Genomic DNA, 115,343 nt, shown 5'->3' on the forward strand with positions numbered 1-115,343 from the left:
TGCAATGATTGAAGATTACATTGGCTATTACAATACTAAGCGTTTACAGAGAAAACTGGGTGTAGTAACCCCGATGGAAAAGCACAATAACTATTACGTGGCAGCATAAAAACTGCCACCGGATATCGGTGGCAGTAATAAGTACATGTTTTATTTTTTGCTCTGTCTACTTGACGGGGAGCGGTTCATTCCGCCGGGAGCCGGTCTTTTGCAGTTTTATAAATAGCCAAGGTGCATACTGATTTCTTTTGCCTTAGCCTTTACTTTACGCTTAAGAAATCGAATATAGGAAATCGTCGCCTTGCTTGCCAAAAAACTGACGCTAATCGCTGCTACCACTTCTTTTTCCCTGTTATATACAGGTGCCGCCAAACAGCAGCCGCCAAGAATGTTGCCTTGGTTATCAAAGGCATAGCCGTAGCGGCGTACATGACGCAGCTCACGGTAAAGGCGTGTTTTATCCGTAAGAGTGTACGGCGTATACTGCTCCAGGTCTACATCATCAAGAAGTGCATGCAGTGTTTCATCAGGCACAGCAGCCAGCATGACCAGGCCACAGCCTGTTGCGTGGGCACCCAGTTTAAAGCCTAAATTGAGGACTGAACTGACGGCTTTTGCCGGTGCCTGTTTGCCAATAAAAACGGCAAAGCGCCCATCGCGGATGACTGCGTGCGTTGTTTCCCCGGTCTCCTTCTGCAGGTCCTGTATGCCCCGCGTCAATTCGACGGAAAAACTGGTTGTACTGATACATTGCGCTGCTAGTGAGAACAATGCGACGGCCGGATAATAGACCTTCCGCTCCGTGTCAAACTGCAGATAGCGTTTTTGGACGAGTTCCTGCAGTAAGTACGATAAGGAGCTTTTAGGAATACCCGACGCCTTTTGAATCATCGTAAACGTAGGCGCTTTTTCTGCCTGTACAACGATTTCCAATACATCCAACGCCCGGGCAGCAGAGCGGACAATAGGACTGTTGCCTGATTTTACCATAGATATCCTTCTTTCCTGAAGCACGACTACCTATTGTACACGTTTCGTATATGGAACCGCCCGTAGGGCTGCCCCACCAGAGAGGCGCCATACGGGCGGAGTCTTGTAACAGACGAAAAGATAAAATCAGTTGCCAAAATCAAAGATCTTGGACGGGTTGAGAATCAGGTTTGGATCCAAGGCTTTCTTGATGGCTTCCATCATGCCTAATTCAACCGGGTCTGTAAATTTCTTCATTTCTGCAATCTTACGCAGGCCAATGCCGTGTTCACCGGAGAGGCAGCCGCCTAAGCTGTATACGAAGGTGTACAGCGTGTCATGGTACTGAGGAATGATTTCATTCCATTTTTCCAGAGGCATATCCATTTTCATGGCGTTAACGTGAATATTGCCATCACCGATATGGGCAACAACGTTCGTCGTAATGCCATATTTTTCCTTGATTTCCGGCAATTTAGCTACGAGATCAGGAATCTTATCGATAGGAACTACGATATCTTCTGCCAGGAATACGCGGCTGTCGTTACGGGCAGCTTCGCCATTGCAATAGCGGGCATTCCAAATACGTTCGTCAGCTACGAGCGTTTCTGCAGCATGATTGTTCTGGCAAATTTCGTCAGCCGTAGCTACGCGGTTGTCCAGGTCATCCTGATCATAGGAATCAACCGTTACGATAATGTAGTTGCCATCTTCCTTCGAATACGGCAGTTCGAGACCGAGGAAACGTTCGGCACTCTGGATCGCTTCCGTGTTGAGGAATTCAATAGCCGTGGGCTGTACACCTGCTTTTTGCAGCTGGTTTGGTACGGCCAGGGCGTCGTTGACATTTTTGAAAATGCCGACCAAATCGAAGTGGAACGGAGCAATGGGGCGCAATTTGAGGCAGACTTTGGTGACGATACCCAGCGTACCTTCACAGCCGCAGATCAATTTTTCCAGCGCATAGCCGGTCGTATTTTTCTGTAACCGTTTGCCAACGCGGGTAATTTCACCGGTCGGGGTAACGATTTCCAGCCAATACACCTGATCGCGTGTCGTACCGTATTTAACAACACGGCTGCCGCCGGCGTTCGTAGAAATGTTGCCGCCGATTTCGCTGGATGCTTTGGAGCTCGGGTCACCGGCATAGTATAAACCGGCTGCTTTGGCAGCGGCCTGTACTTCTGTCGTAATAGTACCGGCTTCAGCAATCATATACAGGGCATCTGCATTGACTTCCAAGACTTTGTTCATCTTTTCCAGGCACAATACGATACCGTTGTAAACAGGAATAGCACCGCAGGCCAGGCTGCTGCCGCCGCCACGGGGTGTTACAGGAACCTTGTATTTGTTAGCCAGCTTCATGACGCCTGCTACTTGTTCCGTCGATTCCGGGAACACGACTACTTCCGGTGTATGGAAATAAATCGGGTTCGTTTCTTCGTCTGTCTTGAAGGTATCCAGTTTTTCCGGATCCACTGTCATGTTGTGCTTGCCCAAAAGTGCCAGCAGTTCATCCAATAATTCTTTTGAAACTTTGTTATAACGACTCATAAATACTGCCTCCTACGATTAAGTATGTTTTACTCTTATAGTATACATGTCTTTTCGTATTATTGCTATACTACTATGCAATATTTTATTCCATACCAATCTTTTTATTATAGTTGATCAAGGCCGGTAATACACCCAGAGCGACAGCCAGGCCTACGAAGAGCATCAGAGCCCAGTAGTAGCTGCCCGTTGCACCTACGATCAAACCAACGACGATCGGCACAATGGCCCCGCCCAGGTTACCAAACATATTCATAGCACCGCCAACGGCACCACTGTGCTTACGGTCAGAGCACAGTGCCGGCAGAGACCAGTAGAGGCAGCCGCACCATTTTTCAAAGAACATGGCGATGGATAAGAACGCTACGGCAATATACACATTCGTAGCTGCCGAAAGGAGATACATTGGAATGGCAATGCAGATGCCCAGAATCGGGAACAGACGACGCATGATCTTATTGCTGTCGGCTGCGTTTTGGCGCCATTTATCGGTTAAGGTACCGCCGACGATTTCGCCTAATACACCGATCATGTAAATGACGAAGATGGCTCCGCCTAAGCCTTTAATATCCAGGCCGTGTGTTGCATGGAGGTATAAGGCACCCCAGGTCATAAGGCCATACCAGAACGAGTCATAGGCACCAAAGCCGAGGCACAGGCTCCAGAAGCTGCGCGACGTCAGGTATTTGCCAAGGGTCGTACCGGAAGAAGCCGTTCCATCCTCTGCTTGCGCAGCTGTCATGGATTCGGCATCTTCTTCTTCAAAGGCTTTCCGTAAATATTCCCGTTCTGCTTCGTTGCAGCGCGGGCTGTTTTCCGGCGTATGAGCCATAAGCGGCTTGCAGGCAATAACGACGAGGATTGTCAAAACGCCGGCTGCCATGAGGGCACCGCGCCAGCCATCGAGAAAGGCCACGAATAACGCACAGAGCGGAGCACCAATGGCATTGCCTACGGCAGAACCGGAATCGAGCAGGGCTGACCCTTTGCCACGTTCATTCTTCGTCAGCCATACAGACTGCAGTTTGCCACCGGCCGGATAAATCGGTGCTTCCGATACACCGAGGAGGGCACGGACGACAATAAAGAGTGTACTGCTCGTAATAAAACCCGTAATAATCTGGAATACGCCCCAAAGGACACCTGTACCAACGATTACCTTCCCGGGCTGCACTTTATCGCAAAGCCAGCCACAAGGGATCTGCATCAATACATAGCCCCAGAAGAACGCACTAAAAATGACGCCGACCATTTCCGGAGAAAAGCCCAAATCGGACTGAATAGACGGCATGAGGACGGAAATAACCGCCCGGTCTACATAGTTAATAGAACAGAGAATGAAGATTGCAATAAACACTTGCCACCGCACATTGGTGGGCTTTTCGACTAATGTATTCGTTTTGGGATCAATAGATGCCCTACGAAAACCTCCTCTACCGAAAAAAAATATCGGCAGCAGCCATCGTTGCTGTCATATATAGTCAACAGTCTTATATCCGGATTCTAAGAACTGTTGCCCTAGTCGTTTGTTCCATATATTGAACTTAATTCTCTATTCTGAATTTTTTTATAAGGAGTCCGTTTCTGCGAACTCCTTATATACCATATCGTTCTTCATGCTTGTATTCTAGCACTCACCAAGCATTACGTCAACGCATATCGTCTTTCTATTTTGTCATGGATAAAAATTATCCTTTGCTTTCACGTTATCCTTCTGTATTTTTACACTGTACGGTCCCGGCAGATGTTTCGATGTGATACTCCCTATTTGCCGTTCTGACCGCTATGGTTCCTTCAGGCAGACCGTTATCCTCCTGCCAGGTAAAGCTTCGTTTATATCGCAGTGCCGCGCGTTTTACCGTTACCTTATGATAGCCCCGCGTGCGACTTATGTCGTGGCGGTTACAGGCAATAGCCATAACCTGGTCTGCCACCGTATCGAGAACGGAAAAAAGCTGCTTTTGATAGCGTTTCGTATCGACGAGTTCCCCCATGGCCGGCGTGTAAGCGCCGCCGAGTACCTGGGACGGATCGTCTAAATCGCACGTCGCCTGCAGGCCCGTACGGATAACCGGAATCCCTGTTTCCAGGAAACGCTGCTTCATATAGGCGGCACGCTGCACGCCTTCATGGATGGAAAGAGGCCTGTAGTCCCCTTGCTTATAGGATTCGGCCAGCTCTGTACCGTCAATGACGGCTACAGGGTAAATGCGAGCCAGATCCGGCTTAAGGCGGCAAATAGCAGCCGTCGTCCGTACGAGACTGGCCCGGTCTTCACCTGGCAGGCCGGGCATGAGCTGATGGCCTACAGTAAAGCCGGCAGACCGCAAGAGGCACGTTGCCCGGACGACATCGTCTGCCGAATGGCCCCGTTTTGCCTTATTTAACACCACTGCGTCCATAGATTGCACACCCAGTTCCACAATGGTCAGGCCATACTGTGAAAGCCGTTGCAGCGTCTCTGGCGTAATGCAGTCAGGACGGGTAGAGCAGCGGATGGCGGCAATGCGCCCTTGATCGAGCGCTTCCTTGGCAGGGGCCAAAAGTTCTTCTTGCAGGGCTGCCGGTATGGCTGTAAAGCTGCCCCCATAAAAGGCAACTTCCCAATGGCGCTGCTCCTGTACGCCCTCTGTATAGCGTGCAATCTGGGCAGCCACACTTGCTGCCCTGGGCACACCTTGGTGGCCCGTAATCCGCCACTGATTACAAAAAACACAGCGGTAGGGACAACCAATATGGGGAATAAAAATGGGAATGATGGAAGTTTTCATCGTCTGCCTCCAAAAAAAAGATGCGGCCCAGGCCGCATCTTTTACTGTATGACGTGGAGCCGCTTCAGCGCTTCCTGCGCTGCATGCTGTTCTGCGTCCTTTTTCGTTTTTCCTTTACCTTCACCTAACGCCTTGCCGTTCACAACGACCTGCATATAAAAGGTCTTGTCATGATCCGGCCCTTCTTCCCGGCAAAGTTCGTACGTAATATCCTGTTCACCATCTTGCTGGACATATTCCTGAAATAGGGTTTTGTAATCTTTGCCATATTGACCGCTGGCGACGAGATCCAAATAGCCTTTCAGCTGATGCAAAATAAAGACACGTGCCGCTTCGTACGAGTGATCGATGTACAAAGCACCGACGACGGCTTCAAAAACATCGGCCAGAATACTGACCCGCGTGCGCCCGCCAGAGCGCTGTTCGCCTCGACCCATGAGCATATAGTCCCCTATATGATAGCCGCCAAATACGGCAGCCAGTGGCGTTTCGCTGACGACACTGGCCCGGGCTTTGGAAAGCTCGCCTTCGGGCATTTCCGGATAATGAAGAAATAAATATTCCCCAATAACCAGGTCAAGAATGGCATCACCCAGGAATTCCAGCCGTTCGTTATGATGGGCGTGAGCCTTTCTATTTTCGTTCACATACGAGGAATGTGTCAGTGCCGCATCGAGAAGGCGGAGATCATGGAACTCCGGTAATCCTAATAAGGCGATACATTCTTCGAGCTGTTGTTTTCTTTCTGGTTTCATCAATACACTTCTTCTAGGCTTCGTATTTCTTGAACAGGAGGGTTGCATTATGACCGCCAAAACCGAAGGAATTAGAAATAGCTACTTTTACATCAGCAGCTACAGCCTGACCAGGTACGTAGTTCAAACCGATTTCTTTCAATTCATCTTCCGGTTCTTCCAGGTTAATTGTCGGATGTACCTTGCCTGTTTCAATCGTCATAGCGCAAGCAATGGCTTCGACAGCGCCGGCAGCACCAAGCAAATGACCGGTCATGGATTTCGTCGAGCTGACGAGCAGTTCTTTGGCATGATCACCAAAAACGCGGGCAACGGCTTTGGATTCATTTAAGTCATTAAGGTGCGTCGACGTACCATGGGCGTTGACATAATCGACATCTTCCGGTTTGAGGCCTGCATCATCAATGGCAAGCTTCATGCATTTAGCCTGCTGAATGCCTTCCGGCGCAGGTGCCGTAATGTGATAGGCATCGGCATTGCTGCCATAGCCGGCTACTTCACAATAAATGTGGGCACCGCGTTTTTTTGCATGTTCCAGTTCTTCCAGAACGACAATGCCGGCACCTTCACCCATGACAAAGCCATCGCGGTCTTTGTCGAAGGGACGGGATGCATGGGCAGGATCATCATTACGCGTGCTCAAGGCTTTCATAGCAGCAAATCCGGCAACGGCACCGGGAGAAACAGCGGCTTCTGTACCACCGGCTACAGCTGCATCCAATTCACCGCGCTGAATCATGCGGCAGGCGTCACCAATAGAGTTCGTACCGGTTGCACAAGCGGTTACGACGCTGGCACAATGGCCTTTCAAACCAAAGACAATGGATACCTGGCCGGAAGCCATGTTGCCGATCATCTTAGGCACAACAAAGGGGTTGACCCGGGACGGACCCTTTTCAAAGAGGCCTTTATAGAGATTGTGCAGCGTTTCCATGCCGCCAATCCCTGTACCAACGACCGTACCGATACGATCGCGATCTTCTTCATCCAGATTGATTTTCGAATCATCCAATGCCAGTTTGGCAGCAGCTACGGCATACTGTGTAGAAACATCCATGTGACGTGCTTCTTTACGATCAATGCCAAAGCTGGAAATATCGAAATCCTTCACTTCTCCGGCAATGCGTGCTGCATATTCCGATGCGTCAAAATGAGTAATCGGACCTATCCCGTTCTTGCCGGCCAGGAGGGCATCCCAAAAGGAATCTTTACCTATTCCTACAGGAGAAACAACTCCTAACCCGGTAATTACTACGCGTTTTTCCAAAATATTCACCTCATCCAAAAAAAATGTCATCTTTAGTCGGGAATCGCATCGGTTTCCCGTTTCAAATATGCAAAGATTTCCTTAACCGTCAGGATTTCATGAATTTCCTGCATCCGCCGGCCGGAAAAGACCAGACCTGTTTCTACATCGCCTTGCTGTGCCCGTGTGAGGGCCCGGATAATACAATATTTATGACTGCATTTGCGCAGGCAGTGGTCACACATGATAGGCTTCGGCGCCGTTCCCAGCAATACGCGTTCCGAAAAGGGCGTACGGATTGCCTGGCCCGGCAGTCCGACCGGACTATGCACGAGTATATAATCTTCGGGCTTATTAGCGCGAAGATATACTTTCTTTAATTCTTCAGAACCATTTGATTCGACACTGGCAGCAAAACGGCTGCCCATCTGTACCCCATTGGCACCGAGGCGGAGCATTTCTGCAATGTCTTCGCCGTGTAAAATACCACCGGCACCAATAACCGGAATATCAACGGCAGCCCGTACTTCCGGCACAATGAGCCGGCTCGAACGATTTGTGCCCAGATGCCCGCCTGCTTCCGCGCCTTCAACGACGACGGCGGCAGCGCCGAGGTTCTGGGATATTTTAGCTAGTTTGGCAGAGGAGACAATCGGTACAATGGCTGTGCCCGAGGCTTTTCCCCAGGCAAACATGTCCCGCGAAAAACCTGCTCCCGCTACAACTAAGTCGATTCCTTCTTCAATTGCCGTCATTACAATCCCTTTAAAATCCTGGGCTGCAACCATGGCATTTATACCAATAATTCCGTTCGGTGCCAGTTTTCTGGCCAAACGGATTTCATATCTGATTTCATCGTATGGCATGCCGGAAATGGCAATCAGGCCTATACCGCCTTCATTTGCTACAGCAGCTGCTAAGCGGGCAGTGGACAAACGTATTGCCATGCCTCCCTGAATGATTGGCACTTTGGCTACAAGCTTACCTATACGTAATTCTGGCAGCTTCACTATGGTTTCCTCCATTCAAGATACCGTTTGGGAAAAGGACAGGCGTCCTTCCCCCATCCGGATCTTTTTTGCATACTTACGCTTTCTTTTCCTTTTCGATGTACTCCACTGTATCTTTAACAGTTTTGATTTTTTCTGCAACATCGTCAGGGATTTCGATATTGAATTCTTCTTCGAAAGCCATAATCAGTTCTACGATGTCCAAGGAATCAGCGCCTAAATCGTCAATATAAGCAGCGTCCATCTTGACTTCTTTTTCGTCAACACCCAGCTGTTCTACAACGATACTTTTTACTTTTTCAAAAGTTGCTTCTTCGCTCATTTCCAATTCACCCCCTTTCAATATCCTATTTTTATTATATTACATTACCATGCCGCCGTCCACGTTGAGGACTTGTCCCGTAATATACGACGACGCATCCGATACGAGGAAGAGTACGGCTTGTGCCACGTCTTCAGCAGTAGCTGCGCGGCCCAAGGGAATGGAACGTAGCATTTCTTCACGTGCTGCTTCCGTCAGTACGGCGGTCATATCCGTTTCGACGTACCCCGGAGCAACAGCGTTTACACGGATATTCCGTGACGCCAATTCTTTGGCAACGGCTTTAGTAAAGCCCAGGATCCCTGCTTTGGCAGCGGCGTAGTTTGCCTGGCCGGCATTCCCCGTTTCACCAACGACAGAGGAAAGATTGACAATAGCGCCATGCCGCTGTTTCATCATCAGCTTCGATACAGCCTTGGTGCAGTGGTATACGCCTGTCAGGTTGGTATCGAGAACATCCTGCCAGTCTGCCGCTTTCATACGCATGAGCAGGCCATCGCGGGTGATACCGGCATTATTTACGAGGATATCGACAGAGCCAAACTGGTCTTTCACAGTCTTTACCATATCCGTAACAGCAGTTTCATCGGCTACGTCACACTGCAGGGCCAGTACCTGGACGCCCTGATCCTGGACGAGTTGTTTCGTTTCTTCTGCTGCTGCCGTATTGCCGGCATAAATAATGGCAACGTTAGCCCCGGCTTTTGCCAGAGCCAGTGCAACGGCTCTGCCAATGCCACGCGAACCGCCTGTGACAATCGCTGTTTTACCCGTTAAGAGCATTTTATCTAACCCCCTGGAAAAATTCAAGTGTTTTCTGTAAGGATGGTATATCTTCTACGTTTTCACTATGGATTTTACGGTCAATCTTGCGGTTAAAGCCACAAATTGTTTTACCCGGTCCTACTTCGACGAAGGTTTCAGCGCCAAAGGCCTGCATCGTATGCGTGCAATCAATCCAGAGTACCGGACTGGCTGCCTGTTTGACCAGTGCTTCTTTAATTTCAGCAGCAGCCGTTTCCATTTTCGCATTGACGTTGGCAACAACCGGAATGGCAGCATCGTGAATCGTAATCGAATCGAGTACTTCTGCCAACCGTTTGGCTGCCGGTTCCATCAAGGAACTGTGGAAAGGTGCGCTCACATGGAGCAGAACGGCCCGTTTGGCACCAGCTGCTTTCAGCGCTTCTACGGCTGCTTCAACGGCCTTGGACGCGCCGGCAATAACGGTCTGGCCCGGGCAGTTGAAGTTTACTGCCTGAACGACACCGCCCTGCGCAGAAATATCGGCACAAATGGCCTTGATTTTTTCATCGTCGAGACCGAGGATAGCAGCCATACCGCCTTCACCAAGGGGTACTGCTTCCTGCATAAACTGGCCACGCAGCCGGACTGTACGGACGGCATCGGCAAAGCTCAGGGAGCCTGCTGCCACGAGAGCAGAGTATTCACCCAGGCTGTGACCGGCAACGATATCCGGTGTTACACCTTCCTGTGCCAGAACACGGCAGCAGGCTGTGCTGGCCGTCAGGATAGCCGGCTGCGTATTGCTGGTCTGCATAAGATCTTCGTCCGGTCCTTCAAAAATCAGCTTCGTCAGAGAAAAGCCTAAGGCATCGTCTGCTTCTTCAAAAAGCTCTTTTACGACGGCATAGTTTTCATACAGATCCTTTACCATGCCTACCTTTTGGGCTCCCTGACCAGGAAATACAAATGCTGTTTTCATCATGGTCACCTCAATCCAATCAATACCACTTCATTACGACGCTGCCCCACGTAAGGCCGGCACCAAAGCCTGCCAGGCAGACAATATCACCACGTTTGATCATGCCCGTACGAACGGCTTCATCCAACGCGATGGGGATAGAAGCACCTGATGTATTGGCATACTTTTCTATATTTACATATACTTTTTCCATCGGCACCTGCAAGCGGCGGGCTGCCGATTCGATAATGCGGATATTGGCCTGGTGCGGTACGAGGACATCGATGTCTTCTTTCGTCAGCTCCGCCCGTTCGAGCGCCAGTTCGGCTGCATGGGGCATGGCCTTTACAGCAAACTTATAGACTTCTTTACCGTCCATAATGGCCAGCGCAGAGCCGTCTTCCCGGCGGGCGTCGGTCATAGGCTGGGCAATACCGCTGCGAATAGTCAGGAAATCACCGCCCGTACCGTCTGCGCCCATAGCACCACCAAGGATACCATAGCCGGAGGGTACACGGCCGATGACAGCGGCACCGGCACCATCGCCAAAGAGGACGCACGTAGCACGGTCCTTCCAGTTGATGACGCGGCTCAATACTTCTGCGCCAATGACCAGGACATGATTATACATGCCATTTTCAATCATTTGGGAAGCGATAATAGAGCCATAGGCAAAGCCGGAGCAGGCCGCTTCCAAATCAAAAGCAGCTGCATGGACGGCGCCTAATTTAGCCTGTACCATGCAAGCCGTACTCGGCAGCGTGAGGTCCGGAGTCAGCGTGCAAACGATGATCAGGTCCAAATCTTCCGCTTTGACATTGGCAGCTTCCAGCGCCTGCTGTGCAGCTTCAATAGAGAGATCGGACGTATTCACACCTTCAGGTGCTACATGACGGGCACCGATGCCGGTGCGCGTACGAATCCATTCATCAGACGTATCCAGGAAGGTTTCCAAATATTCATTGGTCCAAACCTGATCGGGAACGCTATGACCTGTCCCGAGAATACCTGCCGGATTAGCTTTCACTATCATACTGTTCTACCTCTTCTTCCTCTATACTGGTGCGGATGTGTCCGGTTACGTCTTGTTCGACCAGTTCACCTGCCACGCGTATAGCATTCTTAATGGCTTTTGCTTTGGAACTTCCGTGGCAGATAATGAAACTGCCATTTACCCCTAAGAGCGGCGCACCACCGTATTCGGTGAAATCAAGCTGTTTCTTCAAGGATTTCAAGGCCGGGTAAATAGCCATGGCACCTAGCTTAGCAATAAAGCCGCTTCGTTTTATGGCATCGCGGACGAGCTGGTAAATGAACATGCCCAGTCCTTCACCAAATTTCAAGATAACATTGCCGACAAAGCCATCGCAGACGACGACATCGACCGTACCATTCGGTATATCACGGCCTTCGACATTGCCATAAAAAGATATGGTTTTCAGTTTTTCCAACAAGGGATAGGTCTGCTGGCAGAGCTCATTGCCCTTGGTTGCTTCCTCCCCGATATTGAGCAAGCCAATTTGCGGCTTCTCTATACCGAGGATATATTTGGCATAATGCGAGCCCATAATGGCCGCTTCTACCATATGCTTAGGCTTGCTATTAGAGTTGGCACCCGAGTCGAGGAGAACCGTGATTCCCCGTTTCGACGGAATCGGCGTCGCGATGCAGGGCCGTTCAATGCCCTTAATTCGTCCCAGGCCCAGGAGAGCCGCGGCTACGGCGGCACCAGTACTGCCTGGTGCTACGACGGCATCGCACTTGCCATCCCGCGCGAGACGGGTGGCTACGACGATGGACGCATCCTTTTTCTTGCGGATGGCCTGTGCCGGGTGTTCGCCCATTTCTATGACTTCACTGGCGTGTGCAATAGAAAGGCGCTCACTTTCTTTTACGTGCTGGTCTTGCAGCACCTTGCGTATTTTTGTTTCATCGCCCACGAGGACGACGTCAAGCTTATATTCTTTTACGGCATTGATAGCGCCGATGACAACCTCTTCTGGCGCATAATCGCCGCCCATAGCGTCTACAGCTATTTTCATTTACTATCGCTCCGTTATTCTAAAGATTCCACGATAAACTTCGCGCGAAACACTTCTTTCGCGTTTTTGCGTATCTTTACCCACACGTAATATTTCTGATCACGCTGCCGGATGACTTCTGCCCTTGCTACGAGCCTGTCTCCGCCGGTTACGGGCTGTTTATATTTAAGATTCGCTACTGCAATGATACATACAGGCAAATTCAGGACCGCTTTGGTCAGTGAATCAGCCTGTGCGTAGAGGTAACGGGACTGCACAATGTGTGCTGCATCCAGCATATCCTCTGTGGCCGTCATGATGGAAATCGCATCCTTGCCGGGATTACATTCAATCAGGTCGCCCATGACCTCTGTCCGGCGTGCCTGCGCCTGCTGTGCTGCTTCAGCACGCTGTTTAATCCGTATACGCAGTTCCGGAATACCCAAGGCCATGCGATCCAGTCGGATCGTCGCTATGCTGACGGAGAATTCCTCGGCCAGTTCTTCATCGTTAATGAACGGATTTTCTTCAATCCGGCGAGCTAGTAGTGCATGTCTTTTCTCTCTGGCTATACGAACCATTCCATCACCTTAAAAAATTATGACCAAGTATTAATAGTACATACAACAGAGATTATATAATGTTTCTGCTGGTTTGGCAAGGAAAAATAAAAAGTATGCTTCCATCCTGTTCCTCTGGTGAACCTGAGAAAGCATACTTCACACTCCTTTAGTACTTATCAAAATCCATGTTATCCAAGATGTTTTTCAATTCGATCAGTTCATCCTTCGTCAAGGTGATACCCTTCGTCATGGCCTGATAATCAGGGTCCCACGACCGCAGGTCAAACTTTGCCGGCCGGTTGTTCCAGCTGATATAGGTCAATTGTTTATGCCAGCCATCCTTGTTTTCGGACAGTGTACCGCAAATATCTTCAATGTTGAAATTTAATTGTGCCACTCTGATTCCTCCTGTTCTTGGAAAATGAGACATTCTCCACATTGCTTATATATATTTTATATAACTTTTATATGCAATTATTTAATATGATAAGGCATATAGGACTTCCCTGTCAACTACCGGAAGGGTCCCTCCCGTTCAGGGACTTTACTTTTTCCGCTTAAACAGGCCGCCCTGCGTTTCCCGGATATCAAAGGTCGTAATGAACGCCTGAGGGTCAATATGCTTTACCGTATCCTGGACTTTCGTAATTTCCAAACGCGAAACGACACAGTATAAAATCAGCGTTTTGTGCCGGGAATAGGCGCCTTCCCCGTGCAGTAAGGTAACCGCACGGCCCAGGTCCTGGGTAATCGTGCGGGCGACTTCGTCATGCTTCGCCGTAACGATAAAGAGGCCTTTCATTTCATCGAGGCCGTTGACAACGATATCGATCATCTTGTACGCAATAAAGTAGGCGACAAGAGAGTACATGGCGCTGTCGACACCAAAGACGAACCCTGCCGAGCCAAGAATGAAAAGGTTGAAAAACATGACGATTTCACCGACCGAAAAGGGCGATACCTTTTCGGCAATGATGGCCAAGATTTCTGTCCCATCAAGAGAACCGCCCCAGCGGATGATGAGGCCGACACCGATACCCATGATCATACCGCCGAAAATGGTCGATAAAAAGGGATCTGCCGTCATGGGTTCCCAATGGACCATACTGCTCCATACGGACAGGCAGAAGACCGAAAACAGCGAAGAAATCGTAAAATGCAGGCCTATCTTGTGATAGCCAAAAATAAAAAAGGGTATATTTAAAGCGACGATGAAAACGCTGAAGGAAATGCCCGTAAGGTGGGCCGCCATCAGCGCAATACCGACAACGCCGCCATCAATGACATGGTTTGGTACGAGAAACACATTGAGCCCGAAGTTATAAATAAAAGCCCCTACGGCCAGGCCTAACGCGTGTAATAGGTGTGAAATCATGTAACCCCTCCTTGTGAATGTAAATACCGCAGCCCAATAATACAGGCCACGAAATCATCCACCGGTTCAGGAGGATACTGCAGTGAAAGTGGAACCAGACGACGCCAGCCGTGACGTGGCGTATACTTCCAATACAGTTTACGTCCTTCTACGGTGGTAAATTTTTCGTCAATAAGTGAAAAGGTAATCTCCGGATGATGCGTACGTATCCAGGCTTCTGCCACAGGCTGCAGATGACGGTGATTGGTCCCGTCACCCATGACGATATGGGAAAAAGGATGGTGTGCGTATTGCCTCGTCAAATGCTCTGCCAACGTGCCCGTAGGCACAATCTGACGGCTCACGAGGCTGCCATCTTCCCTTAGGATAGCCGTACCGGTCTTTTCCGACCCCGGATCGATAGCAAATAGCATGGGCACCTCCTATTGTCCCGCATAGGAGCGGACAATAATGTCAATATTAAGCGGTCCGGCTGTATAAATATCTGTCGAGGCCACGGCCCGCAAAATGATATCACCGTTGCCGCTGGCCTTGATCCGCTGGATCGTGTCAAACATTTCAGCCGCCGTAAGGGAGCCGATATTCCCTGTCAGCGGATCCGGCAGAACGCCGCGCTTGACAGCCTGCTGGTTGACTTCGTGGAGGAAACGGAATACCTGATATTCCGCGCTGCCGCTTACATCCTGGGCCTGCAAATGTTCTTCATATACCAGTTCTTCCCGATGGTACACGAGCTTATTATCAAACAATTCGAAGTGAACCATGGCCGGTTCGCCCAAAATGATATTACCGGCTGCTACGATACGCACGAGCTTGCTGCCCTGCGGTGCATCGTGCAGCGCTGTAATGGTCTGGTCTATTTCATCCTGGGAGATATAGAGGACCACAGCGTTCTGGTTTTGAATGCCCAGCTGATCACGGATACGTGCGTTCGTCTGGGAAAGGAGCTTGCCCAATTCGGTGCGCAAGACCTCTTCGTCCTGCCCATTTTGAATCACTACGCTCGAAAGGACCTCCCCGACGCGGAATAAGACCTGTCCTTCACGGATATCGGTCATTTTCTGGTTCAACAGCTTGATCCGTTCATCCAGCTTGCCTATCGTTTCCGTCATGCGGGCCTGTGTCTGTTCCAGCTCTTTATTTTCTGAATTGAGCTGATCATTACGGGCCATCATTTCGTCGCGGGCTACCTGGACTATGGTCAGCTGGCGGCTCATATCATCGCGGGCCGCCTGGGTCTGCTGCAGGTCCAGCTGGGTCATACGGATCCGCTCGTTGGCATCGGTAAGCTGTTGTTCCTGCTTTTGCAGCAACTCTTCATTTTTTGCCAAGAGAGCATTTTTTTCCTCCATTTCCAGGCCTAATTCTTTAGCCTGTTGTAAAAGTTTATCCTTCTGCTGTTCCAATTCAGCCTTTTGCAGCTGCAGCTGATGCATGCCAAACAAGGCAATGCGGACATTTTGTGAAAGAACGGACATAACACCTAAGGTAACGGCAGAAATGCTGACTCCGGTGATAATGGTAATCAGGATGGATGAATATTTCGGCCGCAGGCCAAATAATTTTATTTTTCTTTTCCCTACACGGGAGCCTATCTTATCGCCAAGATAAGCAATGATTCCGCCCATCACGGCGAGAACCAATAACATGACCCAGCCGAATTCCATAGTCGCACCTCCATTCTTTTTATCATTATATCATAGGATACTATATAACAGGTGTAGAAAATAAAGCAAATTGAAAAATAAATAAAAAAGGAGAGTGACCAGTACGGCGGCCCTTGAGTCCAGTACTAATCACTCTGAATATCACTTTGATTTGCGATATACCAGTACAATCCCGGCAATGCCACACACAATATCCGGCAGGAACGCCGCCAAATAGGCCGGGATTTTACCGCCATTGCCCAAGGCATTCCCAAGCGTCATGATGGTGTAGTAAATGAAGATAACGACGACACTGATGCCGAAACCAATAGATGAACTGCCCCGCTGCTTTTGCATCCCCAAGGGGGCGCCGACAATGGCACAAACCAAGCTGGCCATCGGCATGGCGAAGCGGTTATACATTTCTACTTTCATCTTATTCGTATCGACAGCATTTTCATCGAGCAGCTTAATCTGGTCGCGCAGCTCACGAATCGTCATTTCATCCGGTTTCTTCTGCGATTCACTAATGCGGTTCGGCCGCTGGGAAATCGGTAACTCCTGGTTCTGGAAGGTCATTTGCCGCGTCACCTGGTCCCCGACAGACACGTCGTAAATGATGCCCTGGTGCATTACCCATTTGGTGCCATTCCAATCGGCATAATCGGCCTTTTCCACACGCATGAGCTTATCGTTTTCAAACTCCTGTACCGTAATATCCCGCAGTTGTTTCACATTTGAATCATACTGACGGGCATACATGAGACTGTTAATATCGTGACCCTTGACATCCTTGAGAATGATGTGGTCCTGCGTCGTCGGTGCTACCTTATGCTTGATTTCCTGATCGATAATCGTGTTATACGCATTATTAGCCCGTGGTACGACGTATTCATTAAAAGCCGTCGTGCCCAAGGAAATGAGGAGGGCTGCCACGAAAATAGGCATGGCCAGGCGGATGAAATTCTGGCCGCCCGTACGCATGACGATCATTTCACTGTTACCGGAAAGCTTGCCAAAGGCCATGAGAGAACCGAGCAGTACCGACATGGGGAAGGTTACGACAATAATGGACGGCAACGCCAGAACGAGGACACGGAAGGCATCCCACATAGACGCGCCATACTGATTGATCAGGTTGGCTATCCGGTACAGCGTGCCCGTACCGATGAAGACTGCCGTAAAAGCACAGACGCCAAACAGAAACGGACCAATAAATTCTTTTAGTACATATTTATCTAGTATTCTCATTCAATTCCCCTTGTTACATGGTAAACTCTTCACCTAAATAGAATTTCTTCGCCACTGGGTTGTTGGCAATGAATTCCGGAGAGCCTTCGAGAAGAATCTGCCCCTCATTCAAAATATATGCTTTATCGACAATGCTCAGTGTTTCCCGGACATTGTGGTCCGTAATGAGTACGCCAATCCCCCGGTCTTTCAAATGGCTGATGATTTCCTGAATATCATTGACGGCCAACGGGTCAATGCCGGCGAAGGGTTCATCCAGCAGGATGAAGGCCGGATCCATGACGAGACAGCGGGCGATTTCTACACGCCGCCGTTCGCCACCGGACAACTGTATGCCCAGCCGGTCGCGCAGCTTGGTGATAGTAAATTCCTCCATCAGCGATTCTGCCTTTTCGTGCTGCTCTTTTTTAGAGAGCTTCGTCGTTTCCAGCATGGACAGCAGATTATCTTCTACAGTCATCTTGCGAAAAATAGACGCTTCCTGCGGCAAATAGCCCAGGCCATAAGCAGCCCGCTTATGAATTGGCAGATTCGTGATGTCGTGATCGTCAATGTAGATAGTACCTTCCGTCGGATGTTCGATACCCACAATCATATAGAAGGTCGTCGTTTTACCGGCACCATTGGGCCCGAGCAGACCGACAATACTCCCTTGGTCAACGTGGATACTGACCTTATTTACCACGTTGCGGTCTTTATACGTTTTGATGAGATCGTTCGTCTGGATATACATTATTTCCCCTGTTCTTCGCTACCTGGTATAAATACGACAGTCGACCGGCCATTGGACTGGACGGAATTGTCGGCCAGGTGTACTTCTACATCGTTACCGGAGAGCTGATTGCCATTTTGCGTGGCATAGACGTTCCCGGTCATGTGGATAATGCCGTTCTGCTGGCCCGGCGTCTGCGTATACACGGCTTTGTTACCATAGGCCGTTAAGCCGTCTGCCGGTGATTCGATGTGTACATTACCCGTACCGACGGCCCGGATTTCTTTGAACCAGCCATCAATATGATCTGCCCACATCTGGGATCCCTGGGCTTCAAGGTAGCCGTGGCCTGTTACGATGCCATGATCCTTATCCAGGTAGTATTCTACTTTATCACCATTGACTTTTTTGTCGCCATATACACCTTTGACATTGCCTGTAGCGACGAGATAATTCTGGTTTGTCGAATGCAGGGTTTCAGAGGTCATATGCATATCCGGCTGCTGAGCAGTTACGTTCCCTTGCATATCTGCTTCAGCCGTCTTCAGGTTATACGTAGCTACATCGCCGGTGAGCGTTGCCTGATCACGGACAATGACGACATTGCCCGTAGCCTTTGCCACCTGTGTTTTGCCATTGTATTCCAATTTATCAGCCGTCACGGAAACGGAAGGATTGCTATTGCCAGCGTTGTTATCTGCTGCTAAGGAAGCGGCAGCAGGCAGAATCAGGGCGCCGGCCAGTGCAGCTGCTACTAATTTCGTGCGTAAATTCTGTTTCATGCTCTACTCTCCTTTGGTTACCTTAGCGTGGCCTTGTACGGTTACATGTTCCAGCGCCGCATCCGTTACGAAAGAATCACCGCTCAATGTCGTCTGATCATGCCGATTCAGCAATACCTTGCCGCCATTAATAAGCCGTGTATCCATATTATAATACACACTACCCTCTGTCTGCAATGTATCGCCCTTGTCGGTTTCTGCCTGCAGCGGCTGTTTGAGTTCAATGATCTTCTTCTTACGGTCTACGACACCCTTATCGGACGTGATGGTCAGTAAGGTGCCGTCTTTTTCCCAGATTTCTGCTTTCGGTTTGATGAAATACATGATTTCTGTTTTCGGATCGACGAGAATCTTATCGGCCGTCAGCCGCCACGACAGGCGGTCGCCATCTTTTTCTTCAATTTCCGAGCCATGGAATTCTACGAGGTCACTGCTGGGCGGCATGTCCTTTACAGGACCGCCGGCCGTATGCATGAACCAATAGAGGAGAAACGCAAAAAGTGCCAGGACAACGACGACGAGAATCGTAATTTTATGCTTTATCAACGTTTGTTTTAGATTCACAATCTGTTGCCGCCCCCTCTTTTTGCAGTGCTATAATTTCTTCCGGTTCTGTACTCCAACGGTGCTGGAACCAGAGCCATTCTGTAGGATGCTCTTTAATGAAGTTTTCCGTAATGACTGCCATCTTGCGGGTCATGCGGGCAATGTCTTCATCTTTGTTGCCTGTATCTTCAAAATGCATGATCTCGCCAATTGCCAAATGGGTACGATGCTGGTCATCGTGAATAGTAAAGACCGGTACAATCGGCGAATGAAACTTCTGGGCAAACATAGCTGGCCCTTTTGGCGTAGAACTCATTTTCCCCAAAAACGGCTGGGGTACACCGTGAAAGCCGCCATCCTGATCGGCTAGGAAACCGAGCAGCTTTTTCCGGCGCAGCGCCCGGGCTGCAATGATCATTTCATTTCCGCCCCGGGCAAAGACTTCGAGGCCCATGCCCTCGCGGTTTTCGTTTAACAGGCGGGTTACGGAACTATTGGCCTGATTTTTTACGATCGTCGAGGCGGGATAGCCATACAGCGCCAGTGCGCCCAGCCATTCCCAGTTGCCAATGTGTCCGGTCAGGATGATGACGCCTTTATCTTCTTTCAGCGCCTCATCCAGCCGTTCCGGATGATCCAAGGTCACATACTCAGCAATATTTCCGGCGTTCAGATTTGGCGTATACAAAATTTCCAGCGCCGACTGGCCCAGATTGCGAAACAGTTCATCTACAATTTGGCGTGCTTCTGTTTCACTGCATTCCAGGCCGCGTACAGCCTGAAAGACAGCGCGGTTATACTGTTTTTTCATAATCCGGCTAACTAAGGGTCCCAGTTTCCGTCCCCAACGGACTACCGTCGGGTACGAAAGTTTCTGAACCAGCTTGCCTATTGCCCGGATGGTATAGTACTGCCATTCCGTAAACACTATGCAGACGCCCCTTTCTCTTACTGTTTATATTCAGCCTGGCCAGACTGAAAGTGCTGTAAGATGGTCTCCCAAACGTTTTGATTTTTTAAAATATATTCGACCAGTTCACGCAGTGCACCATGACCGCCTCTAAACGCCGATACAAACGCGGCTTCCTGCCGTACCTCTTCACAGGCATCGAGTGGTGCTGCACTAAATCCGACAGACTGAATGAGGGGCAAATCATTCAAATCATCCCCCATATAACAAACGTCCGACAAGGAAATACCCAGGTCCGCACAAATCTGCTGTAATGCGGTAAGCTTATTTTGTACCTCCTGGACGACATAATCTATGTGTAAATCCTTAGCCCGCTGTTCCACCATAGGAGAACGGCGGCCTGTAATAACAGCCGTTTTGAGCCCAGCCATGCGGGCCAGGGTAATCCCCATACCATCGCGGGCAGAAAAGCCCTTTAATGCATCACCGGAAGGACCATAATAAATAACGCCATCGGTCAAAACGCCATCGACATCAAGAGCCAGCAGTTTGATCGTCTTTACATGTCTCATCAGACCACTCCCTGACGCAGCAAATCAGTCAAGTGAATCATACCGACAGCCTTATTATCCTGGTCGACAACGGGCAGTACCGTAATCGGGCGGGGCTGATTCTTTTCCATAATGTGCATAGCTTCTGCCGCCAGCTTATCGCTCGTAATGAGACGCGGGCTCTTGGTCATCATTGCATCGACAGGCCACTGCAGGAAGTTAGAGCCGGTTTCAAGGCCACGGCGTACATCGCCATCTGTCACCAAACCAACCAAGACCCCTTCACTATCGACGACGGAAACAGCACCCAGCCCTTTTTCAGTCATCATGAAGAGGGCATCCTGTACCGTGCTGTCAGCGCTGATAACCGGATTATCGTTGCCCTTATGCATGACGTCGGCAACAGTGAGGAGCAGTTTGCGGCCCAGAGCGCCACCGGGATGGAAAATGGCAAACTGGTCTTTGGTGAAATGATGGCACGAAAGCAAGACGACGGCTAAGGCATCGCCTAAGGCCAGGGAAACGGTCGTACTCGTCGTCGGTGCCAGGCCCAGCGGGCAGGCTTCTTTTTCTACTAATACGTCGAGAACGACGTCCGAGTTTTTCGCCAGTGTCGAATTATGTTCACCGACGATAGCAATGACCTTAGCACCAATACGTTTCAGGCTGGGCAGAATATTCAATACTTCTGTCGTTTCACCACTCTTAGAAAAGGCCAGAACAACATCGTCGCCCGTTACCATGCCGAGATCGCCGTGAATGGCTTCAGCCGGGTGGAGGAAAATAGACGGTGTCCCTGTACTTGACAAGGTTGCCGAAACCTTCCGGGCAATATGCCCCGATTTGCCCATGCCCGTAACGATGACACGGCCCTTAGAGTCCAAAATCATATTGACTGCATTGACGAAGCTCTGGTCCAAGCTGGGAATCAGATTTTCAATGCCTTTTGCTTCCTGTAATAATACGTCTCTTGCTTCTGCTAAAATATCCATTTCCATTCACCTCTGCAATTATTTCGTTGCCGTTGAAACACTCTGATCGGTAATCGCCTTAATAGCTGCCATATCCCGCAGCACCGCTTCTACCTGGGAAAGGTAGAGCATGTTGGGACCATCGCACAGGGCTTCTTCCGGGTTATCATGTACTTCCATGAATACGCCATCAATACCGGAACCGGCTGCGGCTCTGGCCAGATTACCAATAAACTGGCGCTGGCCGGAGGAACTCGTACCGGCACCGCTGGGCAGCTGTACGCTGTGGGTCGCATCAAAGACGACAGGATAGCCAAAGCTGCGCATAATGGGAAATGCCCGCATATCGACAACCAGATTATGGTAGCCCAGGGAAACGCCCCGTTCCGTCAGAATGATATTTTCATTGCCTGCGTGGGAAATTTTTTCTGCTACATTTTTCATATCCTCCGGCGCCATGAATTGCCCTTTTTTTACATTAATGCATTTGCCCGTTTTAGCAGCTTCCTGCAGCAGGTCTGTCTGCCGGCACAAAAAGGCCGGTATCTGCAGGACATCCAGTACCTCCGCTGCCGGAGCTACCTGGGATACATCATGGATATCACTGACAACAGGAACCTGCAATTCTTTTTTCACATCGCGAAGAATTTCCAGGCCCCGCTTAAGTCCCGGGCCACGGAAAGATTTCCAGCTGGACCGGTTCGCCTTATCAAAGGACGCCTTAAAAATATAGGGAAGGCCCAAACGGCCACAAATCGCTTTCATTTCCTGGCCGATTTTTAAAATACGGTCCGGATCTTCAATAACGCACGGGCCTGCCATGACGAACAACTTGCCATCGCCGCCTACGTGCAAACTGCCTGCTTGTACTTGTTTCATGCCTGTTGCTCCTTTGCAAAATACGATCGTATATGTTCCAGATCTTCCGGCGTATCAATGCCGATAAACTGTTGCTCTGTCGTAATAACTTTAATCTTATAGCCATTTTCCAAAACGCGCAACTGTTCCAGCGATTCCACTTCTTCTGCCGGTGTTTGTGCCATCTGGGCATATTGAAGCAGGAAATCACGGCGATACGCATAAATGCCGATATGCTTGTATGGCCGGATTTGATCGTGGAAGGGATGCCGCGGGTATGGAATGAGGGAACGGGAGAAATACATGGCTTCCTGTCTCTTATTCATGACTACCTTGACGGCACTGGCATCGTCATATTCTTCTTCCTGAAGGGGTGTAGCCACGGTTGCCATGGTCAGCTGCGGATCTTCTTCAAAGACCTGGCAGAGCGCATTAATGACTTCCGGCGTAATGAGAGGTTCGTCACCCTGCACATTGACAATGACATCGGCTTCAGGATAATGGCCTACGGCTTCAGCCAAACGGTCCGTCCCATTCGTATGGTCTTCCCGCGTCATGACTGCGTGACCGCCAAAGGAGACGACGACATCATATACTTTAGGATTATCGACAGCTACGACGACAGCTGACAGTTTATCTGCCTTGGTAGCTTGTTCATATACACGCTGGATCAGTGGCTTGCTGGCAATATCAGCCAGCGGTTTGCCCGGCAGCCGCGTGGAGGCATATCGTGCCGGGATAATACATACGAAATTCATAAGTTCTTATCCTCCTATATGCTGCAGAATTACGTTCTGCAGTTCCTCTTTACCTTTTTCAATCACTATTTCTATGCCCAGTACCCAAAGAGGCACGTCGTGCTGTAAAATGAACGACGCCGGCAATTTGACAGCGTCCTTTTCCGTCGTAACCAGAACGGCTTTTTTTTCTGCTGCCATCTGTATCATAACAGAAAGATCGTCATTCGTATATTGGTGATGATCGTCAAACCGTAAATTTCCTGCCAGGGTATAGCCGCAGGCGGTTACTGTCGCTTCAAAGGAAGCCGGATTCCCCAAAGCCGACACAGCGATGACTGCCTGATGCGGCAGCTGCTCACACGTATGGCGGTCCGCCTTCGCTTCGTACCACGCGGCAAAAGACACGCACCACGCAGGGCGGTGCACCGCTTCGGCTACGGGTGCTGTACTGTTATAGCGCGTCAGAACAGCGTAAATAGCCTGTTTGTCTGCTTCCGTACGCTGGTCCGCTTTCGTGATGATAAAAAAACCAGCCCGGCTAAGGTGAGATACGGGTTCCCGCAAGATGCCCCGTGGCAAGAGTGCGCCATTGCCAAACGGATTGGTAGCATCGATGAGAACAATATCTAAATCGCGGGCCAGTTGCCAATGCTGAAAGGCATCATCGAGAAGCAGGACCTGGCTGTGAAACCTGTCGATAGCCAGTTGTCCCGTCTGTGCCCGTTCCCGGCCGACGAGAACCGGTATTCCCGGCAAGCTGCGGGCCAGAAGCAGCGCTTCGTCACCGCCTTCTTGGGCACTAAGGAGCACGTCTTTTCCATCAGACATGATGGCCGCGCCATGTTCGGCTGCCGAGCGGTAGCCCCGGTTGAGAAGGGCCACCCGATAACCTTGACGTTGAAGCCACTGTGCCAGCATACAAGCCGTCGGTGTCTTTCCCGTACCACCGGCCGTAATATTGCCCAGACTGATGACTTTCGCCGCCAAATGGGCCTGCCGTTCCGGATGACGTGCATACGCTGTAAAGCGTCGTACGACACCGTATCGATAGACGGCAGACAATCCTTTTAGCAGGGCCAGCACGGGCTGGTCCGCCAGGCTATGGGAGCGGTCTTCCATAAGATACGTTATATACGCGGCAAGCTTGGTATAAAAAGACATGTGCTCATCTCCAAAGGTGGAGTTCATCCAGTATTTTTTGTAATTCTGCCAGATTACGGCGCGTAGCCCCCTGGTTTTCCTGCACGATTTCAATGCAGTGGCGTCGCATGCTTTCGGCCAGCTGGCGGTCATCTACGATATTGACGCACGTTTGAATGAATTCGTCTTCGTTCTTGACCATAACGCAGGCACCGCGACTGCTGAGCAGATCGTAGATTTCTACAAAGTTGAACATATTCGGTCCTACGACAATCGGTTTGGCATGGGCCGCCGGTTCCAAAATATTGTGACCGCCGACGTGAGCCAGACTGCCGCCGACAAAGACCAGGTCGCCCAGGCTGTACACACGGCCCAGTTCGCCGATGGTATCGAGAATCACGCCGTCATAGTGTTCTTCCTTTACCTTACCGGCCTGCATTTCGCTCCGCTTGACCATGGTAAAGCCAAATTTACGGCCTTCGTCGCGAATGGGGTCGGACTGGTAAATGTAACGGGGCGCAATAATCAGACGGGCCCGGGGATGCTTTTTCCGTATTTCAAAAAAGGCCTTATAAACCGAACCATTTTCACCTTTATGCGTACTCCCGGCAATCATAATGGGGTAATCCTCTTCTGCAAAACCGAGCTCCGACAAAAAGCGTTTCTTTTCTTCCGGCGTGACGATGCCATAGGTCTGATCGTACTTGGTATTCCCCGTTACGATAACCTTATTCGGATCGGCTCCAATATCGATGATATACTGCGCATCAATCCGGCTCTGCATACAGAAAATCCGGATTGACGACAGGACGTGCCGGGTAAAGAAAGTTATCAGCCGGTAGCGGGAAACGCTGCGCTGGCTAATGCGGCCGTTCATCATCATGATGGGGATTTTTTTCTTATCGGCAATGCGCAGGAAGTTAGGCCAGATTTCTGTTTCTACGAGGACGATGATTTTCGGCTTGATGATATTCAGGATACGTCCCGTCAGATACGGTAAATCCAGGGGAAAATACAGGATCCCATCTGCACCGTCAATGATCTTGTGGGCCATGCGAAAGCCTGTTGCCGTAACGACAGAAACGATGATCACTTCCTGCGGGTGTTCCCGCCGCATTTCCCGCACAATAGGGCTGGCTGCGACAATTTCCCCTACAGACGCCGCGTGCACCCAAATAGCCTGGCGGTCTGATATTTTTTTCTTCAGTTCATCCGGTAAAAAACCGATACTCTGCTTGATGCGCTGATAAAATCCTTCTTCATGTATGAGCCTGTAAATCAGCACAGGGATGAGGGAGGCCCAATACATGAGAAGCAAAAAATTATAGAGCCAGTACATCGATTTGACACGCAAGCGATTTAACATAGAATTTAACCTTCCGCTTTTTCATTAAACTGTACAGCATGTAAATGGGCATACAGGCCGCCTTTATTCAGCAGTCCCGTATGCGTACCTTCTTCAACGATACGACCATGATCGATAACGACGATCTTGTCTGCATCGCGAATCGTGCTCAGGCGGTGGGCAATGACGATGGATGTACGGCCTTCCATCAGCCGTTCCAGTGCTACCTGAACGATTTTTTCCGATTCCGTATCGAGAGCCGACGTGGCTTCATCGAGAATCAAAATGCGCGGATCTTTTAAAATGGCCCGGGCAATAGCAATACGCTGGCGCTGACCGCCGGACAGGGAGTTGCCCCGGTCGCCTACGAGGGTATCGTAGCCTTGGGGCAGCTGCAGAATAAATTCTTCTGCGTTGGCAGCCTTAGCAGCCAGTTCGATTTCTTCATCCGTTGCATCCAGGCGTCCATACAGGATATTTTCCCGGATGCTGGCATTAAAGAGCATCGTTTCCTGCGGTACCAGGCCAATCTGCTGGCGCAGGGACGAGAAGGTAACGTCGCGAATATCTGTGCCGTCAATAGTAATACTACCGTCGGTGACGTCATAAAAACGCGGCAACAGGTTCGTCACCGTCGATTTACCGGCCCCGCTCGGACCTACGAGGGCCACGACTTCGCCGGGCTTGACGTCCAGGTTGAAATCGATCAGGGCCGGGTGATCCTCGTCATAGGAAAAATTGACGTGATTGAAGCAAATTTCGCCCTGCACTTTCGGCAGTTCAATAGCGTCCGGTTTTTCCTTGACGTCCGGTTCCGTATCGAGTGTTTCAAATACGCGGTCTGCAGCAGCCAGAGATTTCTGGATATCGCCGTAAATTTCGCTAATCCGGCGGACCGGGTTTGCCAGGTTGATAGCATAAATCAAGAAGGCAATGAGGGAGCCTGCCGTCATTTCGCCATCAATAACGCTCATGCCGCCATACCAGATGATGGCAGTCACAGCGATGGCTGCAAAGAACTGGATAAACGGCGTCAGGAGTGCTGTCAGGCGAACGGTCGACATGAGGGCCCAGAAGTTGCTGTCATTCTGTTCCATGAAGCGTTCGATTTCAAACTCTTCACGGTTGAAGGAACGAATGATGCGGATACCCGAAACGGATTCCTCCAAGAGGGCTGTAATATCGGCCATCTTCCCTTGTACGCGATGACCGGCACCGCGCAGGCGGCTGCCGAAGAAACGGATCGTAAAGACCACAAGCGGCACGATGACCAATGTCAGAAGGGTCAGTTTCCAGTACAAGAGCAGCATAGACCCTAAGGAACCGATGAGGATAACCGCTTCCTGGACAAAGGAAATAAGATTCCCGGCAATGGCCGTCTGTAAGGCCGTAACGTCATTGGTCAGGTTACTCATAATATTCCCGGTCTTACGCTTATCAAAGTACGACAGGGATAGTTTTTGTAAATGCCGGTACAGGGCTTCGCGGATATCGTTGACGATTTTCTGGCCGACATAGCTCATCAAATAGCGTTCGCCAAAGTAGAAGAAGCCCCTGGCAAAAAAGAGTGCCAGAATGCCAATGACGATCAGGTTCAGTGTGTAAATATCTTTGTTGGCCAAGACCTTATCGATGACGTCTTTGATCAGCCACGGGACGACGACGTTGCTCGCGCCCGAAAAGGCCATACATATGACGGCAACGACTAAGCGTTTCTTATATGGCAAAATGAAACGCAGTAATCTTTTGTAGCCTTGCCAGCTGTTATATCGCTTCATGCAGAATGGTTCTCCTTAGCAAATTGTAAAATGATCTCTGCTGTACGCCGGACAGCCCCGGGTTCTCCCATTTCCTTGCGCACGGAAAGCATGGCCTCGTGGCGCTCCTGCCAGGCCTGTTTATCCGTCAGGAGGGTCACCATATCGGCAGCAATGGCTTCCGGTGTGACTTCATCCTGCCAGAGCTCCGGCATAATGCGGTGCCCCATGATGATGTTGGGCAGGCCGATACTTTGAATATGCACCAGGATTTTGGACAGCCAGTACGTAAGGGAGCTAACGCGGTAAATAAGCAGGGTCGGCAAGCCCATGAGGGCTGTTTCCAGAGTCGCCGTGCCTGAAGCAGCGACGGCTGCCGTGCTGATGTTCATCATATCATATACATGGCCTGATGCAACATGGACGTTCTCCAGGTCCGCCGGAATCAGCTCCTGCAACACGGACGCATCGATGGTCGAGGCCCGGGGAATGAGAAATTGGACCCCATCCCTTTGTGCCATAATTTCTTTGACTGCCGCCAGCATAACCGGCAGCAAGCCGCGTACTTCCTGCAAGCGGCTGCCCGGCATCAAGAGAATCGTCTGTTTCGCCGCATCGAGGCCAAAGGCCTGCAGTGCCTCGTCTTTAGTCAGCTCCGGGTGTACTACATCGAGAAGCGGGTGGCCGGCGTAAGCAACACGGGCGCCCAGTTCTTCATACAGCTTGGCCTCAAAGGGAAAAAGAGAAATAGCCAGGTCCGTATGCTCGGCAATCACCTTGCCACGGCTCTTATGCCAGGCCCAGATGGTCGGCAAAATATAGTAAACGACACGGATCCCTGCTGCCCTGGCCTTTTCGATGAGCCTCATATTAAAGCCGGGATAATCAATACAGACCAATACATCCGGTTTCTCTTCTTGCATCACCTGCAGCAGTTGTGTGCGCAGGCGAAAAAAGAAAGGGATCTTACGTAAGATTTCGCCAACGCCGATAAATCCCAGATTATTGATATCATATACGATTCGCACGCCTGCTTGTGCCATCTGGCTGCCACCCATGCCGAGCAGTTCAATATCCGGATCCAGCGCTTTTAAGGCCCTGGCCAGATTTGCACCGTGCATATCGCCAGAGGCTTCGCCGGCTGAAAACATAATTTTCATGAATACTCCTACTTAAAACGTCTGATCGACGGCACAAATGCAGATATGATGTGCATCTGCTGCTGCCAATACTTGTTCCTGTTCAACGAACAGCGTGCGCCCGGCTTCTACAGCCAGGACGTTGCAATTACTTTCAATCATGCTTTCAAGCGTTGTCATACCGACAGCCGGCACGTCAAAGCGCTGGTCCTGGTTGGGCTTGGCCACCTTGACGACAACCGATTCCTTACGGCCCAAGGCACCGCCGCGGCGGATACAGGCGTCGGTACCTTCAATGGCCTCTACGGCCATGACAGCCTTATGCCGGACGACGACAGTCTGGCCGATATCCATGCCGCCAATAGCCTTTGCCGTGGCAAAGCCAAAGCGGATATCATCAGCTTCGGCTTCTGTAGGCTGCCGTTTGGTCAGCACGCCCGGCGCCGGCATGAGCGGTTTCAAATACAAGGTCTGATCGACGACTTCAATGCCATCCTTTGCCAATTCATCCACAATGGCCAGCATGATCGTGTCATCCTTGCGGTTACGCAGCCGGTTGAGCAGCTTCAGGGCCCGCAAATCGGGCATTTTCAATCCCTTAAAGAGAATTTCTTTGGTCACCTTGCCGATCATGGTCACCTTGGTCACGTCGTGTTTCAACAAGGTCTTAATGATCTTATTCAGCTTGGCCACGTTGATTTCATAGTATACATCTGCTTCTGCCGCCAATTCCGGCGCTACATCCTCAACGACAGCAATGACCACCACTTCATGGCCGCTTTGTTTAGCTGCCCGCATGAATTCTACAGGCAGATTGCCAATACCGGCCAATAAGCCAACTTTTTCCATGTACGATCACCTTTATTACACAGGTATGCTTACCTTGAATTTACAAACAATCACTTTATTATACCAAAAAACAGCCGATCATGTCATTAATCTAAGAACGATTCACATAAAAAAAGGGCGGCAAGGCCGAGCCTCACCTCCCCTTCATACGCACATTAATCCTTCGTGCCTCTCATAATGCCACGTTCAGCATTGCGCAGGAAGCGCAGAAGATGTTCGACTTCTTCATAGCTGTCCAGCTCTTGTTCCATTTCCGAAATAGCCTGTCCCAGGTTGAGACCGGAACGGTACAAAATGCGAAATGCCTTTTTTAATTCACGACGAACTTCATCGGACATACCGGCACGGGAAAGTCCCACACTGTTCAGACCAATGACACGGGCTGGCTGCCCATCAGCAATGACATACGGCGGAATATCCTGCACTACCTTGGCCAGGCCGCCGATCATGCTGTTTCGACCCACTTTGACAAACTGGTGTACGCCGGCAATACCACCGATGACCACGCGGTCTTCTACGGTAACGTGACCGGCCAGGCCGGCACAGTTACTCATGATTACGTGATTACCTACGACACAGTTGTGCGCTACGTGCGTGCAGGCCTGGAACAGGCAATCATTGCCAATCCGCGTTTCTTCCCCTTCACCGGTAGCTACGCTGACCGTTACAAATTCACGGAATACAGACCGGTCACCGATGATAAGGTAACTTTTTTCTCCGTGATATTTTAAGTCCTGCGGTTCTGAACCGATCGAACAGCTAGGGAAAAACCGGCAGTTTTCACCAATTGTCGTCCAGCCGTCAATGGTTACATGTGCCATAACTTCTGTGCCTGCGCCGATTTTGACATGCGGCCCAATCACTGCATAAGGCCCGATTTTTACACCAGGACCGATTTCTGCCTGCGGATCTATAACAGCCGTTGGATGGATCATGCTCTGCGGCATGTTTTCTTTTTCCTCGGTCATTAGAGTCACTCCTTGCTAGCCCGCCCCTATCCGGGCAGGTGCTCATAAATAATGTATATGAGTATATTCCCTCTCTCTCGAAAAGAATATACCCTTAAAAATCAGGCATATTCGCCCTATTATCTGTTAATTACGCCTAAAACCTCTTATTTTCTCATAAATTGGGCTTATTTTTATTTTCTTGGTTCCTGTCCCGGCATGAGGGCAAAGAGATATTCCCCTTCTGCGCAAAGCGTATCCCCTACGTGAGACTGGGCTTTTACCTTGCCCATACGGCCTTTAATCTTGACGATATCGGCGCGCATGATGATCTGGTCACCCGGGCGGACGGGATGACGGAAACGCAGTTTATCAATGCCCGTAAAGAAAGGAATAAGACCCCGGTTTTCTTCCGGATAGAGCAGTGCGACGCCGCCTACCTGTGCCATAGCTTCGGCCAGGAGCACGCCGGGCATTACCGGTTTTCCGGGAAAATGTCCCTGAAAGAAAAGTTCGTCAAACGTTGCGTTTTTAATACCGATGGCATATTTCATCGGTTCCAATTCAATAATCCGGTCTACGAGCAGCATGGGATACCGGTGAGGTAAGATTTCCATGATATCCGTTACTTCTAATGTCTTGTCTATTGCCATTGCAATTTCCTCCCTTTATTTTATTTCTTCGCTGATTTTGCGTGCCAGCAGGTTATTTAGCTTATGGCTTGACTTTACAGCCACAATATGTCCCTGCAGCGGCCGTCCCAGCAAAGCTAAATCGCCGATGACATCCAGCACCTTGTGCCGCACCAGTTCATCTTCCGTACGCAGCTTTGAAAGGCATGTCGTGTCATCATAGACGATCGTATTTTCCAGCGTACCGCCTTTACCCAGGCCCAGTTTTTTCAGCATGGCCAGTTCTTTGGTAAACGCAATCGTCCGGGCAAACGCGATCTCACGGATATACGTTTCCCGGTCCAGCTCGACATCCAGAAACTGTACGCCCAAGAGCGGATGCGGATTGATGGATGTAAAGGTAATGCGGAAGCCGTCATACGGAAGAATGGCAATAAACTTATCGTCTTCCTGCACGAGGTGTTGGTGCTGCACGGCCAGTACACGGCGCGGCGCAGATAATTCCTGAATCCCCGCCTTTTGGATCAGCTCCACAAAGGTAAGACCACTGCCGTCTGCAACAGGGGGTTCTACGGAATCCATTTCTATAATGCAGTTATCTACAGCCATGCCGTTCAATGCAGAAAGCAGATGTTCGACCGTAAAGACCTTCGCATCGCCCTGCTCCAATGTCGTTGCCCGCATGGTGTTGGTCACATTGGCAAATTGTGCCGGCACTGCCGGGTTGCCGGGCAAATCCGTCCGGACGAAGACGATTCCCGTATCAGCCGGGGCCGGGCGCATTACCATATGCACTTCATTGGCTGCATGTAAACCGATACCGCTGTACGACACGGATTTTGCCAGTGTCGTCTGTACCACATTAGTCATTGATACGCCCCTCCTTTCCTGGCATTAAATGCTCAATTTTAATCATACTAATTTATTATACATTATTTCCCTTAGAGTGACTAGTAAGAAATTTTGTAAATACGTATTTTAGCCTGTATAGGCAAAGAAAAAAGCCGTACCTTCCGGCACGGCCTCTTCCTGTTGCTTATTTGATTAACTCATAGACAGAGGAAACCACCTTATCCCATTGCTGCGTTTGTACCGTTTCTGTAGCTAGTACCTGCTTGCCGTCAGTGCACTGACGCGCAACGGAGCTGGGCGCCGTGCCATTATAGGTCTGACGCTGGGCCACGCAGGTTTCAATATCCAGATAATGATGGATATCGGCCTCAAAGAGGGGGCTCATGTGCTGCAATTCTTCTAAGCTAAGCTGCTGCAGTACTTTGCCCTGTTCGATACAATAATGTACAGCTTTGCCGACAACGGCATGCGCTTCCCGGAAGGGCAGCCCTTTTTTAGCCAGGTAATCGGCCATATCCGTAGCATTCGAGAAATCGCTTTCCAGAACGCTGCGCATGTGTTCTTTATTGACTGTCATCTTATCGATCATGGCGGCATAAATGGTAAGGGCAAATTTCAGGTTATCAATGGCATCAAAGACACCTTCTTTGTCTTCCTGCATGTCCTTATCATAGGCCAGGGGAATGCCTTTCATCATGGTCAGCACGGCCATGAGATGGCCATAGAAGCGGCCCGTCTTGCCCCGTACGAGTTCGCAAATGTCCGGATTTTTCTTCTGTGGCATAATGGATGAACCCGTGCAATGTGCATCATCGAGCTCGATAAATTTGAATTCCGAACTCGACCAGAGAATAAATTCCTCGGACAAGCGGCTCAGATGCATCATCAAAACGGCGGCAAATTCCAGGAAAGCAATAATATAATCCCGGTCGCTGACAGCGTCCATACTATTGTCATAGAGCTTGCCAAAGTGCAGTGTCTTACCGACGTACGGCTGATCCAGCGGATAGGTCGTACCGGCCAGGGCGCCGGCACCGAGAGGCATCATATCTGCCAGCTCCCAGGCAAAGCCCAGGTGCTTGAAATCACGGGACAGCATGGAAAAGTAGGCCATCAGGTGGTGACTGAAGAGAACCGGCTGGGCCCGCTGCAAGTGCGTATAGCCCGGCATGATGACATCGTTATATTTTTCTGCAGCCTTGACGATACTTTCCTGAAGCTGTACGAGCAGCTTGGCGACTGCCGCAATTTCCCGCCGTACGTACAGGTGCGTATCTAAGGCAACCTGATCGTTACGGCTGCGGCCCGTATGAAGCCGCTTGCCAGCTTCACCGATCGCATCGGTGAGGCGCTTTTCGATATTCATATGAATGTCTTCCAGCTCTACAGAAAAGTCGAATTCATCCCGTTCGATCTGTCCGAAAATATCCTTCAGCCCCTGGACGATAGCATCCTTATCTGCTTCGGAAATAATGCCCTGCCGGGCCAGCATCGTCGCATGGGCAATGCTGCCGCAGATATCCTCTGCATACATACGGCAATCGAACTGAATCGATGCGTTAAATGCTTCTACGTTTTTATCTGTAGCCTTTGTAAACCGGCCGCCCCATAATTTCATTCGGATTCGCTCCTTATTTGTTCTTTTTTTCGACGTTCTGCAACATCAGTGCCCGCATCGTAAGCGGCAGGCCAAAGAGGTTGATGAAACCGCCGGCATCTTTCTGATCATATACATCGTCTTCGCCGAAGGTGACATATTCTTCGCTGTACAAGGAGTACGGGGAAGTCGAACCGGCGCTAATGATGTTGCCTTTGTACAATTTCAATTTAACCGTACCCGTGCAGGTCTTCTGTGTTTCGTCAACAAACGCAGCCAGAGCTTCACGGAGCGGCGAGAACCACATGCCGTCATATACGAGTTCTGCATATTTGTTGGCCACATGTTCTTTGAAGTGGTTCGTAGCTCTGTCGAGTGTCAGATATTCCAATTCTCTGTGGGCATACATGATGATAGCACCACCGGGATTTTCATAAATGCCACGGCTCTTAAGGCCGACGAGACGGTTTTCTACGAGATCGACAATGCCAATACCGTTTCTGGCACCAATAGCATTCAGTTCCGTTATCAATTCGAGGGCATCCATCTTTTTGCCGTTAACAGCAACAGGAATCCCTTTTTCAAACTGCAGTTCTACATATTCCGGTGTATCCGGTGCTTTTTCCGGCTGCGTAGAAACCATGTATACCATATCTTTCGGAGCATTTGCCGGATCTTCCAGATCATCACCTTCGTGGCTCAAATGCCAGATGTTCCAGTCCATGCTGTAGGGATACGGATTTTCTTCCGATTTGTAATCAACCGGCACATTATGTGCTTCCGCATATTTGATTTCATCTTCACGGGATTTAAGATCCCACATTCTCCACGGTGCAATCAGTTTGATTTCTGGAGCCAACGCTTTAACCGTCAGTTCGAACCGTACCTGGTCGTTGCCTTTGCCTGTAGCGCCGTGGGCAATAGCGTCAGCGCCTTCTTTTTTGGCAATTTCTACGAGTTTTTTGGAAATCAAAGGCCGGGCAAAGGATGTACCCAAGAGATATTTGCCTTCATATACAGCGTCCGCTTTCACGCAGGGCCATACATAGTCTTCCATAAATTCTTTTTTAATATCCATAATGTATGCTTTGGAAGCACCGGATTTGATAGCCTTCTTTTCAATGGCTTCAAAATCATCAGGCTGTCCTACGTCAGCGCAGGCTGCAATAACTTCTGCACCGGGATAGTTTTCCTTCAGCCAGGGAATAATGCAGGATGTATCCAAACCACCGGAATAGGCTAATACGATTTTTTTAATATCACTCATTTTTGTTTCCTCCTCTATTTCATAAGCAACAATATGATGACCAACTGTCTACGTCAGTTAGTATACAACTACTCGCAAGAATATGCAAGTAATTTGAATAAAAAGTTTGAAAAAATTGAAAATTTTCAAATATTCTACCATTCAGCAGGGGAAAGGGGGCCTAAATCTAGTCTTTTCACCTGCTCATATGATACAATATACCCATATCAGGAGGAACTATGAAAAAAAAATACCTTTTCATATTCGTCGTCGTCTTTGCTGCCTTCAGCGCCTGGAATATCATTTCCGACACGCCTAAGACAAGGCCACAGACGCCTGCCAGCAAAATTGAACAAACAGCGCCGTCTTCTTCCCTGGATGCATTTAAGGAAGGACTCTATCCTTATTTACACTTCCGCGCTGCTATGGAAGCACGACGCCGGGAAGTAGCCACGTATGTATCGATTCAAAACATCCCTAAAACCTTGCAGGAAGCTGTCATCGCGACAGAAGACCGGCGCTTTTATGAACACGGTGCCGTCGACCCTATTGGTATCGGCCGGGCCGTTCTGGTCAACTTTACGTCCGGTGAAACCGTAGAAGGCGGCAGCTCCATTAGCCAGCAGGTCATTAAGAATACCTTTCTTACACCGGAACGGACACTGACCCGCAAGGCCCAGGAACTCATTCTGGCCTTTTTGCTCGAGCACAATTACAGTAAAGACGAAATTCTGGAAATTTACTTGAACACAGCGTATTTTGGTGCCAGCGCCACCGGCATTTATGAAGCAAGCCATATCTACTTCGGCGCGCAGCCACGGGCCCTGAGCCTGGCCCAATCGTCCTTGCTCGCAGGCCTGCTGCAAGCTCCCAGTTATTATAATCCCCTGGAAAATTACGAGGCTGCCCGGGAACGGCAAAAGACGGTTCTCTCCCTCATGGCCGAACAAGAATACATTACGCGAAACCAGGCCGAAGCGGCCTTTAAAGAAAGCCTGCATCTGCGCCGCTGATTCTTCCATAAACGAAAAAAAGCCCGAAAACAGCAACGTACACTTGCTGCGTTCGGGCTTACTTTTTGTTCTTATTCTTTTGGCTTGTTGGTCAAATAATAGGAAATACGGCTCAGGCCAATCGACAGGTCTTCACGGAATACAAAAATCCGGTCCGGCACATTGAGGCGCAACGGTGCAAAAGAAAGAATCCCTTTGATCCCGGCGTCTACCATCTGGTCGGCTACCTGCTGGGCTACCGAAGCCGGCGTCGTGATAATACCGATCTGGATATTTTCCCGGCGTACGACATCGCCCATTTCCGAAATAGGCGTAACGACGACACCACCGACATTTTGGCCGATAATCCGATGGTCTACATCAAAGAGGCCCATCGTGCGGAACCCCAGACGGCCAAAGGTCTTGTAGTTGGCCAGGGCCCAGCCCAAATGGCCAATACCGGCAATCCCGATTTTCCAATGCTGCTGTAAGCCGATGATTTCTACAATCTGCTGACAGAGCTCGCTCACGTAGTAACCAACGCCTTTTTTGCCAAAGGCACCGAAACAGGTCAGATCCTTGCGGATCTGTTCCGGTGTAATGCCCAGGCGTTCGCCCAGCTTTTCGGAAGAAATAATATCGATTCCTGCGTCCTGCAGAAGCAGTAAATCTCTATAATACAACGGCAGTCGTTCAATGACCGCATCGGATATTGCCTTTTTCTGTCTCATGGGTGGAGCCTCCCAACTGTATAAACTATTTGCAACAACGTAACGTTGTGAAACTGAGTAGTGGATATTTCAAGACTTATTATAACTTATTGTGAATTATTTCGCAAACTTTTTTTCTGATTCTTTCGATATTCTTCATACGTATTTGTCAATAATCCCGCAAAAAGCCATAAAGTAAGTGATATTTGAGTACTAAAGAGGTCGTAGTCGCTAAAGCCGCTCACGGCTACAGCCAGCATAGCACCTGCTACGGCCATGACCAGGGCCCGGTCAAAGGGGGGACCGGAGTACCTATGCAAAAAACGAATAGCATACCATACGACACCAAAATAAAACCAAAAATATGCAGTAAAACCGAGTAACCCCGTTTCTGCCAAGATGTTCAAATACATATTATGGGCGTGGAAGATAGTGATGCCTGCTTCCTGGATCAGTTCATTGTATACGGGATAGACGTATTTAAAGGCCCCCCAGCCAATGCCCAGAAGCGGGTGATCGGCTGTCATCTGCAAGGCAGCCAGCCACATGTCCATGCGCATAGATACAGATGTGTCAGCTGCGCTTTGGCTAAAAATAGAAAGCAGACGCCGGGTAACACCGCCATGATGGAAGGCCAGCACTAAAGGGATGACCAAAAAAGACAGCCAAAGCCGCTTGTCCCACACGAGTCCAAAGAAAAAGATGAGCGCACAGGCACTAATCCAGGCACCACGGGAGTACGTAAGGACTAAGCACAACGTAAGCGCTGCCAGCAACAGGGCGAAAGGTGCCGCCTGCTTCCACCGGCCCCACCAACGGATAACCAGAGCCCCGGCAGCACTCATGACCATGAGCAAATAGGCCGAAAGCAAATTCGGATTATACAACGTAGAATACATGCGGCGGCGCAACAGCGGAAAGGCCGAATTATCAACCCACTCTTCTTCCCGCAGGGTCAGCATATGGGCGTACTGATAAAAGCCATAGAGGGCCACTAAGGCCGTACTGAGGAGCAGCCCATAAACGAGCAGCTTCCGTTCAGCCTCGCCGCGGACAAACTGCTGCAGCAGACAGAAAAGCAGGAAATATTGCAGTACTGTAAACGCATAAAAGGCCAGGCCTAAGAAGAGCCGTGGCGATCCTGCCAGGGAAAGGAGGGCTACGACAGCAAAGGCAGCGGCCGGTACAAAAAGGATGGGCCGCGTCCGGTCAGGCAAATCATAACACCAAACATAGCGGGCCGCCAGTACTAGGGCTGCCAAAAAGAAGGCTTCCATGACAAACAGCTGCAACGGCATAAAAACTACCGTCCCTAAAAGCGCATACACAACGTGTATGCGTGCTTTTTCCTGAGAACTACGAGCTGTTGGTAAGAGAGCCGTAAAATGTATCACAAGTTCGTTCCTCCGAATGTACGTGTTCGAATGCGTCTTTTATCCGTCCGGTCCCCCAGTACTGTGCAGGATCATCCTGTTCCCTACGGGGCCGTAACTGGTAAAGTTTGTTCTGTTTTGCACAACCTATGCTATCTTATTAATCTTACAATAAGCATCTCCGTTTTGCAACCGAAATTTCACAGATAAAAAAATACAACAACGATTCCCAAAACACATGGAAATCGTTGTTGTATAAAGGAACAGATTACAGTGTGACGTGCCAGGAATCCCGTAAATGGCGGCGCACATCTCCCTGGATGTACAAGGAGCCGACGATACATAAGACCTGAGCAGGCTGCACAGCCTGCAGGGCCTGGTCCAAGGCCGCCTCCAAGCTGGAGGCCCAGTCTGCCCGGCAGGGCAGGATGCGGGCAATCTCCCGGGGATCAGCACTGCGTGGCGTCGGTGCCGGCGCGCAGATGACATAATCGTCAGAACGGAACAAGGTGTGTACCATCTGCGTATAATCCTTGTCGGCCAATACGGAAAAGAGAAATACGCGCTCACGCGTACCAAAAACCTGCTCATAGGTCCGGCAAAAGGTATCGATACCGGCCGGGTTATGGGCACCATCGATGACGATATCCTGCTCCCCTGCCTTGAGGACCTGAAACCGGCCGGGCCAGCGCACTTGGTGAATGCCGGCTGCAATGGCTGTCTTCGTCAGGCGTTTTTCCTGCCGCGCTACGAGGAGCAGTGCCATGAGAGCAGCGGCGCAATTTTTCTGCTGGTGTTCGCCCAAAAGCGGCAGATCCACCGTCAGCGCCCGGCCCCGGCCCGTATGCTCCTGCAAAGTCAACACCTGGCCTTGAACATCAGGCGGCGCGGCTGCCTTAATCGTGAAGCTGTGCCCCAGGGCATAAAGACGGCTATGCTTTTCATAGGCTGTCGCCGCGATGACGGAAAGGCCCGGTTTTTCGGCCGTCGTTACTACAGGAACGCCGGGTTTGATGATGCCCGCCTTCTGGACAGCAATTTCTTCAAGCGTATTACCGCAGTACTTCATGTGGTCCATGGCCACGTTGGTAATGACCGAGACGACAGGCGTAATGACATTCGTCGAGTCCAGAAGACCGCCTAAGCCGACTTCGATAACGGCATAGTCTACACGGGCCTTGGCAAAATACCAAAAGGCCGCTGCTGTAAGCATTTCAAATTCCGTCGGCCGTTCGCCGCCAGCGGCAGCAATAGCTTCTACCTCGTGAGATACGACGGCTACGGCTTCTGCAAAGTCAGTCCGGGAAATTGCCCCTTCGTCTACGCAGATCCGTTCCGTGTATTCTTCCAGGTGGGGCGACGTATAGCGGCCTGTACGAAAGCCGGCCTGATGGAGGGCACTGGCAATCATCGCCGTCACAGATCCCTTGCCATTGGTACCGGTCACGTGGATCGTCTTGTACCGGTCCTGAGGATTATGGAGCCGCGACAGAAGCTGTTCCATACGGCCCAAGCCCAGCTGGATACCAAAGGCACTGGCATGTTCCAAATAATACACCGCTTCTTCGTACGTCATAGTATCACCTTATAAATTCTTCAGGTCAGCCATCCGTTTGGTAAGGGCTGCCATTTTATCCGTATAATCTGCCAGTTTAGCCCGTTCTTTTTCAACGACCTGCGCCGGTGCCTTGGCCAGGAAGCCTTCGTTGCCCAGTTTCTTTGACAGGCGGTCGATTTCCTTTTGGAGTTTGGCCTGTTCTTTTTCAATGCGGGCCGTTTCTTTTTCTACGTCGATGAGGTCTTTCAGCTGCAGATAGACTTCGATGCCCGGTACTACCGTTACGACAGCATTTTCCGGCTTCGGTGCCGATGGAGCGAGGAGAATGACCTGGTCGGCAAAGGCCAGCGTATGGAAATAGCTTTCGTACTGCCGCAGGTTGGCTGCCATTTTTTCATCGGCCGGTACCATGATGACCGGGGCCTTCTTGCCCATGGGTACGTTCGATTCGGCACGCATGTTACGGATACCTTTAATAGCGTCCATGAGAACGTTCATGACGGCCGCATCAGCCGGGAACTCCTGGTTTTCCTGTTCCTTAGGCCAGGGAGCGACGATGATGCTCTTCCCTTCGTGCGGCAGATGCTGCCAGAGATGTTCTGTCACGAAGGGCATGAAGGGATGGAGCATTTCCAGCGTATGTGTGAGAACGTAGACGAGAACGTACTGGACGGTCTGACGGCTCTTCTGATCATCCGATTTATAGAGGCGCTGTTTTGCCAGTTCAATATACCAGTCGCAGTAGAGATTCCAAATGAAATCGTATACTTCGTCAGCGGCATCGCCTAATTCAAATTTATCGAGGTTTTCTGTCACCTGGCGGACGGTCTGATTAAAGGCCGTGAGGATCCAGCGGTCTGCCAGCGTGAGGTCGCCGGCTGTCGGTACGAAATCCGGATCATAATCGGTTAGGTTCATGATGACGAACTTCGAGGCGTTCCAGATTTTATTGGCAAAGTTACGGTTTGCTTCAACCCGTTCCATGTAAAAGCGCATATCGTTGCCCGGTGTATTGCCCGTTACCAGCGTAAAGCGCAGGGCATCAGCGCCGTATTCTTCGCACACGCCGAGGGGATCAATACCGTTGCCCAGGGATTTACTCATCTTACGTCCCTGGCTGTCACGGACGAGGCCATGAATAAAGACGTGTTCAAACGGAATATCCTTCATGAATTCACAGGTCATGAACATCATGCGGGCAACCCAGAAGAAGATAATATCATAGCCTGTAACGAGGACGCTCGTCGGGAAGAACTGCTGGATATCGGCAGTTCTTTCCGGCCAGCCCATGGTCGAGAAAGGCCAGAGGGCCGAGCTGAACCACGTATCGAGTACATCCGGATCACGGTGGATATGCGTGCTATGGCAATGCTGGCATTCCGTAATATCGTCCCGGCTAACCGAGGTCTGGCCGCAGTCATCGCAGTACCAGGCCGGAATCTGATGGCCCCACCAGAGCTGCCGGCTAATGCACCAGTCATGGACATTTTCCATCCAGTGGTTATAGGTCTTGCTAAAGCGGTCGGGCACGAATTTCGTCTTGCCATCCTGTACGGCATCGATAGCAGCCTTCGTGAGGGGACCCATCTTGACGAACCACTGCTTGGTCGAAAACGGTTCGATAATCGTTTTGCAGCGCGAGCAATGGCCTACAGCATGGGTTAATTCTTCAATATGATCGAGGAGGCCTAATTCCTGCAGGTCTGCCACGACGGCTTTGCGGCAGTCTTCACGGGTCATGCCTTCATATTTGGCACCGGCCTTGGCATTCATGGTACCATCAAGGTTCATGATCATGATTGCTTCCAGGTGATGGCGTTCGCCCATTTCAAAGTCATTCGGGTCGTGGGCCGGCGTAATCTTAACGGCGCCCGTGCCGAATTCGAGGTCGACGTAATCATCGCCAATGATTTCTACTTCCCGGTCTACGAGCGGCACAATAACTTTTTTACCGATATATTTAGCCAGACGCGTATCCTGCGGATTCACAGCAACAGCCGTATCACCCATGATCGTTTCCGGACGGGTTGTAGCAATCATGATGTAGTCATCTTCACCGACGATGGGGTATTTGACATACCAAAGATGGCCGGCTACATCAGAATGATCTACTTCGATATCCGAAAGGGCTGTATTGCAATGGGGGCACCAGTTGGTAATGCGCTGGCCCTGATAGATGAGACCCTTTTCATAGAGGGAAACGAATACTTCCCGTACGGCCCGGGCACACGTATCGTCCATGGTAAAGCGGTTGCGCGTCCAGTCACAGGAAGAGCCTAAGCGGCGTACCTGCGTTTCAATACGGTTGCCATACTGTTCCTTCCAGGCCCAGACACGTTTCAAAAATTCTTCACGGCCAATGTCGTATCGGGTTTTTCCTTCTTCTTTAGCCAGCTGCTGTTCTACTTTTACCTGTGTCGCAATGCCTGCATGGTCTGACCCGGGAATCCAGGTGACATTATAGCCCTCCATGCGTTTGAAACGGACGAGGATATCCTGCAGCGTGTTATCGAGGGCATGGCCCATGTGCAGCTGCCCCGTTACGTTCGGTGGCGGCATGACAATGCTAAAGGGCTTACGTGACGGATCAGGATCCTGATGAAAATACCCGTTTTTTTCCCAAAAGGAATACCAATTCATTTCTATATCATTTGGTGCATACGTACCCAGACTTTCTTTGTTCCACTCCATGTGCAGGACCTCCTAAAAAGTAAAAATAAAAAGCGTTCTTTCATCCTTGTTAGGACGAAAGAACGCTGCTCTTCCGCGGTACCACCTAAATTGCCACGGCCGTAGGCCGGGCCTCTTCATTCTACAGTTAACGCCTGTCAGACGGGCAGGTTCTTCTTCCTGCCAGCTCCCGGGTGACCCGTATTGCCGCCTGCGAATGCCTTTTCAGCTAACCGGCATCTCTCTGACACACGCAGACAATACTTCTTCCGCTCATCGCTATTTTTACTATGTTCTTCATTTTAGCAACTTTAAAAGGCCTTGTCAATGTATGCGGACTCGTTTCAAAGCGTGTCAATTACCTTGAAAAGGCTTATCTTCCTATGTCTCAAGCCTTGCCCTGCTTAAAGAGGGTTATCATTTCCATGGTCAGGCTCGTGTGTTCCCGGTCATCCGGCAGGTCTTGCCGCTGCAGCCACTGGGCCGTCGCCAATTCACTGTGGTCGACGTGCAGATCGGCCTTGCCGTCGAGATCGCAGAAAAAGCCAAAGAGAAGCGTATCCGTAAAACACCAGGGCTGGCTCTTATAAAAGGTCAGGTTCTTTACATGAATGCCGACCTCTTCCATAACTTCGCGGTGTACCGTTTCTTCAATGGTCTCCCCTATTTCGGCAAAACCTGCCAAGAGAGCCGTATTTTTATATTCCCGTCCGGCATATACAGATACAAGCAAGGCGTCATCATGGCGTACGCCAACGATAACAGCCGGATTAATCCTCGGATAGTTCATAATCTGGCACTCCGGGCAATAGAGCATACGCTCCTTCGTACTGGCAACCAGCGGCCGGCCACAGGAACCACACAAGCGGTGTTTATGGTACCAGCCGCACAGGGAAAGGCCTGTCACTGCGGCAAATGCCAGAGAGCGGGGCCGGGCCATGCGCATGTGCCGGATCGGGACGTACGTAAACCCATCCCCTTCGGGCACAGACTGGCGGGATAAAAAGAAGTTTTGCTCATCAAGACGGAACAGCCAGATGACATCTTCTTCGCCTAAGAAAGGAAGCTCCTCCGCCCGGGGCAGAACCAGTGTCCCCTCTTGAAAGCGGGCCAATACGCCGCGCTCTTCATAGGCTAAGACTACACTGCCCGGTCCATAGGGAACAGGCGTAAATTCATTATGATAGACGTGGGGATATATATCCTGAATCATAGCAATCGTTTTCTCCTCGCAAAAAGACAGAAAGCGGCCCGCTACTGCCTAACCGGCACAGCAAGGCCGCACATCGTTTAATCGATATACACAGCACCCGTATTATCCGCTTTTAAGATATGTCCAAAGGAAGAAATACCGTGGGCGGCAAAGGTTTCGATCATGGCTTCTTCGATTTCCCGTTCCCGTTCCGTTGCAAAGGCAATGAGTGTAGAACCGGAACCACTGATCGTCGAGCCCAGGGCGCCAGCTGCCACGGCAGCGTCGAGTACTTCCTGACCGGCCGGAATAAGCTTGATCCGATAAGGTACGTGAAGCTTATCCTGCAAGCTGTATTGGAGCCGGTCATACCGTTTCGTAAAGAAGGATGATAAGAGGAAGCTCACGCGGCTCACGTTAAACACGGCGCTGCGATAATCAATGCTGTCTGGCAACGCCTGGCGCGCATCTTCTGTAGAAACTTCGATTTCCGGACTGACCGTAATAAAAGACAGTTCGTTCCCGACAGGAATGGAATTAGTCAGCGCCGTATCGGTGAGCACAATAGACGAGGTAAGGCCGCCATACGTAGCCGGTGCCACATTATCGGGATGGCCTTCCAGCTGGCTGGCAATAACCAGTACATCTTCCTGCTTCAGATTCCGTCCCGTCAGGGCATCACCAACCATGATACCGCCTACGAGCGCAGCGGAACTGCTGCCCATGCCGCGGGCCGGTGGAATCCGGTTGATCAGTGTCACGTGGCCCGGCGGCAAAGCCTGGCCATTCCGCTTGGCTACCATTTCCATGGCCTCTGTTACCATATTCTTTTTAGGATCCAGCGGTATGGTATCCTGGCCCAAGCCTTTGATTTCAATAGTCAGGCCTGTACCTGCCGGTGTTTCTTCAAAAATAATTTCATTGTATAATGTCAGCGCAATGCCGACAGCATCAAATCCGGACCCCATATTAGCGGAAGTAGCCGGAACCTTTACGTGTACCTTCTGTATCATGACATTCCCCTTTATATTTCAATAACTCGTATTGCATTGGCAATACGGCGGACGCAGGACAGCCCTGTCATTCTCTGCAAGGCGTCACGCACCAGCCCATCTGCTGAGGAATCGATAAGAAGTACGATTTCTGCAACCTCTTTGGTTTCATCCTTTTGGATCAGCGACCGGATACTGATACCATTTTCTGCAAAAATGCCGGCAATACTCGAAAGCACGCCAGGTGCATTGTCTACGATGATACGCAAATAATAGGGAGCTTCAATATGGCTCGGGTCCACTAGCGGTACCTGGTGCCAGACGTAGCCCCGTTTGCCCGTGATGGTCAGATTCGTATGAAGGATTACATTCATGACATCGCTGAGCACAGCGCTGGCCGTCGGGAACGCTCCGGCTCCCTGGCCGTAGAACATGACATCGCCCACACCGTTGCCGCGCACATAAATAGCATTATAAGCGCCACTGACGTTTGCCAGCGGATGCTGCTTAGGAATGAAAGCCGGGTGCACGGAAAGAGAAATGCCATCGTCTGACTGTGTGGCAATGGCCAGCAGTTTGACTGCATAGCCCATCTCTTCAGCATGGCTAATATCTTCCTGCGTGATTCTTTCAATCCCTTCTACAGCTACATCACGGAAGGTTACAGCCGAATGGAAGCCCAGCGTAGCCAAGATAGCTATCTTGCGGGCTGCGTCATAACCGCTTACATCATTTGTCGGATCCGCTTCGGCATAGCCTTTATCCTGTGCTTCCTGTAACACGTCTTCATAGGAAAGGCCCCGTTCGGTCATATTGCTCAAAATATAATTGGTTGTGCCGTTGAGGATACCAATAATACGATCGATGCGGTTGCTGTTTAATGACGAGTACATGGGCCGGATAATAGGAATACCGCCGGCAACGCTGGCTTCGAATTGAAAATCTACATTGTGTTCCTGGCTCATCTTGAGCAAGGGAATCCCATAATCAGCAATGACGTCTTTATTAGCACTGACCACGCTTTTCCCCTTTTTAAAGCATGCTTCAATGCATTCTTTAGCAAAATCGGCACTGCCCATGACTTCTACGACAATTTCAATGTCATCGTCATTGATGATATCCGAAAATTCTGTCGTCAAGGCAATGGACTTCGGCAAATCCATGCGTTCATATTTGGCCAGGTTACGGATCAAGATCCGTTTGATCGTAATTTTTGTATCCAGCTGTTCTTCAATGAGATCGGCGTTCTTTTCCAATAAATCCACGATTCCCTTGCCTACGGTACCGCACCCCAGCAGCGCTATCGCAACGTGTTTCATACTACCCCTCCTTACGTTTGACCAATCAGTTTGACTGTATTGATCCCCGGTTGTTTCATGAGCATCTTCATGAGTTCTTCTACTGTTACTTTCATATTCTTCGTTTCAATAGACATGGTAACGTTCGCCAGGCCCTGCAGGGGAATGCCCTGATTAATCGTCAGGATACTGGCATTATTCCCGGCTACGATGTTGAGGACCTGTGAAAGTTCGTCCGGACGGTCGTTGATCATAATAGAAAAGGTAACGATGCGCCCTTGGGACAAATCATGAAACGGATAGACGTAATCTTTATACTTGTAAAAGGCACTGCGGCTTAAATCCATGAGCTGTACGGCTTCATTAATCGTCCGTGTCTGATGTCGTCTCAATATTTCTTTTACCCTGATGGTCTTTTTTATCGCCTCAGGCAGAATATCCTCTCGCACGAGGTAGTATTCATATACAGAGTCGTTCTTTACTTTCATATGTCGGACCTCCCTAAAAAATATGAATATGTAGCCATTAGTCCCGGAAGTAACTTCGTCTTAGGCCGCCAATTTAAGGCTTCTATGGCTTTCGTATTGTCTAGTGCCGAGCGGTATATGTCGCCGGAACGGGCCTCTTTATAGACTACATCAGGACTCATATGTGAGAAATAAATAAGGATTTCTTTTAGTGCATTAATCGTCGTTTCAATTTTTGTACTGATATTGTATACCCCTGGCGCCACGCTTTCTGCCATAGCGGCTATATTGGCAGCTGCCACATCCTTGACATAGACAAAATCACGGGATTGGTCGCCGTCTCCATAAATGATCAGTTTTTTTCCAGCTGCCAGGGCCTTGGCAAAGAGGCAGACCACACCACCTTCTCCGTGCGTTCCCTGCCGTTCGCCGTACACATTGGCATAGCGCAGGACAACATAGGAAAGACCATAGGCTTCATAATATAAGCGCAAATATACTTCAGCCGTCACCTTGGTCAACCCATAAAAGGAGGTCGGCTGAACCGGGGCTTCTTCACGGATAGGAACGGTTTCATTATTGCCGTACACAGCCGCAGAAGAAGAAAAAATGACCCGTCTGACCTGATACTGCCGGCAGTTTTCCAAAATATTGAGCAGACCCATGATATTTAGTTCGGCATCTTCTGCAGGGTGTTCCATGGAGTAGGGTACCAATGTTTGTGCAGCCTCATGAAAGACGATTTCAAAGGCGTGGGAAGCAAAGACAGAGGCTACTTGTTCCCGGTCACGGATATCCATTTCGTAATACTCGGCCCGGTCATCCATATTCTCCCTGCAGCCTGTGCTGAAATTATCAATTACCGTTACCCGATGGCCTGCGTCGGCCAGTGCATTTACTAAATGCGAGCCAATAAAACCGGCTCCGCCTGTCACTAATATTTCCAAAATGTGTCACTCCCAGCTGATTGGGTATCAAGGCAGATCCCCGTAATGAATACATTTGATTTCACGCTGTTGCAGCAAATTCCGTATAGCTGGTGACAGAAGTGCCGCCAGTTCATCCTGCCAATGGTAGCCCCACGTAAACGTCTGGGCCAGCACATTCGTATGCAGTCCCGGATGCATCATGATTTCATGCACGCCAAAAGGTAACTGCTTGATGATATAAGACAAATTTGCTTCATTCATATTGCCGCCATCTACCATACCCCAAAAATGATCAGTTGTTGTAAAACCCAGCCGTCTGGCATCTTTTTCTGCCCGTTTGGCCAAAAAGGTCAGGCCGTTTCGCCCCATAACGCGCACAGGTTTTGCCGTCCATACCTTGAAACGATACGACTCGGCAGGTATACGCAGACGGTGCAGCTTATACTTTTTCATTAACGCCTGGACGATGGTCCACACCTGGGGCAATACATGTAAATGCTGATGGCTGTCTACATGTGTAATCTGCAAAGGCTGCTGCATGATTTTTTCTAATTGCGCATCCAGTTCCCGGTACAGTTCTTCATAATTAATGCGTCCGCTGTACACGCGTTTCATGAATTCGCCATAGCTTTCCGGAAAAAGGCCCCGCCCGTCGACGAGGGACGGTACTTCTTTGGGCGCTAAGACAGGCGACAAGCTGCCTACGAGGCATAAATGTGCACCTATACCCAGACCGGGCCGGGCTGCAGCCAAGGCTACGGCCTCGTTAAATGCCGGTCCCGAAGCGAGTAAGGACGTGCTGGTCAATACACCTTGGTCAAAGGCCTTGGCGACGGCCAGGTTTACTTCATGATGAATACCAAAATCATCGGCGTTAATAATCAATCTGTTCATATGCTGCTCACCGTAAAAAATCAAAGGTCTTAAAATTCAATTTTCCTACAAAGGCCAGTTCTGCATCGCCATATTGATGGCGGAACTGTGCTATGGCTGCCGCAATGCCCGCATAGGCTCCTTTAGGAAAAGTCATACCGTACCGCTTTGAAAGCGTATTCATAGCGCGGACAAAGGCATCACGTGCCAAAATGGACGCCGCCGCTACGGCCGTATCTCTTTCTCCTTTGGGAATCTGGATAATACGGTGAGTTTTCGCTACCGTCTGCAGTTCATTCAGGACATATTCATCCTTACCGAACTTATCCACTATTATACATGGACATTTGTGCTTACGCAATAGACATAAAATGTTTTGTCCATGTAGACTCCCCAAAAGATGGTTCAAGTTTTTCTTATTTTTTTTCAATAGTTCATATTGTTTATTATACTCTTCCGGCATAAGAACTGTCACCACACAGCGATCTGCCAGGGTTTGGCGGATATATTCGGCCAGCGTGGCAATTTTCGTGTCGGTCAGGGCCTTGCTGTCGCAGACCCCGGCTTTTTGAAAGAGGACTTCCTCTTCTTTCGTAATTTGGCAGGCTGCTGCGACTAAGGGACCAAAAACGTCTCCTTTGCCCGATTCGTCACACCCCATCCAGGTATCGGCAGCAGCCGGGCGGATAGCCGGTGCTTCCCCTTGAGAGCCAAAAAATCCGGCTGCCGAAAGGCCTGCCGGCTGAGCCTGATCCAGTCCGGCCAGAGCCTGCTTCAAGGCGCCTTCTTTAGCCTGAAGAACGACGGAAATTCCTTTTTTGCCATGGTATATATTGACGCGGCCTTCTTCACTGCCCAGGCGGCATACGAGGTTCCAGCCGTAATTGATAGGCTTTTCCCGTACACACTCGATACCGGCTGCCGAAAGCTGTGCCTTATAGGCCCGCACCTTTTCGTCAAGAATCTTGTCCATATTGTTTATACGCCTCTTCCCGGACGCGGCGCTGCCATTCCTTCAAGGGAACCCCTGTTTTTACGGCAGCAGCGCGGCAGTCATCGTATTCCGCTGAAATATTGGTCAGTACACCTGCGTGCCAGCAAAGCTTGCAGTGCAAGACTTCCCCGTCGATCGTTACCGTTTTAATAGCCCGTTCACAGGCGATGCGGCTCAAGGGAAAATAGCGCACGCCGACGCTGGTCGTTTCTTTAAAAATAATTTGGGCCGCTTTTTCAATCAGCTCTTCCCGGCAGAGAACGCAAAGCATGGTGGCCATACGGCCCTTTTTCATGACGATGGGCACGCCCCAGACGTCGTTGACGCCGGCATCGAGGAGGCAGCGGAAGACGTACTCCATATTTTGCGGATTCATATCATCGATGTTAGCTTCCATTTGCCAAAGTGTTTCCATCTGCTCACCTCATGCGATTGATCATATCAGCCAAACGGCCGGCGCCAAAGCCATTATCAATGTTGACGACAGATACGCCGGCGGCGCAGCTGTTGAGCATAGCCAAGAGAGCCGATAAGCCATGGAAATTAGCGCCATAGCCAATACTGGTAGGCACGGCGATGACCGGCTTATTGACCAAGCCGCCGACGACGCTGGCCAGGGCCCCTTCCATACCGGCAACGACGACGACGACATTGGCCTTACGGATATCGTCGGCCCGGCGCAGGAGGCGGTGAATACCAGCTACGCCCACATCATAAATGCGTTCGACTACATTGCCCATAATTTCAGCCGTAAGAGCAGCTTCTTCCGCCACGGGAATATCGCTGGTTCCTGCTGTCACGACGGCGATGGTCCTGTCGCCATTATCATTATGGGTGTCCTTACGCTGATACACCATACGGGCCAGTTCGTGGTATTGTACGTCCGGGAACTGAGGCACCAGCCGGTCATACACGGCTTTATCGGCCCGCGTGCCGATGACGTTGTCGTATTGCTGCATGAGCAGTGTCAATATTTGCACAGACTGGTCAATCGTCTTGCCGGCACAGTAGACAACTTCCGGAAAACCACAGCGTTCTTTTCGCTGCAGATCAATATTGGCAAATCCCATATCTTCTACTGACGCAGCGTCAGCCAAGGAAACAGCTGTCTGCAATTGCTGCTGCGCCGCATCCAGGGTCAGGCTGCCGTCTTTATATTGTTGTAAAATAGTCGTAATATCTGCCATAGCTCTACTCCTTAAATCCATTCATTTCCCATGCTTTATAGAGGACAAGGCCCACGGAAAGGGAGAGATTCAGTGATTCCGTATCCTTTCTCATGGGAATAGAAACCAAGTGATCGCACGCCTGAAGACACGCCGCCGTAAGGCCGTTACCTTCATTGCCAAAGGCCAAGATGTGCGGATTATCATAGGCGACGGCAGCGTACGATATCGTGCCGTCAGGAGTCGTCCCTAACAGCTGCCGTCCCGACTGCCGGCGAAAGGCAAGCAGTTCCTCCTGCGTGACCTGCTGCACGACGGGAATCTTAAAAATAGCACCCATAGCGCTGCGGATTGTCTTATCATTATACACATCTACACTGTCTTCACTTAACAATACGGCCGCCGCATTGGCTGCAGCTGCTGTACGCAGGATGGTCCCGAGATTCCCCGGGTCCTGAATCGCTTCCAGGTAAAGAACCGGCCGCTTGGGATCGAGTCCCTGCAGCGATGCCAGGCTGTGTGGCAAGAAAGGCAGCATCGCTGCCAGGCCCTGCGGATTTTTTGTATCCTTCAGCTTATCGTATACGGCCTCTGTAACGGCAAAAAATTCCCAGCCCAGTTTTTCCCCGGCTGCTTCTAATTGGGAAAAACCAGGATGAGACTGTCCTTTAGGCGAAACAAAGCAGACGCCATCTGTGACGCCGACGTGAATCGCGTCACAGATAATACGGAAGCCTTCGGCAAAAAAGCGGTGCGCTTCCCAGCGGCCCTTTTTCTGCTTCAGCGCGCACGCTGCCTTAATCCATTGATTATCTCGCGATGTAATATCCTTCATGTGCTGTCCTCCGTGTACTAAAAAGTGCAATATCCTTCAGGGATATTGCACTTATGGCACTACCTGCAACGTATTTATTTGGTCGTATCCTGACGGTTCGATTGAAGCAGGCTGTCCCTGTTTTGACGGATACTCGTCAGCGTCTTTTCTAACGTTCCTTCTACATATTTCAGTACATCGCCGGCGTATGTAATAGAGCTGCTTTTCAACTCATCAGACGACTTTGTTGCGCTCATGACGATCTGATTGGCATGTTCCTGTGCCTGCCGCACGAGTTCACTTTCTTCAGTCAGTTTAGCAATATAATCCTTTGCCTGGGCTACCATGCTGTCAGCATGACGCTGGGCATCGGCAATGATCTTATCCTTTTCAGACAAAACCTTTTTGGATTCTTCCAATTCGGCTGGCATGGAAGCCTTTAAGTCATCAATGATCTGCAGTAATTCTTCTTCTTCAATCATCTTTTTGTTCGTAAAGGGCATCTTCGACGCATTCAGTACTAAACTTTCCAAATCTTCTAATAATTTATCAGAATTCATGTTCTCCACCCCTATGCCTTATATTTATCTTTAAATTTTATTTGCAGCTGCTGCTTTACGTATTCAGGTACCATTCCATCTAATTTGCCACCAAAACAGGCTAACTCCCGGATACCCGTTGAACTGACGTAGGAATACTTGGTATTCGCCATAATGAATACGGTTTCAATACTCGGTTCAATTTGTTTCATGAGCAAAGCACGCTGAAATTCATATTCGAAATCGCTGAGAGCACGGAGACCGCGGATAATCAACGTAGCGTCGTGTGCTATGGCGTATTCGTTGAGCAGGCCCTCAGCACTGGCCACCTCTACATTAGGAAGATGGCTGGTCGTTTTGCGCAGCATTTCTTCCCGTTCTGCCATTGTAAATACAGGTTTTTTTGTTGGATTGCTGAATACAGCGATAATCAGCTTGTCTACAAGCTTACTGCCCCGTTCAAATATATCAATATGTCCGTTCGTAACAGGATCAAAACTTCCCGGACAGATTCCGATTCGCACAATTATTCCCCTTCCTGGCGGCGGCAGATAAAACTGACGCGCGTTTCTTTTCCATAGGTTTTTTCTCTGATGACCTCATACGCCGGATCGTCAGCAATCGGTTCCTGCCGGCAATGTTCCATGATAATCAGGCCATCGGAATCCAGCAAACCATATCCGAAAATACAGGAAAGTGTATGGCATACCAGATTTTTGTTATACGGCGGATCAGCAAAAATATAGTGAAACGTCTGGCCTTCTAAGGCTGCCAAAGCCCGTCCAACTTCCATGCGATATACATCATAGTGTCCTTCAAAACCACACATAGCGGCATTTTCCCGGATGAGATCCCGCGTGTAATGATCGATAAAGGCACAGTATGAGGCACCGCGGCTGAGCGCTTCCAGCCCGAGTGCACCTGTCCCAGCAAAGATGTCCAAAACCCGGCTGCCGGCGAGACCGTAATTGTTAGCCAGGATATTGAAAATACTTTCCCGCGTGCTGTCCAGTGTCGGACGTGTCAACATCCCTTTAGGAGACTTTAATTGTCTGCCCCGGGCACTGCCGCTTATGATTCTCACTTCATCACCTGCTCGTACATGTTAATTATACACGTTTTTCTATACATATCAAATACCAAACCTAAAACGGACAGTCCTATTTTTTCTTGATCCGTTCTACCTTTAGTTCATTGCCGTGCACGAGCCGTATGATATTCGTCCTGTGCCGGACAATGACAAACAGAGCTGCCAACGCGCCAAAGGCAACGATTTCAAACGGTTCATGAAAGGCATACATAACAAAAGGCACGAGGGCCGCGGCAATAATAGAGCCTAAGGACACGTACCGCGTCAGGCCGACGACAATACACCAGACGACAAAGACGATGAGCGTTTCCCTTGGTGCCAGGTATAGCAGTACGCCTAACCCGGTAGCTACGCCCTTGCCGCCCTTAAATTTCATAAATACTGAGCACGAATGGCCTAAGATGGCTAAGAGCCCGCCGGCAATCATACAGAGCTCCAGCTGCTGCGGCAGCCACGACAAACCGGCCAATTCGCCCAGGTAGACGCCCAGTGCACCCTTGCAGGCATCGAGGGCGAGGACGCACAAGCCGCCAGTCTTGCCGAGAACGCGGTAAGCATTCGTCGCGCCCGTATTATGGCTGCCGTATTGGCGGATATCCTTATGATAGAGGCTTTTGCCGATGACCAGCCCGCTCGGGAAAGAGCCGGCCACATAGGCCAGGGCCAACCAAAAGAGACCTGCTGTCAACTTTCTTCATCTCCCTTTTTTCCGCGCAAAATGAGGCGGATCGGCGTCCCTTCAAAGCCGAAGGTTTCACGCAGCTTGTTTTCCAGGAAACGGGTATAGGAAAAATGAACGAGCTGCGGGTCATTGACGAAGAGGACAAACGTCGGCGGTGAGACGGAAGCCTGGGTCATATAATAAATTTTCAGCGGACGTCCGTTTTTAGCGGGTGCCGGATTGGTCAGCTGGGCATCTTCGACCAATTCGTTCAGAACACTCGTAGAAATACGCATATGCTGCTGTTCCGATACGTATTTAACGAGATCGGCCAAACGGTTAATGCGCTGTTTCGTCAGAGCCGATGCATAGAGAATCGGTGCATACTGCATAAAGGCCAGTTCCCGCCGAATATCATCGGTATATTTAAGGCTGGTCTTGCTGTCTTTATCGATGAGATCCCATTTATTGACGACGATGATACAGCCCTTACCGGCTTCATGAACGTATCCGGCAATCTTTTTGTCCTGTTCCGTCACGCCGTCTACGCCATCGAGGACTAAAACGGCAATATCGGAGCGGTCTACAGCACGCAAGGCACGGACGACGCTATAGCGTTCGACGGGCAAGTCGATTTTGGCCTTGCGGCGCATACCGGCCGTGTCGATGAGCACGAATTTCGTATCGTCATGAGTCCAATGCGTATCGATGGAGTCACGTGTCGTACCGGGAATATTGCTGACAATAACCCGTTCCTGTCCCAGGAGTGCATTCGTAAGAGATGACTTGCCTACGTTCGGGCGGCCGACGAGGGCAATATGAATGGCATCTTCATCGTCTTCGTCTACCGGTATTTCTTTGATATACTTCAATACTTCATCGAGCAGATCACCGAGATTCATAAGATTGACTGCCGAAATACCGATGGGATCCCCCAAGCCAAGGCTATAGAACTCATAAATGTTAATTTCCTGTTCCACACTGTCGATTTTGTTGACAGCCAGAATGACCGGTTTTCCTGACGAGCGGAGAATATTAGCTATTTCCTGGTCCTGCGGCTGGATACCGGTTTTGCCATCGACGACATAAATAATGACATCGGCCTCGCGGATAGCAAGCTCTGCCTGATACCGCATGCTGGTAAAGAAGTTGTTGTCTACATCATCAAATTCGATACCGCCTGTATCAATCATCGTAAATTCATGGCCCAGCCATTCGCCATCAAAATAAATACGGTCGCGCGTAACGCCGGGAATATCTTCAACAATAGAGATGCGTTTTTTGACAACAGCGTTGAAGAGTGTCGATTTTCCTACATTCGGCCGCCCAACAACGGCTACTAACGGTTTATACATATTCTTGCTCCTTATTCCTGCCAATGATATAAGAGATCTTTCAATTGTGGGGCAAATTCGCTCACACCTACGGGGACACCGGCTCTCTTTTCAAATTCTTCCAGTGTCAGGTCATCGAGAAAAATATTTTCGCCTTTACGCAGGGCCGTACCGGGAATAATGATACCGTCCCAGTGACCACGCAGGTCCTGCCAGGCATTCAGCATGTCTTCTGCCGTGAGCAGACCGGCTACGTTGATTTGCGTACCAAAGTAATAGTTTGTTACGGGAATAACTGTGGCTTCCAGGTTGTCTACGTGCACTTCATCGACCAGCTCCTTAATGGAAGGCGCTGCCAAGGTTCCTGTAAAGAGAGCCAGGCGCAGCGGCTTGTCATAGGCCGTACGGACTGTTCCGTCCCAGCTGTGCCACTGCTGTTCAAAGAGGCGCATCATGCCAATGCCGTCTTCGATTTGCTCGTAGTTATCATAATAGGCCGCATCCGGCAGGGGAATACCGGCCTTGAGATAGAATTCGTCAGCCAGATAGACAAAGCTGCCCGTACCGGCTGCACGGCTTTGATCGATAAAGGGCTGGGAGCGGTGAATGATGTCACGGGCTTCTTCTGCCGTGACCGGTTCCAGCTTTTCACAGCTGTCGCGGAACTTGGTCATGCCCAAGGGTACGACAGCAATGCCCAGGACGTTAGGGCCGAGGCCCTTTAAATCCTTCAGGGTACGCGTATATTCTTCCCCATCATTATATCCTGGTACGAGAACGATCTGGCAATAGATGTCGATATCCGCATGGACGAGCTGCTGCAGTTGTTCCATGATCTTCTCCGTGCGTTCCTGCCGCATCATAAGACGCCGTAATTCACCGTTTGTCGTATGGACAGAAATATGAAGCGGGGACAGATGGAACTGATGAATCCGTTTCAGATCGTCTTTCGAAAGGTTGGACAACGTAATAAAGCTGCCGGTTAGAAAAGACATACGGTAATCGTCATCTTTTACATACAGGGAAGGACGCATACCTTCCGGCATCTGGGCAATGAAACAAAACACACAGTTGTTCCAACACTGGCGGATATGATCGAAGACGGCATTTTCCATGGTCAGTCCCAGGTCTTCGCCAAAGCGCTTCTGAAAATAGCAATCCCGCAGGCTATCGCCATTTTTCACAACGAGATGCACCTTTTCGTCGGCTAAGGCAAAATTGAGATCAATCAGGTCTTCAACGGCCTGTCCATTGACGGAAACAATCGTATCGCCTGGCTGCAAGCCTTCCCGCTGTGCCCGGCTGCCGTCCTGTACACTGGCAATGACAGCTTTTAACGTGTCAGACATATTTTTATCCTTTCTAAAATAGGGAGTTTTAAAAAAAAGGATAACCGGTTTACGCCGGCTATCCCTTTTCCCACGAAAACTTATTTATCTTCTACAGCGTCGCCAATTGTAGCCGATTCTTCCTGCTGTTTTGCATGTTCCAGATAGTCGTGAACTTCCTGTTCTTCTTCATCCTTCTGCAATGCCAATACACTCAGGGAAATCTTCTTCTTATCTGCATCAATGCCGATAATCTTGACGTTCATGATATCGCCGATATTCACGAGATCTTTTACGTTAGCACCGCGTTTTTCCGTCAGTTCGGAAATGTGCAGGAGACCCTGTAATTCCGGATCGATAGCCAAGATAGCGCCGAAGGGCAGCAGTTTTTTAACTTCGCCTTTGACTACGTCGCCAACTTCGATCTTTTCAATAGCAGCGATCCAAGGATTCTTCTGCAGTGCTTTCAAGGAAAGCGAAATACGATTGCGTTCTTTATCGAATTTCTGTACGAGTACCTGCAGCTTGTCGCCCTGCTTGAGAACTGCGTCAACGGAGCTGATACGTTTCCAGGAAATGTCAGAAATATGGAGCAAGCCTTCTACGCCGCCGAGGTCGATGAATGCGCCATAAGGCATGATCTTAACGACTGTGCCTTCGAGTACTGCACCTTCTTCAATTTTTTCCATGGCTTCTTCCCGTTTTGCTTCACGTTCTTTTTCGAGAACAGCTTTACGGGAGAGAACGAGGCGGTTTTTATGTTCATCAATGTCGATGACTTTAACCTGGAAGGTCTGGCCTACGAGGTAATCCAAGGATTTTACAAAACGGATATCGCCCTGGGAAAGGGGAATAAAACCACGCAGGGATTTAATGGAAACGACCAGGCCGGCTTTGTTGATTTCTTTACCGGTACATTCAACGAGCTGATCATTTTCAAATGCATCGCGGACTTCTTTCCAGTCTTCGACTTTCTTCATTTTTACCAGGGAAACGACAATCGAACCTTCATCCTTAATATTGTTGGCAATTTCAACCGTCAGTTTATCACCGACTTTAACGAAATCGCTAGCCTTTGCAGGTTCGGGTACAGCCATTTCCTTTTTCGGCAGGATTGCTTCTGCTTTCGTGCCGATGGAAACATAGGCAGCATCATCGTTCACAGAAATAACCGTGCCTTCTACTACGTCGCCTTTCTTTGGATTTTCTTCATAATCATACTGGTCCAACAATTCTTCACTCATTACTTCTGTGGCATCTGCTTGCAAATTTTCCATAATCTTAACAACCTCCTGTATTATCCAATCCGGCGTGGAAGCGCCGGCTGTAATGCCTATATTCTTCATACCACGGAACCAGGCCGTATCTAATTCAGCTGCTGTTTCAACGTGATATGTCGGGCAACCCTGTTCTTTGCACACTTGTGCTAACCGACCGGTATTGGCGCTGTTCTTGCCGCCAATAACGATCATAGCGTCCATCTTGCCAGCCAGCTCAATAGCAGCCTGCTGCCGTTGCTGTGTAGCTGTGCAAATGGTCATATCTATCTCCAAGTCATCGACTTTGGATTCGAGTATCGCTTTGATGCGTTTGAACTGCTCTTGGGAAAAGGTAGTCTGCACGACGACGCCGGCCTCTTTCATATGAGGCAGGGCCCGGGCCTCTTCTTCCCTATCTAATATAATAGCACGATTTGCCCCCCATTGTGAAATACTAATTACCTCTGGATGGGCTTTTTCGCCAATAATTATAAGATTTTTGTTCTTTTCGATGATTTTTTTCGCATCTTGCTGTGCTTTTTTTACATGTGGGCACGTGGCGTCCACTACTTGTAAGTGTTTTTCTGACGCTTTTTCATAAACCTCCGGCCCGACACCGTGGGACCGGATCAAAAGCGGCTCTCCTGTGCTGACTTCGTCTAGGGAAGCAACCGGCGATACGCCGCGCTCAGCCAGACGGGCTACGACCTGGGGATTATGTATAATAGGCCCCAGCGTATGCGTACCACTGGCCGCATGGGATGCCAGTTCTATAGCCCGGCGTACACCGTAGCAAAAACCGCAGGCATCGGCAATGAATACGTTCAATGCACTTCATCCTCTCCGTACTGGTGAATCAAGGCCAGTACTCCGTTTCTTATTTCTTCCAAAAAGGCCTGGACCTGCTCGCGTTGTGCTTCCCGGTCCCCCTGACAAGGTGGCGGTGGCTGTATGAGCTCCCCAAATACAACGCTCACAGGGCCTGTCTTTTTAGGCAGCTGCCGCGAATTGATAATGGCCGTCGGCAGCACAGGTGCCTGTGCATGAATGGCGATCATGGCGACGCCTTCATGAAAAGGCCCCAGGACACCTTGGTCCTTGCTGGTTCCTTCCGGAAATATGCCCAGGACTTCACCGCTTTTTAGCACGCGTAACGCCTCTAACAGTGCTTTGCGGTCGACGCGGCCGCGATGGACAGGAAAGGTCCGGACATAGCGCAGGAACCAACCCATAAGGGGATTGCGGAAGAGTTCTTCTTTTGCCATAAAATGAATCAGCCTGTGCCGCATCGCCGTTCCTACTAAAGGCGGATCAAAATAGCTGGCATGGTTCGAGGCCATGATAAAGGCCCCTTTTCTTGGCACGTGTTCTGCCCCAAACACCTTCATGCCCAGCCACAAATACGTGGCCACATTGAAGAGGAAGCGAATCACGGCATAACAAAAGTTTCTCATTTTTCCCGCATCCTTATTGTTTTTCTTCGATAATCCTGCAGATCAAATCTGCCGTTTCCTGCAAATCGAGCTGGCTGTTATCGACGAGTATGGCGTCCTCTGCCTGTTTCAACGGTGAAACAGCCCGATGGGAGTCCATATCATCGCGGGCAGCTATGCTGGCAGCAATAGCCTCCAGTGTGTCCGTACTGCCCTTGGCTTGCAGTTCCAGATAACGGCGGCGGGCTCTGGCTTCGACAGAAGCGGTCAGGAAAATTTTCAGATCCGCATCTGGCAGGACTACCGTACCAATATCCCGGCCATCAAGGATAACGCCGCCGGAAGCGGCCATATCCCTCTGTAATTTTACCAGTTTAGTACGCACTACTGCAAGTGCTGCGACAGGAGAAACGTGAGAAGACACGTCAGCGGTACGAATATCCTCAGTGACTTCCGTGTCGCCTACATACACGCGGCAATACTCAGCAGCCGGTTCCAGGCGGATTTGTATCGTATCGGTCAGGCTTTGTACCGCTTCAGTATCAGCCAGATCGATATGATTTTTTAACATGGCCCAGGTAAACGCCCGGTACATGGCACCTGTATCGATGTACAAGTAATGAAGCCGGTTAGCTACCAGCTTAGCCACACTGCTTTTACCGGCCCCGGCCGGTCCATCAATAGCAACCGTCAGTCTTTTCATTCTTCCTTCGCCTCCGCTGCGGCAGCACGTCCGGCTACAACACCTGTAGAAAAAGCTGCCTGTAGATTATAGCCACCGGTAAAGGCATCAATGTCCATGACTTCGCCGGCGAAATAAAGTCCCTCAACACATTTCGATTCCATTGTCTTCGGGTTAATTTCCCGGACAGAAACACCACCGGCTGTAACGATGGCCTCTGCAATCGGCCGCGTTCCCGTAAGGGTCAGGGACAAGGCCTGGAGTACCGTTACCAGATCCTGGCGCTGTATCCGCGTAATCTGATTGACTGGTGTTTCTTTCGCAATACCGGCCTGGTCTAACACGACGGGAATCAGGTGCTGGGGCAATAATTCTTTCAGGGCATTATCTACCTGCTTGCGCAGGTATTTCTGAAAATCCCGTTGTACCCGTGCATCCAGCGCGTCTGCCGTAAGGGCCGGTTTCAAATTAATACGCAGCTGCATGGGAAAAGTCCACTTGGGCTTGTGCGCTACGGCACTGCTCAGCATGAGGATGACCGGACCGGAAACACCCGTATGGGTAAAGAGCATTTCCCCAAACTGGCTGGCCAGCTTCTTGCCCTGCTTCCAGAGAGACACATCGACGTTGCGTAAGGCTAAACCGGCAAGGTCCCGCACCCACGCATCGGAGGCCGTAAAGGCAATAAGCGAGGGCCTGAGCTCGGTCACCGTGTGGCCCAGGGCCTTAGCGAATTCATAGCCATCGCCGCTCGAGCCCGTGACGGGATAGGACACACCACCGGTCGTAATGATGCAGGCACCGGCTTCATACGTACCACGGCCGGTCTGTACAGTAAACCCGCTTGCAGCGTGGTGCACTGCCCGGACCGGTTCCTGCAGATGCAGGTCCACCTTTGCCGCCTGCAGGCGATGGTACAGGAGCTTGCGTACTTCAATAGCACTATCGGACTGGGGAAATACGCGGCCGCCCCGTTCTTCCTTCGTAGCCAATCCCCAGGCGTGCACCTGGTTCAGCAGATCCTCATTGGTATAGGCCTGATAGGCGCTAAAGAGGAATTTGCCATGTCCCGGCGTACGGGCAATAAAATCGGCCATCGGGCATGTGTTGGTCAGATTACAACGTCCCTTACCGGTAATGCCCATCTTCTTCCCTACAATATCGTTTTTTTCAAAAAGCAAGACATCTGCGCCTTGCTCAGCTGCGGCCAGAGCCGCAAAAATACCGGCCGCTCCGGCGCCAATGACAATCACTCGTTTCAATGTTATGTACACCCTTATTTATATTTGTATAATTCGGCAATCTCTTCCGGTGTCAGGCGGCGATACGCCCCGCGTTTGACACCGCTCAGCGTCAGGAAGGCATACTGGACACGGCGCAGGTTGTACACCTGCAGGCCAAAATGTTCAAACATGCGGCGGACCTGGCGGTTCCGGCCTTCATGAATCGTGATTTCCACATTGGTAATCCCTGTATGGACATCATATCCATTATAGCAAACAATGGCCGGTGCTGTCATGCCATCTTCCAATTCTACGCCGTCAGCCAACTGCTGCAGCACCGTATCGGCAATGCGGCTCTTGATCTTTACTTCATAGGTTTTATCGACGAGTTTGCTCGGATGCATGAGAATATTAGCCAATTCCCCATCATTGGTCATGAGCAGGAGACCTTCTGTATTTTGGTCCAGCCGGCCAACAGGGTAAATGCGTTCCGGTACTTTTTTAAAATAGTCCATGACCGTTTCCCGGCCCTGGTCGTCACTGGCGGTTGTAATGACGCCCTTGGGCTTATTAAAAAGAAAATACCGTTTCTTTTCGGCTTCCAGCCGTTTACCGTCGACGAGGATCATGTCCTTATCCAGATCTACTTTCGTCCCTAATTCACGGACGACAACGCCATTAACGCGCACCTTACCAGCGAGAATCAGTTGTTCCGATGCCCGTCGTGAAGCGACGCCACAGTTACTCATTACTTTTTGCAATCGTTCTTTCATCTTGTTCCTCCGTTGTCAGCGTCGTGGCAGTCTGCGTTTCCGTCCCTGCTTGTGGCTGCAATTCCTGGGGCATCTTCTCTGCCAGCTCGGACAAGGAGTCGACACCCATACATTCTAAGAAATACGCGCTCGTTCCATATAAAATGGGCCGGCCCGGTGAATCCTTCCTGCCCAGGTCCTGAATCAGTCCCTGTTGCAAGAGCGACGCAATGAGCCGCTCCGAAGATACACCCCGTATTTTTTCTATTTCTGCCCGTGTAACAGGCTGTTTAAACGCAATAATAGCCAGCACTTCCAACGCTGTCGTAGAAAGCTCTGTCGTCCGTGTATGTACCCATTGCACGGTTTCATACAATTCAGGCCGTACGACGAGCTGATAGCCGCCGGCTACGCGCAGCAGGCACAGCCCCCGCTTTTCCTCACGCAGGACACCGGCCAGGGTCTGGGCTGTCTGTTCGATTTTCTCTTCATCCCAGCCTGTGTGGGCCGTCAGTTCGGCAACACTTAACGGCTGGCCGCTGAGAAACAGCAGCGCTTCCAGTACGGCCGTCGGTTCAGGCGTTCCCGCCGGGGACATAGCGTAAGGCAACGGCATTTCCTTCCTCTCCGTCAGACAAGGTACAGCATCTGCCCAGCTTCAGCAGTTCCAGGACAGACAAAAAAACGACAACCAGCTCGGTCCGCGTGCGACAAATGCGAAAGATATGCCACACCGGCACGGGCCGTGACGTCTGTTGCAAAATCATTTCCACGCGGCGCATCGATTCGGCTACGCTGTAAATTTCCTTCTGCAAGTGGATCTCCGTCACAGGCGTCTCCGGCAGCGTTTGGTATACCAGCCGAAAAGCCTGATATAAGGCGCTTTTTTCAATCTTACCGGAAAACTGTTTCGTAAAAGGCATCGGGGTCCGCTCCCGGCCCGGCATCTGGCAGCGCCGTTCCCAGAGGGTCGCCATGGTAGTAGAAAACTGTTTCATCTGCCTGTACTCTACCAGCTGGCGGATCAGTACCTCTTGCGGGTCTTCTTCCTCCTCTTCCAGCTGCGGGGGCCGCGGCAACAACAGACGCGACTTGATTTGCAGGAGTGTGGCTGCCATGACAAAGAACTTACTGGCGTAATTGACATCAAAGGTCTCGAACTCCCGCACATAGGCATTGAACTGATCAGTAATTTCCACAATAGGTATATTATAAATATCAACCTTGTTTTTTTCAATCAGATACAATAATAAGTCAAGCGGGCCTTCAAAATCCGATACTTTGTATTGATACGCTTCCATGGGCATCCTAACCCCCTGCACAGTCACATACACCATGCATATTACAAAAAAGGTTTGGATCTACATCCAAACCTTCAAATCAGTTGCCAGAGCACATAAATCTCAACCGTTACCATGCTCGTCGCAATGTGTTGTTAAATGGTGCCGGGGACCGGAATCGAACCGGTACGGATATTTCTATCCGACGGATTTTAAGTCCGTTGCGTCTGCCAGTTCCGCCACCTCGGCATGACGTGATTTTTTGAAAATATGGAGGCGGCACCCAGAATCGAACTGGGGATGAAGGTTTTGCAGACCTCTGCCTTACCGCTTGGCTATGCCGCCATATGGAGCGGAAAACGAGGCTCGAACTCGCGACCCCCACCTTGGCAAGGTGGTGCTCTACCCCTGAGCTACTTCCGCATATAGATGGTGCTCAGGGACGGAATTGAACCGCCGACACGGGGATTTTCAGTCCCCTGCTCTACCGACTGAGCTACCTGAGCAAAAATGGCGACCCCGATCAGATTTGAACTGACGATCTTCGCCGTGACAGGGCGACATGTTAAACCGCTACACCACGGGGCCGTTTCCACTTTCCGTCCGGGGCCTTAGTGCCTCGAACAAAAAGTATTGTATCATGTACCATGCCTTTTGGCAAGTCTTTTTTTCATTTTTTTTGCTAATATTTTTCCCAGCCCTGCCAAGGCGCATAGCCAGGCATTTCTAAACTGTCCGGTGCCGGAACAGCCAGGCTGCAATAGGCATAGTGACCGCCGCAATCAGGAACATGGGTACCAGATCCCGCCAGATGGCAGCCAGGCCGGCGCCTTCAAGATAGACCCGTTTTACGGCATCTACGGCAAAGCGCATGGGATCGGCATAGGTAATGATTTGGAGAAATTCCGGCATGTTACGGACAGGCGTAGCAATACCGGACAAAAGTACCATGGGAATCATGAGGACCAGCACGTAGACCAAGACCTGCTGCATATTGCGGGAAACGGCAGAAATAGAAAGGCCAATCCCCGTCGAGCTGAGCATAAAAACCAGAATAATAACCGTCAGTGTCCCTAGAGAACCGGCAAAGGGCACGGCAAACCAGTAGCGGGCAATGAGGTAGAGCATGGCACTTTGCGCAAAGCCGATGAGCATAGGCGGCATAGCTTTGCCAATGAGGATTTCCAGCGGCGACAAGGGCGTTACGAGCAGCTGCTCAAAGGTGCCCTGCTCCCGTTCCCGGGCAATGGAAAGGCCCGCCAAAAAGATGACCTGCACAAAGGAAATCATAGCAATCAGGCCGGGCAGGAAATTCCAGCGCGTAATCTGATTGGGATTGTACCACGTGCGGCTTTCAATAGTAATAGGGCCTGCTGACCCGCGGCGCGATTCATTCCAGGCGGCGGTGATCTGGCTCACGTACCCGGTGGCAATGCCGGCGATGGAACTGTTACGTCCATCGGCAATGACCTGCACCGGTGCTGTACCACCACGGCTTAACACATCTTCAAAATCCTGGGGAATGACGATGGCAATAATGACGTCACCGGAGGTGATGAGATCGCCTAATTCGCTAGTATTGCCCAGGACGGCCTTCAATTCAAAGGACGTAGTCCCTGAAAAGCGGGCCAGATAGTCGCGGGAACTGCTGCTATGCGATTCGTCAACGACGGCATAGGGCACGCGATCGAGGTTATAGTTGGCAGCGTAGCCAAAAATAAAGCCCTGTATAATAACCGGCATGACCAGCATAAACTGCATGCGCGGGTCCTTGAAGATCGTAATCAATTCCTTTTGGCACAAGTAGCGCAAATGCTGCCCAAACAGTGCCAGCGTCTCGAAGAATGTCATTATTCCATCTCCTTACGGGTCATGCGGAAGGCCAGGCCGATAAACAAAATGGCGAAGCCCAGGAGAATCAAACCGTTGCGGATGATAAGGGGCCAATAGTTGCCGGCCAAGAAGAGTGTCTTCATGAGCTGCAGATAGTACGTCGTCGGCAAAAACTGGCTGATTATTTGAATGGCCAAAGGCTGGGAATGTAGGTCAAAAAGGAAACCAGAGAGCATAACCGAGGGCAGAAAACTGATCATGAGCGACACCTGGCAGGCGAGAAACTGATTTTTCGTGAGGGCCGAAATAACCAGGCCAATTCCCAGGGAAATGATCAAATAGAGCATAGAGACACCGATGAGCAGGATGAGTGAACCGCGCATGGGCAGGTCGTACAGCACGTTCCCGGCAATGAGGCACAGAATCATCCCAAAGACGGCGACAACAAAATAAGGCAGGACCTTGGCCAGGATGAGCTCACCAATTTTAATAGGTGTGACAAACAGAGACTCAAAGGTCCCCCGTTCCCATTCCCGGGCCATGACGACAGACGTCAGAAAGACACCGCTCGTCGTCAGGACCAGCATGAGAATGCCCGGTACGAAAAACCAGGCGCTCGTATTGGCATCATTAAACCAGATTCGGCTTACTGTCGTCGCCTGGCCGGCGCTGGCGCTCCGTACGGACAAACCGGCTTCCCACGTCAGCACAGCCGCTTCGATGTAGCGCTGAGCCGACATGGCCGTCGTCGCTTCGGTCCCATTGAGAATGACCTGCACCTTGGCTGTCCCTTGATTCACATCGGCAGCAAAATTCTGAGGCACCCGGATGATCGCATCTACGTCGTGCTGCGCCAAGAGAGTTTCTGCCGTCCGCATAGAACGCACGTAAACCGGTGAAAAATACGCCGATCCTTCCGTAAAGTTCACCATTTGACGGGCCGTTGGCGAGGGATCCTCCAAGACAATGGCCGTCGGTACATTTTTGACGTCCAGAGACATGCCGTACCCCATGATCAGGATCAGGATGAGAGGCAGCACAATCCCCATGAGCAGGCTGCTCTGGTCGCGCATGAGCTGAAAAAATTCCTTGCGCGTCAGAGCGCCCATACGGCGGAGGCTATGGCGATTTAGTTTCATTTTATATCCCCTCGTTTCCTTTCTGCCGGGCCTGTTCCACAATCGCAATAAAGACAGCGTTCATATCGGCACCGGGCAGGTGCAGTTTCTCCCTGATTTCATCGGGCCTGCCCAGAACCAGAAGGGCCCCCTTGTCCTGGATCATAATGCGGTCACAGTATTCCGCTTCATCCATAAAGTGCGTCGTAATGATAATCGTCGTCCCCTGGGCAGACAATCGTGTAATCTGCTGCCAGAACTGACGCCGGGCCAGCGGGTCGATGCCGCTCGTCGGTTCATCAAGGAAAAGGATTTTCGGTTTATGCAGCAAGGCCGCTGCCATGGAAAGGCGCTGCTTATATCCGCCAGGCAGCCGTTCGGCTACGTAATCGGCTTTCTCCGTCAGTTGAAACTCTTCCATGACCGCCGTGATACGTCGCTCCAGTTGCCGCCGTGTAAGGCCATAAATACCGCCAAAAAAGCGCAGGTTCTCATAGACGGTCAGGCTCCCGTAAAGTGAGAATTTTTGTGCCACATAGCCGATATTTGCCCGCGCCTGCGTACGGGCCTTGCGCAGGTTCACTCCGGCTACGCTGAGATAGCCCGAGGTAGCCGGCAAGAGGCCGCAAAGCATGCGGAAGGTCGTCGTCTTACCGGCGCCATTAGGCCCCAAAAGGCCAAACACTTCACCGCGATGGACCTGGAAGGACGTATGGCGGACGGCGACAAAATCACCAAAGGTGCGAACGAGATCGCGGGCTTCTATATCGACCGGCTGGGTCAGCGGATCGACAATGAGGCCATCCGTCCGGGAAAGCCCAGGCACAGCCTGCCGTTCCTGTGCCGCGTCCTGATGCAAGAGAATCATAAACGCATCTTCCAGGCGCGGCGCGACAGGTTCTTTTTTCCAGCCATGCTCTTTCAGTATGGCCGGTACGGCAGCCGGCGTCGTCGTAATCACCCGCACGCGCCCGCCTACTGGTACGGCATCGGTCACGCAGGGATCGCGCAACAGTTCACTTTGCAAAATGCGCAAGGAAAAGCTCGCCGGTGAAAGAACGCTAAAGCAGCGTCCCTCGGCGAGACGACAGAGATGCTCCGGCGTGCCGGCTGCCAACATGCGCCCGCGGTTCAAGACATATACGTCCTGGCACAGGCTGGCTTCCTCCATATAGGCCGTACTGACGAGCACAGACAGGTGTTCTTCCTGCACCAGGCGCTGCAAAATTTCCCACAGCTCCCGCCGCGACAGGGGGTCGACCCCGGCCGTCGGTTCGTCAAGCAAAAGCAGCTTAGGCGAACGGACGAGAGTACAGGCAAGTCCCAATTTTTGTTTCATCCCGCCGGAAAGCTTGCCTGCCAGACGGCCTGTAAAGGGAGTCAGTCCGGTCATTTCCAGGAGCCGGGCAAACCGCTCCTGCCGCTGCGCTGCCGTAATGCCGTGGAGATCGGCATAGAGATCCAGATTTTCCTGTACCGTCAGGTCTTCGTAAAGGCCAAATTTTTGCGGCATATAGCTGAGTTCATCCTGTACGGCCTGAGGCCTTTCGGCCACGTCCAGACCGACGACGTGAAGGGTCCCTGCATCGGCCTTCATGAGGCCGCACAAGAGGCGCATAAACGTCGTTTTACCGGCACCATCAGGGCCGATAAGTGCCGTCAGCTGTCCTGTCCGGGCAATCAGGTTTACGTCCTGCAGGGCCGCTACGGGAGGCAGCTTCTTCGGGTAAAAGGTTTTGCTTATGCCTGCCGCTTCAATAACGGCTGTCCTCATTTTGCTCCCTCCAGATCAATCGTAACCGTTGCCGGCATACCCAGGCGCAGGACATTTTGCGGATCGTCTACATAGACCCGCACTTCATAGACCAGAGCCGTGCGCAGTTCATCTGTTTGTACGGTTTTCGGCGTAAATTCTGCCGTATCGGCGATATAACCGATCTGACCGGCAATAGGCGTATCGGGCTGGCTGTCGATATAGACCTGGGCGGCCTGTCCTTCGTGGATCTTGCCCAGATCCGTTTCTTTTACATATGCACGGACCCATTTTTTATTTAGAATCGATAGTTTAAAGACCGGAGCCGACGGCGAGGCCATATCCCCCGGTTCGAGGAGGCGGCTGCGGATGACGCCATCTGTCGGTGCCGTGAGTACGTATTGGCTGAGGACATACTCTTCCTGGGCCAGTTCGTCTTGAAGGGCCTTTAAATTAGCCTGAGCGGCCGCAATATCTTCGTGGCGCGCACCGTTTTGGGCCAGTTCCCACGCTTGTTTAGCCGCTTCTGCCGTCGCTGCTTTGGCAGCCGCATCGTGTTGTGCCGTATCCAACTCCTGGCGGCTCACACCTTGAATATCTTCATAAATTTGTTTGGTCCGGTTATAGACGCCGGCTGCATTTTTAGCAGCCGATACTGCCGCATCATAATTGGCCTGAGCCTGGCGGATATCTTCCGGCCGGTTGCCATTGAGCAGCTTATCTACGGCGCTCTGCTGGGCTGCGATTTGGGACTTCAATTTCTGAATTCCCAGCTGCAATTCCTTACTGTCTAAGGTTGCCACGACCTGTCCGGCCTTTACCGTGTCGCCTTCGTCGACGAGAACACTGTCAATACGATCGCTTTCCCTGAAGGCCAGGGATACTTCACGCACGTCCACATTGCCTGATAAAGTAAGCTGGGCTGCTGCCCGTCTGGCTGCCGCTGTTTCGTACTGCGTATAGGCAAAATACGCGGCACAGGCCAAAAGCAGCACCAGCAGGATTGCCATTCCTTTTTTATTCCGTTTCATGGGCTATCCCTCCTGTTATTCCACACGTACTTCTTACCTATATCATACCACAACGTGAAATGACTTATAAAGAAAAGATATACAAACAACTGCTAAAAAACCCCTGCCGCAGCGACAGGGGTTGTATTTCATCTTATTTTGCATAATCAATCATCCGCGTTTCACGAATGACAACGACCTTGATCTGACCGGGATATTCCAGTTCAGCTTCAATGCGTTTTACAATGTCGTGAACCAGCAGGACGCAGTCAGATTCATCCAGTTTTTCAGGTTTAACCATGACACGAATTTCACGGCCCGCCTGTATAGCAAAGCAATCTTCGACACCGTCGAACGATTTTGCGATTTCTTCGAGTTTTGTCAGACGCTTCAAATAGTTTTCCAGCGTTTCCCGTCTTGCACCTGGCCGTGCTGCCGAAACAGCATCTGCCGCTGCTACGAGAACAGCTTCTACACTCTTTGGTTCTTCATCACCATGATGGGATGCAATACAGTTGATGATCGGTTTCGATTCGCCATACTTCTTGGCTACTTCTACACCGATAGAAACATGGGTACCTTCCATTTCGTGATCCAAAGCCTTGCCGATATCGTGGATCAGGCCGGCACGTTTGGCCAGATTATCATCGACACCCAATTCGGCAGCCATGATTCCTGCCAGCTGGGATACTTCTACAGAATGGCGCAGTACGTTCTGGCCATAGCTGGTGCGGTACCGCAGGCGGCCCAGGATTTTGATCAGTTCCGGATGGAGACCATGAACACCGGCTTCATACGTTGCCTGTTCCCCGGCTTCACGGATCTTCTGATTGACCTCTTTCCGGGCCTTTTCGACCATTTCTTCAATCCGTGCCGGATGAATACGGCCATCGGCAATCAGTTTTTCCAGAGCAATACGGGCAATTTCACGACGGATAGGATCAAAACAGGACAAAATAACAGCTTCCGGTGTGTCGTCGATAATCAGATCGACGCCCGTCAGCGTTTCAATCGCCCGTATATTGCGGCCTTCTCGCCCGATGATACGGCCTTTCATTTCGTCATTCGGCAGGGATACGACAGAAACGGTCGTTTCTGCCACATGGTCGGCAGCACAACGCTGAATTGCCGTAGAAATGATTTCCCGTGCTTTTCCTTCTGCTTCTTCCTTGGCTTCCTCTTCCAGATTCTTAATGAGCATCGCCGTTTCATGCTTGACTTCTGTCTTGACGTTGTTCAGGAGCAGTTCTTTCGCATCATCATAGGTAAGGCCGGAAATACGTTCCAATTCTTCCATCTGACGGCTGTACAACGAATCAATTTTCTCTTGCGTTTTGGCAATTTCCTCTTCTTTGTGCTGCAACGCTTCATCGCGTTTTTCCATGGAATCGGATTTCTTGTCCAAGTGCTCTTCCTTTTGCAAGAGACGGCGTTCCATCCGCTGGAGTTCATTTCTCCGTTCTTTGTGATCCCGTTCTGCGTCAGCCCGCATTTTATGAATTTCTTCCTTGCCTTCCAGAACGAGTTCTTTCTTGCGCGATTCTGCATTTTGCCGCGCTGTCGTAATGATCCGTTCTGCTTCTACTTCTGCCTTGCCAATCTTTCCTTCAGCAATTTTCATCCGATAGAAGTAGCCCGTTCCTACGCCGATAATGCCACAAGCAACTGCTGCTGCAATAGTAGCTAATAACATAATCTTCTCTCACCTCCTCTTCACAATAAAAAGCCGAACACGCGTCCGGCTTTTTATATGTGTAATTATTTCATTTACATCATTTTCAAAAAACCTGCAATTACGCAAAATAGGTAACCAGTATCTAAACCGGCTCTTATAATTGTAAATTTTTTTACTTCTCATGTCAAGATATACACGTCTGCCTGTCAAGGTGCAGCTGCTCTTTAAAAAATCAGTCCCAGTGGCGTTCCGAAAGGATGCTGCTGATAACGAAGGGAGAGAAGCCGCGGTTTTGTAAAAAGCGGGCCACCTTACGCGGATCTGCCGCCGTATCAAAGCGGCGTTCTACCAGCTCCGCGGCTACTGTTTCTTCGTCAAAAGGCTCTACTTCTTCCCGTTCCGGCACAGGCAGGTAACGGCGCTGCAGGCGCGTCACAATATAGCGGTGACCATATTGCCGTTTTCTGGCGTAATATTCATACACGGCTACGGCCAGACGTTCGTCGTCAATAAAACGTTCTTGCCGCAGCGTCTCCAACACGGCTTCAATGACAGTATCATCAGCCCCGCGCTGCCGTAATTTCCGGGTCAGCTCGCCAGCGCTAAGAAAGCGTGTATTCAGCAATCGCAAGGCTTTTGCATACGCTTCCTGATACTCCATCTTACTCTTCTTCTCCTGTCAGGTCTGTATCATCTTCCACGTCATGCAGCTGCACTTCTTCCGATACTTCTTCAAACTTTTCCGGTTCGGCAGCCAGGGTGTCGCGAATGATTTTTTCAATTTCGTCGGCGATTTCCGGCCGTTCTTTCAGGAAGAGTTTTACGTTTTCCTTGCCCTGACCGAGACGTTCGCCTTTATAGGAATACCACGTACCGCTCTTTTCGATAATATCCATAGACGACCCCAGATCGAGGATCGTACCTTCACGGGAAATGCCTGTGCCATACATGATATCGAATTCGCAATTGCGGAACGGCGGTGCTACCTTATTTTTGACCACCTTGACGCGGGCCCGGTTGCCAATGACGTCGCCGCCCTGCTTAATGGCTTCGCCCTTGCGGATTTCTATACGGATAGACGCATAGAATTTAAGAGCCCGGCCACCGGTTGTCGTTTCGGGGTTGCCAAACATGACGCCGACCTTTTCACGCAGCTGGTTGATAAAAATGACGATCGCTTTCGATTTGGAAATAATGCCTGTGAGCTTACGCAGGGCCTGGCTCATAAGGCGTGCCTGCAGGCCTACGTGAGAATCGCCCATTTCGCCTTCGATTTCCGCTTTCGGCACCAGTGCAGCTACAGAGTCGACGACGATAATATCGACAGCGCCACTACGGACGAGTTCTTCTGTAATTTCCAGGGCCTGTTCGCCATTATCCGGCTGAGATACGAGGAGGTTCGCCGTATCGACGCCCAAATGGCGGGCGTAAACCGGATCGAGAGCATGTTCGGCATCGATGAAGGCTGCAATACCGCCGCTCTTCTGGGCCGACGCAATGGCGTGCAGGGCCAGTGTCGTCTTACCGGAAGATTCAGGACCATAGATTTCGATAACCCGGCCGCGGGGATAGCCGCCTACACCAACAGCAAGGTCGACAGCGAGGGAGCCAGAAGAAATGACTTCAATGTTCATCTTGTCGGCTACGTCGCCTAAACGCATGATGGCGCCTTTGCCAAAATCCTTTTCAATCTTGCGCATTGCATTTTCTAGTGCAGTTTGTTTAGCTTCCATATTTCACTCCTATTTTATATATTCTAAAAGATATTGAACGGCATAATATATAGCACGCGTGGCTGCGCGTTCTTTCACTTCCCTGCGGTCTCCGGGATAGACATCGCGGTGCGTTACGGTCCCCCACGGACCGGCAATTCCTGTATAGACGAGGCCTACAGGCTTATCGGCTGTACCGCCGGACGGACCGGCGATCCCGGTCGTGCTGATCGCAATATCGGCACCATAGAGGCGGCAGCTCCCCTCAGCCATTTCCCCGGCCGTCTGGGGGCTTACTTCCGTATAAGCTGCCAGGGTTTTCGCAGAAACGCCAAGGATTTTCTCTTTCATTTCATTGCAATACGTTCCGGCAGAACCGAGAAAATACGCAGAACTGCCGGCTATATCCGTAATCAGGGAACCGACGAGACCACCTGTACAAGATTCAGCCGCACTCAGCGTCAGCTTATGGGCTTTCAAAATCCGGCCTAAGGCAGCGGCCAGCGGTTCCTGGTCGATCGTCACGGCGGCGCGCTGCAGGCGCCGTTGCAGTTCTTCTGTCAGTGGTTCCAGCAAGGCCGTCGCTTCTGCTTCGTTTGCGGCTTTTGCCGTGAGGCGCACTTCTACGAATCCGGGCCGGGCATACATGGCAATCGTCGGATTGGACTGGCTTTTGATAAGATCCATGAGGGTTTCTTCAATGAAGGCTTCACCCAAATCATAAATCTTGATATAGCGCGATTTAATATAGCCCTGGGAACCAAAGGTTTGAAGCAGGTATGGTTTCAAGCGGTTTTCATACATCCAGCGCATTTCAGCCGGCGGTCCTGGCAGGTGGACGAGGAGTTTGTCCTCCTTATGGATGGCTACGCCCGGTGCCGTACCGGCACCGTTTGTAAAAATGGCAGCACCGGCGGGAATCATAGCCTGGCGTTTCTGGTTATCCGTCATCCTGCGGTTGCTGTGATGACCTTCTACCCAATCTTTAATAGCCGCTTCTATTTCTGCATGATATTCCAAGGGAGCGTCCATAATTTTGGCCCCGATGATCTTCGTCATATCGCCTTGCGTCGGTCCGAGTCCCCCTGTCGTAATTACGATATCGGCACGGCTGAGAGCCGTACGCAGAACCTGTTCCATCCGCTGCGGATTATCGCCGACGGTCGTATGATAGACGACGGAATAGCCTAAACGGTTTAATTCCTGTGAAAGATACTGGGAGTTCACATTGACGATTTCTCCCAGAAGAAGCTCGGAACCAGTCGTTACCAGTTCTACTAACATACACGTCCCCCCAATTATTACTCGGCCAGTTCAGCCACCAGATCGTAGGCAAAGCCCTGGGCAATGCGGACGGTAACCATATCGCCGGGCTGTACGTCTGCTGCATCTTCCAGATAGGTCAGGCCATCTACTTCCGGTGCCTGAATTTCAATGCGGCCTACGGCCTGGCGCTGGCCATTTTCTTCTTCGATCCGTTCCACCAGCAGCGTATGCAGGGAGCCTTCCAATTCCTGATTGCGGTGTTCCGATACCTTGGCCTGGATGGCCATGAGCTGGTGATAGCGTTCTTCTTTAACTTCTTGTGGAATCTGATCCGCCATGCGTGCTGCCGGTGTTCCGTCTTCCTGGCTGTACGTAAAGACGCCGACGTCATCAAATTCCGTCTTTTCTACGAAGTCGCAGAGTTCCTGGAATTCGCTTTCCGTTTCACCGGGGAACCCGACAATAAAGGTCGAACGCAGGGTCAGCTTGCGGCCATGGGCACAGAGCTTATCTACCAGGCGCAGGACATCTTCTTTCGAGTCACGGCGGTTCATGCGTTCCAGGACGGTCTGGGAAATGTGCTGCAAGGGCAGATCGACGTAGGGACAGATCTTGTCTTCTGAAACGATGAGATCCAGCAGTTCATCTGTAAAATAATGCGGATATAAATAGAAAAGGCGGATCCAGCGGATACCTTCAATTTTGACCAGCTGGCGCAGCAATTCCGGCAACAGGGAGTGGCCGGCCAGGTCAACGCCATAGCTCGTCGTGTCCTGGGCGATGAGGTTAATCTCCTTGACGCCATCAGCGGCCAGCTGCTTTACTTCTTCGACGACAGAGTCTACAGGACGGCTGTACAGCTTGCCCCGCACGTGGGGAATAATACAGAAGGTACAGCCATTGTTACAGCCTTCGGCTATTTTTACATACGCTGTATACCCCGGCGTCGTGCGCTGACGGCTCGTATGGGCATCATACAAATGGCTTACGTTGTCCATGAAGCAGGCCCGCTTGCCTTTTTTGACCGAGTCGATTGCTTCGAGAATCCGGTCCCAGGAGCCCGTGCCGAGAAGGGCATCGATTTCCGGCATTTCCTTGAGCAGATCTTCCTTATACTGCTGGCTCAGACAGCCCGTGACGATGAGGATCTTGCAGCGGCCTTCCGTCTTATAGCGGGCAGCCTGTAAAATCGTATCAATCGATTCCTGCTTAGCCTGTTCGATGAACGTACACGTGTTGACGATGATAATATCCGATTCATCCAGGTCTTCCGTAATTTCCATATGGTGATCCTTGAGAATCCCCAGCATTACTTCCGTATCAATCAGATTTTTAGAACAGCCTAAGCTGATAAAACCAATTTTTTCCATGCAGATTATGGTTCCTTTCCAAAGCGAATAGTTTTAATCCACCAATCCTGAATGTTCCTGCGCCCTTGATCGGTATACAGCTTGCGTACCGGGAAGAGGACCGGATACATATTGCGTCCATCCAATTCCTTCGGCAGCACATCGCTGGCGGAAGTCAGGAAGAGATGTTGTTCATGTAATACACCTAAGACACTGCGCGACAAGAGCCAGTCCGTAAAGAGATAAGACAGGTTTTTGTCGCTGCACCATTTGGTAATACCGCTGCCATAGAGCCAATACGACGTGCCATTTTCCGGATAGAGCACGATAATCGGTGCTTTATCGTTCAGATACTGCCGTGCTGTCGCTGCATCAGCAACACCTACATCGGCTTCTCCTGCAGCTACACGGCGAACAATGGGCGTCATGGACTTAGCGTAAGAAGCAACATGGGTCTGTAGTGCTTTAAAGTACCGGCTCGACGCCTCTGTCCCGGACATTTCTACGTAGGAACAGAGAAAATCACCGGCTAAATCCGTTGCAGCCAAATCGGGAAAAGCCAGAACCAGGTTAGGATCTGTCAGGAGATCATCCCACGTTTCCAATTGGTCGCCGCGGCGCTGGTAATAGTCACGGCTGACGACGAAGACCATGGGGTTGTACCAAAGACCCGTCCAATAGCCGTTGGCGTCTTTAAACGAAGCCGGTACAGTCCCCGTCGTAACAGATGTATACGGCTGCAGTAAGGCCGCCTGCTGCAGATTCTTTAAAATCGGTTCCGACGCAATGATCAAATCCGGTCCGTGTACCGAAGCTGCGTCGGCCACAAGTGTCTGCAACTGTTCATCCGTCCGGGTTTCAATCTGTACGCGCATGCCTGTATCGCCATAAAAAGCCCGTGCTAAGGCATTATTTACATCCGCAGGCATGTCCGAATAGACGACGAGATGCTGCTCCGAGCGGTATGCTTCTTCTGCTTTTTGTTCCTGTTGCTGTTCTAACAGGACATTACTAAACCACAAGACAGCCAAGACGAAACAAATGACTGCCAGTAATGGTATATTTTTTTTCATAACATCACCTGAATGCAGAATGGTTCGTCCGGGCTTTCTTGCCTGGTCCACGCCGTGCATCATGATTCCCCGGCACACCGGCAGCGCGGCGGCCCGGGCGGGCTTTCGCCGCAGCTGCAGCAGGCCGCCTGCCCCGGCTCCCCTGTTCTGACCGTTTACCGGGACGGCGCGGCGGAATGAGGCACTTCGGGCCGTAGCCAATCAGATCACGGCGACCGCACAGGCACAACGCCTTGTGGACAATATCGTAATTAGCCGGGTTCTTATATTGCATGAGGGCCCGCTGCATTTGCTTATCTTCGGGCCGGCGGGCAACGTAAACCTTTTCTCCCGTCAAGGGATTGATGCCCGTGTAATACATAGCCGTAGAGAGGCTGCCCGGCGTAGGAATAAAATCCTGTACCTGTTCGGGCTGCATATGCATATCCCGCAAAAATTCAGCCAATGCTACGGCATCCTTCAGGGTACAGCCCGGATGACTGGACATGAAATAGGGAACGAGATACTGTTTTTTCCCAATTTTCTCATTGGCTTCATCAAACCATTTTTTAAACGTCAAAAAGGCCTGCACGTCGGCTTTCCCCATGAGATCCGTTACGTGTTTGACGACATGCTCCGGAGCTACCTTTAACTGGCCGCTTACATGATAACGGCACAATTCTTCTACGAATTTATGATTGTTATCTGCCAGGACATAGTCATAGCGCAAGCCCGAGCGGACGAACACTTTCTTGACGCCTGGGAGCTTGCGTATTTCCCGCAGCAGTTCCAAATAGTCAGCGTGAGACGTGTCCAGATTAGGGCACATTTCGCTGCCCACACAGTGGCGGTTCCGGCAGACGCCGGCTGTAAGCTGTTTTTGGCACGACGGATGACGGAAATTAGCCGTCGGTCCGCCTACATCGTGAATATAGCCTTTAAAGTCCGGCAGGCGAATCATGCGCTGCGCTTCGCGGATAAGGGATTCATGGCTGCGGTTTTGCACAATAGGCCCCTGATGGCTGGTAATGGCGCAGAAGTGACAATGACCAAAGCAGCCCCGGTGGCTAGTCAGGCTGAACTGTACTTCATGCAAGGCCGGTACACCGCCGGCAGCATCGTAATCGGGATGCCAGCGACGCTGAAAAGGCAGTTCATAAATGGCATCCATTTCTTCTGTGGTCAACGGCAGTGCCGGCGGCGTCTGTACGACATAGCGGTTTTCCGACTGCTGGATTAAGATTTTTCCGTAAAAGGGATCCTGTTCTTCATACTGTTGTTTAAACGCCTGGGCAAAGACCAGTTTATCGGCCTTTACTGCTTCATAAGACGGACAGACGACGGTCTTATCCGTCACAGGAGGGTGACTCGTTACGTAGCAGATGCCACGGATATTGTACATTTCAGCCACGCTCTTCCCTTCGGCAAGGGCATCGGCAATTTCAACTACTGAGTGTTCCCCCATGCCATAGCTGAGCAGGTCTGCCTTGCTGTCGAGGAGAATAGAATGACGCACTTTATCTGACCAATAATCGTAATGGGCAAAGCGGCGCAGGCTGGCTTCAATACCGCCGATAATAATAGGAACATCCTTGTAGGCTTCCCGCATGCGGTTGGCATAAACGATAGTAGCCCGTTCCGGCCGTTTGCCGGCTATGCCGCCTGGCGAATAGCTGTCCGTATTGCGGATTTTCTTGGCAGCCGTCTTTTCGCTCAGCATGGAATCCAAATTACCGGCTGTAATCAGGGCAGCCAAACGGGGCCGTCCCAAGGCCTTAAACGGTTCGGCACTGTGCCAGTCCGGCTGGGAAATGATGCCTACGCGATACCCCCTGGCTTCGAGCACACGGCCGATCACGGCTGCGGCAAAGCCCGGATGATCGACGTAAGCATCGCCGTTAATATATACAAAATCCAACTGGTCCCAGCCGCGTTCTTCCATATCACGACGGCTGGTAACCAAAAATTTTTCTCTCATAATGTACCTCTATAAAAGTAACCAGATAATAAGCAGCAAAAAGAGAATAATTCCTGCTACGAGGGTTATTTCCTGCCACTTTCCCTGGCGGCGCCGCTCTTTTCCCCGTTCCTTGCGGACGGGATTCCCCGTGACGGGACGGACTTCAGGCTGTGGCGTCCGGGAAACAAAAGATTCTTTATATTCTTCTACCAGCGCGTCTCCATTCAGGCCAAGGTAGTTTGCGTACGTACGAATAAATCCCTTGACAAAGACAACGCCGGGAATCGTATCAAACTTTTCTGTTTCTACAGCTGCCAAATATGCTTCTTTAATATTGGTGGCGTCGGCCACTTCTTTCAGTGTACGGCCCTGCCGTTCCCGTTCTTGTCGTAGTCGGGTTCCTATAGAAGACAAAAAATCGCTCCTTTCAAAAGTACAGGCTATCATTTTTATTATATACTATTATTGTAGAAAATGGTATCACGACTGACTGCTGAAAAACTTTTCCTGTACTTCTGCCGGCGACATAATAATTTCGCGCGGCTTTTTATTGCCTTCATTAGGGCCGACGATGCCCATGGCTTCCATCGTATCGATCATGCGGGCAGCCCGTGTAAAACCGACGCGAAAACGGCGTTGCAGCATAGACGACGAGGCCTGGCCTGTTTCTAAGACCATATCGATGGCCTGGGGCATGAGCTCATCTTCAAAAAATTCGCCCGTATCGCCACTGCTTTCCTGCGTCTGCTGGATGGATTCGTCGTACTGGGGTTCACTGACATTCTGATTCTTAATAAACGTAACCAGGCGTTCGATTTCCGGATCGGAAATGAAGGCCCCCTGGACACGAATAGGCTTAGGTGCCCCAGTCGGGAAGTAGAACATGTCGCCGTTACCAATGAGCTTTTCAGCACCGCCCATATCAAGGATCGTACGGGAGTCGGTCTGGCTCGATACGCGAAAGGCAATGCGGCTGGGAATATTGGCCTTGATAAGGCCTGTAATGACGTCTACAGATGGACGCTGCGTAGCCAGAACCAGGTGCATGCCACAGGCCCGGGCCTTTTGGGCCAGGCGGCAAATGGAATCTTCGACATCATTTGAGGCCGCCATCATAAGGTCCGCCATTTCATCGATAATGATGACCACATAGGGCATCGCTTCTTCAGGATATTTCTCATTAAAGCTCTTAATATCCCGAGCAAAACCCTGGGAAAACCGTTTATACCGGTCATCCATTTCCCGTACAGCCCAGCGCAAGGCATTGGCTGCCTTTTTCGGGTCCGTTACGACAGGTGTCATCAAATGGGGTATTCCATTATAAACGGAAAGTTCTACGACTTTCGGATCGATGAGTACTAATTTAACATCTTCCGGCCGTTGTTTAAAGAGAATGCTGGCAATAAACGTATTAATGCACACACTCTTCCCGGAACCGGTCGTACCGGCGACGAGCAAGTGTGGCATTTTGGTAAGGTCGGCAATGACCGGATTGCCGGCAATATCCTTGCCCAGGCTGACGGGTACACCGCTGGCAGCGTGCTGGAACGCATCGCTTTCAAGCACGTCCCGTAAGTTAACGCCGGTGCGGCTCTTATTCGGCACTTCAATGCCTACTGCCGCTTTGCCCGGAATAGGCGCTTCAATAAACACCTGCGTTGCCGCCAAATTGAGGGCAATATCATCGGCCAGCCCGACAATACGGCTGACGCGGACACCGGCTGCCGGTTCCAGCTCATAGCGCGTTACCGACGGTCCCTGGCTGGCATTGGTTACTTTCGCTTCGATGCCAAAGTTCTTTAACGTTTCCTGCAAAATTACGGCATTTTCCCGGGCTTCTTCGCTCAGCCCTTCAGCCAGCGGCTTGCCCGGCTTTAAGATGCTCAGGGAAGGCAGGCGGTATGTGTTTTCGCTTTTTGCTACGGCTACAGCCGGGCTGCCTTGTGGCGCCACATCGACGGCTGTAGCCGTGGCATCGATTTCAACGGGCTTGAGATCGGCCAGTTCTTCTTTCAGGATATCCCGGGCAGCCTCAGGTGCCGGGCTTTCTGCCAGGTCCCTGCCGATTACCGGCGGCGTAACCGTCTTGGCAGACACAGCAGAAAGAACAGGCCGCGTGCAAGGCAAGTCCGGTTCGGCATCGTTCATACGGTGTTCCGCCGGGGCCTCCGGTTCCAGTAGTTCGTGGTCAGGTCCGTACTCTTCTACAGAAAGGAAACCACCCGGTGCCGCCTCCGGTACATATTCGCTATGGGCCGGTGTTTCCGGCTCTGACGGCAGTACGGGCGGCACTGCCGCTTCACCTATAGCGTCTACGGCTTCGCTGCGCTCTTCTTCCCGGCTGTTTTCTTCTTCTTTTTCAATGTCAAAAATATGATGGTGTTCATGCCATTTGCGTGATGCTTCCTGCAGGCCCTCTACGGCCTTATCAGACACCTTGGCGACCTCTGCCGAAGCCTTGTCCGAAACGAGCGTAACAGGCCGGGAAATGGACCATTTTTTCCATATCAGCAACGTGACTCCGGCCATGGCCAACACGCTTAAAACGGCGCCAAACTGACCGAGAAACGAACGCAGGGCCGAAGCGACAAAGCCGCCAATAAGCCCGCCGCCAACACGCAACATAGGCGGCATAAATTCTGTTCCTTCCGGCACGAACACAAGATGTATCATGCCTAAGAATAAAAGATAAAGAATCGCGCTGGCCAGCCAGTTACGGGTCAGCGGGCAGGCCTTGCGCACCATAATATATTTCAGGCCTAAGCCGATCAGGGCCAGTGTAAAGAGGATCCGGCCACTGCCGAAAATATACGACAGGATATTGTCCAGACTATGGCCGGCACTACCCGTATCTACGCCAACGATACTTACGCTCATAAAGATACCGCTGCAAATCAGGATGATGCCCAGTATTTCGTACCGTAAGAGGGATGTTTCTGTATTCTTTTGTTTCTGCGTACGGCCTTTGCGCTTACTTGCCGTACGGTGCGATTTCGTATGCTGCGTTTGCTTGCCTTTCGCTTGTGCCAAACTCATTCACCTTCTGTTACGACACCTTCTGTGTCATTTATTCTTTGCCACACCGTTTCTTCCAGCGTTCAGCCATGGCTGCCTCAGCACCACTATCAGTTGCTTCATAATAGCGATGCTCTTTAAGGGAGTCAGGTAAATACTGCTGTTCTACCCAGTGGTGCGGATAGTCGTGGGGATACTTGTACCCCTTGCCATGGCCCAGGGCTGCTGCGCCCTGGTAGTGTGCGTCGCGCAGCCACGCCGGCACACCGCTGCCACTGCCGTACTGGCGTACATCAGCCGTTGCCGCGTCTACAGCCAGACAGGCACTGTTGCTCTTCGGTGCACAGGCTACATAGATGACGGCTTCAGAAAGGATAATTTTCCCTTCCGGCCAGCCGACAAGCTGCACGGCCTGTGCAGCGGCATTGGCTACTACGAGGGCCTGCGGATCGGCCAGACCTACGTCTTCTGCCGCGCAGATAACCAGACGCCGGGCAATAAAAGAAGGCTGTTCACCCGCCTCTATCATGAGGGCCAGATAATGAAGAGCCGCATCGGGATCAGAGCCGCGCATGCTTTTAATAAACGCTGAAATCGTATCATAGTGGGCATCGCCTTTTTTATCATACGTATAGAGACGCCGGCCGGTTACTTTTTCTACAGCCGCTGTGGTCATCGTACTTCCCGGCGGCAGCATGAGGCAGATTTGTTCTAAAAGATTAAGGCCGGCCCGGGCATCACAGTCAGCCACGCGGGCAATAGTTCCTAATACATCATCTGTAGCCGCGATAGACAACTGGCCCAGTCCCTTCTGGCGATCACCTAGGGCCCGCCGCAAGACGGCTATAATGGCTTCTTCCCGTAAGGGTTCAAAGGTCATGACGCGCAGACGCGACAACAGAGGGCGGTTGACTTCAAAATAAGGATTTTCTGTCGTCGCCCCAATGAGTGTCACTGTACCGTCTTCTACATATGGCAAAAGCACATCCTGCTGATTTTTATTAAAGCGATGAATTTCATCGACGAATAAAATAGTCCGTTTTTGGTATACCTGCAGCGTTTCCCGCGCTTCCTGTATGAGTCCGCGTAGTTCCGCCGTGCCTGCCGTTACAGCATTCACTTTGACAAAGCGGCTGTGCGTGACTTGGGCGATGACGTGAGCCAGTGTCGTCTTACCGACACCGGAGGGCCCATAAAAGAGCAGGCTCGGCAAGGTATCGTGTTCAATCATGGCCCGCAAAAAGCTGCCCGGCCCAATCAGCTTTTCCTGGCCATATATCTCATCCAGCGTTTCCGGCCGCATACGTACGGCAAGGGGCGCAAAAGTGCGCTGCGTTTCTTCGGCAGCCAGAGAGAAAAGATCATCTCCGTCCATTTGTTTGCTCCTATTGTAAATAGAAAGCCGCCAAGATAACTTAGCGGCAATAAAATCGTTCCATTCATAATCAAAAAAAACAAGAAAAAAGAAGCCCCACCATGCCGTTTATAAACCAAGTTTTGAGCCTGCCTGAGCAGGTGGGTGTCCTCCTATGAAGATCGACAGTCCAGTGAAGGCATTGCCTAACAACACAGAGTCCGGACTCCCAATGTATAAGATGTTGGTCCAAAACACTAGATCATTTTACGCACACAGTAGGGTTTTCTCTTGCACTTAGTATAATAAAATACCAGAAAAAAATCAAGTCTTGACAAAGTAATTACAAAGCCTTATACCTGTGGCAGTTGAATCTAAGGCCTAATCCGTATATAATTTTGGGCAGATACACAAAGAAAGGACACATTATGATGGATAAAAAATATTTCTTCTTTGATATAGACCGGACGCTGGGTCTCGATATTTCCCAGGTCATTCCGGCCGATACGGTATACTGCCTGCGGCGGCTGCAGCAAGAGGGGCATTTTATTGCCATTGCCACAGGGCGTCTGCAATGTGATGGCTGGCGTACAGCCCATCGCTACGGCATCCCCTCCATGGTCAGTGATGGCGGCAACAGCCTGACCCTGGACGGCAAGGTAATCGAAATGGAAGGCCTGCCAATGGAAAACTGCCGGGCCCTCCTGCACGAACTGGAACGGCGCCACCTGCCTTGGGCCATCTTCCCGGACAACACACTCCTCCGGTACACGCCCTACGAAGAATTCCGCCACCTGGGCCAGGCCAATCTCTTTACGACGGTCGTACAGCCCATCGACATCGACCAGGTGCAACGGATTTACAAGCTGGTCCACGTGCGGCCTGCCCCTGGTGATCCGCCCCTTTCTACATATGGCTTATCGCGTCTGCCTTACATTACCAATACGTACCTCGTAGAGCCGACAGATAAAGGCGCCGGTATCCGCCGTCTCCTGGCGCACATCAAGGCCCGCCCGGAAGATGCCGTCGTCTTTGGTGATGGCTTGAATGACCTGGCCATGTTTGTGCCGCCTTTTTTCCGCATTGCCGTAGGCAATGCCCGGCCGGAACTTAAAGAACGGGCCGACTTCGTGACTAAGGCTAACGACAAGGGCGGCATTCTATACGCGTGCCGTAAATTCGGCTGGCTTTAACCTACGCTGCCACAGCAGTCAAAGAACCCTGTACCACCAAGCGCTGTATACGCTTGGTGGTACAGGGTTCCTTTTTGAGTAGTGTAGTATGTTTTAGCGTTCAATCATTTCGTGATTGGCCACTTTTTCAAAGTACCGGTTGGTCCATTTCCAGCGGTTATGCAGCCAGAACCAGTCTTCCGGGTATTTACGTATATGCTCTTCCAAACGGTCATTCAGTGCCTGCGTAACGTCATAAACGTTTTGCTTCTTTTCTTCCCGTGTAGGCCGTACGCCTTCGGCAAAGGGGCGGAAGGGCGGCAGCACCTCAATGACATGATGATACGGCCGGTCTTCGTGAATAAACGTGGAAATGATCGGATAGTTTTTGAGCGCAGCCATTTTGGCCGGCCCATCAGCGGTCAGTGTGTCGCGGCCAAACCAGCGTACCATAATGCCTGTGTAGCCCGGATCCTGATCCATGAGCAGGCCAATATAATGGCCGTCACTCAGGAAACGAACCATGTCACGGATACCGGTCTTATAGGTAACGTGCTGCTTCATGAGAGCCCGGTATTCGTTAATAAAGGCGTCGGCACTGTGACTGTTTTGTTCCTGGGCAACCGAAATAAGGGGATAGCCGTGCATGGCCAAAACGGCACCCAAAAGTTCCCAGTTACCCGCATGGGAGGCCATAAAGACGGCCCCTTCGCCACTTTCCTTCAGTTGATCCAAATATTCTTTTCCCTGCCAGGTTATCTTTTCATCGAGTTTTTCTTTCGTATATAAGGGATACGAAAGAACTTCAATGATCATGGGCCCAAAACGGCGGCTGCTGGCCTCGGCAATATCCATTGCCTTTTTAGGGTCATCTGTAATGCCGCATTCCATGATTTGGCGTTGGGCCAGCTTTTTTCGTTTTTTCGGCACAAAGGTCCAAAAGAACCAGCCAATAAACGTCCCCATGCCGCGCCGGACCGGTTCCGGTACGTGGCAGATAATCCAGCTCAATACTTTCATGAACGTATACATGAGCTAGCCTCTTCTTATTGCGCCGTTTTAGCTTCTAATTCGGCGAGCTTCTTTTCCAGTTCTTTAATCCGTTTTGACATTTGGGGCAAATGCTTCAAATAGATCTGTGAACGTTTCCATTCCATATGCGGCTGCATCGGATAGCCGGCATAGGTCTGATTGCCCTTGACATTCCCTGTAATCCCCGTTTTACCGGCAAAGACGACATTATCGCCGATCGTAATGTGACCGGTGCAGCCTACCTGGCCGGCAAAGACGACGTGATTTCCTGCCTTGGTACTTCCGGCAATGCCAACCTGGGCAATGAGGAAGCAATCTTCACCAATTTCGACGTTATGGCCCAAATGGACGAGGTTATCGATTTTCGTACCTCTGCGGACGAGTGTACTGCCGAGGGTACCGTTATCGATACACGTGCAGGCACCGACTTCTACGTCATCTTCGAGTTTGACGTTGCCAATCTGGGGGATACGCGTATGCTTGCCTTCATTGGTAGCAAAGCCAAAGCCTTCGCCGCCAATGACTGCATGGGCACGAATGACCAGGCGGTTGCCAAGCTCACAATTTTCGTGGATGACAGCGCCCGGATAAATGACGGCATCATCGCCGATGACCACATTATCGCCAATGAACACATAGGGATAAATGGTGCAATTCTTGCCTATTTTGACATGTTTGCCAATGACTGCATAGGCCATCACAGAGGCATCTTCGCCAAGACTAGCACTGGGATCGACAACGGCTGTCGGATGAATACCCTTGGCTACCGTCTGCCGCGGGTGAAAGAGGACTAAGAGCTGGGAAAAGGCCAGGCGCGGGTTTTCTACCAGCACCAGGGTATTATCGCCAGCCGGTACCTCTTTCGCTACGATGACAGCGCCGGCATGTACTTGCGGCAAATACTCTGTATAGGGATCGACGGCAAAGGTAATATCCGTCTTGCCCGCTTCTGCTAAGCCCTTAATATCTTCGATTTCCCGTGTTCCATCACCGAGTACGGTTCCGCCTAAAATAACGGCCAGCTCCTGTACGGTCTTTTTCAATATGGTCAGCCCCCTTACTGTAATTTTGCAATCAAATCGTCCGTTACATCGATGCCGCCGCTAGGTACGACCTCTTTATATACGACGATGCCTACGTTTTTATCTTTGGCTATATCTGCCAGCTTGGTCTGAATTTCAGAAAGAAACTGCTGCTGCATACTGGCCGCATAGATCTGCCGTTCCTGCTGGGCCTGCTGCTGTTTTTTCTGGAAATCCTCTGCTGACATGGATTGCTTGTCTTTCTGCAGTTCATCATTCAGGGCCTTATCTTTATCTTCCATCTTTTTCTGGTACTGTTGTACCATCGGTGCTTCTTTTTGCACCCGTGCCATATCGACATAGCCGACTTTATCTTCACTGCCGCAGCCGCTCAAAGCGCCAATAGCCAGGATCATGCATACTACAGCAGCAAACCGTTTTCCTAATCGTTTCATTCGCGAAAAGCCTCCTGTTTATACCAGCTTGACAATAATATCGTCGGTCACATCCCGTGCCGTCCCTACACCCTCATAATTGGAGAGGATCAGGTCAATGCCCTGCTCCTGGGCGACACTGGCTGCTTTTTCTCTGATATCCGCCAAGATCTTCTCTTTCTGTTCGTTCATTTCCTTTTCTTTCTGTTCCAGCTTATCTTTCCATTCCTTGTTCCACACGGCCGGTTCCGGACGCTTGTTCAGCTCGCCTAGCTGCTGCTGGAACACAGACTGATTTTTTTGCTGTCGTGCCTGCAATTCATTCTTTACCTGAAGGGCATACGCTTCCAGCTCTTTTTGGGCCTTTTCTTTTTCCGGCGCCATAGCTGCCTTTACTTCAGCAATCGTCGCTTCATCCATGGCCTGATTATGGCTGCCCTTCCTCAGCAGGGCCTGCAATTCTTCTTGGGCTGCCTGTCGTTCGTCCTTGCTAAGGACCATCGTTTCCAGCTTCAGCCGCAAATTGACAATTTTCAGGTTATCTGCTGCCGAAAGTTCAGGCTGTTCCTGTTTCTTCGTCTGGAGCAGTTCCTGATACTTTTGTTCCAGGCCGGCATTGAGCTCATTTTGCTTGATTGCCACGCGGGCCTGCAGTTCCTGATTCAGGGCAGCCGTCGACAAGGCGTCGGTCACAGAGAAATCCCGTTCCGCCTTCCCTTGGAGAGCTGCCTGGTGCGAATAGTTCCATTGCTCGAACTGGTATTGTGCCACCATGGCATTATATTCCAGTTCCAGGTGATGGTATTGACTATACGCAGGGTGGCTCATCATGATATGTTCCACATCGGCATAAGCGATGACTGGCCCTTTTTCTTTGACAGGCGTTGCCGGTGTGCGGCTGTGCATAAACCAAAAGGCCAGGCCCAGGCAAAACGCAAGCAGTATGGCACCGGCAATAGCCGCGTATTTCCGCTTCATGGCATCAGATCCTTATTTGGACTGGGTAGAATCACTGGACTGGCTGGATGAGGAAGAACTGCCCGATGCAGCCGGCTGGGATTCACTTAATTTTTTGGAAACCTGTTCCGTAATATCCTGGCCACCATAGAGTACGGCCCGTTTATCGATAACAATGCTCAAGCCCTTCGTGCTGGCAACGCTGCCAACGGCGTCATCGACTTTATCTTTTACGCCCTTATAAATGGTTTCCTGTTTTTTTGCTAATTCATCCTGCATCTGGCTAAAGAGCTGTTGTTTCTGTTCGTCCGTCATGTTCGCCGACTGTTCTTCAAATTGCTTCTGTGCATCCTGGCTAGCCTGCTGCATTTCTTTTTGGGCATCAGTAATCGCCTGATTGTCCGGCGGAATGACCTTACTCATATCGACGACGCCAATATTGCTGGACGGTGCGGCGTTGACAGGATTGCCCATCTGCATAACGGCCACACCGGCGACGCTCAGTACAAAGATTGCCGCAATGACTGCGGAAAAAATCTTTACGTTTTTCTTCTTACCCATTTCTGACATCATAACTACATTACCCCTTTACAAGTTCCTATAAGTAACCAATGACACGCAGCCACGTGTCATGATCGGAAATGAGATACTCCAGGCTGACGTATTCATGAAAGCGGTACGTCAGTCCTGCTTCATCTTCATGGTGTGTCAAATCCCGATCGTAACGGAATCCCCAGCGTCCGCCCAAATGCTGGCGCAGCCAGAGATGATGACTATCATCTTCCGTTTCAAAATCATACCCTAAGCGCGTATTCTTGCCGGCACGATAGAAATATCCGGGAATGACATTCCACTCCAGTGAGCCCGGCATGAACTCCACATCGGTGTACAGCTCATGTGCCTTGCCCAGCTTACAGCCTACACGGGCCCGCAGGACCGTATTATCATCCTTACGGTGACCGCCTCTTTCGTCACGGTTAATATCCATATAGACTTCTGCCTGCAAATCATAAAAGTCTGTTTCTGACTTCAAGTTGATCCGCGTATTTTCTCCTACCTGCAGCTCCGGCTGCACGCGCAGCTGATAATGCTTGATGACCCACTGCTCTTGCAGTGTCTGCTGCAGATCCGACCGGATAGACGTAGCATGACGCTGCACAAATGCAACAGGAAGACCGTCCAATCCGGCGTAACGGTCTTCCATGTGCTTGCGTGTACTGAGAAAAATCAATTTCGGCAGATTTTCAGCTTCTACATTGACGTTGACATTACGCACGACCGGCAGCTTCGGCAGGAAAAAAACCTGTACCTGTGCTTCCGGGCCTGGCGTAATGACAATATGCGGATAAAATTCTGGCAGTTCCGTTTCCAGTTCTGCTTCCATGACGGCCTGGACTGTACCATTGGCCCAATCCAGGGCATCGACAGGCAGTCCCACCAAAAGGTTTTCAATGAAGGCCTGGGCGTGAGCGAGATCGTTTCCTGCCAGCTGCTGGCCTAAGGCCGGCAATGAGCCAAAGTCAAAGGCAACGTGCACGCTGCGGATCGTGTCTCCCCACGGACGGATTTGTACGCGCAGGACCGTTTCCGGTCCCGGCACGATTTGGATATGTTCAACCGTATAACCGATGAGCACGCGGTCGATAATATCATAGACCTGACGGTTGTACTCGCCTTGCCGGCGCAGGATATCACCGTCATCCTGCTGGAGAAAGACGTGATTGCCTACGGTTTGAATACTGGCAGCAATCCGTTTTTCTACTAACGGCGGTATGGTTCCTGCCGTTGCCGTAAGCTCTACGGTTACCTGACTGACCGGTGCTGCCAGGGCACTACTTAGACTAGCACAGACAAACAATCCCGTCAACATACAAGTACGAAACATGAACTCCCCACCTATCGTCAGGCGGCCTTAGAACTTACCGCCAAAGCTGAAGTGGAATTTGCCGCCGTCATCGCCAAAGCCATAGTCGAGACGGATAGGCCCGATCGGCGTTGTAATACGGAAGCCAAGACCGGTCGAAACGTGGAGGTCTTCGTTGTCATGATACCAGGGCACGTGTTCCGTACCGCCCCAAGCCGAACCGGCATCGACGAAGAAGACGCCCTGTACTTTTTTGGCAATGGGATACCGGTATTCGACTGTACCGGCGTACATCTTGTCGCCGCGGAATTCGTCATCTTCATAGCCGCGCAGTGTATCAGCACCGCCGAGGGTAAAGAGATCGGAGTACGGCATATCGCCTGTAGCAATACCACCCATGAGACGTACGGCAATAACATGGGAATGACCTACCTTGTAGTAGAGACGATTTTCTACAGTAAATTTGTAGTAGTCGAAATCGCCGCCTAAGCCGTGGCCTGCCACCGAACCGGTGAAGGACAGGCGCTTGCCGCGTGTCGGATCGTAGACGTTATCACGGTTATCGAAGACATGGGCCCAGGTCAGGCTGTTCGTACGGCCAAAGTTGTAATCCATATAGTGCATGCCCTTGAAGTCATAGCCATCGTTGCCGGGATAGCTGGCATCCTCACGATAATCGAAGCCGCTGTCGTGATCATTGTATTTTGTCTTTTTCGATTCGAGGGTGACATAATCGCTGACGTATTCGCTGCGGACACGGCCATAGGTTACGTTCATGCCCCGCGTTTCGCGGTCATATTCAGCAACAGAGTCGCCATCTTCGTTGTAATCATCGTATTCGTATTCGCGGTCAAAGATACTAAAGCCAATGGAATCGCCGTGATCATTGAGCCACGGATGAGTGTACGAGAAGGTATAGTTCTTATTGGAATCTGTATTACCGCCAAATTCCCAGTTGATGCTGGCCTTATCGCCGGTACCACGCAGGTTCGTTTCCGTCAGGCCCAAGAGACCTACGAGGCCATTGGACTGGGAATAGCCGCCGCCAATGGTAACCTGGCCGGTCTTGGCTTCAACGACATCGATTTCCATGATGACGTCGTTGGCATTCTTTTTGCCCGGCAGCATGCGTACGTTAATATCTTCAAAATAGCCCGTATTATAAATACGTTCAATACTCCGGCTGGCAGCAGCCCGGTTGAATACGTCGCCCGGCTTCATACGGACTTCACGCGTTACAACATGGGTTTTAGTCTTTGTATTGCCGCGCACGGTAATCGCTTCTAAGTGGCATTCAGCAATAGCCAGGTGCAGGACGCCTTTATCATCGAGGGTAGCATTCGAAACGTGGCTGTACATGTAACCGTCTTTGGCATAGAGATTGTTAATATTGGCTACATCTTTGCTGATGAGGGTGCTGTTGAGGGGAGAGCCCGGAACATAATCGATCATCTTAGCCAGGACATCTGTCTTATATACCGTATTGCCCGTAATTTCGACGCTGTTGATGATGGGGTTCATCTGGACGGTGTAATTAAGCGTAACCCCTTCCGGTACGTTGTTCAGCGTTGGCCGTACTGTCGAAAAGAGGCCACTGGCACCAATGACGTTGACGTCATGGCGGATATAATCGAGATTTACCGCATCGCCGACACGCATAGCCAGCTGCGGTAAGAGATGCTGTTCAATGGCCGGATCCGGTACAGGGCTGATGGAGACAGACGTCGTGACCTTATTCAGATAGGGAGCAATATCGGCTTCTGTAACGGCATTACCATAGGGCATCGTACCTTCCTGCCCCGTCGGTACAACTGCCATGGGATATTTGGGAATGGAAGTATCAATCTGGACGTCGCCTAAGCCAGATACATAGGGCACTGCTTCGCCCGGCAAGCCTTCTGCTTTGGCACTTTCTTCTGTGCCAACAGTCCCTTGTTCATAGCCTGTATTGCCGCTAATGACCGATTTGGCAACTTGCTGTTTCCGTTCCTGTTCAGCCTGCTGAATTTTTTCAGTCTGTTCCTGTTCAGCTGTCTTACGTACGTCTTCCGGCTTTTTGCCGCTGGCAATGGCCGCCAGTTCTTCGTCCGTTTCGTACCCTGTCAGGCCGGATTGTGCATTTTTCATGGCCGCTTCGGTTTCAGGTGTATTGGCACTGGTTACTACCGTGTTGATAGCCATCGGTTTGGCCTGGTCCTGGGCGGACAAAGGAGCTGCCGTAGCCTTCTTTTCCACCGTTGCCGGTGCCGCATCATAGCCCGTTTCTGTCTGTGCCGTATCGGCAGCCCAGGCCGGGCAGGTCATCATGGCACTTGTAATCATCATGAGAAGAAGCTTTTTATTTCGTGTAATCATAAAATCCTCCGTTGTCATTTTTTTATTTCCGTACCGCGCAGACTATGACGCGCATCTTGTACGGCAGCTTGTACCTGGCTGTCGGTTAAAACCTTTTCCTGTACGGGCTGTGTATGTTGTACAGCAGGTGCTGGTGCTGTTGTTCCAGAGTCTGCTGTATCAGGCTGTTGTCCTGCCGCTTGTGGTGCAGCAGGTGCTGTGTCCGGCAAGGCTGCACTGCCTGGCCCGGTATCTGCTGGCAGCTCTTGTGCCGGTGGCGGAGCTGCCCGGGCCGGTGTTGCCGGAACAGATTCAGGTGGCTTGGCCTTCTCTTCCTGCAAGGCTGCCGGCGCCGGTGCCGGCAAGGGCCGGACAGTCGTCGTTTTTTCCCAGCCCGTCAGCTGCCAGCAGGCAAGGGCAATAACGGCTGCCGTACCGGCAGCAGCTATTTTACGTAAGCCCCGGGAATGTCTTTCTTTTTTGCGCATCTGCTTCATTTCTGCTTCTGCCAGCATCAAATTCAGCTCGCCGCGCACATCCGACTGTTTGCCAAAGGACTCCTCTGCCTTCTCCAGCCAGGCTTTGGCAGAGCGGACCCGTTTCACCTTTTCTTCATCAGATTTTCTCATACGGCAGAAACTCCTTTCCCGCTATGTTTGTACAATCGGAAAAACAGATCTGCCCTTATCCCTTGTTATTTCCAAAGAATATACCTATTATCTCATATATTATCATATTTGCGCTAGTTTTTAATCTTTTAGCCCCCATTTCCTTTTATTTACTGTCATGAATAAAGCGGCTCAGCATGCCGCGAATGCGGCGTATGCCCCGTTTTTGCAGGCGATATACATAGGGAACGCTGACTGAAAGGTCGCGGGCAATATTTTTTTGCTCCTGATCCTTTAAGTATACACCTTCCATGACGAATTGCTCTTTTTCAGGCAAGCGCTGCAATGTTTGGGCTACATGCTCAAACAGCAGCTGCCGGCCTGTACGCTCAGCCAGATCTTCACTGGCGTCTGGCAATTGCTCCCGTAAGGGTATGCCATTTTCATCAGGCTCGTCAATAGACAAAGCCAGGCGGCTGTTTTCTTCCTTGAGAAAATCAAGGATTTCTCCGCGTATGCGATGGACAGCATAGACAGAAAACGCGACGTTGCGGCGATGATCGTACCGCTCTACGGCCTCGATCAGGCCCAGCGTTCCCTCCTGCAGGGCATCCTGCAGGTATTCCTGACGAATATGCCAGCGCATAGCTTCGCGAAAGACGAGGGGCTGGTACTGCTCAATGAGGCGCCGCCGGCTCTCCTGATCGTCCTCTTCTTTATAAGCCCGCCAAAGGGCCTTTTCTTCTTCCGGGGAGAGGAGCTTTATCTGTTGCAATTCTTTTAAATACGCTTCCAGCATATATCTCCCTCCCTAGTAAAAGCTGTATTTATAGACGCCGCCCACATATGCGCCTTCGCTGGATTTCCAGGCGGCCAGGCCAAACTTACTGCCCAAATTATACTGCATGCCAATGCGGTTATCCTGATGATTCAGGCCAAAGGCTGCCGTAACCATAAAGTCATTGAACAGGTATTTGCCCATTTCTATATTATAGTAGTTATCATTAATATCTGCCGTTTTGGCATCGTAGTCGAGCGAACCCGTGGTTACCGTCAGCATATCCAGATGCAACGCCTTTTCCAAGGTCTGGGTAATACCCAGGCTGTTTAAGGTCATGCGGATACCGCTGCCGATAAGCGTATTGACGTCTTCTCCCGTAAGGGAGCTGCTCTGCTTGTCACCGCTGTTGCGCAGGGTAATTAGCGAAATAATCTGATTTTTCGTAAGCGGCGGATTCGAACGCAGCATGAGATCCATCTTTTCTACAGGCCCGCGCAGGTTCAAGAGGACATTATACTGACCTACCCGCGTTTCCCCTTCAACATCGACATAAGGCAAGAACGTATCGGGCTGGTTAAAGGTTGCTTTCGCCTTGGACAGATGGAAATTCGTATCGAGATAATGGAATGTCCCGTTCATGGCTTCAAACCCACCGGAAGCGTAGGGGTGCATGAGTGTACCGCTGAAATTAGCAGATCCGGTTAGTGTTATATCATATAAGGCCGGATTATACAAGCGCACTTCATCGCCCATTTCGATAGTCAGGTCAAGGCCCAGGTCCATACTGCTATTAGAGGAGCTCAAGCTGAGGGGCACATCAAGATCCGTATGGGACAACGTAATCTTACCGGAAAGGAGCGGATACCCTTCTTCATCGCTAAGCTTCAATTCCCCGTTCAAAGGTCCTTTGAAGTATGGGCACTGGACATTCAAATGATTGAGATTCAACGTACCGCCATACTGTGTCAATTCCCAGCCATTCCAGGCTGCATTGCCCTGAATCTGAACGTTGCCCGGGTTTTTGGCATTTTTCTTGTCCATGACGGCTGCTGTCGTAAGGGCTGCCTGTGTCCCTGTAAACTGAACCTGTCCCTGAATCTGTGATAGCGGATACTGCATGGCTTCAATAGATACGGAGCCGTCCTTCACACCGACCGTACCGTATACTTCCGGTGCTGCTGCCGTTCCTTTTACCTGCAGCGTTCCTTCCAGGTTACCCGTCGCCGTCTTAATAAGCGGCGATACGAAGGTCAGGAGATCCAGGCTGGCATGATCGAGTTTGAGCGTAACATCCATGGATTCATCCGTCCGTGCACCGCTGATAGCGGCCATAGGAATCGTACCATAGGCACTGACCTTATAGGGATCCTTCGCAATATACGCCTGGGAAAGCTTGATAATACCGTTGCGGATATTAAGGAGAGCATAGGCATTGGTAAAGGAGAAGCCCTTCATCGTGCCGCCGTTGAGCTGAATGGATACATCGGCATTCGGATCATCACCGGTACCACTCAGGGTGACAGCAAAGTCGACATTGCTGTCAAGGTCGATGTCCGTACGGCCTGTAATTTCCGTCAGAAGCTTCGTTGGGAAGCCACGGCCAGCTACCTGAATATTGACCGGACCGTGGAGGGCATACGTTCCTTGGGCCGCCAAAATACCGCCACTGACCTGGAGGGCCAGCTTATTGATTTTCACCGTATCATTTTCGTACTGTACATCAATATCCGTCGGTTCTATAGGTTCTTTGCCAATAAAGCCTTGCGTAAGCTGTCCCGTCAGATGGGCCCGTGGTTTTTCTGCTGTACCATCAACAGAGAGATTCCCGTCGAGCCGGCCCTGTACGGCATTGCCCTTATACCCGGCCAGCTTCAGAAGGCTGGCCAGGTCACCGGAGGCGACAGACGCCCTGGCCATGATCCAGCCGTTCGCCGGATTATAGCCGCCGTTGGCATCATACGAACCGCCGTTCTGCATAAAGTGGAAATTATTCAAATGGAAAATACCGCCGTAATAGGTAACCTCCCCTTTGACATCCTGGAGCAGTGTTTGGTTGAAGGTAAGCTGATCTGACTGAAGCGTACCGTTCAGGGTCGGGCTGTCCAGCGTACCGCCTACGTGCGCCTTCAGATGAACCAGGCCGGCCCGCTGCGGGCCTTTTTGCGGTACCAGGCGGGCAATATCCAAGTTGCTGGCATCAAAGTCCAGGTTGAGGCGCGCCCCAACGGAGCCGCTTACTTTGACAGATGCGTCGTAAGCAGAAATATCCCCGTTCTGCAAATAAATCGTATTGTTGGCCAGCGTATAATCAGCGCTGACATTTTTATAAAGGTAACCATAAGCCGAACCACTGGACAAGCGGAAGGAACCGTGCGCAGCCAGGTTGTCGAGCGTACCGCTCACGTAGACCGTATTATCTGCCCAGCCCGTAAGCGGCAGTTCCCCTTTACCCAGAGCCGGCAAAATCCGTTCCAGACGCATATGCTGCGTTGTTACCTGCAGCTGTAAAGAGCGGCTGTCCAGATTCACTTGGCCGCTGGCCTGGTGGGTACCATCCTTGTACCGCCAAACGACAGAAGGAATTTGAATCTGGCTGCCTGTGCCTGACAAGGAGCCGTCGAGACTGTCGAAGGGCATATCTTTTATGCTGCCATTGGCGGCATGGAAGATGACATTCCACGCCGGACCTGTACCAAAGACCTGACCGGCTGCAGAAATAGTACCACTCATTGGCACGGCTGCATAGCCTGCAAACATCGAGAGGGGTATATCTTTTGCCGTAAAGACACCATTGAGGTCCTTATTTTTCGTATCATAGGTCCCATTGGCTGTCACCGTGCCGCCCTGGACTGAGGCTGTAAGCTGGCTCAAGGAAATGACACCATCTGCATAGGCAAAATCGGTCGTAGCCGTATCGGCTTCAAGGCCGTTATAGGAAAGGCCTGTTGCCGAAGCCTGGCCCTTAGCCGTGACCTGGCCGCTTTGTACATTCCCGGCAGCCTGCAAAGTGGCACTAACCGTGCCCAACATAGAAACAGGCAACTGGGGAATGGCTTCCAATTGAATCCCCTCTGCCTGAAGGTCTGCATGAAAGTCACTGCTTTCCCGATTGTACGTACCGCTGCCGGTCAGACTGCCGCCGGCTACAGCAGCCGTCACATGGGTAACGGCAATATCCGAACCGGCACAGCTGATATCTGCCTGGCCGTTGCTAATGGAAAGATTATTATAGTCCAGCTGCGGTACCTGAACAGTCCCGGCAGCACTAAGCTGATCTGTCGTGCCCCACAAGCGTCCTTTAAAGGCCACACTGCCTGTAAGGCCTTCTGGCAGATACGCTGTAAAGGCAGACAAATCGGCTCCCGGCACAGTGACATCGAGCTGGAAAACGGGCGTATCCGTATTAATACGAATGAGGCCGCCGGCTTCTACCTGCTGGCCGTTTAAGGTACCACTGGCTTTTTCCAAATAGACTGTATCCGTTGTCAGGCGTACGTCACCCTTGACGTCGGCGCAAGCAATCCCATAGGCTGTGCCGGCACCGCCTTCGACAGACGCGGAACCACTCAGGGTCTGGCCGTTGTGCGTCTGGGCATAGTGTGCCCGTATATCGCGGATGGTGCCATCTGTAATCGTCACATCCGTATCAGCTGGAATAAAGGGGGAAAGGTACGCTGCCTTAACAGCGTCACCTTTGACGAGAACGTCAAAATCACGGGCTGACGTAAAGTGCCCTGACGCAGTAACCTTTTCGCCATCCAGATATAAGGCCGCATCCGCATAGAGGCGCGGGTAGGAGCTGAAATCCAGCGTACCTTCGCCTTGTTCACCTACAAGGGTAGGCCCATTCGGCAGCTGCAGCCGCACGGTACCGTCATGTAAAAGGATGCGTCCGCGAAAGCCGGCGTCTGTCGTATCGCCCGTATTCTTAACAAGATTGGCTACGTTCCACGTCTGGTCTGCCTGATTTTGCCAAATATGAACGACCGGCGCCTGAATATCAACCGTTTCGACGGCTGCCGCCATTTCCCCACCCGATAGGGATGACAGGACTTTCCAAGGATTAATAAAAACAGTAATATCTTTACCAGAAAGGACAGTACGCCCCTGTGTATCACGAACTACCGGGTCAGCAATCGTCACGCGGCCGGAAAGAGAAACATCCATACTGCTAAAACGCAGTGTACCGTTTAGCTTTTCATCAGCAGTTACCGTCACCGTTTCCGACAGTTTTTGCATGAGCACCGGTTTTTCCAGCCAGAGGGAGAAAGCCGCGGCAAATAAAAAGACTACAATTGCTCCGAAGACAATCCATTGCTTTTTCACCGGCGGACCTCCTTTCTGTATAGAAAAAGAAGAGAGAATTGTCATATTACAATTCTCCCTTCATTGTACCTAGGCTATACTTTAAAATCAAGAAGTATGAGCGAATAAACTGTTTCAATTTATAAATTTACATCAAACTGTAACAATTAGCCTCTGTATGAAGTTGCCGTCATGGACGGATGTACCACACCAGAACGGACGTCAACACCCATAGCCTGTTCCAGCGTAGCAATGCCTACGTTGTAATCGTACAGGGCCTGAATATGATTGGTCTGAGCTTCGTTCAACGCGAGCTGGGCATCGAGGACATCCAAGTTGATACCGACGCCGGCCTGGTAGCGGACGCGGGCAATCTTGAAGCTTTCTTCAGCCTGATTGATAGAGGTCTGTGTAGCCAGTACACGCTGGGCAGCACTGCGCAGGTTCAAATAGGCCTGCTTGACTTCGAGCTGTACGGCTTCGCGCTGCTTCTGCTCTGCTTCGCGCTGGGACAAGAGAGCCAGCTGGGCTTCTTTGATTTTGGCATTCGTCGCGCCGCCATCCCAGAGGCTCCACGACACACCACCGGTGATACTCCAATTGTGTTCATCCCAGCCCGGGAAAGTCGTATCGCTGTAGCCGCGGCCGGCACCGACACTAACCGTCGGGCGGTTGCCGGCTTTAGCAATTTCAATATTGCGTTCTGCTTCCTGTACAGCCAGCGCCGCCTGGAGGACTTCCGGACGATACTTCATGGCATAGTCCATAGCTTCCTGCAGGGAAATATCGTACGAGTCAAAGGGCAGGCGATGATCGGAGAGGACCAGTTTGGTCTGTAAGGGCAGGCCGAGGATATTATTCAGATTTGCTTCCGCTACGGCTACGTTCGTATCTGCTGTAACAGCCGTAGTCTTTGCATTAGCCAGGGAAACATCAGACGTAAGGACATCGAGCTTGGCGACGGTGCCTACATTATACTGGGCCGTAACGTTCTTTACGTGCCCTTCCAGGTTGCTTACCGATTCATGGTATACATCCTGCAATTCTTCATAGGCTAAGAGGCCAAAGTACCCTTCTACAGCCGAAAGCTTTGTCGCCTGTTCGACACGCAGCATTTCTTCCTGGGCATTGACCTTGCCGAGCTTGGCATTGGCAATTTCATTTTCTACGCGCCCGCCTGTATAGAGGGGAATAGAAACACTGAAAGAGTTGCCAAATGCGTTGGCTACATCTTTGACACTGCCGCCTGTGCGGGAACCGCTCCACGTATAGCCGATGGTCGGCATCTTGCCGGCACGGGCTTCATCAATAGCAAAATCCGTGCTATGCAGGGCATAGCGGGCCATCTTGATATCACGGTTGTAATCGAGTGCCATTTGAATGGTCTTCGGCAGGGTCAAATCCACCGTTTCATCAGCACCGACACGGCCGACGACGATGACCGGATCGGCCTCATGTCTGGCTGCTGCACGCTGAGCGCTCTTTTGCATATCTTCGGCAATCTGCTGCGCCAGCTGTTCGCGCAAAGCCGGTGGCACATCAGGCACAGTAGCTGCTGTTGTCGCAGCCGCCGGGGCCACAGCCGGTGCCGGGCGAGACGCTTCCTTTTGCGCCTTTTCCGTCGAAAGCTGTTGTAATTCACTTTCTACAGATGCACTCTTCTGTGACGTATCACTTAAATCTACGGGAACAACCGTAGCCTTGGCCGGCGCAGCTGCCGCAACGGCAGATATTGTGCCCAACGTTGTAATCATCACTGCTGCAATAAGTTTTTTATACATGTCCTTGTTCATTGCGGGTACCCCCATTGATCTGATTGCTATATTGTAGAATGTCCTGGCTAAAAGACATAGTCAATGCCATAATAATTACCGCCATCGCTGCGGTTCATAGGCCTTGTAAATTGGCCAAAGAGGAAAAGATTATCGGTCAGACGATACTTGGCTTTTACGCGGTAACGCCAGTCGTCCGGATCGTAGCCTTCCAGAGAAAGGCGGAACGGCTTATCTTCAAAAAAGTCGAGGCCCATACCGAGTTCGCCGCGGATCAGGCCGGCCCGGGCGGAAAGGAATGTCCCCTTTTTGCCATACTGCAGGTTCATTTTCGTACCGTTACCAATATTTTCAGCTCCTAACAGAGCAAAGCTATTGTTCCGGTACAACTTAAAATTTACCTGGGCACCTGTTTCACTTTTTGTATCATTGTACAGAATAGCTGCATCGCCTTCGGTCTTCAGACCCGTATCGCCACCGAGAATCTTATTCAGGCGGCCGGAGATGGAAGCCGTATTGTGCAGCGTCTGCTGCAGATCGGCCTGGCTCTGTTCATCTGTCGTAATTTTTTCTACTGCTAAGGCTGTTTTTTCAAAGCTGTCTGTAATTTGCTTCATATTCTCTGCCGTCGCCCGGACGTCATCAGAAATGGCGCCGTCACGGTTCATGGCCGCTAACTGGGCTGCCGTTTCATCGAGAGACGCCGTAACTGCCGCCATATGGGCAGTCATGGACTGAATATTGCCGGCATTGGCATCCATGAGGCCGTTTACCCGGCCGGTCATACCTTCGATGTTCTGAATCGTACCGCGCATAGCCTGCTGCGTTTCAGGATGCCCAATGACGTTATTGATATTATTGATCATGTCGTTAGCATTAGCAATGAGCTTCCCTGTACTTTCCATCATATCATCCATGGTCTTGCCATCGCTGCCGTTTAAATACTCACCTGCAGCTACTACCTGCGTAGAATCAGCGCCCGGTGTAATAGAAACAATTTTTTCGCCCAATAGGCCATCGGTCGTGATGGCCAGCTTGGAGCCTTTGGGAATCTCCGTTCCCTTATCGATTTTCATAGCTACGTCCACGCCTTCCTTCGAAGGACTGACACTGACGACCTTACCTACGTGTACGCCTACATAACGGACAGAATTGCCCTTTTGCAGGCCATTGGCGTCGCGGAACATTGCGTGAATTTCATAGCCCGGTTTACCAAATATTTCTGCATGAGCCAGGGTAATGACTACATACGTAAAAATCAGCACGCCAACAATCGTTACCAGCCCTACTTTTGCTTCTGCACTCCATTTCATGTAGTATTCCCTCCCTCCTGCCAGTCTGTACTGCCATGAATAAACCGCTGCACCTGTGCATCCGTCGTCGAACGGAACGTTTCTTTATCGGCAATCAGCCGGAATTCGCCCTCTTCCAAATACGCCAGCCTGTCGGCTACATAAAAAGCCGACTCCATATCATGCGTCACGACGACGGACGTCGTATGGAGCTGGCGCTGTGTATTAACAATCAGATGGTTTATATCCATGCTACGCAACGGATCCAGACCGGCTGTCGGTTCGTCATACAGGATTACTTGTGGCTCCAGGGCAATAGCCCGGGCCAAGCTGACTCTCTTTTTCATGCCGCCTGAAAGGTTGTTAGGCATCATGGCTTCTACATTATCGAGGCCGACGAGATGAAGCTTATTGTGTACGATTTCGCGTATTTCCTCTTCACTCTTTTTTGTGTGCTGCCGCAGGCCAAAGGCCACGTTTTCGCCAACGCTCATGGAATCAAACAGGGCCGAATATTGGAATACCATCCCCATGTGCAGCCGCACCTGGTCCATCTGATCCTCATCCAGCGCGAGAATATCCTGGCCATCGACAAAAATTTTGCCGCTCGTCGGCTTTTGCAGGCCTATGATGAGCCGTAAGATGGTACTTTTACCAGAACCGCTGGCACCTAGAATAGCGAGGGTTTCACCTGTATGAATATCGAGATTGATGTGGTTCAGGATAACCCGCGATCCATAGGCTACCGTGATATCCTGCAGACTAATCATAGCAGCACTCCTAATATAAGATAAGGGACAAGAGATAATTACAGATAAAGATAAAAATAATAGACGTAACAACCGAACGGGTGGTAGCCTGGCCAACCCCTTCAGCACCACTCTTGGCATTCATGCCTTCGTGACAAGCGACTAAGGCAATAATGCCGCCAAAGAACATGGCTTTAATCAGGCCATATACTACGTCTGAAACGTCGGTAAACATTTCAATGGAATTCATATACGTGAAATGAGTGAGGCCGGCGCTCAACGTAGCCACGGCATAGCCACCGGCCGTACCGATAATATAGCCGTAGAAAGCTAAAAGCGGCACCATACAGACACAGGCGACGAAGCGTGGTACAACGAGATAGGCAACGGGATTAACGGCCATGCAGCGCAGGGCATCAATCTGCTCGGTAACCTTCATCGTGCCGATTTCAGCTGTCATAGCAGCGCCTACACGGCCGGCTACGACAACGCCTGTGAGAATAGGCCCCAGTTCACGCCCCATCGCGATGGACATAATCCCGCCTAAGGTCGACTGTGCCCCATAGCGCAGGAGGATATCGACGATCTGTAAGGTCATAACCATCCCGGCAAAGAGTAAGGTCAAGCTGACAATAGGCAGCGAATTAACACCAAGGTGCGCCATCTGGGCAATGGTCAGGCGTCGCTGAATTTTCGGCAACTGGCGCACCGTCTGCAGAAACAGGAGGGCCAATACGCCAACCTTTTCGAAGATATGTAACGTAAACGCACCTACGTGTTCCAACATTCCCAGCACAGACACACCCCCTTTTCCCTGCGTATGTACTGTTACTATACCATTAATACAACAGGTATGCAAAACACTGGCAATAAATTGTTATAAAACTGTGAGAAAACTCAGAACTCCTTTTCAGTTTTCTACAAATAAGATAATACCATGTTATCCCTTAAATATCAAGATTGAACCCCTGCCACAGCCGGTCAGGCACAGAGAACCACAGCGTACGGTAAAACAGCAGCTGCGTATGGTCACATAACACAGCTGCTGTCTGGTAGCCTAGTATAGGCCAAATATATTCTTTTTATCTTGCGAGGGCTTTTCTTTCTGATTCTTGCCGGCATCAGATTGGTTGTCCGTATCCTTCTTGTCCGTCTGGTCAGCCGTATCTGCTGTATCATCGTCTTCAGCGCTGATAACTGCTTTTGCCGACTGCAGCGTGTGGTGTGCTGCCAGGAAACGGTCCCGCTTTTCCGGTGTGACAATCTTGATGGTCAGCTGGCCGTCACCTTTAACGATGTACGGCGTCGGAATGGATGATTTTTGATCGTCCTTATCCGTGTCATCATGAAGACCATTCTTTTTCGGTTTCAGTACATCCTTCGGTGATTCCTGCGCTTCCTTAGCCTGGAGTTTTACCTTAGACGTCTTTGTTTTCCCATCGTCAATCATGCTGACGTTCTGATCGAGGACTTCAATGACCAGGTCATTATTGGCATCTTCTTTTTCGATCGCCTTCTTAAGCTCATCAAAATCTTTATAATGACGCAGGCGTTCAATGATTTCGTCTGTCAGGTTGTAGCGTTGCCGTTCGATCAGGTACGGCAAGGGAATGACCCCGCCACCGCGTACTTCCAGTACCATATCGCCTAAAGGCTGATCTTTGGGCACCGTAAAGGTCATTGCCTTTACTTCATCGGCCCCCCGATAGGGATGAAGCGTGACCTTGAAATAAATCGTATCGCCCGGGCTGGCTACGACCGGAGCTGCCATAGCCTCCGTAATACGTGCTGTCTTTTGTGCCTGGGAAATAGACGTAGTAGATGTAATGTCGAGTACAGGGTAATCAATGAATTCATTATGCTTCAGGATATCCAGCACATTATACAGTTCATCGATACTCTTTTCATTGACATTATTTTCTGAATAATACATGTTATGCCGCGTAATATCCTTATCGCGGCCGTTGGCCGAGCGGATCGTATACTCGATCGTCGCCGTACCGCCGCCTAAACGGTCAATCGTCTTATTAACTGTATTATAGACAGACGTTGCCGCCAGAACCGGTGTCATTTCGTTATCTTCAATGATTTTAACGCGTTTAACATTATGGGCTCCCGTATCCTGATCGCGTACATCCATGACGACAGGGATGCCCGGTGCCAGGGAATAATTGCCGGCAATCCCGGCGCCCCGGTCCTGATCGATGCGGCCAATTTCAGCCCCGATAGAACCAAGCTTGAAAGAGCTTTCCATATTATTGACGATCGTGAAGATATACGCATTGTGCATGAAGTAATTGATACTCCCCTTCTTTAGGAAGGGATGGCCAAAGGCTACAATATGATCGTGATCCACATAGGTAACCGTGCCAATAGCGCCCAGCTTCAGATCGCCATTGACAAAGGCCGCAGCTACGGAACTGCCCGCTTCTAACGGCTGGGCCTGGCTATCAGATGCAGCCGTCGCCGTATCGACAGGCAAAAACTTATATTGCGGCAGCTTTTCCTTCATCCAGTTCATCGAAAGCGTGTCAAAGCCGCTGGCCATGAGCGGTGTATCAACCGGAACAAGTGACGATTCACGGGCATTAAAGGGCCGGATTTCTTCCTTTACGGGTACATTCCAGAGTTTGACCATATCTTCAATAGGCGTTATCATACCTACCTTTGAATTCGTAAAAGACCAGCCGTACGCTACGGCGCCCAAGAGTTTCCCATTTATGTAGACCGGGCTGCCGCTCATCCCCTGGGCAATCCCGCCTGTGCGCTCGATCAAAGGTCCGGAAAACCGGGCCAAAACGAGATCACCGGAAGGGCCGCTATTCTTCATGACGCCCAGAATTTCTACAGGAAAGGTTTCCATCGTCGTTCCCTGGGTTACCGTCTTCGCATAGCCCGTCATACCCGGCTGGACATCGCGGACTGACATAAATTGTTCCGCATATGCGGTGAAAGAGACGGCGCAGCAAAGGAATGCTGCACATAAAGCCTTTACTGCGTGCCGCCACGTACGTAATCGTCTCATAAGCTCCTTCTTATTTCGTTTCCACAACAACTACGACAGTGCCCTGTGTGACTGCCGACCCCGGCTGAATCGTGACCGATTTGACAGTGCCACTGCTATTCGCCCGGGCTGCCGGCATAGGACCGGCCAGGGATTCTACGGTAAGCAGTACGTCGCCTTCAGCGACAGTCGTTCCTACGGGAACGACACTGTCTACCTTACCGCTCAGGACAGATGTATACGACACATCTGCGGCCATAACCGAAGAAACTGCCAGGGCAGCAACCATCGCTGCCAGTGTGAGGACTTTCCTTTTCATGGACATCATGATGTATCACTCCTTTACAGATTACAAATCATCAAAACTATCTTTTAACCGGCTGATTTCATTGAGTGACTTGCCGGCCCCATTGGCAACGCACAGCAAGGGGTCGTCGCAAAGATACGCGGCCATGCCTGTCGTCTGGGAAATCAGACGATCCATGCCGTCTAGCAGGAGGCCGCCGCCGGTCAGGATAATGCCGTGATCGGCAATATCTGCAGCCAGTTCAGGCGGTGTTTTTTCCAAAATCGTAAGGATTGTGCGCAAAATAGCCTCAATCGGTTCCGACAAGGCCCGGCGGATTTCCTGTGAGTCAATATCGACCATAGCCGGCAACCCCGTTTCGGTACTGCGGCCCCGTACATCCGCCGTCAGCTGGCGGCCATCGGGCAACGCCGTACCGATGAGGATTTTCAGCTCTTCTGCCGTACGCTGGCCAATGGTAACGTGTTTAATTTTTTCCAGGTAGCGGATAATCGCTTCGTCGAACGTATTGCTGCCAATACGCAGAGATTCACTGATGACAATACCACTCAAGCTGAGTACGGCTACATCTGTCGTTCCTCCGCCCATATCGACGACCATAGACCCGTTGGAGCTGGCAATATCCAGGCCGGCGCCAATAGCGGCAGCCAGCGGTTCCTCCATGACAACGGTTTTGCGGGCACCGGCCTGCATGGCCGCTTCAATAACGGCCCGCTTTTCTACATTCGTCGCCCCGGAGGGTACACAAATAATAACCCGTGGCTTAAAAAGCAGCGCTTTGCCAATGGCCTTGCGGATAAAATAACGCAGCATATACTCGGTGGCATCATAATCGGCAATGACACCACGGCTCAAGGGATGATAGGCGTGGATATGCTGCGGCGTCCGCCCCAGCATGGCCTGGGCTTCCCTGCCGACGGCGATGACCTGACGGCTGTTCGTATCTAACGCGATAACAGCCGGTTCATTGACTACAATACCACGCTTTTTTACATATACAATAATGTTGGTCGTACCCAGATCAATGGCAATATCACTGCCAAACCAATGGGGCAGAAACGAACCATGTCCGTTCTGGGCCGGCGGCACATTCTGATTTTTCTTTTTTTTAGTCAATATTGACCCGAACAATGTCTGCACCTAACCTTTGTAGCTTTTGGACCAGGTTATCGTAACCACGGTCTATATGATATAGATAACCAACCTTTGTTTTTCCTTCTGCTACGAGGCCAGCCAGCACCAGAGCGGCACCAGCCCGTAAATCCGTAGCATTGACGTCTGCCCCTTTCAGCTTGGCCACGCCTTCCACAATAGCACTGCGTCCTTCAATGCGGATTTTGGCACCCATCCGCTTGAATTCATCAACGTGCATGAAGCGGTTTTCAAATACCGTTTCCGTAATGACGCTGGTACCTTCGCAGATCGTCGTCAAAGCCATGAACTGCGCCTGCATATCCGTAGGGAAACCAGGATAGGGCAAGGTCTTAATATCGGCCGGACGCAACGGCTTGTGGCCAATGACGCGGATACCGTCAATGTCTTCTTCAACGGTAGCGCCTACTTCCTTTAACTTGGCGACGAGCGGTTTTAAGTGTTCTGACAGGGCATTTTCTACATAGACGTTACCGCCGGTCATAGCGGCGCCGACCATAAATGTCCCGGCTTCGATACGATCGGGAATAACGGCATGGGTTGCACCATGCAGTTCTTTTACACCTTCAATCCGGATAACATTAGTGCCGGCACCACGAATATTGGCACCCATGCTATTTAAATACGTAGCCAGGTCCACGATTTCCGGTTCTTCTGCGGCATTTTCCAGGACGGTTTTTCCTTCTGCCAGCGAAGCTGCCATGAGGACGTTTTCAGTCGCGCCGACGCTGGGAAAATCCAAATAAATCTGTGCGCCCTTGAGACCGCCTTCAACGGAAGCTTCAATGTCGCCATTTTCCAGATGAATGACAGCCCCCATAGCTTCAAATGCCTTGAGGTGTAAATCAATAGGCCGGGCGCCAATAGAGCAGCCGCCAGGCAGGGAAATCTTAGCTCTGCCTTTACGGGCTAAAAGAGGCCCCATGACCAAAAAGGATGCGCGCATGCGGCGAACCAGGTCATACGGTGCCGCTGTCGATGTTAACTGGCTGGCATCAATAACCAGTGTGCCTTCTTCAAGCTGGGAAATATGTACGCCTAAGGACGAAATGACCTCACATACAGTATGAACATCATCCAACTTGGGAATTTCCGTCAAGACACTTTCCGTTGTTCCCAGCATAGATGCTACAATAATGGGCAGCACAGCATTTTTTGCTCCGCTGACACGAACAGTACCTTCCAAGGGCTTTCCACCACGAATAACAAGCTTCTCCAATTCTGGTGCCTCCTAAATAGATTGCGAATGTATAGTTCTGATAAACAAAGCAAAGCCAAGTTTATCAATCTTTTGTATTTTTGCTATCAAGTCATTGTACCATAAAAGGCGCAAATCTGAAAGAGCCTCACCTTTTTGTTTAAAAAAGTAACAATCTGCCCTTCCTGTCCTTCCTCGCACCGCCAGCGGGCACGCCTGGACATAATTCGCCCGGCAGGAACTTCAGCGTTCGCTGCCGGGCGACGAATCAATCATATACTAGCCTTATTTTTGTTTGGTAATGACGTCGCAATGCATATATGGACGCAATGCTTCCGGTACGAGGACAGAACCGTCAGCCTGCTGGTAATTTTCCAGGATGGCAGCGACGGTACGGCCTACAGCAAGGCCGGAGCCATTCAGGGTATGCACGTATTCCGGTTTTTCCTTCGGTGTACGGCGGAAGCGGATATTAGCACGACGTGCCTGGAAATCTTCCGTATTGGAGCACGAAGAGATTTCACGGTATTTGCCCTGTGCCGGGAACCACACTTCGATATCGTAGGTTTTGGCAGCAGAGAAACCGATGTCACCGGTGCACAGCGTGACGACGTGATAGGGCAGGCCCAGTTCCTGTAAGATTCCTTCGGCATCATGGGTCAGTTTTTCCAGTTCGTCATAGCTCGTTTCCGGTGTCGTGTATTTTACCATTTCGACTTTATGGAACTGGTGCTGGCGGATGAGGCCGCGCGTATCACGGCCGGCAGAGCCTGCTTCGGCACGGAAGCACGGCGTCAGGGCTGTAAAGTATACAGGCAGCTTGCTGCCATCGATGATTTCACCACGATAGTAGTTCGTCAACGGCACTTCTGCCGTCGGAATCATGTACATTTCTTCGCCTTCTACGTTAAGGCGATACATATCTTCATAGAATTTCGGCAGCTGGCCTGTACCGGTCATAGAATCACGGTTGACGATATATGGGGGAATAACTTCTGTATAGCCATCGTGTTCCGTATGGCGGTCGAGCATGAAATTATATACGGCCCGTTCCAATCTGGCGCCGGCACCGATGTAATAGTAGAAGCGTGCACCCGTAACTTTGGCAGCCCGTTCCGAATCGAGGATACCCAGATTTTCACCGATTTCCCAATGGTTAAGAGGCTGGAAATCATAGCTTTTGCGTTCGCCCCAGCTGCGTACTTCCGGATTCTGGCTGTCATCTTCACCGACAGGAACCGACGGATGGCACATGTTTGGAATCATGAGCTGAATGGCAAGCATGTCCTTCTCAATTTCTTTGACTTCCTTGTCCAGGCTGTCAATGTCATCGCCCAGCTTTTTCATGGCAGCAATCTTGTCATCAGCATTTTCTTTATTTCTCTTCAACTGGCTGATTTCTTTCGTTACCGTGTTGCGTTCATTCTTCATCGCTTCTACGCGCTGCAACAATTCCCGGCGCTTTTCGTCGAGAGCAATAAACTGATCTACGTCTGCTTTTGCATGGCGGTTCTTGATGTTTTCTTTTACTTCATCTGCATGTTCGCGGATAAATTTTGTATCTAACATGTTTTCTCATCCTTCCTGTACATAATACCTGTTACATTATATACACTATAGGCCCTTTTGTTCAATACCGCTGTACAAATAACCCATATGATTTGTCGAGTTCAGTAATACGAGACGCCATTTGCCGTCCTGTTCTTCCAGCACATTGATACACGTATTGTCCTGTTTGATTTGCCAGAAGTGGCTCATATCGAGACCGAGAAGATCGCAGATAATCGCCTTGTTAACCGCATCATGAGCCGCTACGAGGACTGTCTTGCCGGCAAAGCGGACAGCGTAATCATCAAAGGCAGCGCGCACGCGGCGGCGTACATCTTCCAGACTTTCCCCGCCCGCGCCGGGCATGGTGACCCGCTGGGGCTCACTATGCCAGAGAGCGAATTCGGCAGGATACTGCTGCTGAATTTCATCTGCCAGGCAGCCTTCCCAGACGCCGTGATTGATTTCAAGCAGGCGGTCATCCGTTTCGACAGGCAAATGGTGCAGGCCGGCACAGAAGGAGCAGGTCTGAAAAGACCGTTCCAGCGGGCTCGATACACAGACATCGAAGGGAATGTCCTTCAGGCCCTGGGCCAGAAGCCGTCCCTGTTCGAGGCCGCGCGGACTGAGATGCGTATCTTCCTGCCCCTGATAGCGTCCTTCTATATTCCATTCCGTTTCCCCATGACGCACTAATATAATCCGTACCATAGCCTGCCTCCTCAATGTGTTTCGCAGTGAATCAGTTTCATGTCGATAATGCCTTCAATGCCGCGCAGTTTCAGCATGATGTCGTTCGGAATATCATCCTGTACGGCAATCGCCATAATATTCGTACCGGCCTGCGTCATTTTCGCCAGCTGCATGCCTGTAATATTAATATGGGCCTGCCCCAGGATAGTAGAAATCTGGCCGATCATGTTAGGCTGGTCGATATGCGGCGCCAGGAGCAAATAGCCTTCCGGCGTAAAGTCCAGGCGGTATTCGTCGATCTGTACGATCTTCGCTTCTGTCCGGTTGAAGAGCGTGCCCACGAGGGAGTGTTCCCCTTTATTCGTCCGGATCGTCACGGTAACGGCATCCGACAAATAGCCCTGGTCCTGGCTGTGTACTTCTTTGACAGAAATATGACGGGAGCGGGCCACTTCCGGTGCGTTAACGAAGTTAACCGATTCCTGCAGGATAGGGTTTAACGCACCTTTCAGAACGGCCGTCGTCAAGAGGCCCGTTTCTGTCTGTGCTAAGGCACCTGTATATTCTACACAAATCTCTTTCATAGGGCCTTCGGAGAGGTAAACGCCGATGATCCCCATGCGTTCCATGAGATCGAAGTACGGCTGGATCGTGCGGTAGACATTGGCCGGCAGCGGTGCCATATTGACGGCCGTCGGCACCGGTTCTCCGTTCAAAGCAGCAATGACGCCTTCGGCTACGTCGACAGATACGCCAATCTGGGCTTCCTTCGTGGAAGCGCCCAAGTGCGGTGTAATGACGACATTGTCCATATCGAGGAAGGGATTGATGTCTTTGGTCAGCGGTTCCGTCGGGAATACGTCAATAGCCGCACCGGCTACGTGGCCGCTCTTTAATGCAGCGGCTAAGGCGTTGATATCGAGAACTGCACCACGGGATACGTTGATGACCCGTACGCCGTCTTTCATTTTGGCAATTTCGGCTGCGCCGATCATGCCGCGTGTTTCTTTAGTCAGTGGCGTATGCATCGTAATATAATCGGATTCCCGCAAAAGCGTATCGAGATCAACCAATTCTACGCCCAGCTGTTTGCCCCGTTCTTCCGGAATATACGGATCATAGCCGATGGTGCGCATTTCCATAGCCTGCATGCGTTTGGCAATGCGCGAACCGATACGGCCGACGCCGATAATACCGATGGTCTTATTCTGCAGCTGAATACCTGTAAACCGTTCGCGGTCCCATTCACCGGCCATAAGGGAATTATGGGCCTGCGGAATGTGGCGCGTAATGGCCATGATCATAGCACAGGTATGTTCAGTTGCTGCCACTGTATTTGCCGTAGGCGCATTGACGACGATAATCCCCTTGGCTGTCGCCGTTTTAATATCAATGCTGTCGACACCTACGCCGGCACGGCCAATAACCTTTAATTTTTTGCCTGCATTGATGACCGCTTCCGTTACATGGGTCATGGACCGCGTTACCAAGCCGTCATATTCACCGATGCAGGCAATCAGATCTTCTTCGTTGAGATTGATTTTTACATCTACGTCATATCCCTGCGCACGCAGTACTTCTACACCTTTTTCCGACACATCATCGCTAACTAAAATTTTCATGCTGCATGTCCTCCTCTTGGAAATACCCCTGATTGCTTATTGTTTTTTCTTAAATTCATTCATAAAATCTGCCAGGGCCTGGCAGGCTTCCTCTGTTACGGCGTTGTAAATTGAGGCCCTGCAGCCGCCTAAAGAACGATGGCCCTTAATACCGATGAGATCGCGCGCTGTCGCTTCGGCTACGAATTTTGCTTCCAGCTCCGGCGTCGGCAGGTTGAAGGTCACATTCATGACACTGCGCGAATCCTTAGCTGCATGACCACGATAAAATCCGTCACTGCCGTCAATGCAGTCATACAAAAGCGCGGCCTTTTTCGCATTGCGTGCTTCTATTGCCGTCAGACCGCCTTGCTCTTCCAGCCAATGGGCTACGCGATTGACAAAATAAATGCAAAAGACCGGCGGTGTATTATAGGTCGAATCATGATCGGCAAAGGTACGGTACGACAGCATATCCGGCAGTCCTTCCCGCACGTGTTTCAAGAGAGAATCCTTAATGATGCCGACGACGACACCGGCAGGGCCAACATTTTTCTGCACGCCTGCATAGATGAAATCAAAGTTCGTCACAACGACCGGGCGGGACAGGAAATCGCTGGACATATCGCAAAAGAGAGGCACATCTACATGCGGAAAGGTCTGCCACTGCGTCCCATGAACCGTATTATTGCTCGTCATGTAAATATAATCCGTATCCGGCTTGACCATAAATGTATCTTCCTTGGGGATATACGAAAAATGATCGGCTTTACTCGAAGCCACTTCGTACACTTCTCCATAATAGGAAGCCGCCTTCATAGCCTTATCAGACCAAATTCCCGTATTCAGATAGCCACCGCGGTGTTTGAGGAAATTGGCGCCATGCATGAGGAACTGCATACTGCCGCCGCCCTGCATAAAGATGACGTGATAGTCATCGGGAATCTGCATGAGCCGGCGTAATACGGCTACGGTGTCGTCCTGCATCTTCTGATAGGCTGCACTACGGTGACTGATTTCCACAATACTCATACCTGTGTGATCAAAATCCAAAAACTCAGCCTGTACCTGTTGCAATACCGGCAGCGGCATAGCCGACGGACCGGCATTAAAATTGAATACTCTTGCCATGAAAATCCCCCCATTAGTGATAGATATAAAAAAGGAGAAGCTTCTCTCTTGGGACGAGCTTCTCCTTCTCGCGGTACCACCCAATTTGCTGCCTGGCCGGAAAATAAAAATACTCCCGTCCCTAAAAAAGGGACGAGAGTAATATATTCCCGCGTTGCCACCCAACTTGCCATACAGCCAACTCTTGCCGCTGTATCGGGCGGGACCCGTCAAATTCATCATTTGCCGCTCCGGAGCGGAACGCCTTACACGCTTACTATCTCACACCAGCCGATAGCTCTCTGATAAGCCTTGTAACTTGCTTCTCCATCATCACATCTATGAAATTGAGTATATTATAGCATGCACCCTGGCCTTGTCAAGAGGCTTTGACGGTTTCTTTACATCAATAGCATTTGCTCCAGCCACAATTCTTGCACGTATTGCAGCCGCCTTCAAAGACGAGCGGTTCACCGCACTGGGGGCAAAAGATATTTTCTGCCTTCACCTTATCCGTTGCCCTGGGTTTCGCCGGTTTTACGCGTACGGCTTTCTTCGTACCACTCGTTTTATGGTGCAGTTCTTCCTGCACTTCATTGTACATATCGAGGAGTACGTTGCCTACTGCCATAGGACAACAGGAACCGCGGCTCGTATCGCCACGTGTAGCCCGGCGGACAGAATAGCTCGGGCAATTGCCCGTCGAATTCAGCTGGTCGATAATCGTGTAAATGTCGATGCCGGCGCGGGCACTGATAGAAATCATGCGTGACAGAGCGATCATGAAGTTGTTGCAGCCGCCTGTCGAGCCCTTGCTCAGATAGGTTTCCAGGAGCGCCCCTGTTTCTGTATCAAAGAAGGCCATGCAATGCAGGCTGCCACAGCCTGTTACGAGCTTACGCTTTTTCCCGATGACGTCGTCATCGATAGCCACGATTTCACCGCGGGCCAGGCCTTCACCGGCAATCGGTACGGCGGCTTCTTCCTGCGTATGAGTGGAAAGGATACCTGCACGCTTACAGCCATCGCGGAAGAGCGTAACGCCCTTACAACCGTTTTCATAGGCCAGCATATAGAGCGCTTCCGTGTCTTCTACAGTAAAACTATTCGGTACATTGACTGTTGAACTGATGGACGCATCAATGTGCTGCTGCCATGCGCCCTGCATAGCCAGGCGTTTCTGATACGGCAAGGTCAGCGCCGTCACGAAATACGGCGGCAGCTGTGAGTCATCGGTCAGCTCATGTTTTTTCATATATTCCGCTACGATAGGCGTATAAACTTTATAATACACATCGGCAGCGTGGAGGGATTCCGTTTTGCGTTCATAGAAGTTGGCATAAATCGGTTCGATGCCACCGGAAATGCCGAGCATCGTCGAAAGCGTACCGGTCGGTGCAATGGTCAGGAGCTGGGAGTTGCGCAGGCCATACTGGCGGACCAGTTCTGCCGTCTTTTCTGTCGTATTCGCTTCAAAGTACGGCGTCTGCATGATTTCATCTACGTGGCACATTTCGTATGCGCCCCGTTCCTTCGCCAGCATGGCTGAAGCGGCAATCGCCGTATCGGCCATGGTAAAGCCCAGTTCATGGCAGAAGGCAATTGCTTCTTCACTGCCGTAGGTCAGTCCCAGTTTGAGGAGCATATCGCCCAGACCCATAATGCCCAGGCCAATCTGGCGCCATTTTTTAACGCTGTCCCGTTGTTCCTGCAGCGGATGAAGCGGCAGGCCTTCATCGAGGACGTCATTTAAGGCCCGTACGCCGATCGTTACGCAACTCTTGAATTCATCAAAATCAAAGGCCGCTTCCGGCGTAAAGGGATGTGTAACAAATTGTGTCAGATTCATACTGCCTAAAAGACACGAACCGCCGGCCGGCAACGGTTCTTCTGCACAAGGGTTCACGCCGGCAAAGGTAAATTCCTTCGTATTGGCCAGGAGGTTCCACGAACAGATGCGATCCCAAAAGAGGGCACCCGGTTCGGCATAATCCCAGTTCGTTTCTGCCAACAGATGAAACACATCGGCGGCCTTGACCATCGTTTCAATAGTCTGGCCTGTTTCCTGCCGCGTATAATGAAGACGAAATTCCTTATGCTCCTTGACAGCCTGCATAAATTCATTGCTCAGGCGGACAGAAATGTTAGCCTTTGTCACCTTATTGAGGTCCGTTTTTAACTTAATGAAATCCAATACATCAGGATGACTACAGTCAATAGAAATCATGAGGGCACCGCGCCGGCCATTTTGTCCGATCAATTCCGTAACCAGGGAATAGAGTGTCATAAAGGAAATGGAGCCACTCGTTTCCTTGGCTGCATTATTAATGCGCGCGCCTTTAGGGCTGAGGCGGGAAATATCGATGCCACAGCCACCACCATAGCTATAAGTACGGGCTAACTTACCGGCCCGGTCAAAGATACTTTCGATATTGTCTTCCGGTGGTGTCATGACATAGCAATTCGACAGGGTAATCTTTTTCCCTTCGTATTCAAGACCCCGGTTAGCCAGAATGCGGCCGCCAAACAAGAACTTCTGCTGCCGTAATAAGTCAGCTACTTCTTCGTCATGGCCGCTGACCCGGCCGATCCAGTCTTCAAAGGTTTCCTCGTTATCGCGATATTTATTTTTCCAAATGTCCATACCCAGCTGGTTGCCCTCGCCGAGCCATTCCTTTTCGTCCATAGGTCCTCCTTCGTATGCATTCCATGAATTCAAATATATTGTTATTTATTATGAGTGCACATACTATATATAGTAGTACTGGCAGATTCTATGATACCAGGCAGGACCCCGTACGTCAAGCATCATACGTTCTCTTCAAGGAAATGAGATACGGTCCGGACATAGTCAGCACGGTCCGTTTCAATGCCAGCTGCATGAGGCGAGGACTGGAAAATGTGGATGTATTTTTTCTGGCTGCCACAGTTATCGTATAAACTGTGGGCCGTCTTTTCCGGCACCAACTGATCCTCACTGCCATGCAAAAAGAGTACCGGCACATGAATAAAGCGAACGGCCTGAGCCGGTTCTATATTTGCTACCAGCTCGTGCGTATGTACGAACATGGCGGCCTGAAAAAACGGATCGAGTAGATTATACCCCAGAACGAGGCGCTGATCTCCTGTCCAATGCAATAGTTTCTCCCGGCCCAAGGCAATGATATTGCCATAGGAGCTATCGGCAACAACGAAGGAAAGATGGCCGTCCCTATCAGAACCGGCATACAAAAGGGCCATTGCAGCCCCCAAGGAGACACCATGCAGGCCAATAATCGACTGGCCGTCTTTCCTTTCCAGCCATTGTACCCATTTTTGCAGGTCCGTTACTTCCGAAAGGCCCCAATCCGTATGGGCGCCTTCACTGTCGCCGTGGCCGCGTAAATCGACGAGAAGCACGTTATAGCCCAGATTCCTGTACATAGGTACGTACGGAAGGCACATCGAGCGGTTTTGATATAAGCCATGCAACAAGATCACCGTCTTGTGGGAATGACTGGGACTCGGAATGTACGTGCCCCGCAAAATCGTGCCGTCTTGTCCGTTAACACGGACCGGTTCCCAATCGCGTTCCTTTTCCAGCGTCCGTATATACGTCAGCTGCTGTTTCGTATTATTTTTAATGCCTAAGATTTCATCCCACGGCGCTTCACGAAACTCATGATAGGCCGTGTTACCAATATAGGCGCCGACGGCTGTACATAACAGCAGGAGCAGCACGACGACGCGTAGGAGTCCTTTAAAAAAATGATGCAGCATATGGTCTTTCCCCTTCTCACCTGTATAGTTCTGCCCTCTTTTGAGGGAGCATTACCTTTATCATATACCTTAGAGCCGAGTCTAAGTCAAAAAAAGAAAGAGTGCAGCCTTCTTAGGTGCACTCTTTCTGACGTAAAACGACCTGGCTGCAGCCATCTACTTCCTGCAGCTGCACGGAAATATCCTCGGCCCGTGAGGTCGGTACATTTTTACCTACATAATCGGCCCGGATCGGTAATTCCCGATGTCCCCGGTCTACCAATACGGCCAATTCGATATAGTGTGGCCGGCCCAGTTCCATAATGGCATTTAAGGCTGCCCGTACGGTCCGGCCGGTAAACAAGACATCATCTACGAGAATGACTGTCTTGCCATCAGCAGAAAAACGATGCTGGCCGCTCGTAACCGTATTAATACTGTTTTGGCGCTGATCATCACGATAAGCTGAAATATCCAGATCATAGACTGGCACAGGCGTGCTTTCAATGGCGGCCAGCTCTGCAGCCAACCGTTTTGCCAAGGGCACGCCCCGCGTGTGGATACCGACGAGGACTGTATTATCGAGTCCCTTATTCCGTTCAATAATTTCATGGGCAATCCGTCTGATGGCACGGCTCATGGCCTTGTCATCCATTAAGATGGTTTTTATTTTCCACATGACACGTTACCTCATTTTCTCTGGGCCGCCCGTTCGAGGCAAGCCAAAAAATCAGCCGGTGCCGGTGCTTCAAAATGCATATTTTCGCCCGTCACAGGATGAACCAAATCCAGGCTATGGGAATGGAGGGCCTGCCCTTCGATGGGGAAATGGTCCTTCTTATAGCCATAGAGGGGGTCGTTAACGACCGGATGCTGAATGTAGGCCATATGGACGCGTATTTGGTGCGTACGTCCTGTTTCCAGCTTGCATTCTACCCAGGTCAGGTCGCCGTAGCGCTTCAAGACGTGAAAATGCGTTAGTGCTTCCCGGCCGCCTTTGGCGACGACAGCCATTTTGATGCGATCCTTCGGATGGCGTCCTAACGGCGCGTCGACGATGCCCCGGTCTTCAACGATATTACCGTGTACTAACGCCCAGTACGTCCGATGTGCCGTATGGGCCTTGATCTGTGCTGCCAGGCCATGATGGGCTTCATCGGTTTTAGCCGCTACCATGACGCCGGACGTGTCTTTATCCAGGC

Annotated in this window: 106 protein-coding genes, 5 tRNA genes, 1 other RNA gene and 1 other annotated feature (1 of these 113 running past the window's edge); of the genes, 3 read left to right on the forward strand and 109 right to left on the reverse strand. The window is 50.8% G+C overall.

Annotation, left to right across the window (positions count from 1 at the left end; genetic code table 11):
• Nucleotides 1-4 precede the first annotated feature (4 nt).
• Entirely contained in the window at nt 5-109 is a 105-nt protein-coding gene (locus H8J70_RS12795; RefSeq protein ID WP_425489114.1) for an IS3 family transposase, read from the forward strand.
• A gap of 107 nt (nt 110-216) precedes the next feature.
• Here H8J70_RS12795 and H8J70_RS00785 read toward each other — a convergent pair whose 3' ends face one another.
• The 36 genes from H8J70_RS00785 to H8J70_RS00960 all read right to left on the reverse strand — a co-directional run bounded on the left by H8J70_RS00785 (nt 217) and on the right by H8J70_RS00960 (nt 34,783).
• On the reverse strand, nt 217-990 hold the full coding sequence (locus H8J70_RS00785) for an IclR family transcriptional regulator (RefSeq protein ID WP_186501860.1): 774 nt from the start codon (nt 988-990) through the stop codon (nt 217-219).
• A 126-nt stretch (nt 991-1,116) separates the two neighbouring features.
• On the reverse strand, nt 1,117-2,523 hold the full coding sequence (locus H8J70_RS00790; RefSeq protein WP_186501861.1) for an FAD-binding oxidoreductase: 1,407 nt from the start codon (nt 2,521-2,523) through the stop codon (nt 1,117-1,119).
• An 85-nt stretch (nt 2,524-2,608) separates the two neighbouring features.
• The gene (locus tag H8J70_RS00795) at nt 2,609-3,880 is read right to left on the reverse strand and encodes an MFS transporter (RefSeq protein WP_222433525.1); all 1,272 of its coding nucleotides are present in this window, start codon (nt 3,878-3,880) and stop codon (nt 2,609-2,611) included.
• 349 nt (nt 3,881-4,229) lie between these two features.
• Nucleotides 4,230-5,294: an elongator complex protein 3 gene (locus H8J70_RS00800; protein WP_186501862.1), complete on the reverse strand. Its 1,065-nt coding sequence runs from the start codon at nt 5,292-5,294 to the stop codon at nt 4,230-4,232.
• Nucleotides 5,295-5,335: 41 nt separating this feature from the next.
• Nucleotides 5,336-6,049 carry a ribonuclease III gene (rnc, locus tag H8J70_RS00805; protein ID WP_186501863.1) on the reverse strand — a complete coding sequence of 238 codons (714 nt, stop codon included), beginning with the start codon at nt 6,047-6,049 and terminating at the stop codon, nt 5,336-5,338.
• 13 nt (nt 6,050-6,062) lie between these two features.
• Nucleotides 6,063-7,316 carry a beta-ketoacyl-ACP synthase II gene (gene fabF / locus H8J70_RS00810; protein WP_186501864.1) on the reverse strand — a complete coding sequence of 418 codons (1,254 nt, stop codon included), beginning with the start codon at nt 7,314-7,316 and terminating at the stop codon, nt 6,063-6,065.
• A gap of 32 nt (nt 7,317-7,348) precedes the next feature.
• A complete protein-coding gene (locus H8J70_RS00815; protein WP_186501962.1) occupies nt 7,349-8,305 on the reverse strand; it encodes an NAD(P)H-dependent flavin oxidoreductase in 957 nt (318 codons plus the stop codon).
• A gap of 76 nt (nt 8,306-8,381) precedes the next feature.
• Nucleotides 8,382-8,627: an acyl carrier protein gene (locus H8J70_RS00820; protein WP_186501865.1), complete on the reverse strand. Its 246-nt coding sequence runs from the start codon at nt 8,625-8,627 to the stop codon at nt 8,382-8,384.
• A 39-nt stretch (nt 8,628-8,666) separates the two neighbouring features.
• Nucleotides 8,667-9,410: a 3-oxoacyl-[acyl-carrier-protein] reductase gene (gene fabG / locus H8J70_RS00825; RefSeq protein WP_186501866.1), complete on the reverse strand. Its 744-nt coding sequence runs from the start codon at nt 9,408-9,410 to the stop codon at nt 8,667-8,669.
• Nucleotide 9,411: 1 nt separating this feature from the next.
• On the reverse strand, nt 9,412-10,353 hold the full coding sequence (fabD, locus tag H8J70_RS00830; RefSeq protein WP_186501963.1) for an ACP S-malonyltransferase: 942 nt from the start codon (nt 10,351-10,353) through the stop codon (nt 9,412-9,414).
• Nucleotides 10,354-10,372: 19 nt separating this feature from the next.
• On the reverse strand, nt 10,373-11,365 hold the full coding sequence (locus tag H8J70_RS00835) for a beta-ketoacyl-ACP synthase III (RefSeq protein ID WP_186501867.1): 993 nt from the start codon (nt 11,363-11,365) through the stop codon (nt 10,373-10,375).
• Complete coding sequence (gene plsX, locus H8J70_RS00840; RefSeq protein ID WP_186501868.1) at nt 11,349-12,374, reverse strand: phosphate acyltransferase PlsX; 1,026 nt, start codon at nt 12,372-12,374, stop codon at nt 11,349-11,351. Before plsX ends, H8J70_RS00835 begins: the two co-directional genes overlap by 17 nt.
• A gap of 14 nt (nt 12,375-12,388) precedes the next feature.
• Complete coding sequence (fapR, locus tag H8J70_RS00845; RefSeq protein WP_186501869.1) at nt 12,389-12,934, reverse strand: transcription factor FapR; 546 nt, start codon at nt 12,932-12,934, stop codon at nt 12,389-12,391.
• A 148-nt stretch (nt 12,935-13,082) separates the two neighbouring features.
• Nucleotides 13,083-13,313: a YdbC family protein gene (locus H8J70_RS00850; protein ID WP_186501870.1), complete on the reverse strand. Its 231-nt coding sequence runs from the start codon at nt 13,311-13,313 to the stop codon at nt 13,083-13,085.
• A 147-nt stretch (nt 13,314-13,460) separates the two neighbouring features.
• Complete coding sequence (locus H8J70_RS00855) at nt 13,461-14,291, reverse strand: YitT family protein (protein WP_186501871.1); 831 nt, start codon at nt 14,289-14,291, stop codon at nt 13,461-13,463.
• The gene (locus H8J70_RS00860) at nt 14,288-14,704 is read right to left on the reverse strand and encodes a RuvC family protein (RefSeq protein WP_186501872.1); all 417 of its coding nucleotides are present in this window, start codon (nt 14,702-14,704) and stop codon (nt 14,288-14,290) included. The genes H8J70_RS00855 and H8J70_RS00860 overlap by 4 nt, the downstream gene beginning before the upstream one ends.
• Nucleotides 14,705-14,713: 9 nt before the next feature.
• Nucleotides 14,714-15,958 (reverse strand): DUF3084 domain-containing protein, encoded by a 1,245-nt coding sequence (locus tag H8J70_RS00865; RefSeq protein ID WP_186501873.1) that lies wholly within the window; start codon nt 15,956-15,958, stop codon nt 14,714-14,716.
• Between the two features lie 141 nt (nt 15,959-16,099).
• Nucleotides 16,100-17,188 (reverse strand): LptF/LptG family permease, encoded by a 1,089-nt coding sequence (locus H8J70_RS00870; RefSeq protein WP_186501874.1) that lies wholly within the window; start codon nt 17,186-17,188, stop codon nt 16,100-16,102.
• A 13-nt stretch (nt 17,189-17,201) separates the two neighbouring features.
• A complete protein-coding gene (lptB, locus tag H8J70_RS00875) occupies nt 17,202-17,921 on the reverse strand; it encodes an LPS export ABC transporter ATP-binding protein (protein WP_186501875.1) in 720 nt (239 codons plus the stop codon).
• Nucleotides 17,921-18,682, reverse strand: coding sequence for an LptA/OstA family protein (locus H8J70_RS00880; protein WP_186501876.1), 762 nt, complete (start codon nt 18,680-18,682; stop codon nt 17,921-17,923). Before H8J70_RS00880 ends, lptB begins: the two co-directional genes overlap by 1 nt.
• A 3-nt stretch (nt 18,683-18,685) precedes the next feature.
• Nucleotides 18,686-19,246 carry an LPS export ABC transporter periplasmic protein LptC gene (lptC, locus tag H8J70_RS00885; RefSeq protein WP_186501877.1) on the reverse strand — a complete coding sequence of 187 codons (561 nt, stop codon included), beginning with the start codon at nt 19,244-19,246 and terminating at the stop codon, nt 18,686-18,688.
• A complete protein-coding gene (locus H8J70_RS00890; protein ID WP_186501878.1) occupies nt 19,215-20,156 on the reverse strand; it encodes a lysophospholipid acyltransferase family protein in 942 nt (313 codons plus the stop codon). The genes lptC and H8J70_RS00890 overlap by 32 nt, the downstream gene beginning before the upstream one ends.
• A gap of 20 nt (nt 20,157-20,176) precedes the next feature.
• On the reverse strand, nt 20,177-20,710 hold the full coding sequence (locus H8J70_RS00895; protein WP_186501879.1) for a KdsC family phosphatase: 534 nt from the start codon (nt 20,708-20,710) through the stop codon (nt 20,177-20,179).
• The gene (locus H8J70_RS00900; protein ID WP_186501880.1) at nt 20,710-21,681 is read right to left on the reverse strand and encodes a KpsF/GutQ family sugar-phosphate isomerase; all 972 of its coding nucleotides are present in this window, start codon (nt 21,679-21,681) and stop codon (nt 20,710-20,712) included. Before H8J70_RS00900 ends, H8J70_RS00895 begins: the two co-directional genes overlap by 1 nt.
• Nucleotides 21,682-21,699: 18 nt before the next feature.
• A complete protein-coding gene (kdsA, locus tag H8J70_RS00905; RefSeq protein WP_186501881.1) occupies nt 21,700-22,539 on the reverse strand; it encodes a 3-deoxy-8-phosphooctulonate synthase in 840 nt (279 codons plus the stop codon).
• Nucleotides 22,536-23,276: a 3-deoxy-manno-octulosonate cytidylyltransferase gene (gene kdsB / locus H8J70_RS00910; protein ID WP_186501882.1), complete on the reverse strand. Its 741-nt coding sequence runs from the start codon at nt 23,274-23,276 to the stop codon at nt 22,536-22,538. The genes kdsA and kdsB overlap by 4 nt, the downstream gene beginning before the upstream one ends.
• Before the next feature lie 6 nt (nt 23,277-23,282).
• Entirely contained in the window at nt 23,283-24,419 is a 1,137-nt protein-coding gene (gene lpxK / locus H8J70_RS00915; RefSeq protein ID WP_186501883.1) for a tetraacyldisaccharide 4'-kinase, read from the reverse strand.
• A 4-nt stretch (nt 24,420-24,423) separates the two neighbouring features.
• Nucleotides 24,424-25,737 (reverse strand): 3-deoxy-D-manno-octulosonic acid transferase, encoded by a 1,314-nt coding sequence (locus tag H8J70_RS00920; protein ID WP_186501964.1) that lies wholly within the window; start codon nt 25,735-25,737, stop codon nt 24,424-24,426.
• Nucleotides 25,738-25,769: 32 nt separating this feature from the next.
• Entirely contained in the window at nt 25,770-27,521 is a 1,752-nt protein-coding gene (locus H8J70_RS00925) for an ABC transporter ATP-binding protein (RefSeq protein WP_186501884.1), read from the reverse strand.
• Nucleotides 27,518-28,660, reverse strand: a complete 1,143-nt coding sequence (lpxB, locus tag H8J70_RS00930) for a lipid-A-disaccharide synthase (protein ID WP_186501885.1) — start codon at nt 28,658-28,660, stop codon at nt 27,518-27,520. The genes H8J70_RS00925 and lpxB overlap by 4 nt, the downstream gene beginning before the upstream one ends.
• Before the next feature lie 12 nt (nt 28,661-28,672).
• Entirely contained in the window at nt 28,673-29,488 is an 816-nt protein-coding gene (locus H8J70_RS00935) for an LpxI family protein (RefSeq protein ID WP_186501886.1), read from the reverse strand.
• A 155-nt stretch (nt 29,489-29,643) separates the two neighbouring features.
• The gene (gene lpxA, locus H8J70_RS00940; protein WP_186501887.1) at nt 29,644-30,456 is read right to left on the reverse strand and encodes an acyl-ACP--UDP-N-acetylglucosamine O-acyltransferase; all 813 of its coding nucleotides are present in this window, start codon (nt 30,454-30,456) and stop codon (nt 29,644-29,646) included.
• A gap of 173 nt (nt 30,457-30,629) precedes the next feature.
• On the reverse strand, nt 30,630-31,088 hold the full coding sequence (gene fabZ, locus H8J70_RS00945) for a 3-hydroxyacyl-ACP dehydratase FabZ (protein WP_186501888.1): 459 nt from the start codon (nt 31,086-31,088) through the stop codon (nt 30,630-30,632).
• A gap of 15 nt (nt 31,089-31,103) precedes the next feature.
• Entirely contained in the window at nt 31,104-31,937 is an 834-nt protein-coding gene (gene lpxC, locus H8J70_RS00950; RefSeq protein WP_186501889.1) for a UDP-3-O-acyl-N-acetylglucosamine deacetylase, read from the reverse strand.
• A 166-nt stretch (nt 31,938-32,103) separates the two neighbouring features.
• A complete protein-coding gene (gene argH / locus H8J70_RS00955; RefSeq protein ID WP_186501890.1) occupies nt 32,104-33,537 on the reverse strand; it encodes an argininosuccinate lyase in 1,434 nt (477 codons plus the stop codon).
• 13 nt (nt 33,538-33,550) lie between these two features.
• Entirely contained in the window at nt 33,551-34,783 is a 1,233-nt protein-coding gene (locus H8J70_RS00960) for an argininosuccinate synthase (protein WP_186501891.1), read from the reverse strand.
• Nucleotides 34,784-35,001: 218 nt separating this feature from the next.
• On the opposite strand from H8J70_RS00960, the gene H8J70_RS00965 reads away from it, so the two are divergent.
• Nucleotides 35,002-35,775 (forward strand): transglycosylase domain-containing protein, encoded by a 774-nt coding sequence (locus H8J70_RS00965; protein ID WP_186501892.1) that lies wholly within the window; start codon nt 35,002-35,004, stop codon nt 35,773-35,775.
• A gap of 71 nt (nt 35,776-35,846) precedes the next feature.
• Here H8J70_RS00965 and H8J70_RS00970 read toward each other — a convergent pair whose 3' ends face one another.
• From H8J70_RS00970 to ssrS, 47 genes are all read right to left on the reverse strand, one after another.
• The gene (locus tag H8J70_RS00970) at nt 35,847-36,485 is read right to left on the reverse strand and encodes a redox-sensing transcriptional repressor Rex (protein ID WP_186501893.1); all 639 of its coding nucleotides are present in this window, start codon (nt 36,483-36,485) and stop codon (nt 35,847-35,849) included.
• 86 nt (nt 36,486-36,571) lie between these two features.
• Entirely contained in the window at nt 36,572-37,762 is a 1,191-nt protein-coding gene (locus tag H8J70_RS00975; protein WP_186501894.1) for an O-antigen ligase family protein, read from the reverse strand.
• Between the two features lie 343 nt (nt 37,763-38,105).
• Nucleotides 38,106-39,413 (reverse strand): bifunctional folylpolyglutamate synthase/dihydrofolate synthase, encoded by a 1,308-nt coding sequence (locus tag H8J70_RS00980; RefSeq protein ID WP_186501895.1) that lies wholly within the window; start codon nt 39,411-39,413, stop codon nt 38,106-38,108.
• Between the two features lie 9 nt (nt 39,414-39,422).
• Nucleotides 39,423-42,086: a valine--tRNA ligase gene (locus H8J70_RS00985; protein WP_186501896.1), complete on the reverse strand. Its 2,664-nt coding sequence runs from the start codon at nt 42,084-42,086 to the stop codon at nt 39,423-39,425.
• Nucleotides 42,087-42,133: 47 nt separating this feature from the next.
• Nucleotides 42,134-42,351: a binding site (T-box leader), on the reverse strand.
• 102 nt (nt 42,352-42,453) lie between these two features.
• Nucleotides 42,454-43,278: an NAD(+) diphosphatase gene (gene nudC, locus H8J70_RS00990; protein WP_186501897.1), complete on the reverse strand. Its 825-nt coding sequence runs from the start codon at nt 43,276-43,278 to the stop codon at nt 42,454-42,456.
• A gap of 77 nt (nt 43,279-43,355) precedes the next feature.
• Nucleotides 43,356-44,270, reverse strand: coding sequence for a homoserine kinase (gene thrB, locus H8J70_RS00995; RefSeq protein WP_186501898.1), 915 nt, complete (start codon nt 44,268-44,270; stop codon nt 43,356-43,358).
• Nucleotides 44,271-44,281: 11 nt separating this feature from the next.
• Nucleotides 44,282-45,568 (reverse strand): homoserine dehydrogenase, encoded by a 1,287-nt coding sequence (locus tag H8J70_RS01000; RefSeq protein ID WP_186501899.1) that lies wholly within the window; start codon nt 45,566-45,568, stop codon nt 44,282-44,284.
• 11 nt (nt 45,569-45,579) lie between these two features.
• A complete protein-coding gene (locus H8J70_RS01005; RefSeq protein ID WP_186501900.1) occupies nt 45,580-46,035 on the reverse strand; it encodes an ACT domain-containing protein in 456 nt (151 codons plus the stop codon).
• On the reverse strand, nt 46,032-46,961 hold the full coding sequence (locus H8J70_RS01010; protein WP_186501901.1) for an NAD-dependent epimerase/dehydratase family protein: 930 nt from the start codon (nt 46,959-46,961) through the stop codon (nt 46,032-46,034). The genes H8J70_RS01005 and H8J70_RS01010 overlap by 4 nt, the downstream gene beginning before the upstream one ends.
• 27 nt (nt 46,962-46,988) lie before the next feature.
• Entirely contained in the window at nt 46,989-47,837 is an 849-nt protein-coding gene (locus H8J70_RS01015) for a ChbG/HpnK family deacetylase (protein WP_186501902.1), read from the reverse strand.
• Nucleotides 47,838-47,844: 7 nt separating this feature from the next.
• On the reverse strand, nt 47,845-48,789 hold the full coding sequence (locus H8J70_RS01020) for a ribonuclease HIII (protein ID WP_186501903.1): 945 nt from the start codon (nt 48,787-48,789) through the stop codon (nt 47,845-47,847).
• Complete coding sequence (larC2, locus tag H8J70_RS01025; protein WP_186501904.1) at nt 48,773-49,225, reverse strand: nickel pincer cofactor biosynthesis protein LarC2; 453 nt, start codon at nt 49,223-49,225, stop codon at nt 48,773-48,775. The genes H8J70_RS01020 and larC2 overlap by 17 nt, the downstream gene beginning before the upstream one ends.
• A 4-nt stretch (nt 49,226-49,229) precedes the next feature.
• Complete coding sequence (larB, locus tag H8J70_RS01030; protein ID WP_186501905.1) at nt 49,230-49,997, reverse strand: nickel pincer cofactor biosynthesis protein LarB; 768 nt, start codon at nt 49,995-49,997, stop codon at nt 49,230-49,232.
• 4 nt (nt 49,998-50,001) lie between these two features.
• On the reverse strand, nt 50,002-50,811 hold the full coding sequence (locus tag H8J70_RS01035; protein ID WP_186501906.1) for a TrmH family RNA methyltransferase: 810 nt from the start codon (nt 50,809-50,811) through the stop codon (nt 50,002-50,004).
• Between the two features lie 74 nt (nt 50,812-50,885).
• Nucleotides 50,886-51,350 carry an ATPase gene (locus tag H8J70_RS01040; protein ID WP_186501907.1) on the reverse strand — a complete coding sequence of 155 codons (465 nt, stop codon included), beginning with the start codon at nt 51,348-51,350 and terminating at the stop codon, nt 50,886-50,888.
• A gap of 11 nt (nt 51,351-51,361) precedes the next feature.
• Nucleotides 51,362-51,853, reverse strand: coding sequence for a pantetheine-phosphate adenylyltransferase (gene coaD / locus H8J70_RS01045; protein WP_186501908.1), 492 nt, complete (start codon nt 51,851-51,853; stop codon nt 51,362-51,364).
• A 2-nt stretch (nt 51,854-51,855) separates the two neighbouring features.
• A complete protein-coding gene (gene rsmD / locus H8J70_RS01050) occupies nt 51,856-52,413 on the reverse strand; it encodes a 16S rRNA (guanine(966)-N(2))-methyltransferase RsmD (RefSeq protein ID WP_186501909.1) in 558 nt (185 codons plus the stop codon).
• A gap of 76 nt (nt 52,414-52,489) precedes the next feature.
• Nucleotides 52,490-53,107 carry a glycerol-3-phosphate 1-O-acyltransferase PlsY gene (gene plsY / locus H8J70_RS01055; RefSeq protein WP_186501910.1) on the reverse strand — a complete coding sequence of 206 codons (618 nt, stop codon included), beginning with the start codon at nt 53,105-53,107 and terminating at the stop codon, nt 52,490-52,492.
• Complete coding sequence (gene der, locus H8J70_RS01060; protein WP_186501911.1) at nt 53,104-54,435, reverse strand: ribosome biogenesis GTPase Der; 1,332 nt, start codon at nt 54,433-54,435, stop codon at nt 53,104-53,106. The genes plsY and der overlap by 4 nt, the downstream gene beginning before the upstream one ends.
• 11 nt (nt 54,436-54,446) lie before the next feature.
• On the reverse strand, nt 54,447-55,763 hold the full coding sequence (locus tag H8J70_RS01065) for a DUF512 domain-containing protein (RefSeq protein ID WP_186501912.1): 1,317 nt from the start codon (nt 55,761-55,763) through the stop codon (nt 54,447-54,449).
• A gap of 80 nt (nt 55,764-55,843) precedes the next feature.
• The gene (locus H8J70_RS01070; protein ID WP_186501913.1) at nt 55,844-57,829 is read right to left on the reverse strand and encodes a bifunctional 4-hydroxy-3-methylbut-2-enyl diphosphate reductase/30S ribosomal protein S1; all 1,986 of its coding nucleotides are present in this window, start codon (nt 57,827-57,829) and stop codon (nt 55,844-55,846) included.
• Nucleotides 57,826-58,455, reverse strand: a complete 630-nt coding sequence (locus H8J70_RS01075; protein ID WP_186501914.1) for a lysophospholipid acyltransferase family protein — start codon at nt 58,453-58,455, stop codon at nt 57,826-57,828. The genes H8J70_RS01070 and H8J70_RS01075 overlap by 4 nt, the downstream gene beginning before the upstream one ends.
• A gap of 13 nt (nt 58,456-58,468) precedes the next feature.
• Nucleotides 58,469-59,137, reverse strand: coding sequence for a (d)CMP kinase (cmk, locus tag H8J70_RS01080; protein WP_186501915.1), 669 nt, complete (start codon nt 59,135-59,137; stop codon nt 58,469-58,471).
• On the reverse strand, nt 59,134-60,378 hold the full coding sequence (locus H8J70_RS01085) for a BaiN/RdsA family NAD(P)/FAD-dependent oxidoreductase (protein WP_186501916.1): 1,245 nt from the start codon (nt 60,376-60,378) through the stop codon (nt 59,134-59,136). The genes cmk and H8J70_RS01085 overlap by 4 nt, the downstream gene beginning before the upstream one ends.
• Nucleotides 60,379-60,392: 14 nt before the next feature.
• Nucleotides 60,393-61,112 (reverse strand): pseudouridine synthase, encoded by a 720-nt coding sequence (locus H8J70_RS01090; protein WP_186501917.1) that lies wholly within the window; start codon nt 61,110-61,112, stop codon nt 60,393-60,395.
• Nucleotides 61,081-61,707, reverse strand: coding sequence for an SMC-Scp complex subunit ScpB (gene scpB / locus H8J70_RS01095; protein ID WP_246415214.1), 627 nt, complete (start codon nt 61,705-61,707; stop codon nt 61,081-61,083). The genes H8J70_RS01090 and scpB overlap by 32 nt, the downstream gene beginning before the upstream one ends.
• Nucleotides 61,667-62,392: a segregation and condensation protein A gene (locus tag H8J70_RS01100; protein WP_186501919.1), complete on the reverse strand. Its 726-nt coding sequence runs from the start codon at nt 62,390-62,392 to the stop codon at nt 61,667-61,669. Before H8J70_RS01100 ends, scpB begins: the two co-directional genes overlap by 41 nt.
• A 139-nt stretch (nt 62,393-62,531) precedes the next feature.
• Nucleotides 62,532-62,620: transfer RNA gene (locus H8J70_RS01105), tRNA-Leu, on the reverse strand.
• A gap of 22 nt (nt 62,621-62,642) precedes the next feature.
• A tRNA-Cys gene (locus H8J70_RS01110) sits at nt 62,643-62,716 on the reverse strand.
• A 3-nt stretch (nt 62,717-62,719) separates the two neighbouring features.
• Nucleotides 62,720-62,794, reverse strand: a tRNA-Gly gene (locus H8J70_RS01115).
• A gap of 7 nt (nt 62,795-62,801) precedes the next feature.
• Nucleotides 62,802-62,877, reverse strand: a tRNA-Phe gene (locus H8J70_RS01120).
• Between the two features lie 5 nt (nt 62,878-62,882).
• A tRNA-Asp gene (locus tag H8J70_RS01125) sits at nt 62,883-62,959 on the reverse strand.
• Between the two features lie 138 nt (nt 62,960-63,097).
• The gene (locus tag H8J70_RS01130) at nt 63,098-64,222 is read right to left on the reverse strand and encodes an ABC transporter permease (RefSeq protein WP_186501920.1); all 1,125 of its coding nucleotides are present in this window, start codon (nt 64,220-64,222) and stop codon (nt 63,098-63,100) included.
• Nucleotides 64,222-65,343, reverse strand: coding sequence for an ABC transporter permease (locus tag H8J70_RS01135; RefSeq protein WP_186501921.1), 1,122 nt, complete (start codon nt 65,341-65,343; stop codon nt 64,222-64,224). Before H8J70_RS01135 ends, H8J70_RS01130 begins: the two co-directional genes overlap by 1 nt.
• Before the next feature lies 1 nt (nt 65,344).
• Entirely contained in the window at nt 65,345-67,096 is a 1,752-nt protein-coding gene (locus H8J70_RS01140; protein ID WP_186501922.1) for an ATP-binding cassette domain-containing protein, read from the reverse strand.
• Nucleotides 67,093-68,106, reverse strand: a complete 1,014-nt coding sequence (locus tag H8J70_RS01145; RefSeq protein WP_186501923.1) for an HlyD family secretion protein — start codon at nt 68,104-68,106, stop codon at nt 67,093-67,095. The genes H8J70_RS01140 and H8J70_RS01145 overlap by 4 nt, the downstream gene beginning before the upstream one ends.
• A gap of 133 nt (nt 68,107-68,239) precedes the next feature.
• On the reverse strand, nt 68,240-69,778 hold the full coding sequence (gene rny / locus H8J70_RS01150) for a ribonuclease Y (RefSeq protein ID WP_186501924.1): 1,539 nt from the start codon (nt 69,776-69,778) through the stop codon (nt 68,240-68,242).
• Between the two features lie 214 nt (nt 69,779-69,992).
• Entirely contained in the window at nt 69,993-70,421 is a 429-nt protein-coding gene (locus H8J70_RS01155) for a regulatory protein RecX (protein ID WP_186501925.1), read from the reverse strand.
• A 1-nt stretch (nt 70,422) separates the two neighbouring features.
• Nucleotides 70,423-71,493, reverse strand: a complete 1,071-nt coding sequence (gene recA, locus H8J70_RS01160; RefSeq protein WP_186501926.1) for a recombinase RecA — start codon at nt 71,491-71,493, stop codon at nt 70,423-70,425.
• A gap of 9 nt (nt 71,494-71,502) precedes the next feature.
• Nucleotides 71,503-72,756, reverse strand: coding sequence for a competence/damage-inducible protein A (locus H8J70_RS01165; RefSeq protein WP_186501927.1), 1,254 nt, complete (start codon nt 72,754-72,756; stop codon nt 71,503-71,505).
• Nucleotides 72,757-72,773: 17 nt separating this feature from the next.
• Nucleotides 72,774-74,108, reverse strand: a complete 1,335-nt coding sequence (rimO, locus tag H8J70_RS01170; protein WP_186501928.1) for a 30S ribosomal protein S12 methylthiotransferase RimO — start codon at nt 74,106-74,108, stop codon at nt 72,774-72,776.
• A 5-nt stretch (nt 74,109-74,113) separates the two neighbouring features.
• Nucleotides 74,114-75,160 (reverse strand): ABC transporter substrate-binding protein, encoded by a 1,047-nt coding sequence (locus H8J70_RS01175; protein WP_186501929.1) that lies wholly within the window; start codon nt 75,158-75,160, stop codon nt 74,114-74,116.
• 4 nt (nt 75,161-75,164) lie between these two features.
• Nucleotides 75,165-77,117 (reverse strand): YgiQ family radical SAM protein, encoded by a 1,953-nt coding sequence (locus H8J70_RS01180; RefSeq protein ID WP_186501930.1) that lies wholly within the window; start codon nt 77,115-77,117, stop codon nt 75,165-75,167.
• A 9-nt stretch (nt 77,118-77,126) separates the two neighbouring features.
• The gene (locus H8J70_RS01185) at nt 77,127-77,513 is read right to left on the reverse strand and encodes a helix-turn-helix domain-containing protein (RefSeq protein WP_246415215.1); all 387 of its coding nucleotides are present in this window, start codon (nt 77,511-77,513) and stop codon (nt 77,127-77,129) included.
• 66 nt (nt 77,514-77,579) lie between these two features.
• Nucleotides 77,580-79,976 (reverse strand): FtsK/SpoIIIE family DNA translocase, encoded by a 2,397-nt coding sequence (locus tag H8J70_RS01190; RefSeq protein WP_425489115.1) that lies wholly within the window; start codon nt 79,974-79,976, stop codon nt 77,580-77,582.
• Between the two features lie 190 nt (nt 79,977-80,166).
• Complete coding sequence (locus tag H8J70_RS01195; RefSeq protein WP_186501933.1) at nt 80,167-81,489, reverse strand: replication-associated recombination protein A; 1,323 nt, start codon at nt 81,487-81,489, stop codon at nt 80,167-80,169.
• A gap of 89 nt (nt 81,490-81,578) precedes the next feature.
• A non-coding RNA gene (gene ssrS / locus H8J70_RS01200) (6S RNA) lies at nt 81,579-81,756 on the reverse strand.
• Between the two features lie 140 nt (nt 81,757-81,896).
• Between ssrS and H8J70_RS01205 the strand changes: the two genes are divergently transcribed.
• Nucleotides 81,897-82,661, forward strand: coding sequence for an HAD hydrolase family protein (locus tag H8J70_RS01205; RefSeq protein WP_246415217.1), 765 nt, complete (start codon nt 81,897-81,899; stop codon nt 82,659-82,661).
• 93 nt (nt 82,662-82,754) lie between these two features.
• Here the strand turns inward: H8J70_RS01205 and H8J70_RS01210 are convergent, their stop codons facing one another.
• The 26 genes from H8J70_RS01210 to H8J70_RS01335 form a co-directional block, all read right to left on the reverse strand.
• Entirely contained in the window at nt 82,755-83,672 is a 918-nt protein-coding gene (locus tag H8J70_RS01210) for a lysophospholipid acyltransferase family protein (protein WP_186501934.1), read from the reverse strand.
• Nucleotides 83,673-83,686: 14 nt separating this feature from the next.
• Nucleotides 83,687-84,715, reverse strand: coding sequence for a UDP-3-O-(3-hydroxymyristoyl)glucosamine N-acyltransferase (gene lpxD / locus H8J70_RS01215; protein ID WP_186501935.1), 1,029 nt, complete (start codon nt 84,713-84,715; stop codon nt 83,687-83,689).
• Between the two features lie 14 nt (nt 84,716-84,729).
• Nucleotides 84,730-85,149, reverse strand: a complete 420-nt coding sequence (locus tag H8J70_RS01220; protein WP_186501936.1) for an OmpH/Skp family outer membrane protein — start codon at nt 85,147-85,149, stop codon at nt 84,730-84,732.
• A gap of 18 nt (nt 85,150-85,167) precedes the next feature.
• Nucleotides 85,168-86,106: an OmpH/Skp family outer membrane protein gene (locus H8J70_RS01225; protein ID WP_186501937.1), complete on the reverse strand. Its 939-nt coding sequence runs from the start codon at nt 86,104-86,106 to the stop codon at nt 85,168-85,170.
• A gap of 12 nt (nt 86,107-86,118) precedes the next feature.
• Entirely contained in the window at nt 86,119-86,658 is a 540-nt protein-coding gene (locus tag H8J70_RS01230; RefSeq protein WP_186501938.1) for an OmpH/Skp family outer membrane protein, read from the reverse strand.
• A 25-nt stretch (nt 86,659-86,683) separates the two neighbouring features.
• The gene (locus tag H8J70_RS01235) at nt 86,684-87,970 is read right to left on the reverse strand and encodes a hypothetical protein (RefSeq protein WP_246415218.1); all 1,287 of its coding nucleotides are present in this window, start codon (nt 87,968-87,970) and stop codon (nt 86,684-86,686) included.
• A 27-nt stretch (nt 87,971-87,997) separates the two neighbouring features.
• Nucleotides 87,998-90,304 carry a BamA/OMP85 family outer membrane protein gene (locus tag H8J70_RS01240; protein WP_186501939.1) on the reverse strand — a complete coding sequence of 769 codons (2,307 nt, stop codon included), beginning with the start codon at nt 90,302-90,304 and terminating at the stop codon, nt 87,998-88,000.
• A 14-nt stretch (nt 90,305-90,318) separates the two neighbouring features.
• Nucleotides 90,319-90,912: a hypothetical protein gene (locus tag H8J70_RS01245; protein WP_186501940.1), complete on the reverse strand. Its 594-nt coding sequence runs from the start codon at nt 90,910-90,912 to the stop codon at nt 90,319-90,321.
• 145 nt (nt 90,913-91,057) lie between these two features.
• Nucleotides 91,058-91,690, reverse strand: coding sequence for a sigma-70 family RNA polymerase sigma factor (locus H8J70_RS01250; RefSeq protein ID WP_186501941.1), 633 nt, complete (start codon nt 91,688-91,690; stop codon nt 91,058-91,060).
• Nucleotides 91,691-91,702: 12 nt separating this feature from the next.
• Entirely contained in the window at nt 91,703-95,998 is a 4,296-nt protein-coding gene (locus H8J70_RS01255) for a translocation/assembly module TamB domain-containing protein (RefSeq protein ID WP_186501942.1), read from the reverse strand.
• Nucleotides 95,999-96,144: 146 nt separating this feature from the next.
• Nucleotides 96,145-97,770: a TolC family protein gene (locus H8J70_RS01260; protein WP_186501943.1), complete on the reverse strand. Its 1,626-nt coding sequence runs from the start codon at nt 97,768-97,770 to the stop codon at nt 96,145-96,147.
• A 47-nt stretch (nt 97,771-97,817) separates the two neighbouring features.
• A complete protein-coding gene (locus H8J70_RS01265) occupies nt 97,818-99,062 on the reverse strand; it encodes an MlaD family protein (RefSeq protein WP_186501944.1) in 1,245 nt (414 codons plus the stop codon).
• Nucleotides 99,059-99,811 (reverse strand): ABC transporter ATP-binding protein, encoded by a 753-nt coding sequence (locus H8J70_RS01270; RefSeq protein WP_186501945.1) that lies wholly within the window; start codon nt 99,809-99,811, stop codon nt 99,059-99,061. The genes H8J70_RS01265 and H8J70_RS01270 overlap by 4 nt, the downstream gene beginning before the upstream one ends.
• A 10-nt stretch (nt 99,812-99,821) precedes the next feature.
• Nucleotides 99,822-100,577, reverse strand: a complete 756-nt coding sequence (locus H8J70_RS01275; protein WP_186501967.1) for an MlaE family ABC transporter permease — start codon at nt 100,575-100,577, stop codon at nt 99,822-99,824.
• Between the two features lie 270 nt (nt 100,578-100,847).
• Nucleotides 100,848-102,815, reverse strand: coding sequence for a SpoIVB peptidase S55 domain-containing protein (locus H8J70_RS01280; RefSeq protein WP_186501946.1), 1,968 nt, complete (start codon nt 102,813-102,815; stop codon nt 100,848-100,850).
• 10 nt (nt 102,816-102,825) lie between these two features.
• Nucleotides 102,826-103,113, reverse strand: a complete 288-nt coding sequence (locus H8J70_RS01285; protein ID WP_186501968.1) for a biotin/lipoyl-containing protein — start codon at nt 103,111-103,113, stop codon at nt 102,826-102,828.
• Between the two features lie 30 nt (nt 103,114-103,143).
• A complete protein-coding gene (gene mreB / locus H8J70_RS01290) occupies nt 103,144-104,217 on the reverse strand; it encodes a rod shape-determining protein (RefSeq protein ID WP_186501947.1) in 1,074 nt (357 codons plus the stop codon).
• Complete coding sequence (gene murA / locus H8J70_RS01295; protein WP_186501948.1) at nt 104,210-105,472, reverse strand: UDP-N-acetylglucosamine 1-carboxyvinyltransferase; 1,263 nt, start codon at nt 105,470-105,472, stop codon at nt 104,210-104,212. Before murA ends, mreB begins: the two co-directional genes overlap by 8 nt.
• Nucleotides 105,473-105,736: 264 nt before the next feature.
• Nucleotides 105,737-107,020: a serine--tRNA ligase gene (gene serS, locus H8J70_RS01300; RefSeq protein WP_186501949.1), complete on the reverse strand. Its 1,284-nt coding sequence runs from the start codon at nt 107,018-107,020 to the stop codon at nt 105,737-105,739.
• A gap of 45 nt (nt 107,021-107,065) precedes the next feature.
• On the reverse strand, nt 107,066-107,710 hold the full coding sequence (locus H8J70_RS01305) for a histidine phosphatase family protein (RefSeq protein ID WP_186501950.1): 645 nt from the start codon (nt 107,708-107,710) through the stop codon (nt 107,066-107,068).
• A gap of 11 nt (nt 107,711-107,721) precedes the next feature.
• Complete coding sequence (serA, locus tag H8J70_RS01310) at nt 107,722-109,314, reverse strand: phosphoglycerate dehydrogenase (RefSeq protein WP_186501951.1); 1,593 nt, start codon at nt 109,312-109,314, stop codon at nt 107,722-107,724.
• 36 nt (nt 109,315-109,350) lie between these two features.
• Entirely contained in the window at nt 109,351-110,424 is a 1,074-nt protein-coding gene (gene serC / locus H8J70_RS01315; RefSeq protein ID WP_186501952.1) for a 3-phosphoserine/phosphohydroxythreonine transaminase, read from the reverse strand.
• A gap of 385 nt (nt 110,425-110,809) precedes the next feature.
• Nucleotides 110,810-113,089, reverse strand: coding sequence for an adenosylcobalamin-dependent ribonucleoside-diphosphate reductase (locus H8J70_RS01320; RefSeq protein ID WP_186501953.1), 2,280 nt, complete (start codon nt 113,087-113,089; stop codon nt 110,810-110,812).
• Between the two features lie 122 nt (nt 113,090-113,211).
• Nucleotides 113,212-114,162, reverse strand: a complete 951-nt coding sequence (locus H8J70_RS01325) for an alpha/beta hydrolase (protein WP_186501954.1) — start codon at nt 114,160-114,162, stop codon at nt 113,212-113,214.
• 112 nt (nt 114,163-114,274) lie between these two features.
• On the reverse strand, nt 114,275-114,820 hold the full coding sequence (gene pyrR / locus H8J70_RS01330; protein WP_186501955.1) for a bifunctional pyr operon transcriptional regulator/uracil phosphoribosyltransferase PyrR: 546 nt from the start codon (nt 114,818-114,820) through the stop codon (nt 114,275-114,277).
• Between the two features lie 11 nt (nt 114,821-114,831).
• On the reverse strand, nt 114,832-115,343 hold the 3' portion of the coding sequence (locus tag H8J70_RS01335; protein ID WP_186501956.1) for an RluA family pseudouridine synthase. It continues 406 nt past the right edge of the window; the window shows 512 of its 918 coding nt (coding positions 407-918); its start codon lies beyond the right edge, outside the window — the gene reads right to left on this strand; it ends in the stop codon at nt 114,832-114,834.

The sequence above is a fragment of the Megasphaera hominis genome (genome assembly GCF_014269395.1).
Taxonomy (GTDB): domain Bacteria; phylum Bacillota; class Negativicutes; order Veillonellales; family Megasphaeraceae; genus Megasphaera; species Megasphaera hominis.

Bases quoted from the DNA above. Each gene is read 5' to 3' on its own strand.
- H8J70_RS12795 (WP_425489114.1), top strand. From the start codon at position 5: ATGATTGAAGATTACATTGGCTATTACAATACTAAGCGTTTACAGAGA.
- H8J70_RS00785 (WP_186501860.1), bottom strand. From the start codon at position 990: ATGGTAAAATCAGGCAACAGTCCTATTGTCCGCTCTGCTGCCCGGGCG.
- H8J70_RS00790 (WP_186501861.1), bottom strand. From the start codon at position 2,523: ATGAGTCGTTATAACAAAGTTTCAAAAGAATTATTGGATGAACTGCTG.
- H8J70_RS00800 (WP_186501862.1), bottom strand. From the start codon at position 5,294: ATGAAAACTTCCATCATTCCCATTTTTATTCCCCATATTGGTTGTCCC.
- rnc (WP_186501863.1), bottom strand. From the start codon at position 6,049: ATGAAACCAGAAAGAAAACAACAGCTCGAAGAATGTATCGCCTTATTA.
- H8J70_RS00820 (WP_186501865.1), bottom strand. From the start codon at position 8,627: ATGAGCGAAGAAGCAACTTTTGAAAAAGTAAAAAGTATCGTTGTAGAA.
- fabG (WP_186501866.1), bottom strand. From the start codon at position 9,410: ATGCTCTTAACGGGTAAAACAGCGATTGTCACAGGCGGTTCGCGTGGC.
- fabD (WP_186501963.1), bottom strand. From the start codon at position 10,353: ATGAAAACAGCATTTGTATTTCCTGGTCAGGGAGCCCAAAAGGTAGGC.
- H8J70_RS00835 (WP_186501867.1), bottom strand. From the start codon at position 11,365: ATGATAGTGAAAGCTAATCCGGCAGGTATTCTCGGGACAGGTCATAGC.
- plsX (WP_186501868.1), bottom strand. From the start codon at position 12,374: ATGAAAATAGCTGTAGACGCTATGGGCGGCGATTATGCGCCAGAAGAG.
- fapR (WP_186501869.1), bottom strand. From the start codon at position 12,934: ATGGTTCGTATAGCCAGAGAGAAAAGACATGCACTACTAGCTCGCCGG.
- H8J70_RS00855 (WP_186501871.1), bottom strand. From the start codon at position 14,291: ATGATTTCACACCTATTACACGCGTTAGGCCTGGCCGTAGGGGCTTTT.
- H8J70_RS00860 (WP_186501872.1), bottom strand. From the start codon at position 14,704: ATGCTATTTGCTATCGATCCGGGGTCGGAAAAGACCGGTACGGCTATC.
- H8J70_RS00865 (WP_186501873.1), bottom strand. From the start codon at position 15,958: ATGGAATTCGGCTGGGTCATGTTATTGGTTCTCGCCGTGATGGGCGGA.
- H8J70_RS00870 (WP_186501874.1), bottom strand. From the start codon at position 17,188: ATGAGAATACTAGATAAATATGTACTAAAAGAATTTATTGGTCCGTTT.
- lptB (WP_186501875.1), bottom strand. From the start codon at position 17,921: ATGTATATCCAGACGAACGATCTCATCAAAACGTATAAAGACCGCAAC.
- H8J70_RS00880 (WP_186501876.1), bottom strand. From the start codon at position 18,682: ATGAAACAGAATTTACGCACGAAATTAGTAGCAGCTGCACTGGCCGGC.
- H8J70_RS00895 (WP_186501879.1), bottom strand. From the start codon at position 20,710: ATGAGACATGTAAAGACGATCAAACTGCTGGCTCTTGATGTCGATGGC.
- H8J70_RS00900 (WP_186501880.1), bottom strand. From the start codon at position 21,681: ATGGATATTTTAGCAGAAGCAAGAGACGTATTATTACAGGAAGCAAAA.
- kdsA (WP_186501881.1), bottom strand. From the start codon at position 22,539: ATGAAACAAGTACAAGCAGGCAGTTTGCACGTAGGCGGCGATGGCAAG.
- kdsB (WP_186501882.1), bottom strand. From the start codon at position 23,276: ATGAATTTCGTATGTATTATCCCGGCACGATATGCCTCCACGCGGCTG.
- lpxK (WP_186501883.1), bottom strand. From the start codon at position 24,419: ATGTCTTTTTATACCAAGCTTGCCGCGTATATAACGTATCTTATGGAA.
- H8J70_RS00920 (WP_186501964.1), bottom strand. From the start codon at position 25,737: ATGTACTGGCTCTATAATTTTTTGCTTCTCATGTATTGGGCCTCCCTC.
- H8J70_RS00925 (WP_186501884.1), bottom strand. From the start codon at position 27,521: ATGAAGCGATATAACAGCTGGCAAGGCTACAAAAGATTACTGCGTTTC.
- lpxB (WP_186501885.1), bottom strand. From the start codon at position 28,660: ATGAAAATTATGTTTTCAGCCGGCGAAGCCTCTGGCGATATGCACGGT.
- H8J70_RS00935 (WP_186501886.1), bottom strand. From the start codon at position 29,488: ATGGAAAAAGTTGGCTTATTGGCCGGTATTGGCAATCTGCCTGTAGAA.
- lpxA (WP_186501887.1), bottom strand. From the start codon at position 30,456: ATGACCGAGGAAAAAGAAAACATGCCGCAGAGCATGATCCATCCAACG.
- fabZ (WP_186501888.1), bottom strand. From the start codon at position 31,088: ATGGCAATAGACAAGACATTAGAAGTAACGGATATCATGGAAATCTTA.
- lpxC (WP_186501889.1), bottom strand. From the start codon at position 31,937: ATGACTAATGTGGTACAGACGACACTGGCAAAATCCGTGTCGTACAGC.
- argH (WP_186501890.1), bottom strand. From the start codon at position 33,537: ATGAAATTATGGGGCGGCCGGTTTACAAAGGCTACAGATAAAAACGTA.
- H8J70_RS00960 (WP_186501891.1), bottom strand. From the start codon at position 34,783: ATGAGTGATATTAAAAAAATCGTATTAGCCTATTCCGGTGGTTTGGAT.
- H8J70_RS00965 (WP_186501892.1), top strand. From the start codon at position 35,002: ATGAAAAAAAAATACCTTTTCATATTCGTCGTCGTCTTTGCTGCCTTC.
- H8J70_RS00970 (WP_186501893.1), bottom strand. From the start codon at position 36,485: ATGAGACAGAAAAAGGCAATATCCGATGCGGTCATTGAACGACTGCCG.
- H8J70_RS00975 (WP_186501894.1), bottom strand. From the start codon at position 37,762: ATGCCGTTGCAGCTGTTTGTCATGGAAGCCTTCTTTTTGGCAGCCCTA.
- H8J70_RS00980 (WP_186501895.1), bottom strand. From the start codon at position 39,413: ATGACGTACGAAGAAGCGGTGTATTATTTGGAACATGCCAGTGCCTTT.
- H8J70_RS00985 (WP_186501896.1), bottom strand. From the start codon at position 42,086: ATGGAGTGGAACAAAGAAAGTCTGGGTACGTATGCACCAAATGATATA.
- nudC (WP_186501897.1), bottom strand. From the start codon at position 43,278: ATGATTCAGGATATATATCCCCACGTCTATCATAATGAATTTACGCCT.
- thrB (WP_186501898.1), bottom strand. From the start codon at position 44,270: ATGATACAGAAGGTACACGTAAAGGTTCCGGCTACTTCCGCTAATATG.
- H8J70_RS01000 (WP_186501899.1), bottom strand. From the start codon at position 45,568: ATGAAACACGTTGCGATAGCGCTGCTGGGGTGCGGTACCGTAGGCAAG.
- H8J70_RS01005 (WP_186501900.1), bottom strand. From the start codon at position 46,035: ATGAAAGTAAAGAACGACTCTGTATATGAATACTACCTCGTGCGAGAG.
- H8J70_RS01015 (WP_186501902.1), bottom strand. From the start codon at position 47,837: ATGAACAGATTGATTATTAACGCCGATGATTTTGGTATTCATCATGAA.
- H8J70_RS01020 (WP_186501903.1), bottom strand. From the start codon at position 48,789: ATGGACAAGATTCTTGACGAAAAGGTGCGGGCCTATAAGGCACAGCTT.
- larC2 (WP_186501904.1), bottom strand. From the start codon at position 49,225: ATGGAAACACTTTGGCAAATGGAAGCTAACATCGATGATATGAATCCG.
- larB (WP_186501905.1), bottom strand. From the start codon at position 49,997: ATGGCAGATATTACGACTATTTTACAACAATATAAAGACGGCAGCCTG.
- H8J70_RS01035 (WP_186501906.1), bottom strand. From the start codon at position 50,811: ATGAAGGATATTACATCGCGAGATAATCAATGGATTAAGGCAGCGTGC.
- H8J70_RS01040 (WP_186501907.1), bottom strand. From the start codon at position 51,350: ATGAATTCTGATAAATTATTAGAAGATTTGGAAAGTTTAGTACTGAAT.
- der (WP_186501911.1), bottom strand. From the start codon at position 54,435: ATGTATAAACCGTTAGTAGCCGTTGTTGGGCGGCCGAATGTAGGAAAA.
- H8J70_RS01065 (WP_186501912.1), bottom strand. From the start codon at position 55,763: ATGTCTGACACGTTAAAAGCTGTCATTGCCAGTGTACAGGACGGCAGC.
- H8J70_RS01075 (WP_186501914.1), bottom strand. From the start codon at position 58,455: ATGAGAAACTTTTGTTATGCCGTGATTCGCTTCCTCTTCAATGTGGCC.
- cmk (WP_186501915.1), bottom strand. From the start codon at position 59,137: ATGAAAAGACTGACGGTTGCTATTGATGGACCGGCCGGGGCCGGTAAA.
- H8J70_RS01090 (WP_186501917.1), bottom strand. From the start codon at position 61,112: ATGAAAGAACGATTGCAAAAAGTAATGAGTAACTGTGGCGTCGCTTCA.
- scpB (WP_246415214.1), bottom strand. From the start codon at position 61,707: ATGCCGTTGCCTTACGCTATGTCCCCGGCGGGAACGCCTGAACCGACG.
- H8J70_RS01100 (WP_186501919.1), bottom strand. From the start codon at position 62,392: ATGGAAGCGTATCAATACAAAGTATCGGATTTTGAAGGCCCGCTTGAC.
- H8J70_RS01130 (WP_186501920.1), bottom strand. From the start codon at position 64,222: ATGACATTCTTCGAGACGCTGGCACTGTTTGGGCAGCATTTGCGCTAC.
- H8J70_RS01135 (WP_186501921.1), bottom strand. From the start codon at position 65,343: ATGAAACTAAATCGCCATAGCCTCCGCCGTATGGGCGCTCTGACGCGC.
- H8J70_RS01140 (WP_186501922.1), bottom strand. From the start codon at position 67,096: ATGAGGACAGCCGTTATTGAAGCGGCAGGCATAAGCAAAACCTTTTAC.
- H8J70_RS01145 (WP_186501923.1), bottom strand. From the start codon at position 68,106: ATGAAACGGAATAAAAAAGGAATGGCAATCCTGCTGGTGCTGCTTTTG.
- rny (WP_186501924.1), bottom strand. From the start codon at position 69,778: ATGTTATTAGCTACTATTGCAGCAGCAGTTGCTTGTGGCATTATCGGC.
- H8J70_RS01155 (WP_186501925.1), bottom strand. From the start codon at position 70,421: ATGGAGTATCAGGAAGCGTATGCAAAAGCCTTGCGATTGCTGAATACA.
- recA (WP_186501926.1), bottom strand. From the start codon at position 71,493: ATGGAAGCTAAACAAACTGCACTAGAAAATGCAATGCGCAAGATTGAA.
- H8J70_RS01165 (WP_186501927.1), bottom strand. From the start codon at position 72,756: ATGTTAGTAGAACTGGTAACGACTGGTTCCGAGCTTCTTCTGGGAGAA.
- rimO (WP_186501928.1), bottom strand. From the start codon at position 74,108: ATGGAAAAAATTGGTTTTATCAGCTTAGGCTGTTCTAAAAATCTGATT.
- H8J70_RS01175 (WP_186501929.1), bottom strand. From the start codon at position 75,160: ATGAAAAAAAATATACCATTACTGGCAGTCATTTGTTTCGTCTTGGCT.
- H8J70_RS01180 (WP_186501930.1), bottom strand. From the start codon at position 77,117: ATGAGAGAAAAATTTTTGGTTACCAGCCGTCGTGATATGGAAGAACGC.
- H8J70_RS01190 (WP_425489115.1), bottom strand. From the start codon at position 79,976: ATGAGCGTAAGTATCGTTGGCGTAGATACGGGTAGTGCCGGCCATAGT.
- H8J70_RS01195 (WP_186501933.1), bottom strand. From the start codon at position 81,489: ATGGACGGAGATGATCTTTTCTCTCTGGCTGCCGAAGAAACGCAGCGC.
- H8J70_RS01205 (WP_246415217.1), top strand. From the start codon at position 81,897: ATGATGGATAAAAAATATTTCTTCTTTGATATAGACCGGACGCTGGGT.
- H8J70_RS01210 (WP_186501934.1), bottom strand. From the start codon at position 83,672: ATGTATACGTTCATGAAAGTATTGAGCTGGATTATCTGCCACGTACCG.
- H8J70_RS01220 (WP_186501936.1), bottom strand. From the start codon at position 85,149: ATGAAACGATTAGGAAAACGGTTTGCTGCTGTAGTATGCATGATCCTG.
- H8J70_RS01225 (WP_186501937.1), bottom strand. From the start codon at position 86,106: ATGAAGCGGAAATACGCGGCTATTGCCGGTGCCATACTGCTTGCGTTT.
- H8J70_RS01230 (WP_186501938.1), bottom strand. From the start codon at position 86,658: ATGATGTCAGAAATGGGTAAGAAGAAAAACGTAAAGATTTTTTCCGCA.
- H8J70_RS01235 (WP_246415218.1), bottom strand. From the start codon at position 87,970: ATGTTTCGTACTTGTATGTTGACGGGATTGTTTGTCTGTGCTAGTCTA.
- H8J70_RS01240 (WP_186501939.1), bottom strand. From the start codon at position 90,304: ATGATTACACGAAATAAAAAGCTTCTTCTCATGATGATTACAAGTGCC.
- H8J70_RS01245 (WP_186501940.1), bottom strand. From the start codon at position 90,912: ATGAGAAAATCTGATGAAGAAAAGGTGAAACGGGTCCGCTCTGCCAAA.
- H8J70_RS01250 (WP_186501941.1), bottom strand. From the start codon at position 91,690: ATGCTGGAAGCGTATTTAAAAGAATTGCAACAGATAAAGCTCCTCTCC.
- H8J70_RS01260 (WP_186501943.1), bottom strand. From the start codon at position 97,770: ATGAACAAGGACATGTATAAAAAACTTATTGCAGCAGTGATGATTACA.
- H8J70_RS01265 (WP_186501944.1), bottom strand. From the start codon at position 99,062: ATGAAATGGAGTGCAGAAGCAAAAGTAGGGCTGGTAACGATTGTTGGC.
- H8J70_RS01270 (WP_186501945.1), bottom strand. From the start codon at position 99,811: ATGATTAGTCTGCAGGATATCACGGTAGCCTATGGATCGCGGGTTATC.
- H8J70_RS01275 (WP_186501967.1), bottom strand. From the start codon at position 100,577: ATGTTGGAACACGTAGGTGCGTTTACGTTACATATCTTCGAAAAGGTT.
- H8J70_RS01280 (WP_186501946.1), bottom strand. From the start codon at position 102,815: ATGAGACGATTACGTACGTGGCGGCACGCAGTAAAGGCTTTATGTGCA.
- H8J70_RS01285 (WP_186501968.1), bottom strand. From the start codon at position 103,113: ATGAAAAGGAAAGTCCTCACACTGGCAGCGATGGTTGCTGCCCTGGCA.
- serS (WP_186501949.1), bottom strand. From the start codon at position 107,020: ATGTTAGATACAAAATTTATCCGCGAACATGCAGATGAAGTAAAAGAA.
- H8J70_RS01305 (WP_186501950.1), bottom strand. From the start codon at position 107,710: ATGGTACGGATTATATTAGTGCGTCATGGGGAAACGGAATGGAATATA.
- serA (WP_186501951.1), bottom strand. From the start codon at position 109,314: ATGAAAATTTTAGTTAGCGATGATGTGTCGGAAAAAGGTGTAGAAGTA.
- serC (WP_186501952.1), bottom strand. From the start codon at position 110,424: ATGGCAAGAGTATTCAATTTTAATGCCGGTCCGTCGGCTATGCCGCTG.
- H8J70_RS01320 (WP_186501953.1), bottom strand. From the start codon at position 113,089: ATGGACGAAAAGGAATGGCTCGGCGAGGGCAACCAGCTGGGTATGGAC.
- H8J70_RS01325 (WP_186501954.1), bottom strand. From the start codon at position 114,162: ATGCTGCATCATTTTTTTAAAGGACTCCTACGCGTCGTCGTGCTGCTC.
- pyrR (WP_186501955.1), bottom strand. From the start codon at position 114,820: ATGTGGAAAATAAAAACCATCTTAATGGATGACAAGGCCATGAGCCGT.